Raw genomic sequence first — 114385 nt, 5'->3', positions numbered from 1 at the left:
GCTCGCTGCTCAGCCGCTTATTCTTAATGACGCCACCACGCGTCTCTCGCGATTGAGTGCGGAGTGGTTCGCGAGCGCCGGTCACCATCCTGCGCCGCGCATCCAGCTTAACTACAACGACGCGATTAAGAGTCTGGTCGCAGCGGGTTACGGCGCAGCGCTGTTGCCGCACGAGGCTAGTACTCCATTGCCCGACAGGCGCGTCGTTATGCGTCCTCTGCGCCCTGCGTTGTGGCGCCGGCTCGGCATCGCACATCGTGCAGGGTATGTCGAGCGTTCCACACAACACGTACTTGATGTGTTGTGGGATCTGCGATTGAGATAGCGGTCGTTATTTGTTGCTTCGGCTGGGTTGACCCCGTAGAAAGGCTTCGTACCCAGCCTACCGAAGCGCGTTCAAATACCGGTTGACCTCGGTCAACAGCGCCGAGCGGTACGTTTCCGGCAACGGCCGGTCGTCACTGAGAGACATCAGCTTCTCAACCCTGCCTCGGAACGACTCGGCGACACCTTCGCGCATCGCAAGGGGCAAGCGGGTCAACACGGAAGCCAGCAACCCACTGATGATTTCAAGGCGTGCGCTGTGTTGTAGCAGACTGACACCGTTTAGCGTTGACAGGGTCGCGAGTGAATCGAGCAACGTGTCGTCGCTCGCTATCGCGGACTGAGGGGCCGGTACCGGCGACGATTGCGCCGGTGAAACCAGGGCCGCCTCAACGTCTGCGTCGTCGCCCTGCATTTTGAAGAGACTGAACATGATGTATCTGCAGATCAGAATGTTTCCCAGTCGGCCTTCCCGGTATCCCCAACGGCAGCAGCGTGCCTGTCAGCCTCGGGAGCCCGGGCGGCAGCCTTCGGCTTTTGTGGCTCCGTACGACGCACGGCGGGAGCCTTGGGAGCGGGCAGGCGAGGCTTGCTTTGCGGAGTCGCGACGTGTGACGCGAATTGCCCCGTATCGGCTACCTTGAACACGGCCACGGCATCCTTCAAACTGATCGCCTGCTCTTCCAGCGATTGAGCTGCGGCGGCAGCCTGCTCGACGAGCGCCGCGTTCTGTTGCGTGACTTCGTCCATCTGGCTGACGGCCTGATTCACCTGCTCGATGCCGCGGCTTTGTTCTTCGGACGCCGCGGCGATCTCGCCGACAATATCGGAGACCTGTTTGATCGCCTGCTTGACCCGACCCATGGTGGCGCTGACTTCGGTTGCCTGCTGCGCACCCTCGTGGATCGTCGTCACGGAAGAGCTGATCAGTTCCTTGATTTCCTTGGCAGCGGCGGCCGAACGCTGAGCCAGACTGCGAACCTCGCTGGCTACGACAGCAAAGCCTCGACCCTGCTCGCCAGCACGCGCTGCTTCCACAGCAGCGTTCAGCGCGAGAATATTCGTCTGGAACGCAATCCCTTCAATCACGCCGGTGATTTCGGAAATCTTGCTGGAGTTGCTGCTAATCTCCCCGATTGTCCCGACCATGGCCTGAACCGAGTCGTTACCGGCATCGGCTATGTCCGTAGCGTGGGTGGCCAAGGCATTCGCCTGGCGGGCGTTGTCGGCGTTCTGCTTCACCGTTTCGGTCAACTGCGTCATGCTGGCCGCGGTTTCTTCCAGTGAGCTCGCCTGCTGCTCCGTGCGAGCGGAGAGATCGGTATTGCCGCTGGCAATTTCACGCGACGCCACCGTGACCGATTCAGTGGTTGCCTTGATTCCGCGCACCGTATCGCTGAGTTGCCGGTCCATTTTCTTGAGCGCATCCAGAAGTTGACCGGATTCGTCGAGCGAAACATTGACGATGTCATTGCCGAGCTTTCCTGCCGCGATGTGATTTGCGACATCAAGCGCGGTTTGCAGCGCCGTCGTTACCGAGCGGACAACCCGAATACCAACGATCATGGCCAGCAGCGATACAAGAGCCACGATCACAATAGATAAAATCCGAAGGTGACTGGCAGCCGTCTGCTCGTCAATGAGCTTTGCCTGAGCAGCGGATTGCACATGCTGTTTCATCGCGGTCAGAATGCTGAATACCTGATTGGCATTCTCTTTAACTTCAAGCCGGTTAACCTCCGCTCCGCCTTTGATGTCGCCGGCTTCGATTCGTTCGACCTGGTGTTTCATGCCGGCCTGCATGCGCTGGTAGGCACTCTGCAAATTCGCGATTACGCTGGCCTGAGTGCCGTCATCATGCGCAGCCAGTTCGTTTAGCGCCTTGTCCACTGCGGTGAAGCGGTCGTTGTTCTCCTGCTTCCAGATCGCAATAGACGCAGGATCACCAATCGCGATCATGCGCAGAATATTGATGTCGGATCGGGTAAGAAGGCCATCCACTTCGCCTATCGTCAATACGTCGCGGAAGTCTCGTTCATACATCTCGGCCGAGCGCGCGTTAGACTCGTCGAGCTTGACGAGAAAAAACACGCTTAAGCTCACCATGCTAAGCACAAGCAGGATAACCACGGACAAAAGCTTACTACTGACACTTGATTTCACAATTCACCCCGGCTCGACATTGGTCTGTAATTTATTCGTATGTCACGCGAAGGGTGAATGCTAAGTCGATTAGCGAGTCCTGATAAGGGTAATTACTGTAAGTTTTTATTGGAATTTTCGTAAGCACTTCCCTTGCTATTGTAGGGAAGATGGAGTGCCGACTCTGTTCAAGATATGGAGTCTCACGAACGATACGGGTCGATACGTCACCTACGCGCTTTCGGATTTTCGCTTCTCAGGAAGCGACCGGGGCACGCACATGCGTTGGGAATATAAGTTTCGCCCGGGGGTTTGCCCGACGGATTGTTTATCTCGCGATTCGTGCACGAGGACTTCCGCCGGTTCATGGAAGCGACGTTGGTAGCGATTCGCGGCTCGTGTTGCTAGAGCGGTCTCGCGCAAAGATCCGCGACTTCTCCCGCCGTCGCGGTTTCGCGCGCCATCGTTCGTCGGTTCATCCACTCGAAGCGGCCGGAGGCGATTGCGTTTTTGCCGATTACCACGCGTTGCCGGCACGCGATCAGCTCAGCGTCGGCGAGCTTTTTGCCAGCTTGCGCCTGGCGGTCGTCCAAGAGCACGCTCAGTCCTCTCACCTGCAGATCGCGCCGCATCGCCTCGGCTGCCTCCTGGTGCGCCTGGCGTTCCCAATCGATGACCGTCAGCACGACGTCGAAAGTATTGAACGACTCGCTGCCCCAGAATCCTCGCTCGTCGCGCTGACGGTTGAGCAGGAGCATTGCCAGACGCGAGATACCCACTCCGAAGCAGCCCATTTTGACGAACTCGCCTTTGGCGTTGACTAGTCCCATAGCCTTCGAGTAGCGGTCGCCAAGGTCGAAGATGTGGGCACACTCAAGCGATTTGCGTCCGTCGGTTTCGTCCTCGCCCAGCTCACTGAGGACGTGAAACTCCTCCGAACTTCGGCCGCCAATTTCCCCGTTGTCGGAAGACTTTATGACGACGTCCAGCTGCAGGCGGCGGAAGATGCGGATATATGCTTCGCGAACGGCCTCATACGCCTTCCGTGCGCCTTCCTCCGTAGCGTTGAATGTATAGGCGTCTTTCATGATGAACTCTTTGGCCCGCGCCAATCCGCCTCGCGTCCTTAACTCGTCGCGGTACTTGTTGCCAAACTGATAGAGGCCCACGCTCATGTCTGTCTTGTTGTAGTGAGTTTTGACCATGTTGGTGGCCAGTTCCTCGCACGTCGCACCCAGACAAAACAGACGGCCGGTCCGGTTGGTCAACCTCATCAGCTCGTCGCCGTAGACGTCTATCCGCCCGCTTTGCCGCCACAGGTCGGCATCCTGCAGAAGGCTCATCTGCATTTCGCAGAACCCGGCTCGGTCCATCTCCTCGCGCACAATGCTTTCGACGCGGCGTTGGGCTCTCAATCCCAGTGACATCCACGAGTAAAGTCCTGCAGCGTCCTGGTGGATAAGGCATGACTTGCGAGCAAGGTCGGTCAGCTCAAGCCTGTCGTTGTCTTGCTCAAAAAAGCTGTTCGAGAAAAACTGCTGTGAGAATTTCATCATGTGCTCCGGATTTAAATTCAGCGAAAAAATAGGTCTGAAAATAAAAAACGCCCGCAGGGGGCGTCCGGATCGTTCAGTCTCACGCAAGGCGCAGGCGACTAGCCTTTCTTGTGCGCATTTTGAGGTCGCGAGCAAACTCCGGCCGCTACTGCGGGCACCGGAGGTCGTTGCGGAAGGTTCCTCAAAAATTCCATGATGTCTTGTTTCTGTCCAAAAACCGAGGATTGGTCGCGTTGATACGGTTAAGGTGGGGCGCCGGTTGGCATCCTCTTCTCGGTGAATATTACTTTGCCTGAAACGCGGCGTCGCCGCAACCCCGGTCCTCCCGTGGCAAGGCCGAGCGTTGCGCACCCCCATTGCAGGCAGGGGTGGCTTGACTAGGCCTAGCCCTGAGTTGCCTGAAAAGTCCTGCCGAAACGCCGAATGATGGTTACACTTGACAACGTTTATTCATGTGCCAGGAGACTTCTATGAGCAAGCGTACCCTTGTATCGACTGCCGCCACGTTGCTGTGCGTGGGTGCCCTGACTGGTTTGACCGCCACCTCGGCTCAGGCAGCCGGTGCACCGGTGAAGTGCCATCTGACCTTCAGCATGTCTGGATGGTCGGCGATTTACCAACATGCCGAAGGGCGCGGCAGAGTAACTTGCGATAATGGGCAAAAGGCCGCTGTCACAATTAGCGTGCACGGCGGTGGCCTGACGGCCGGCAAGTTCCACGTCACCGGCCACGGCGATATCAGCAATGTCTATAGCATCCGGGATGTGTACGGCAGCTATGCGCAGGCCGGTGCTTCGGCCGGCGTGGGGAATAGCGGTACTGCCCAGGTGCTGACGAAGGGAACGACGTCGATGGCGTTGAGCGGCAGCGGGGAGGGTGTGGACCTTGGTGTCGCGGTCGATGCCTTCAAGATTGAACCGGTCAGATGAAATCGATTTGAACACAGCGGATGATTGCTACAGATGTAGCATCGTCCGCTGTGTAATGGCCGCTCGCCTTGAATGCGGTTGTGGGAGACGATGAAATGCGCGTACTGATCGTCGATGATCACGAGCTCTTCAGAGCCGGATTGGCGCTTCTCCTCAGGGAGCTCTTCCCGAACATCGAGTTGCTGCACGCGAGCAAGTGATGCGTGAACTGGAAGATTCTCAGAAAAATGGCCAGGCAGCGCAGATGCGTGAACTTTACCAAGGCGGCGACTAACGAGGCATCGCAGGGCAGAAGGGCGTTTCGACCGTCCGAACACCCGTTTCCTGATAGTGCTTCGGACTACACGTCATTGAAACGAAGCTGTCGTCGCGATCTCGACGATCCAATCGACAAATGCCTTGATCGCGGCGCTTGCATTCCGGCCAAGTGGATAGACAATGGAAATCGGTACTGGCGTGCATCGCACGTCAGCCAGCACTTCCTTGAGCCGTCCGGTTTGCAGGTAGGGAGATGCTGCGAATCGTGATATCTGGATCAGCCCCAGGCCTTCCAGACCGCATTGCAAATAGGCTTCCGTTTCGTTGATGGAAAAACGGCTTTGCAGCGTGATCGCAAGATCTTCACCGTCGACCTTGAAGCGCCAGTCAAGCGGACGGCCGGTCGCATTCGATATGTAATTGACCACGCGGTGAGCGCCTAGGGCGTTCACCGAATCGGGCTCGCCATGCTCCCTGAGATAGCCGGGCGACGCGCAGGTCAGCCAACCTAGTTGCCCAAGCCGACGCGCTACCAGTGTCGAGTCCGTCAGTTCGCCAGTGCGGATGACGCAATCAATGCCGTCGTAGATCAGGTCCGCGGGTCGGTCGCTGAGCCCTAGCACCAGTTCGATGTCCGGAAAGCGCTTCTCGAACTCGGGCAGCCTCGGCAAGACGATCGCCCGGGCGATCAGCCCCGGCATACCTGCCCGCACGCGCCCGCGCGGGGTCATCGCTTCAGAGGAGAGGTCGATCTCCGCTTTCGCAATGTCGGACAGAATGGCCTGGCACGATGCGAAGTAACGCGCGCCCGCATCGGTCAGGCTGAGCGTTCGGGTACTGCGCCTGAGCAGCGGCGTGCCAAGATGAGTCTCCAGATTCTTGATGACTGTCGTGACGGACGATCGAGGCATCGACAACGTCTCCGCTGCCTTGCTGAAGCTCTGTGCCTCGACGACGCGTACAAAGGTGGTCATTGCCAGAAGTTTGTCCATACGTGGTCTGCGTTGGGTCTGGTCGTCAGCAGAGCGCGACCGGCAGCTCGAGGGACACCCATCATACCGTCACCGCCGGACGTTCCCGCCCAATGAGTCTGTCCGGCTTGCGAGTAGAGCCGGCTGATTCGCCGCGGATGCTTTCTGTATTCCGCCACGGCGAACAATGCGGCGCCTGTGCGCCCCTACACTCCTGATCATTCGACGGCCCGACTCTCCAGTCAGCACGAAGCGAGTGCTACGTAGTCCGGTCGCGAACTCCGCTTCTACTCAACTCCATTTCTTCAAAGAGGTAACGCATATGTTGCACGACAACGGCATTCTCGTTCTAGGCGCTGGCGAGCTCGGCATGGCTGTAGTGCGCACACTGGTGCGCCGAACGGCGCCTGCCGCCATCCCCGTGGCAGTGCTACTCCGTCCGGCGACCATCCAGTCTGCGGACCCCGTCAAACAGAAGGACGCGGCAGAGCTACGCTCGTTAGGCGTCGAAATCGTTCCAGGAGATCTTTCGGACCAATCGGGCACTGAGCTCGCGACCATTTTCCGACGGTTCGATACCGTCATTTCATGCACCGGGTTTGTCGGCGGTCCGGGTGTACAACTCAAGCTCGCCCGAGCCGCGCTGGATGCCGGAGTCAAACGGTATTTCCCCTGGCAATTCGGCGTCGACTATGAGGTGATCGGTAGAGGAAGCGCGCAGGATCTGTTCGACGAACAACTCGACGTGCGCGATCTTCTCCGCTCGCAAGTGCAGACCGAATGGGTCATTGTCTCGACCGGTATGTTTACGAGTTTCCTGTTCGAACCAGCGTTCGGTGTTGTGGATCTGGCCCGGAACACTGTGAACGCATTGGGCGGTTGGGACAACGCGGTGACGGTGACGACGGCGGAGGACATCGGCGCGCTGACCACGGAGATTGTGTTCTCGGAGCCGAGAATTGCCAACCAGGTGGTGTACATCGCGGGCGACACAGTGACTTACCGGCAACTGGCGGACACGATCGACAGACTGATGGGCACGGAAGTCCTTCGCAGTGCCTGGAGCGTGGATGAACTGAAGCGGAAACTGGTCCAGGAACCTGATGATTCTCTGCGGAAGTATCGTGTTGTTTTTGCGGAAGGGCGTGGTGTAGCGTGGGATCAGCAAAGCACGTTCAACGCGCAACGGGGTATCGCGGTCAGCGGGCTCGAGGAGTGGATGCGAAGCAACGCCGTGATAAGCGAAGCTGCAAGGTCTACCTGATCATTCCGCCATCATTGAGCCGAACCCAACCGGTTTGGTTCTGCCGTGACCGGTCAATTCCGCTCACATACTCACGAGAATTTTTGGCTTGGAGAACGCTTCAACCGCGGGCTATGCTGGGACGATGGAAAGCGCGGCGCGCCTGCGCCGTGCAGTGTTAGTCCAACGGCGCTCCACGGGAGACGACATGATCCAGCCGATCGACATTGGTGCGCTCGCGGGTGGCACACTTCAGGGCTACTCGAATCGGGTTCTGACCAGCGTGAACGACCACGATGTTCATTTGAGCGTCATGGACGGCCCATATTTCTGGCACCTGCATCCCGACTCTGACGAAACATTCCTCGTCATTGAAGGTGTGCTCACCATTGATTTCGACGATGGATCGGTCGACGTCCAATCCGGCCAGCTGCTCACTGTGCCGGCGGGTATGCGTCATCGGACGCGACCCCACGGCGCACGCTCGGTTAACCTGACGGTTGAAAAGGCCAACGCGACGATGATCAGGTGCGAAGCACCATCGGGTTGGCCGCGATCGTCTTGAGTGAATCGACGGGTACTTGCGGCCAAACCTCGAAGCCCCTTCCGCACCGATTAGTTTTGCCCAATGGCCCGCACAATAGCGTCACCCATCTCATGAGTCTTACTGGTCCCACCCAGATCAGCCGTAAGCGAACGCTTCTCACGCATAACGGTGCCCACCGCTTTCTCGATCAGCACAGCGGCTTCGCGTGCTTTGGCGACGTCATGCTTGCGCCCGAGCCAATCAAGCAGCATCTGCCCGGACATAACCATCGCGTACGGATTTGCAATGCCGCGACCAGCAATGTCGGGGGCCGACCCATGCGTGGCCTGAGCCATCGCATGCCGCGGCCCAGCTGAAAGCCCCGGCGCCAAACCGAGACCTCCAACAAGTCCCGCTGCCTCATCGCTAAGAATGTCGCCAAACATATTGGTGGTGACGATTACATCGTATTTCTGCGGCGTCATCACGAGACGCATCGCGAACGTATCGACAATCGCTTCGTTCATGACCACATCCGGATACTCAGCCGCGATACGCTTGGCCTCCTCAACAAACATGCCGCAGCCGAGCTTGAAAACCGTATCCTTATGAACCACGGTGACCTGTTTGCGTCTCGATCGTGCCAGCTTGAACGCCTCGTGCAACACCTTCGACGACCCGGCGCGGGTGATCACGCGCACCGAAATGGTTACGTCATGAGTAGGCCGGAATTCCCCGCACCCGGCCACAACATTGCGGTCTGGCTGAAACCCCTCATTGTTCTCCCGCACGATGACTAGATCGACGTTCTGATGCAGCGACTCAATGCCGGCATACGAAAGCGAAGGGCGGATATTCGCAAACAGATCGAAGTGTTTGCGCAAGATCGGATGCGGATTGACTGCCTCAGGCACTTTCGGATAAGCCATATGTCCGATGGGTCCGAGCACCCACCCGTCGAGCGATTCCAGTTTTTCCAGAGTGCCGGGAGGCAACGTATGGCCGAGCGTGTCGTACGCCTTGCGGCCAATCGGAACGGGATGCCAGTCGATCTCAAGACCGGTCGCCTCAGCAGCCGCTCGCATCACTTTAACCGTCTCGGGCACGACCTCGTGACCAATATCGTCGCCTTCCAGAATACCTATTTTCATACCGCTTTCTCCGTTCAAATGAGGATGTCTAATGATCGATACGATTCATGGCGAAAGCTCTTCAAGGCTGCGGCCGTTAGTCGGCGGACCGAACCCGCCGATACCAATGATGATCGCTGCCATCGCAAGGCCAATCATGAGGAACACGCCACGTTGACCATAACTGGCCATCAGATCGCCCACCCAGTAGCCGACGAAAACCGAACTGACGCGGCTCCAGCAAAAGGTGAAACCAATGGCGCGGGCACGAATGCGCGTAGGGAAGAGTTCCGCCGCATAGGGGTGAAAGATGGCAATCATCCAGTTGTTGCCAAGCGCGATCAGTCCACCCGTGCAGACAATCAGCGGCACGTTGTGGCCCGTGGCAAACAACGTTCCCGCCACGCCGATCAGACAGGCGCATAAAACGAGCTGCCACTTGCGCTCGATACGTTCGGAAAAATAGCTGCCTACGGCAGCGCCAACCGGCGCCATCAGCACGATCGCGAGCGAATAGTTGAGCGAGTGGACGATCGAAAATCCGTGATGCATGAGCAGCACCGGCACGAATGCGGTAAAGCCGAACACCGCAATGGTCTGCGAGAACTGGAACAGCGACACGATGATCGTGCGCGGCAGATAGAAGCGGCTGAAGATTTCTCTCCATCGCCCTTTTTCGATAATCGGATCCGGCACGCTCAGATCGGGCGCGGATAAAGGCGCGCCACGCTCGCTTTCCACAGCCTGTTCGATCTCACGTACCACACGGTCCGCCTCTTCCACCCGGCCGTGGACTTCAAGCCAGCGCGGCGATTCCGGCAAACCGCGTTGCAGCAGGAAAACAATCAGGCCGCTAGCCGAGCCGATCATCACGACGATCCGCCAGCCAGCGATTCCGAACGGATCGAGCGGCACGAGGATCGCAGCAAGCAAGGCCGCCACTGGAATGGCCGACAGCACGAAGATGTACGAAGTCGTCATGTAGCGGCCGCGGCTCGCCCGGGGAGTCAGCTCCGTGACGTAACAATCGTTGTTCACGAGTTGCATGCCGACGGCAAAGCCGGCTATGAAGCGCGCCAGATCGATCAGCAACGGATCGCTGAGGACGGCCACCGCAAACTGCGAAGCCGAGTAGACCATCATCGAATATACGAACACCGCGCGCCGTCCAAAACGGTCGGACACCGCGCCGAAAGCAGCAGTACTAAGAAACATGCCGATAAAGAACGAAGCGAGAAAGCTGGCAAAGCTATGAACATCCAGCAAGCCCTTGTTGGCGATCGTATAGATGCCGGAGCGCACCAGACCCAACGAAATAAAGCCCGGCATAAACAGTTCGAAGAATTCGAACCAGCCGCCCGCAGCAATTCGCGCGACGATCTTCATCAGATGACGCGACCTCGGCAACCGGTCGATTCTCGCCATGATCGCGTAGTTACTTCGCAGCGCTGACGGCAAGCTGAGTTCCATGTTTGTCTCCGTCTTTATAGTGGCTTTGCGCATCATTAGGCGCGCCGTGCAGCACTTTGTTGCGACGCCGTATTCATCGCCGCTGCATCAATGCATTCTTGGCGCCTCATTGCGATCTTGCAATACCATAATGGCTCACTTCTTTATTTACCTGAGGTTAGGAATGCTGGAGCGAGCGGACCTGATGCTGGTGCTGGCGGTGCGGGAAACGGGCAGTCTGATCGGCGCGGCGCGGCGTTTGGGGGTGAGCGGCGCAGCCATCACCAAGCGGCTTGCGCAGATTGAAGCTCAACTGGCCGTGCGTCTCTTCAGGAGGACCACCCGTAGCGTCGTGCCCACGCCTGAAGGCGATCTCTATTGCGAGCAGGCCATGCAACTGGTTGCAGGGTTTGAAAGCCTTGAGGCCCGCATTGCGGATTTCAGCACCACGCCGGTAGGTCTGATCAAGCTGGCGTGTAACGTCGGCTTTGGTCGACAGTGGATGGCACCGGTCATCGACGCATTTTCGCGCCTGTATCCATCCGTTCGGATCGAACTGCATCTCCGGAACACGTTGCCCGATCTCCAGGCGGAGGGTTTCGATGCTGCGGTGTGGCTGTGGCGCCCCCTGTCCACGCAATGGATCATCCACACTCTGGCGCAGAACAACCGTGTGATTGTCGCGGCGCCCGACTATCTGCAGCGTGCGGGCATGCCGCAGACGCCCGCTGATCTTTCGCGCCATACGTGCCTGTTGATGCTCGAGCGCGACATGCCATCGTACGTGTGGCGCCTGAATCGTGTATCGCCGCCGGGCGTCGAGGAATCGACCATCGACGTACGCGTTTCGGGCCCGCTTTCCAGCAACAACGGCGAGGCGTTGCGTGACTGGGCAATGAGTGGGGCAGGCATCGCGCTTCGTCCGTACTGGGATGTCTACGCGCACATTCAGAGCGGGAGCCTGACTCACGTGTTGCGTGACTACGCAAAGCTGGACTCCGACGTTCAGTGGATTGCGCCGTACCGGCCGCATTTGCCGGAACGGGTCAGACTGCTCAAGGAGTTCATTGAAGGCCGGCTCGCTGACGCGCCCTGGCTGCATCAGCCAGGGTAAATCCTGAGAAAAACATCAGACGTCTGATGTATTCTTTAAAAAAGAACAACGGATGGGCCTGCGTATGCGCCTGAGCGTAGAACGATCGATGAGCGACAAGATTCAGGACTCGCTTCTTGCGATGATTCGCGAGAAGGGCCTGAAACCGGGCGATCAGATTCCTACGGAGATCGAGCTTTGCGAATTGCTGGGCGTGGGACGCTCGAGCTTGCGTGAAGCCGTGGCGCAGATGATCTCGCACGGGCTGCTTTCGCGTGTGCAGGGTCGAGGTACCTTCATCAGACAAGTTTCGTTGAAATTGCAGGGCGGTCTCGATGATCTGATGTCTGTGACCGATATGATCAAGAGCGTCGGCGCGGTGCCGTCCACCAGTCGTCTGCAGATTGAGCACATCGAGGCATCGGAAAGTCTGGCCGAAAAGCTGGGACTGAAAGCGGGTGATCCATGTGTACGGATCGAGCGGGTCAGAAGGGCTGATGATGCCGTGGCGGCGTACTGCATCGACATCGTCCCGAAGCAGGTGTTCGATGCCGCGAACGGCGAGCTAGGCGAATCGCTGTTTGCCATGTTCTACCGTACCGGGAGGCGACTCTCGCATACGCATTCATCGATCCAGCCGACCATCCTGACACCGCGCGATCTGCCCGAACTGGGCGACGGCTTTGGGTTGTTCCTGTTGCTGGACGAAGTGGATTTTGATCAAAGCGGCGACCCGCTTTGCTATAGCAACGACTATTACAACACGAGCATCTTCAAGTTCGACCTGGTACGCAAGCGTCACTGATAGCGGGCGCGCGGTTGGGTCGATCGCGGAGGAGGCACTATGGAATTTGAGGCGTTGAATGCGTCCGAGCTGTCGGCGTATCTGCGAGGCATTCCTGTTGTACACAAGCTGCTCGGCGAGCCGGCTGAGCTGGATATTGCCGAAGTCGGCGACGGCAATCTGAACTACGTCTACTTCGCGAGCAATGCGAGGACGCCGGCAAAGAGCGTGGTGGTCAAGCAGGCCCCGCCGTTTCTACGGCTTGTAGGCAAGACCTGGCCGCTCACGCGCGAGCGGCTCGAGCGCGAGGTTGCAGCTCTCCGGCGCTTCGGTGCGCTATGCCCGGAGCACGTGCCGAAGGTCTACCATGCCGACAGCGAGCTCTTCCTGATGGTGATGCAGCGACTGTCGTCGCATTGCATTCTGCGCCAGGGGTTAATGAATGGCGTGCTGTATCCAAAGCTCGCCGACCATCTCTCCACGTTTCTCGCCAATACGCTGTTTTTCGGCTCGGATCTTTTTCTCGCGCCCGACATCAAGAAGCAGGCCATGGCCGCTGCGGTCAATAGCGAACTATGCAGGATCACTGAAGATCTCGTATTTACGTATCCGTTCGAGGACCATTCTTCGAACGTCTATAGCGCGGCGTTGCCACGCGCGGCCATTGACCGGTTGCGGCACACGCCCGAATTGCGCACCGCGGTTGGCGAGATGAAGTGGGCATTCATGAACCATGCCGAGACGCTGATTCACGGCGACCTGCACACCGGTTCGATCATGGTCAATGAAGACGAGACCTACGTGATCGATCCCGAGTTCGCTTTCTACGGACCTATGGCGTTTGACGTCGGCGCGATCATTGCCAACCTGCTGCTGGCCTATTTCTCGCGCGACTGGCATGGCCGCGTCAACGGCGCATCGCCGGAACCGTATCAGGCGTGGTTGCTCGATCAGGTGCGCGACATCTGGTCAGGTTTCTCGGCAAAATTTCAGGCGCTTTGGCGCGATCACGAAGGGCGCAGCAAGACGCATTTCATCGGCAACGACCCGAGTCGCGTATGCGCCGATGCGTTCAGGGCGCGCTTCATGCAACAACTCTTTGCGGACACGCTCGGCTTTGCAGGATGCAAGATGATCCGGCGCATTGTCGGCATGGCAAAAGTGGCAGAGATCACGCGTATTCCTGATGATATTGCCCGCGCCGCGATCGAAGTGCGTTGCCTGCAGTGTGCGGAAACGCTGCTAATCCAACGCGCCTCGCTGACAGGTGTAGAAGACGTCATTGGTCTTGCGCGGGAGATTGGATCTGCCTCATGACCCGCACCCATTCCCTTTCAACCCGTGATGCCTACGGAGCACGCATGGTTTCCACGCCGTCCATTTCTAACCTTCCCGCGACCATCGCATGGGAAAACGACGGCTTGTCGATCCTCGATCAAACGCGTTTGCCGCATGAAACCGTCGTTGAAAAACTGACGACAGCCGAGGAAGTCTGGCGCGCCATTCACGAACTGCGGGTGCGCGGTGCGCCGGCTATTGGCGTCGCTGCAGCGTACGGATTGTGCGTGGCGATGCGCACGAGCCTGCATCTGCCAATAGCCGAGTTCCGCGCGCATCTGGCGAAGCAGGCGGCGTATCTCGACAGCGCGCGGCCCACGGCGGTCAATCTTAGCTGGAGCCTCAGGCGCATGCTTCAGGCGGCGCAGGCGTCGCCTGCGAGCGAAACGGCGTCGCTGCTACGCGTATTGATCGATGAAGCCGTCGCAATCCACGACGAAGACCGCGCGCTGTGCAAAGGCATCGGCGAACACGGCTTGCCGCTGATCACCGAAGGTTGCGGGGTGTTGACCCACTGCAATGCGGGGGCGCTCGCCACGACTGGCCTGGGCACGGCAACCGCTCCGATCTACATGGCGCACGCCGCAGGTACGAAATTCCGCGTCTACGCCGACGAGACCCGCCCACTGTTGCAAGGCGCGCGCCTCACCGCCTATGAGTTGCAGCAGGCCGGTGTAGATGTGACGCTGATCACCGACAGCATGGCGGCCTCGCTCATGGCGCGAGGACTCGTTGACGTGGTGATCGTCGGGACGGATCGTGTTGCGGCTAACGGCGATTTCGCCAACAAGATCGGCACGCTGGCGCTGGCAATCGTCTCGCGGCATTTCGACATCCCGTTCTACGTGGCCTGTCCGTCCTCCACGCTGGACCTGCACACGGCAACGGGCGACGCCATCGTGATTGAACAACGCCGTGACGATGAAGTCACGCACCTCTATGGTCAGCGTATCGCACCAGCCAATATGAAGGTTAGCAATCCCGCATTCGATGTGACGCCGCACGAGCTGGTGACCGGCTTTATCACGGAGCGCGGCATCGTGAAGGCGCCCTTTGCGCGAAACCTTGCAACGCTGTTCGCCATGGAAGGAGACGCGGCATGAGCGAAAACGCTTTGCGTGAACAGATCGTCGTTACCGTGCGCGAAATGGAGCGCCTGGGCATCAACCAGGGGACCTCCGGCAATGTGAGCGCGCGCTGGCTCGACGGCTTTCTGATCACGCCAAGCGGTGTTCCGGCCGCGCAGTTGCGGGCAAGCGGGATTGTCTGGTTGCCGATGGACATCAAGGAACCGTCGCCGGTGCTCGATCAGGCCAGACCCTCGTCGGAGTGGCGCTTTCATCGAGACATATTGCACTCGCGACCGGACGCGCATGCGATCGTCCACACGCATTCGGCAGCGGCCACCGCGATTGCCATTCACGGCCGCGATATTCCCGCTCATCACTACATGGTCGCAGCGGCTGGCGGCAACTCCATTCGCTGCGCACCGTATGCGACCTTCGGTAGCCAGGCGCTCTCCGATCATGCCGTCGCCGCCCTGCAAGGACGCAGCGCCTGTCTGCTTGCGCATCATGGCGTGATCGCGCTGGGCCCCGATCTTGCGCGTGCGTTGTGGCTCGCGCATGAGGTCGAAGTGCTGGCGAAGCAGTACCTGCTGGCTTGCCAGCTTGGTACGCCGCCCGTGCTACCCGACGAAGAGATGCAGATCGTCGTAGAGAAGTTCAGAAGTTATGGTCCGAAGAGAACGCAGTAGAACTGATCGTTGCATCGCACGCTACATCTGCAACGCGTAGCAAAACCGCCTTAATAACGTGAAAAACGGAGACAGACATGGCTTGGAATTCAGGAAGATTCGATGCATGGGGCAAGCTCGGCGCCACGGCGGGAACGGTGGTCCTGTGTGCGGCTACGGTGCTGGCAGGCTGTTCGAAGAGCGAATCGCCGTCGTCTTCGGGCACGGCGGCGAGCGACGCGGGCGCAAGCGCACCGGCAGTGGCAAGTGCGGCACCCGCAGCGGGTGGCAAGACGAAGATCGGTTTCTCGGTGTCCACGCTCAACAACGCGTTCTTCGTCGGCCTGAAGCTGGGCGTGGAGAAGGGCTCCAAAGATCAGGGCTTCGACCTCGTACAGACCAACGCGAACGGCGACGCACAGCAGCAGGTCAATGACGCGATCAACCTCCTGAGCCAGGGCGTGAATGCGCTCGTGCTGAACCCGATCGACTCGAAGGCAATCATTCCGGCCGTAGAAAAAGCCAATAGCATGGGTATTCCCGTGTTCATGCTCGATCGCGGCTCGGACGGCGGCAAGGTGACCTCGTTCGTGGCGTCGGATAACGTGGCCCTCGGCGCGACAGGCGCGAAGTGGATCGCGGATCAACTGAAGGCGCGTTACGGCTCGCCGAAGGGCAATGTAGTCGACCTGATCGGCCTTGTCGGCACGACTGCCGCAACGGATCGCGAGAAAGGCTTCTCCGACGAGATGGCGAAGTATCCGGACATCAAGATCGTGGCACGCCAGGAAGGCGCGTTTGACCAGGAGAAGTCGCTTAATGCCATGACGGACATTCTGCAGAAATTCCCGCAGATCGACGCCGTGTTCGGTGCTAACGACGACAACACGGTAGGTGCGGAAAAGGCGATCGACAACGCGAACCGCTACAAGCCGCTCGGCGACAAGGATCACATCATGGTGATCGGCGCGGACGGCACGGCGCAGGCCTTGTCGGCGATTCGCGCAGGCAAGCAGGACGCCACGATCTCGCAGAACCCGATCGAAATGGCGGCCAAGGCGCTGAGCTTCATCACGGACTACGAAGCGAAGAAGGACGTGCCGGCGAACTACGCGTGGCCGACGCTGCTGATCGACAAGTCGAATATCGACTCCGATGAAACCAAGAAGTACGGCCTCTGGTCGCTGCAGGTCAGCCAGTAATCTGTAAATGCGAACATGCGCGCCCGCATTGCGGGCCGCATGCTTCAAGCCAGACGAGAATCGAACATGAGTGCCGAAACGAATGTGCCGGAGGTGGCAGGCGGCGGGCTCGCCGCCACGCCGGGCGGTCATGCGCCGCTGTTGCGCATGGAAGGCATCGTCAAGAGCTTTCCGGGCGTGAAGGCCTTGCGCGGCGTGAGCTTGACGCTGGAAGCCGGTCACGTGATGGCGATTGTCGGCGAGAACGGCGCGGGCAAGTCGTCGCTGATCAAGACGTTGTCGGGTGCGTACGAGCCTGATGAGGGAAGCATCGCGATCAACGGCGTGCCGCTTGGGCGCGGGACGCACGCTGCTATCGACGCGGGTGTTGCGGTGATTTACCAGGAGCTGTCGCTGGTCAACGACATGACCGTGGCGGAAAACCTGTTCCTCGGGCGCATGCCGTCGCAAGGCGGCTTCGTGAAGCGCCGCGAAGCGAATGACGATGCGCGCAAGGCGCTTGCGCAAGTCGGGCTCGAGAGCGTGTCGCCGTCAATGCGCCTTGGCGATCTGCCGCTCAACAAGCGGCAACTCGTGGAAGTCGCGAAAGCAGTCGCGCGCGAGGCGCGCATCCTTGTGATGGATGAGCCTACCGCCGCATTGCAACGTGGCGATATCGCGAATCTCTATGCCGTTGTGCGCCGTCTGCGTGCAGCGGGGATGGGCATCATTTTTATTTCGCACCACCTGGAAGAAGTGTTCGAACTGGCGGACTCGGCGGTCGTCATGCGTGACGGCGTCACCGTCAGTTCGCGTCCGATGTCGCAATGGACCGAGCAGGAGCTTGTCCAGGAGATGGTCGCGCGCAACCTCGAATCGTTCTATCCGTGGGAGCCGCGCGAATATGGCCCGGTTGTGCTGGAGGTGCGCGATCTGGCGAGCCCGCCCATCGTGCGGCACGCCTCGCTCAGTGTGCGAGCGGGCGAGATCCTCGGCATTGCGGGCATCGCAGGGGCAGGGCGCACCGAATTGCTGAAGGCGATCTTTGGCGCGTTGCCGGTGACGCAAGGCGAAATCGTCGTGCGCGGCCAGAAGGTCAACATCAAATCGCCTAGCGACGGCGTGCAACACGGCCTTGTCTACACCGCTGAGGATCGCAAACTCGAAGGCCTCGTGCTGGAAGCGAGCATCGAAGAGAACGTTGCTCTATCGAGCCTGAAGGCGCTTGCCACAGGCGGTTTCGTCAGCAACGCCCGCAAGCGCGCACTCGCGCAGGAGGCAAGCACGCGCTTCGGCGTGCGCGCGCCGTCGGTCATGCAGATCACTGGCAACCTCTCGGGCGGCAATCAGCAGAAGGTCATTCTCGGGCGTGCGACCGCCACGAATCCGGCCGTCATCATGCTCGACGAGCCCACGCGCGGTATCGACGTGGGCGCGAAATCGGAGATCTATGCGCACATGGTTTCCATGGCGCGGTCGGGCGCGGCGGTAATCATGGTCAGCTCTGAACTGCCGGAGCTGCTCGGCATGTCGGACCGTGTGCTGGTGATGTACCGGGGCAGCATCGTCACGGAAATTGCTCGCGACAAGGCGGATTCGGAAACGGTGATTCAATGGGCTACGACAGGAGTAGGGGCATGACGTCCACGACAACCAAACAGGCGGATTCGGAGGCGTTCTCGCAGCGCCTCATCCGGCAACTGCGCAGCGGCATCGGGCCGCTCTTCGCGGCGCTCGTGCTGATCTGTGTGGTGCTCTCGATCGCATCGCCGGAATTCCTGACCACCAGCACGCTGACCAACGTCATGGTGCAGGTCTCGGTGGTCGGCATTGCGGCAGTCGGCGCTACTTTCGTGATCATCACGTCGGGCATCGACCTCTCGGTCGGGTCGCTCGTGGCGCTGAGCGGCATGGTGGCTGCGACCGTCATGGCTGGATCGGCGGCGGGGAACGTCGGGCTCGGGATCGGCGGACTCGGGGTGGCGCTGGCGGTCGGTGCGATCGTGGGTGCGCTGAATGGCTTCTCGGTGTCGTGGTTCAGGCTCGTGCCATTCATCGTCACGCTGGCGATGATGGCAATGGCGCGCGGCCTCACGCTTGCCATCTCCGATGGCCGCACGAAGTTCGATTTTCCCAATTCGTTCACCGCGTTCGGCGCGAAGAGCGTAGCAGGCCTTCCAGCGCCGATGCTCGTGATGCTAGTGGTGTTTATCGTCGGTCACGTGCTGCTGCGCAAGACCACGTTTGGACATCAGGTGTTCGCGGTCGGCGGTAACAAGGAAGCCGCTCGGCTCGCGGGCATTCCGGTAGGCCGCGTGATTTTTCTCACGTACACGCTCGCAGGCGTGACAGCGGCCATCGCGGGCATCGTGCTCGCAGGGCGGTTGAATTCGGCCTTGCCGTCGGCGGCGAACGGACTCGAATTGCAGGTGATCGCCGGCGTGGTGATCGGCGGTACGTCGCTTGCGGGCGGCCGCGGCTCGATCGTGGGCACGTTCATTGGCGTGGTACTGATCGGCGTGATCAACGTCGGACTGTCGCTGCTCGGCGTCAATCCATTCTGGACACAATTCATTCAGGGCGGCGTTATCTTCGCTGCCGTCATGCTCGACGCGCTCAGTCAGCGCCGCAAGAACTAACCTCATTCAGGAGACACGCATGAGAAAGATCATCAACCAGCCCGATCAGTTCGTCGATGAAATCATCGAGTCGCTGTTGATCGCACATCCGGGCTGGATCAAGGCAGCAACGGCCGACCGCCGCGCGCTCGTGCGCGCGGATGCGCCGAAGCAGGGCCGCGTGGGCATCGTGACAGGCGGCGGATCGGGACACATGCCGGGCTTTCTCGGCTATGTGGGCGAGGGGCTGTGCAGCGGTGTGGCGGTGGGCAACGTGTTTTCATCGCCGTCATCCGAGCAGATTTATGAAGCGACCAAAGCAGTGAACGGCGGCGCCGGCGTGCTCTATGTGTACGGCAATTATGGCGGTGACGTCTTTAACTTCGATCTGGCAGCAGATCTTGCGGAGCCGGATGGCATCGATGTGAAGACCGTATTGCTGACCGACGACGTGGCGTCCGCGCCCAGCGAACGTAGCGCTGACCGGCGCGGTGTGGCGGGCATGGTATTCGTCTTCAAGTGTGCGGGCGCAGCGGCGGAGCGCGGCGATTCGCTAGAGGAAGTGGCGCGCATCGCGGCGAAGGCGAACAACCAGTGCCGCACGATGGGCGTGGGTTTGTCGCCGACCATTCTGCCCGCGGCCGGCAAGCCGACCTTCACGCTGCCCGAAGGCGAGATGGAGATTGGCATTGGCATCCACGGCGAGCCGGGCACGCATCGCGGCAAGCTGGAAACGGCGGATGAAATCGCTACGCGGCTTACCAGAGAAATTTTGCGCGATCTCGCGGCGCCCAAGGGTTCGCGTGTAGCGGTGCTGATCAACGGGCTTGGCGCCACGCCGCTCGAAGAGTTGTATCTGCTCTATCGACGTTCGGCCGCGCTCATCGCAGAGCAGGGTTTGACGATTGCACGCTCGTATGTGGGCGAGTATGTGACGAGCCTGGAAATGGCCGGTGCTTCGATCACGATCATGCTGGTCGACGACGAGCTTGAAGCGCTGCTCGCCGCGCCTGCGCGATCACCTTTCTTTCATGACTGGTCGCAAAGCTGAAAAGAGGGGAACGTCATGAGTCTTTCCTGTATTGAGCTGCGCGACTTGCTCACGCGTACGCTTACTGTTTTACCCACTCACGCCGAAGAGTTGCGGGAGCTTGATGCCGCGCTTGGCGACGGTGATCTCGGCATCACCGTGCAATCCGGATCAGCCGCGGTCGTCAAGGCGATTGGCGCGTTGCCCGAAACAGCATCGGTATCCGAACTTTTGCTTGCTTCGGGAAAGGCATTTTCGACAGCGAACCCGTCGACGTTCGCGGCGCTGATCGGCGGCGGCCTGCTCGCTGCATCGAAGGCGGTGACAGGCAAGGACGCGATCGATAAAGCCGATGCACTCGCGATCGGGCGTGCGGTGGCAGCCCGGATTATCGAACGCGGCAAAAGCCAGGTGGGCGACAAGACCGTACTCGACGCGCTCGTGCCTAGCCTCGATACGCTCGAAGCCACATCCGGCTCCGCCGATGCCGTGCTCGACGCGATGATTGCGAAGTCGCAGGAGCAGGTAACGGCGACGGCAAGCCAGCAATCGAAGAAGGGGCGCGCCGCATGGGTGCAGGAGCGCAGCATCGGGCATGCCGACCCAGGCGCGACAGCGTATCTGCGCTTTCTCGAAGCGCTGCGCTCGGCGCTGCGGGCATAGAACAATGAGCGGTTTCGATAAGGGTTTACGTTGTCGGATCGATAACCAGCAGGAATCGGTTGCGCGGAATACGCAATTGGATAACGTCTTCCCTCGTACTAGACTTGGCGGGAGCGGACGGTGCCCGCGGCTACCGCTCGTCCCAAGTGCCTCAGATCTGCTTCTTTACAATTCCAAAACGGAGACATCACGTGAGATCGAAAGTGGCCTGCGGCATTCTTGCCGCCGTGGTTTGCGTCAGCGTTACCAATACAGCCAGTGCACAGGCAGCGAGCGGCGATACCTCGTCGCTGAAAATCGCGCTCTCGAACAACTACGCGGGCAACAGTTGGCGTCAGGCGATGCTCAAGAGCTGGTCGAATGTCGCCGATGCCGCCGTCAAGCAGAAGGTGGTCGCCGCCGCGCCGACGTTCACGACCGCGGAGAATCAGGCCACGGAGCAGGTGCAGCAAATGCAGAACCTGATCCTGCAGGGCTTCAAAGGCATTGCGGTGGATGCCGTGTCGCCCACCGCGCTCAATGGCGTCATCAAGCAGGCCTGCGGCGCAGGGGTGACGGTGGTGTCGTTCGATGGCATCGCCTCTGAGCCCTGCGCTTATCGCATCACGGTCGATTTTCGCAAACTCGGTTCGATGCAGGTCGACTATATGGCGAAACGCCTGAACGGCACCGGCAATCTGCTCGAGATCCGCGGTCTTGCCGGCGTTTCCGTGGATGACGAAATCCATCAGGGTATCGTCGACGAGCTGAAGAAGTACCCCGGGCTGAAGATCGTGGGCTCCGTGCATGGCGATTGGACCCAGACGGTTGCGCAAAAGCAGGTAGCCGGTATCTTGCCGACGCTGCCCAAAATCGACGGTGTCGTGGACCAGGGTGGCGACGGCTTTGGCACGGCGAAGGCGTTCGCCGAGGCTAACCGTCCGACGCCGATCATCATTCTTGGCAATCGCCAGGAAGAGCTGGCGTGGTGGGCCGAGCAACGCAAGAAGGGCAGCTACGAGACGCTGTCGGTCACCATCCCGCCGGGTTGCTCGACGTTTGCTTTCTGGATCACCCAGCAATTGCTGGCGGGTAAAAAGCTGCCGCACGATATCCAGATGCCGCTGCTTGAGGTGAAAGCGGACGAGCTCGACTCGGTGCTCGCCAAAACGCCGCCGGGCCAGCTTGCCAACAAGGAATTCACGCGCGACGAGGTGCTCAAGGTCGTCGACTCGAAGTAAGGCAACAGGCCAGCGGCGATGCGTGAGGTCGCCGCTGTCCGTCGTCGGCACAACGAAGGGATCTATGACGGTTTCATTCGGTGAATCATCGGGTTCGCCCGGCATCGCATCTGACGAGGTACTGATCGGTCTTGCCGGTATCGGCAAGACGTTCGGCCAGGTCAAGGCGCTGAGCGGCATTGACTTTGCGTTCCGGAACGGCGAATGCGTCGGCGTCGCCGGTCATAACGGCGCGGGCAAGTCCACGCTGATGGCGGTGCTCGCAGGCGTGTACGCGCCGGATCACGGCACGCTCTCGGTGGCGGGCCAGCCGGTCAGCCACTACGACGCTAACGTGGCGCGCGAAGCAGGGGTGCGTTGCGTGTTCCAGGAGCTCTCCCTGTGCGCGAACCTGTCGATCGCGGAGAACATGTGCATCCTGCATCCGCCACTCAAAGGACGCGGCTGGCGCAAGAAAGCAACCGCATTGATGGTGGAACAGCTTGACGCGATTTTTCCGGGGCATGGTCTGAAGGGACATGAACTGGTCGCGGACCTGACGCTGACACAACGTCAGATGGTCGAGATCGCTCGAGCTTTTACGGAGGTGGTTGCGCCGGTGAAGCTGGTCATTCTCGATGAGCCGACGTCCAGCCTCGATGCGCATACCGCCGGACAGCTGCTGGTTTTTATCCGTGAGGCGGCGAGCCGTGGCATCACCTGTATTCTGATTAGCCACATGCTTGGCGAGATCGAACGCGTCGCGGACCGCGTGCTGGTGATGCGCGACGGCATGGCGGCCGCGGTGTTGCCGCGCGATGCGTTGACTCAGGATGCGATTGTGCGTGCGATGGGGCAGCACGTCGATGTCGGGCGTCAAACTCAAAAGGCCGGTCGCGCGCAGGGCAATGTCAATGCCGCTGATTTCACGTGGCAGGTTGGGCCCACTGCAGTGAAGCGCTCGACGATCAACGCGGCACGCGGCGAGATTGTCTGCTTTGCGGGCCTCGCGGGGCAGGGCCAAACCGAAGCGTTGCTCGCCATCTATCGCGACTCCACCCGCCGTGGTGCAGCGACGCGCGTGGCGTTTGTGGCCGGCGATCGTGCTGACGACGGTGTATTCCCACTCTGGTCGATCAGCGAGAACCTAGCGATCCGCTCTCTGTATGGTGCGTCGAACGGTCTGCGCAAGCGCGGGCTGGTCGATGCCGACGGCGTACGCAAGCTGGTGCAGGACTGGCGCGCGAAGATCGGCATTCGCGGCGCCGCGACCCGTGCAGGCATCCTGTCGCTCTCGGGCGGCAACCAGCAGAAGGTGCTGTTCGCACGCGCGCTGGCCTCCGACGCGGACCTGATCCTGATGGACGATCCGACTCGCGGCGTCGACATCGGCACCAAGCGCGACATCTACGAACTCGTACGCGGCGAGGCGTCGAACGGACGCACATTTATCTGGTACACCACGGAGAACGACGAACTCGCATACTGCGATCGCGCCTATGTGTTTCGTTCTGGCCGCGTCACGCGCGTGCTGCACGCGGACGAATGCACCGAAGAGGTACTCCTCGCAGCCAGCTTCGAGGAGCAAGCCGCATGACGCCTTCCGTCGCGACAGGGCTCAATGTCCGCAACGTCCGAAATGCACGGCTAAGGGCGCTGCTGCCGGTGTTTTCGCTGGTGGTGATTCTGGTGCCTATCTTCATCCTGCAGCCGGCGACGTTCAGTTACTTCGGCTTGGGACTGCTGCTCAATCTTGCCGTGCCGATCGTCTTTGCGACGCTCGCGCAACTGGCCGTCATTACCGTGAACGATCTTGATCTGTCGATCGGCGCGTTCGTCAGCCTGACCGCGTGCATTGGCGCGACCTTGTGCGTGCGCGAACCGTGGCTAGGCATCGTAGCGCTGATTGGTTGCGTGCTGGCGTATGCGGCGATCGGCGCGTTGATCGAATTCCGCCAGATTCCATCGATTGTGGTCACGCTCGGCCTGTCGTTCGTGTGGACGGGACTCGCGGTGTTACTGTTGCCTTCGCCCGGTGGCAGCAGCCCCCAATGGCTTGGCAGCCTGATGACGTATCAAACGCCGCTGATTGCCGCGCCGATAGTATGGTCGGTCGTGATCGCGCTGGTGGGGCATCTGTTATTGATGCGTTCGTCGGCAGGCGTGCGGGTGAGGGGTGCTGGCGGCAATCCTCGGGCGATGAGCCGGTTTGGCTGGTCGATGGTCAAGAGCCGCGCCATCCTGTACGGCGTCGCTGGTTTCTTCGGGGTGTGCTCCGGCCTGTCATTGCTCGGCCTGACGACTTCCGCTGACCCGAACCTCGCACTGCGCTACACGCTGCTGTCGATCGCTTCGGTGATACTTGGCGGCGGCGAGTTTGTCGGCGGACGGGTCTCCGTTTGGGGAGCCGTGCTGGGCGCTATCACGCTCACCGTGGCCGCATCGTTTCTCGCCTTCCTCAACATCTCGCCGGACTGGCAGGTGGGCATGCAAGGCGTGATCCTGATTGCGGTGCTGTCGCTGCGCGTCTTGCTGCAACGAAGCGGGGGGCGCAGATGAACCCGCAGTCCGAACTTCAATCCACGGCAAGCTCCAGCGCCGACGCGCAACCGACGCTCGCTGCGCGGCTCAGAATGCTGCGCGCGCCGTGGGTCTGGTCCTTCGTCGGAACGATCGGCGTAGGCATCCTCATCGCGGTCGTGTTTGGGATTTCCATTGCCGGCAACGTCGTGTTGACGGCGCTGGTGTTTGGCGTCTTCATGGTGCTGGTCGGTCTGGGGCAGATGCTCGTCATCACGTCCGGGCCGGGCAATATCGACCTGTCGGTGCCATCCGTCATTGCGCTCGCGGGCATGATCGGCGTTCATGTGATGGGCGCGTATGGCATTCTCGCCGGCTTCGTTGCTGCACTCGCTGCCGGCATCGTCGTCGGTCTCGCGAACTATCTGCTGATTCGTGTGCTTCGTATCCCGCCGATCATTGCGACGTTGTCGTCGAGTTTCATTATCCAGTCGGTGGCGATCACGCAAAGCAGCGGCATGAATGCGCCGCCTGTCGCGCTCGAGACATTTGCCAATGGTCACCTGCTCGGTGTGCCGCATCTCGCGTTGATCGCACTGGCGTTGTCGGTTGTGATTGCGGTCCTGCTGCATCTGACGGTATTCGGCCGCGGTCTTTCCGCGGTCGGGCAGAATCCGCGAGCGGCGTGGCTGGCGGGCGTGGGTGTCGAGGCGACGCGCTGCAAGGTATACATGCTGTCCGGTGGCATTGCGGCGCTCACAGGTGTACTGCTCGCCGCCGTGTCGGGTGGCGCGACGCTGGATATGGGCGTCGAATATATGCTGATCTCCATTGCGGTGGTGGTGATCGGCGGCACCCAGGTCACCGGTGGCCGCGCGACGGTCATCGGCGTGTGGGGCGCCTCGATGTTCCTGTTTCTCACCAATGCCGTGCTCAACGCGTTGGGCGCGGGTGCAGGCGTGCGCTCGATTGCGTACGGCGTGCTGATTATTGTCGTCGTGGTGGCGGCAGGCGGGCGCTCGGCGCGCTACTAGCAACGCAAGGCCAAACGCAACGGTCCGAGCCTCGGTTAGCCCGGGCTTAATCTCAAGTGCAATGGGAAGACAAAGACAATGGAACCTAAAGACTTTGAAGTTCACGATGCACGTTTTCGCGCCTTACTGCAACCGAACGCACAGCTCGAAAAGCTATACGGCGGCTGTCTGTGGGCCGAGGGCCCGGCATATTTTCCCGCGGGCGATTACCTCGTCTGGAGCGACATCCCTAACAGCCGCATGCTGCGCTGGGCGCCCGGCATGGGTGTGGGCACGTTTCGCGCGAATTCGAATTTCTCCAATGGCAATACGCGTGACCGCGAAGGGCGGCTTGTCACTTGCGAACACGGCGCGCGCCGTGTGACGCGTACCGAGCACGACGGCAGCATCACCGTGCTCGCTTCCGCCTATCAGGGCAAGCGGCTGAATTCGCCCAACGACGTAATCGTCAAATCCGATGGCTCGGTATGGTTCACGGACCCCGACTACGGCATCCTTAGCGATTACGAAGGTGGTCGTGCCGACAGCGAGATTGGCCGCTGCAACGTGTATCGCGTGACGCCCGGAAGCGGGGAAGTCACGCTGGTGTCGGACGAATTCGTCAAGCCTAACGGGCTTGCCTTTTCACCGGACGAGAGCCGCATCTACATCGCGGATTCAGCGGCCTCGCATATCGAAGGAGCACCGCATCACATCCGCGTTCTCGATGTGGCGGGCGGCAAGCTGAGCAACGGGCGTGTGTTCGTCGAGATCGAGCAGGGCGTTCCCGACGGCATGCGAGTGGACGAGTACGGCAACCTCTGGACCAGTGCGCTCGACGGCGTGCATTGCTACGCGCCGGACGGCACGCTGCTCGGCAAGATCCTGTTGCCGGAAGTGGTGGCTAACCTGACCTTCGGCGGCCTGCATCGCAATCGTCTGTTTATTGCCGCGAATACTTCGCTGTACTCGCTTTATGTCGCTGTGCGTGGCACAGCGACATGATCGCCGAGCCGCTCGGCGGTGGTGCGCAGGATTGCCATGAACTCCTGAGCGGGCTGCGACGGAATTTCGTTCTTGCGGGTGATGACGCCATAGTTCGTCATGGTGCGCCGGATAGGCACGACGAGCTGGCCGAGCAGTCCGCTCTGGATATACTTCGCGACGGCGGCACGCGGCTGCAGCGAAATCATGTCTGTGGCCTGCAGCAGTTCGAGCGTCGAGAAGATCGATGGCGTTTCGACCATGCCGACGGGCGCTTGCATCCCGGCGGCGGCGAACGTCTCGTCGAACAGATGGCGGATCGCCGTGGCCGGCGGATAGAGAATCCACGGCCATGCGCCGAGATCGGCGATCTCGACAGACGCCTGTTTGAGCAGCGGATGATGCCGTCCAACGACGACCCACACCGGCTCCGCGGACAGGTCTTCGAAGTTGAAGAGGGTCTCCTGGCGCGCTTCGGTCAGACGGCCGATCATCAGGTCGAGTTTTTTCTCTTCGAGCCAGATCGCCAACTGATCGCTGCTCTGGTCGATCAGCCTGACGATGAGCCGCGGCCGTTGCTGCTGGATTTCCTTGATCGCCGCGGCGACGACCTGCGCGGTTGATGCGGTAATGGCGCCAATCGCGAGGTGGCCATAGCCGCCGCTCTTCATGGTGTGGAACTCGCTGGCGAACTTGCCCAGATCGGCCACGGCGGCACTCGCGTAACGCAAAGACAGCACACCGAGATCGGTGGGCCGCATTTCCCGCGGTAAACGCTCGAACAATTGCGCGCCGAACATGGACTCGATGTCGCCCAGTATCTTCGTTGCGGCGGGTTGGGTCATATGCATTTGCTCGGCCGCGATACGCAGATTGTGGGTGCGTCCGAGAATATCGAGCAGCTGGAGATGCTTGAAACGTAGTCGGCTCAGCACACTCGGGGGAGGCACAGCGGGCGATCTGGACATAGGGTAAGCACCAATTAGCTCATAACCATTTGGAATCGATTGTACTCAAGGTGCGATTGGAAGTTTGGCAGGGGCAGGCTTAGAGTGGCCTGTTCCCCTCGTGGCTTTAAAGAACTGGAGAAATCACCATGACGTTCGAGGCTGAAAATACCGCGGCCGGATCCGCCGGCAATGTGTCCGCAGGTGCGGAGCCGGTGGTGCGCCTGCATCCGCAGGACGACGTGGTGATCGCGCGGTACCAGTTGGTCACGGGCGCGCAGATTGGCGGCGGTCTTGCAGTGCGCGGCCTGATCCCCGCGGGCCACAAGGTGGCTGTACGTGCAATTGAAACGGGTGCCCCGGTGCGGCGCTATGGGCAGATCATCGGTTTTGCGAGTCGTCCGATCGAAGCGGGTGAGCACGTCCATATGCAGAATCTGTCGATGGGACAATTCGATCGCGACTACGCCTATGGCGCCGACGCGAAGCCGCTGGAACCGCAGACTAAAACCGCGCGCTTCATGGGGATCGTGCGCGCCGACGGACGTGTCGCGACTCGCAACTACATTGGCATTCTGACCTCGGTGAACTGCTCGGCGACCGCAGCGCGCGCGATAGCCGACCATTTCCGGCGCGATATCCATCCCGAAGCCCTTGCGGCATTTCCAAACGTGGATGGCGTCGTTGCCTTGACGCATGGCCAGGGTTGCGCGGTCGATGCCGAAGGCGAGGCGCTTGGCCTGATTCGCCGCACGCTCGGCGGCTACGCGCGGCATCCGAACTTCGCCGCGGTGCTGATTGTGGGCCTGGGTTGCGAGACCAACCAGATCGAAGGTCTCATGCGTAGCGAAAGCCTGACGCCAGGCGCCGCGCTCAAGACGATGACGATCCAGGCCACCGGTGGCACCGCGCGCACGGTGGCCGCGGGAATCGAAACCGTCAAGGCGATGCTTGTCGAAGCGAATCAGGTGCAGCGCGAACCGGTCGATGCCAGCCATCTCGTGATCGGCCTGCAATGCGGCGGCTCCGATGGTTATTCAGGCATCACGGCGAACCCCGCGCTTGGCGCTGCGGTTGACCGTCTGGTTGCGCATGGCGGGACCGCGATTCTCTCCGAAACGCCGGAGGTATACGGTGCAGAGCATTTGCTGACGCGCCGTGCGGTCTCGGTGGAAGTGGGCGAGAAACTGGTCGAACGCATCCATTGGTGGGAAGACTACTGCGCGCGGATGAATGCCGACCTCAACAACAATCCGTCGGCGGGCAACAAGGCAGGAGGCCTGACGACTATTCTGGAGAAGTCGTTGGGTGCGGTAGCGAAGGGCGGGACGACTAACCTTGTGGACGTGTATCGCTACGCCGAGCCCGTCAGCGCACATGGCCTCGTCTTCATGGACACACCCGGCTACGATCCGGTTTCGGCGACGGGGCAGGTCGCAGGCGGTGCCAACCTGATCTGCTTTACTACAGGACGTGGTTCCGCATACGGCTGCGCGCCTTCGCCGTCGTTGAAGCTGGGCACGAACACCGCGTTGTGGAAGCGGCAGGAAGAAGACATCGACCTGAATTGCGGCACGATCCTCGACGGGGAGAAGAGCGTCGACGAATTGGGGCAGGCAATCTTCGAACTGATGCTGGCCACCGCTTCCGGCACGATGTCCAAGAGCGAGGTCCACGGCTACGGACAGAACGAGTTCGTGCCGTGGCAGATCGGGGCGATTACCTGAGGGCACCTAACGACGCTCCTGCACGAACCGCTTGCTGCCGCCGTTCGCTGGCCAAGGTGTGCTGCGACTAACTTCTGGTTGCGTGCCGAACAGTGACGCCTATAGTGTTGATACGTCTGGACGGGCAAGCCCGGCCCCGGCCGACATCAGCCCTCGGAGGAAGTCATGTCCACTGTTTCGGTGTCTCCGCAAGTGCGTCACTTTTCCGTTCCGGCCTCTTCGTTCGGAATCGTCCTGGGAATGGCAGGGTTGAGCAATTGCTGGCGTTTTGCCCATGTGGTCTGGGGCGTGGACGCGAGGATTGGCGAAGCACTTTTTACACTGACCGCAGTGGTATGGCTTGTTCTACTGGTTGGCTATGTAACCAAGTGGATGCGCGACCACGACGACGCGATGACGGAGTTCGAACACCCCATACATTGCTGTTTCATCGGGCTTGTGCCGGTTTCGACGGTCCTGGTCGGAGCGTGGGTGGCCACCTGGAGCGATAGCGCGGGGTCCGTGTTGGTGATATTGGGCGCGGCGGGCCAGCTTGGGTTTTCTACGTACCGCTCCGGCGCGCTATTGCGCGGCGGCCGCAGGCACGAAGACACGACAGCCGTCATGTATCTGCCCACCGTGGCGGGCAATTTCGTGTCCTCCATCGCGCTGAGTTCGATTGGATATGCAGACGCGGCCAAGCTGTTTTTCGGCGCCGGTCTTTTCTCGTGGCTTGCACTCGAGTCGGTGATTACCAACCGGCTTTATACGTCCGAGCCGTTGGCGCACGCGATTCGTCCCACCTTGGGCATCCAGCTTGCGCCGCCCGCCGTGGCTTCGATCGCGTACCTTGCAATTTCCCACAACAGCATCGACATGGTGTTTCTGGGCCTGTTTGGCTACGCGGTCCTGCAGTTGCTGCTGCTATCGCGCCTGTTGCACTGGTTCGTGGAGACGGGATTTTCGCCCTCGTACTGGGCCTTCAGCTTCGGGGCGACCGCGCTGGTGCTCGCCAGCATGCACGCCGCTAGCGTGCATGCTCACCCGGCGGTCGACGTCCTTGCATTGCCGCTGTTTGTGCTGCTTAACGTCGCGATTCTGGCGCTCTTCGTCGCTACGTTACGACTGCTGTTGCTAGGGAAGCTGTTTATGAAGTGACGCGTTCAAGGCAACTGTAGCGCGGTCACAGCGTGCCGCAGTGCCGTGCGCAAACCTTCTTCAACCACCGGATGATAGAAGGGCATCTCAAGCATTGCATCCACTGTCAGCTTCATTTGCAGTGCCCAGGCGAGCAGGTGGGCAATATGTTCGGCATCCGGACCGATCCACTCCGCGCCCAGAAACCGCCGGCTCGCCTTGTCCACATACACATGCATCAAGCCGCGATTCTTCAACATCACGCGACTGCGTCCCTGGTCTTCAAAGCTGACTTCGCCGGTTGCGAACGTGCCTGGCTCCAGATCGGCGTGTCGCGCGCCGACCATCGCAATGCCCGGGTTCGAAAACAGCACGGCGATCGGCGCACGGCGCTTCAACGGTGCGACGTCCGGGAAGCGGGCAGCGTTTGTCCCCGCGGCGCGGCCTTCGTCCGCGGCTTCGTGCAATAGCGGCAGGACGCCATTTGCGTCGCCGGCAATGAACACAGGGTGCGCCCCTGCCTGCAGCGTAAGCGGATCGTAGATAGGAGCACCGTCCTTATCGAGCGTAAGAGAAGTGTTATGCAGTGCAAGCCTTTCGAAATTCGGCTTGCGGCCAGCCGTAACCAGCACATATTCAAACGTGTCCTCGACGACCTCTCCAGCGCCGGTCCGAAAGCGGATCTGCACCGCGTCACCCATCCGCGTTGCCGCTTCTACTTCCGCCTGGGCTTCGAAACGGAACGAGTTCTGGAAGGTCCGTTCGGCATACGCCTTGATAGCTGGATCCGTAAGCGGGCCAACGCGTCCGCGCGCGCCGATCACTGTCACGTCTACGCCGAGGTGGGCAAGCGCCTGTCCCAGTTCGAGCCCAATGACGCCTGCGCCGATCACCGCGATCTTGCGCGGCAGGTCCGACCATTCGAACACGTCGTCATTGACGATGACGCGCTCGCCAAGCGCCAGGTACTTCGCCGGGACAACCGGCGACGAACCGGTTGCGATCACCACGCTGCGCGCCCTTACACGCGTGTGGTCGCCAACCTGCAGCAGGCCGTCGTCGATAAAGCGGGCATACCCAGTCAACTTGTCGGCAGCCGGAATCGCGTCGACGCTATCGAGCACAAAACCCACCAGACGATCGCGCTCGCTTTTCACCCGTTGCATGACCTCGCGGCCGTCGACCCGAACGGTTCCGTCGACGTGCACGCCAAACGGCGCCGTGTGCTGCGCGGCATGCGCTGCCTCTGCGGCGGCGATCAGCAGTTTCGATGGCATGCAGCCGACACGTGCACACGTCGTACCGTGCGGTCCGCCTTCAATGAGAATCGCGGACGCGCCGGCTGCTTTCGCGGCGCGATACGCCGGCAAACCCGCGCTGCCGGCACCAATAATGGCTACATCGGTCTGGACTGTGTTCATGAATTCCTCGAAACCATGATGCGATGAAGGGAGAAGCACCGCAGGCTCATCGAGACATGCTCGGGTAGAATCTGCTGCTTGATTACCTGTAACTCTAGGCGCGTACCCCCTCGGCGCTAATCCTCAACCGACTCAAGAATCTGCTCAAGCGGCTCATATGGATCTGCTCAGTCGAGTCCTCGCCCTTATCCCCGTCAGCGGCCGTCTGGACGTGCGCTGTCATTTCGGTGCGCCGTGGGCGATTGCACAGGGCAGCGCCGCCGTGCGCGAGATTCCGTACCACGTGCTGCTTTCGGGTGAGGCGGTGCTGGAGCATGGGAGCGGTCCTGCCGAGCAGCTGATTGCAGGCGACATCGTCCTGTTTCCGACCGGCGGCGCGCATCGGATCCACGATGGCAGCGGACGTCCACCGGCGCCGCCAGTCGAACGGCAAGACGTCTCGTTGCTGATCGCAGAGAACGAAGGCTCGGGCGCGCGTGCGGACATCCTGTGTGGCCGGTTTTTGATTGGTGCCGTGCCCGACCGGCTGCTGCGCGAGCATTTACCCGGACGCCTCGTGGTACACAGCGCTGAAAGCGCTGGCGGCACCGCGAACGGCAGTAGCGAAGCCACAGGAACGCCAGCGAGCACGCGGCTTACACGGTTGATCGAGCTGATGCGTGAGGAGTCGGTCGACGAAGGGCCGGGCAGCGAGGCTCTCATCAACCATCTTTCGGCCGCCCTGTTCGCCTTGACGTTGCGCTTTGCAAGCGGCGGCTCGCAACCGCCGCATGGCTTGCTCTCTCTCGCGGCACGGCCGCGCCTGCAACCCGCGGTCACGGCCATGTTCGAAACGCCGGACAAGCCATGGACGCTCGACCAGCTTGCTTCGTTGTGCAATATGTCGCGAGCGACGTTTGTACGACAGTTCCAGGATGTGATCGGCCGCTCCGCGACCGACATGCTGACCGATATCCGGATGACGCTCGCCGGGCACAAACTGCTTGAGTCGAACGTGGGTGTCGCCGAGATCGGAGAGATGGTGGGGTATCAGTCGAACGCTGCATTCCAGCGTGTTTTCAAGCGTCTGATAGGCGTGACGCCGTCACGTTACCGGACTTTGGGCGGCAAGGTCGAAGCGGCATAGAATGACCAGACCGCCAGGCTTTGATCGGGTTGAAACCCGCTACAAGGATTCAAGCATGAAGATCTGTATTTACGGTGCCGGCGCCATTGGCGGTTGGATGGGAGCGAGGCTTGCACAGGCGGGGCATAACGTCAGCGTGATCGCGCGAGGCGCAACACTGTCCGCGCTCAGGGAAAACGGCCTGCAACTCGTGGAGGGTGGCAAGACGACGGCATCGACAGTCGCGGCCAGCGAGCACGCTGCGGACCTTGGTCCTCAGGATATCGTGATCGTCGCGGTGAAGGCGCCGGCGATGGCTGCGGTTGCTGCCGGCATCGCGCCGTTGCTGACCGAAAACACCACGGTCATCACGGCAATGAACGGCATTCCGTGGTGGTTCTGCGATGGTCTCGGTTCGGGCTTTGCGGGTAAGCGATTGACATCGGTGGATCCGGAGGGCGCCATAGCAGCAGCGATTCCCAGCGCGCAGACGGTCGGCTGCGTGGTGCACGCAAGTTGCCTGCAGGACGCGCCGGGTGTGATCCGGCATCACCAGGGCAACGGCCTCATCCTCGGCGAGGCATCCGGACAGCCGAGCGAGCGGGTCGCGAAACTCGTGGAGACGTTCGCGGCAGCCGGCTTTAACGCCTCGGCGTCAGACCAGATTCAGCGGGACGTCTGGTACAAGCTGTGGGGCAACATGACAATGAACCCGATCAGCGCGATAACAGGCGCCACCACCGACAAGATTCTGGGCGACGACCTGGTACGCGGCTTCGTTACGCACGCAATGCTGGAGGCAAAGGAGATCGGTGCGCGATTCGGTATCACCATCGATCAACAGCCGAGCGATCGGCATGCAGTAACGTTGAAACTGGGCGCGATGAAAACATCCATGCTGCAGGACGTTCTGGCTCGCAAGACGGTTGAGATCGATGCTTTGGTGGGCGCGGTGCGAGAGCTGGGGCAGATCACGGATGTGCCGACACCGTTTATCGATGCGTTGCTGGGTCTCGCGCGCCTGCATGCGCGCACCTTGGGTCTCTATTGATAGTCAGGTTTACGGTGGCCCGGGTTTCAGTTTTGGCCATTGCCTTCCTTCACTCCGGCACGCGCTGCAACAGGGCCTTTTCAAAGTCCAGGGCCTCCTGAACGAGCCACGTTTCGAAGGCAAGCAATTGCGGCGACGCCGAGCTAACCTGCGAGCAGGCGAGATAATACGCACCCGGCGTCGGCACCCGAAGTTCGAACGGTGCCACCAGCCGTCCGCTGCACAGATCATCCTCTATCAGCGCTTGCACCGCCATGACGATCCCTGGATTGTCGATGGCTCCCTTTCTGCTGCTCTCCGTTTTCGCTCTGGTGCTCGATACGACGGTGTCGTTGTTCGAAGATCACTTCATACGCAGGCAACCGTCCGCCGGGTCGTGTCGCTATCGTGACAGGCGGCGCGCAGGGCATTGGGCTGACGGTCGGCCACCGGCTTCTCGCTTCTGGGGCGAAGCTGGTTGTGTGGGACATCAACGAGGCGACCCTGGAGCAGGCGAGCGCCGACGTGAACGCCGTTGGCAAGGGCGCGGTGCATACGGAGAAAGTCGACATTGCCGACTACGACAGCGTGGCCGCCGCGAAGGCGGGCACGCTTGAGAGGATCAGCATTCATGAAGTATTTTCGCATTGTCAGCCAACACGAATATTCGTCTTCTTGACGGATTGTATGACAGGCGTATAGACTGACTTATCAGCTTTACGTTTGCCGTCTTATCCGGGGTGCCGGGCGGCTCGTGGGCAAAGACCGATAGAGACGGAGACGCCATCATGCCGGGCTATGCAAGCGTAGGAGCACGTCTGGACGGCCTGCCGCTGTCCGGCTTCCACTGGCGGCTGCTCGGTCTGATCGCAGCCGGCATGTACTTCGATTCGTTCGACATTTACATCGCAGGCAGCGTGCTTGCCGCGATGATCCATAGCGGCGAATCCACGCTCGGCCTCAACGCCGCCTTCGTGTCCGTTACGTTCATCGGCATGATGACCGGAGCATGGCTCTCAGGTGTCCTTGGCGACCGCTTCGGGCGTCGCTTCTGCTATCAGTTCAACCTCGGCATCTATGGCTTTGCTTCGATTGCGGCTGCGTTTGCGCCGTCGATGCCATGGCTCATTGCCTTCCGCCTCATCATGGGGATTGGGATGGGGGCGGAAATCGTGGTGGGCTACGGCACGCTCAGCGAGTTCATTCCGGCCGTCTGGCGCGGCCGTTTCGGCACCATCCTCAACCTCATCATCAACACATCGCTGTTTCTTTCGACGTTTCTCGGCTGGCTCATCGTTCCCCACTACGGCTGGCGCTGGATGTTCGCGATCGCCGGCTGCGGGGCACTGGTGGTGTGGTTCCTGCGCAAGTCGATGCCGGAGTCGCCGCGTTGGCTCGAAGCGCGCGGCCGCGCCGAGGAAGCCTCAGGCATCGTGACGCGTATTGAAGCTGCCTGTGGCGTGGATGCCGCCACCTCCCATGCAAACGAAGCGGCTCCACGCCGCATCGATCAGGAAGATCACGGCCAGCTCCGCGAACTGTTTTCCCGGCAACTGCTGGGCCGCACCATTACCGGCATTACGGTGCTGGTGGCGCTTTTCACGGTCAATTACGCATTCGTCAGCTGGATACCGACGTTCCTCGTCAAGCAGGGGCATAGCGTGTCCAATTCGCTGGGGCTGACGGCCGTCATGTTCGCGGGAGGGCCGGTCGGTTCGCTGATCGCGTTCCTGCTCGCCGAGCGGACGGGGCGAAAATGGGGAATCGTGCTGTTTTCGCTGATCTGCGCGGCGTTTGGCGTCGCCTATCCATTCGCGCAGTCCGCCGTTGCGATTGCTTCGCTTGGCTTTGCGATTACGTGCTGCGTTTACGTGCTGTCGTCTTTCAGTGTGGCGACGTATGTCCCCGAACTGTTTCCGACCCGCTTGCGGCTGCGCGGGGCGGGGCTGTCGAATACCGTCGGGCGTGCCGTTAGCATCGCGATTCCTTACGCAGTCGCAGCATCGTTCATGAGGTTCGGCATCGCCGGCGTGCTGACGCTGATTGTCGGAACGCTGCTTGCTCAGGCGTTGATCGTTGGCCTGATCGGTGCGGAAACAAAACGGCGCTCGCTCGAAGCCATCGAAGAGGAAGCGGGCATTGCATCGCCTGACGCAATAGAGAGCGGCGCAGCCGGAGCAATCAGATGAAACCGGACGCCGCAGAGTCAAGGGCGCGTTGAAACGCCAAGTTGCAAATCATCCATCACGAGGACACCCGAGACATGTCATCGCAGATCGAGAATTACCGGATTTTTGCAGTCAAGTACGCACATTTCGAGCGCCGCTCAGGCGACAACTTTATCGGCGGCGATTCCCATGACGTCCCGATGCCGCTCGATTACTTCGTGTGGGCCGTGGTCGGCAATACGCGCACGTTTATCGTCGACACCGGGTTCGATCAACCCATGGCCGACAAACGTGGCCGCACGATTACCAACTCCGTTGAGCGCGGTTTGCAGAAAATCGGCATCGCCGCTGCGTCCGTAGAAGACGTGATCATCACCCACATGCACTACGATCATGCGGGCAATCACGCGCTGTTTCCGCATGCGCGATATCACGTACAGGACCGCGAGATGGCCTATTGCACGGGCCGTTGCATGTGCCATCACGCTCTCAGCCACCCGTTCGAACCGGAAGATGTGAAGTCGATGGTCGGCCGTCTGTTCGATGGACGCGTGCGGTTTCATGACGGCGCATCGGAGGTGGCACCGGGCATCACCGTGCATTGGGTCGGCGGCCATACGAACGGTCTACAGATCGTGCGCGTCCATACTGAGCGCGGATGGGTCGTGCTGGCGTCGGATGCATCGCACTTCTACGCGAACATGCAGGAGCATCGGCCGTTCCCGATTGTGTATAACGTCGGCGACATGCTGGAAGGCTATGAAACCGCCCATCGTCTTGCCGCGTCGCCGAATCATGTGATTCCCGGTCACGATCCGGATGTGCTTGCGCGTTACCCGGCACATGATCGCGAGACGGAAGGCTGGATTGTGCGTCTCGATGCCGCGCCGCGCTGAGGAACAGATTACATGGCGCTAAAAGGCAAAAATGTGCTCGTGACCGGTTCGTCGGATGGACTGGGTCTGGCCATGGCGAGGGCGCTTGCAGCGGCGGGCTGCAATATCGTCCTGCATGGTCTGGAAGACGTACAAGGTATGGAGCATACGACTCGCGAACTCGCTGCGTCGTTCGATGTTGGAGTGCATTACTTGCGCGGCGATCTTTCGGCAATCGACGGCGTCGACGCGCTTGTCGAGTCGGCTCGTGCGCGGCTTGGAACGATCGATGTGTTGATCAACAACGCGGTGGTGCGCCATTTCGCGAGCATTGAGTCGTTCCCCATCGAGCATTGGAACAACGCACTGGCCGTCAATCTTACGGCAGCGTTTCGCGCCATCCAGTTGACGTTGCCCGGCATGCGCGAGCGTAACTGGGGGCGCATCTTCAATATGACCTCCGTGTACGGCGCACGCGCGACGGCAAATCGCGTCGACTATGTGACGACGAAGACTGCATTGCTCGGACTGACACGCTTGGTAGCGATCGAGACGCTCAATCAGGGCATTACGTGCAATGCAATCTGCCCGGGCTCGGTGCTGACACCGAACATCGACGATCGCATCAACGAGTTGATGGATGTGCGCGGGCTAAGTCGTGACGATGCGGTGCATGAGTTTCTAAAGGGCAAGCAACCCACGGGCGAGTTGATCGATGCGGCACATGTCGGCGATCTGATCGTCTTCTTGTGCTCCCCGTCGGCAAGCCAGATCACGGGCGCGTTGATGCCAATCGAAGGAGGCTGGCTTGCAGGCTGATTCCTTCGCGATGCAAACGATCCCGGCAAACGCGATCACGCAGACGTTGGCGCGATTCGTCGCCACGACCGGATGGTCCGGGATACCGGCTGCTGTACGACACGAGGCGAAACGCGCGTTGGTGAACTATGTCGCGGTTGCGCTTGCCGGTTGTCACGATCCAGTGATCAACAAGGCGGCCGCAGTCTACGGCCGCTTTCGCGCGGATCGGAGCGCCAGCGTGATCGGACATGCGGATCAGACGGATATGTTGAACGCGGCGGCGCTCAACGCAATGAGCGCCAATGTCTTCGATTTCGATGACACGCATATGCCGACGATCATCCATCCAACCGCGCCAGTCGCGGCCGCGCTGTTTGCGCTGGCAGAAGCGCAGGAGGAGTCCGCAACGATCAGTGGAGAAGCGCTGCTTCTTGCGTTCGTGCTTGGCGTAGAGGTGGAATGCCGGATCGGCAACGCAGTGTCGCCTGAACACTATCAGCGCGGCTGGCATATCACTTCGACGTGCGGCGTCTTCGGTGCCGCCGCGGCGGTTGCTAAAGCCCGCGGGCTGAACGAACAACAGATCGTCTGGGCGCTTGGCAATGCATCGGCGCAGGCGGGCGGTCTGGTTGAAACACTTGGCACGATGTCGAAAAGCATTAGCGTCGGGAACGCGGCGCGCAATGGACTGTTGTCTGCACTGCTGGCTGCAGAGGGTTTTTCGGGTCCCGACGCTCCGCTCGAAGGAGCACGCGGATATTTGCGCGTGAGCGCTGCCAGACCGGATCTGGATGCGATCACGGATGGCCTTGGAAGTGACTGGGCGTTGTCGTCGAACACATATAAGCCGTATCCGTGCGGTGTCGTGCTCAACCCGGTCATCGACGCGTGTCTTGAGTTGCGTCGCGACGCAAGCTGGACGCTTGACGATATCGAACGCGTCGAGCTGACTGGACATCCGCTGCTGCGTGAACGGACCGACCGGCCCTGCGTGCGCTCGGGGCGTGAATCGCAGGTCAGCGCGCAACATGCCGTTGCAGTGACCCTGGCGCGCGGCAAGGCGGGTCTCGCCGAGTTCAGTGACGAGGCGGTCGCCGATGGTTCGCTCAAGGCGTTCGCGGGTCGTTTGCGTTTTATCGATGACGCGTCGTGGGATGTCGAGTCGGCGCAGGTCAGCATCGTGTTGCGTTCGGGAGAGTCCGTGTCGCGGCGAGTCGATGCCGGGCGCGGCAGCCTCGCAGCGCCGCTGACGGATGAGGAACTGGCGGCGAAGCTGCGCGAGCTGGTTGCATATGGCGGCTCCGGCGTTCAGCCGCAACCGCTGACGGAGATGTTATGGCGCTTCGACCGTGAGCCGGATGCCGCAACGTTGATGCGCATGGCGCGCCCAACGCAAGCGGCTTGACGGCTGCGAAGCAGAAACGAAGCTGAAACAACGCTGCAGCAACGCGAAACAAACGATCTTTCATGGATGAGGGAAATCATGTCGAGCAGTGAGCAACAGAATCAAATCGGCTTTGTCGGTGTAGGTGTGATGGGCCGTCCGATGGCGCGGCGTCTGATCGAAGCCGGTCACCCGTTGATTGTCTACGACCGTGACGAACAGGCGGTCGCGGAACTCGCAGCGCTTGGCGCGCGGGCAGCGAAGTCTGTTCGCGAAGTAGCCGACAACGCGCGCATCGTGTTTACAAGCCTGCCCACTCCAGCCGTGTTCAGGCAGGTCGCGCTAGGCGATGGCGGCCTGATTGAAGGCAGCGGCGTGAAGATTCTGGTTGACCTGTCGACCGTCGGGTCCCGCACCGAGAAGGAAGTCGCCGACGGACTGCTGGAAAAAGGCATCGCGACCGTCGATGCACCGGTGAGCGGCGGAGCAGCAGGTGCAAAGAAAGGCACGCTTGCGATCATGGCCGCAGGCAACCCGGCGGCGGTCGACGAAGTGCGCGGATTGTTCGAAGTATTGGGCAAGGTGTTCATCGTGGGCGAAGAACCTGGACAGGGCCAGCTGTTGAAGTTGCTGAATAACATGCTGTCGTCGACTGCCTTCGCCATTACCTCCGAGGCGTTCGTCGCAGGGATGCGCGGCGGCCTCGATCCCGAAGTCATGATGTCCGTGATCAACGCGGGTAGCGGCAAAAACGGCGCGACGCTGGACAAGTTTCCGAAGCAGGTGCTACCGCGCACCTTCGATTTCGGCTTTCCAATCGGCAGCGTTTGCAAGGACATCGGTCTTGCCGTCGAAGAATGCCAGGCCCTCGGCGTGCCGATGTGGGTGGGCAATGTTGCGCGCCAGGTATGGAACTACGCGGCAATGCAGGACGGCACGAAGCGCGATATGACCGAACTCGTCAAATACGTCGAACGTTGGTCGTCTAACGAAGGGCTTACGGACTGAGGCGCCTGATCGCCGCTGCGGAAATACAGCACAATAGAAGACCACACAACCGTAACTGGAGAACTACATGATCGTTGAAATGCGTATTTATCACTGCGCCCCCACGCGTTTGCCGGCGTTGCTCGATCGCTTTACCAGCATCACGCTCGGATTCTTCGAGAAATACGGCATTGAGCAAATCGGCTTCTGGACCACGCTGATCGGTCCTAGCAATCACACGCTCACCTACATGGTGAAGTGGGAGAGTCTCGCGGAGCGCGAGCAGAAGTGGAACGCATTCCAGGCGGACGCGGAGTGGATCGCCAAGCGCTCCGCAACCGAAGCGGAGAAACCGATTGTCGAGCGCGTCGAAAATCACTTTCTGACGCCGACGGCCTTCTCGGCGTTGAAGTAGGAGACGCATGTCATGACCCAACCGAAACGCATCGGCTTCATCGGACTCGGCATGATGGGTACGCCGATGGTGCAGTGTCTCGCTGGCAGCGGGTTCGAACTATATCTCGACGATGCGGATGCCGCTCGTGTCGATACGCTGACCGCACAAACCGGCGGCCAGCGCCTGCAAGCCGAAAACGCCGCGGAGCTAGACGTGCTGATCACGATGCTGCCCAATTCGGCGATCGTGGAAAGCGTGTTGCTTGGAGACGGTGCTAACGGTTGGGCGAACCGGCTTGTGAAAGGCGCGGTCGTCATCGACATGAGTTCGTCGGAACCCGAGCGTTCGCGCAAGCTCGGTGCGACGCTCGAAGAGCGCGGTCTAGCCTATCTCGACGCGCCGGTCTCGGGCGGCGTCAAGCGGGCCAAGGAGGGCACGCTGGCGATCCTGGTCGGCGGCGATGCGCAAGTCCTCGCTCGCTGCAAGGCGCTGCTCGACGCGATGGGAACGAGCGTGCTTCATATTGGCGCTGCGGGTTCGGGCCATGCCGCCAAAGCGTTGAACAACTACGTCTCAGCCGCGGGCCTCGCGGCGACTGTCGAGGCGTTGCACATCGCGCAGCGTTTCGGCATCGAACCCGAGGTGATGACGGACGTGCTGAATGCGTCGTCGGGCCGCAGCAACACGTCCGAGAACAAGGTCAAGCAGTTCATGTTGAGTGGCACGTTCGCTTCAGGCTTCGCGCTTCAACTGATGAACAAGGACCTGAAGATTGCACGGGCCCTTGGGCAATCCGTCGGTTATCCGATGACGCTCGGTGCGACGTGCGCGGAAGTCTGGGATGAGGCAGCGCAGCGTTCGACACCGTCCACGGATCACACGGAACTCTACCGGCTATTGCCTCGCGATGCATCCTGAACTGAAACCGACAGATTCGGAGTCCATCATGTCACACACAGCGCAGTTCTTTATCGACGGACAATGGGTCGAGCCCTTGTCCGAGATCCGCTTCGATGTGGTCGATCCGGCCACGGAAACAACGATTGGGCAGATTGCGCTAGGCAATGCACAAGATGTAGATCAGGCCGTGACTGCCGCACGCCGGGTGTTTCCGGCGTGGTCCGCCACGGATGTCCGCGAACGCGTCGAGCTTCTCAAACGCGTATTGAAAGTCTACGAGCGCCGCTACGACGAATTTGCCGAACTGATCCGCCGTGAAATGGGGGCGCCGATTACCTTTGCTTGCAGCGGCCAGGCCGCGCGCGGGCCGGCGCATCTCAATGCACTGATCGACGTGCTCGAGCGCTTTGACTTCGAAGAGCAACGTGGCAGCACGCGCGTCGTGCTGGAGCCCATCGGCGTATGTGGGTTGATTACGCCATGGAACTGGCCAATCAATCAGATCGTAGTGAAGATCGCCCCGGCGCTCGCGGCCGGTTGCACGATGGTGCTCAAACCCAGCGAGTATTCGCCATTGAGCGCATTGCTGTTCGCCGAGGTGCTCGACGAAGCGCAAGTGCCTGCCGGTGTGTTCAATCTGGTCAATGGAGACGGGCCTGGCGTTGGCACGGCGATCGCCTCGCATCCGGGCATCGACATGGTCTCGTTCACCGGTTCGACGCGCGCGGGTGTGCTGGTTGCGCAGGCGGCAGCGCCTACGGTTAAGCGCGTCGCTCAGGAGCTTGGCGGCAAGTCCGCGAACATCCTGCTCGACGACGTCAACCTCGACGAGGCCGTGACGCGTGGCCTGGCAGCGTGCTTTACGAACTCCGGTCAGTCGTGCTCGATTCCTACCCGTATGCTCGTGCCGCGTCATCTGATGAACGACGCCGCGCAAATCGCAAAGCGTGCCGCAGAGGCTTACCGTTTGGGTCCAACCGACGACCCGGCTACGCAACTCGGACCGCTCGTTAACCGTAATCAGTTCAACCGCGTGCAGACACTGATCCAGAAGGGCATCGACGAAGGAGCACGGCTCGTGACGGGCGGGACGGGCCTGCCTGCCGGCATTGGACACGGCTACTACGTGCGTCCCACCGTTTTCGCCGACGTGAAGCCACATATGACGATTGCGCGTGAGGAAATCTTCGGACCTGTGCTCTCGATCATCGCTTACGACTCGGAAGAAGAGGCAATCCACATTGCCAACGATACCGACTATGGTCTCGCCGCTTACGTGCAATCGGCCAACCTCGAGCGCGCACGGAAAGTAGGCCGCGCCTTGCGCGCAGGCGGTGTGCACCTGAACTATCCCGCGGCTGATTTCGGTGCGCCGTTTGGCGGCTACAAGCGCTCGGGAAATGGCCGTGAGTGGGGCGAAGCCGGCCTGCGCGAGTATCTGGAGACGAAGTCGATGGTCGGATATGGCCCGGCCTGACGCAAGCCGCTTTACTGTTGGCCCTGTCCGGTTCGGCTAGAGCGGATGAGGCAAAAAAATTTTGCACTTTTGTATTGTCGGACAATCAGCGTGTCCGGCAACAGGACGGTTTGAATCTGAAACCGCAATGAACCAGAGAGGATCTCACCATGGACAACAGCGAACGCTTCGACAAAGGCTTTGAGAACCGCAAGGAGGTACTCGGTGCAGGGCACGTGGAGAAGTCGTGGGCCAACGCGGACGACTTCAATCGCCCGATGCAGAAGTTCGTCACCGAATGCTGCTGGGGCGACATCTGGGGCGATACGACGTTGTCGTTCAAGACGCGCAGCATGTTGAACCTCGGCATGCTGACGGCGATGAGCCAGCACCACGAGCTGGGGGTGCACGTGAGGGGCGCATTGCGCAACGGCGTGACGCGCGACGAGATTCGCGCGGTGTTGATGCAGGCAGCTGTTTATTGCGGAGCACCGCTTGCGCTGGCGGCATTCCGCGTCGCGAGTGAAGCGATCAAGGCCTACGAGGCGGAGAACTCGACGGCCTGATTACGTGGCAGACCAACACCCAGGAGACAACGATGAAAACCATAACTGCCAATGACGTAGTCCAGTCGGAAGGCGAGCAGTCGATCGAAACGAAAAGGCGCAATGCGATCAAGGGCGCGTTCTTTTCCGAGTTTATCGACATGTTCGATATTTACCTACCGGTCGTCGTACTCTCGCCGGTGCTCGGGTTCTTTCAACCGCCGCATCTTTCGACCGGGACAGAGACGATTCTGGCGTCTCTGGTTTTCATCACAACTTTACTCGGCAGGCCGGTCGGCGCATTGCTGTTCGGCATGATCGCGGACCGGATCGGCAGACGTAAGGCGTCGATCTGGTCGGTGACGGGTTTCGGGGTGGTCACGTTGCTGATTGCGCTGCTGCCCGGATATCAGAGTATCGGCCTCGCATCGTATTGGTTGCTGGTGTTGCTGCGCTTTGTCGACGGCATTTTTCTGGGTGGCGGTTACACCGGCGCCATGCCGCTCGCAATCGAATACTCGAAGAAAGAGCAGCGCGGCTTCGTCGGCGGCTTCATCATTGCGGGCTTTCCTGCAGCCTATGTGACGATCAACCTCGTCGCGATGCTGATGTTCGCGCTCTTTCCGCTCAACGGCATGAATTCGCCGTATGCGCAGTGGGGCTGGCGTGTGCCTTTCGTGCTGGGCGCGGCGCTCGCTGGTGTGCTCGCGACCTACTACGTGCGCAAGGTCGCGGAGTCGGAAATCTGGCAAAGCGAAACCGCTGACAAAGCTGCGCAGGCCGAAAAACTGCCGCTTACCGACCTGATTCGCGGCAAGAGCGGACGCAACCTGTTGCAGGTGCTGGTGATGATGACCGGCTTCTGGCTCACACAAAACATTGTGACGATCTTTCTTCCCACCGGCTTGCTCGTGAAAACGCTGCACCTGTCGGGCTTCCAGATGGCATCGACGCTGATGATCACCTATTTCGTGCTGTTTTTCAGCTATATCGGTTCGGGGCTGATCGCGCAACGGATCGGACGCCGCCGCTTCTTTGTCATCGTCGGACCGTTGATCGCAACGGTTGGCGCGGCGCTGCTGTATGTGCTGGCTAATGTCGAGGGTTTGTCCCTGACAGCGATTATTTTTCTCGTCTGTGTGCTTGCCGTACTCGTGACGTCACCATGGGGCGTAATCGTCACGTACATCAACGAGCGCTTCGTGACCGATGTGCGCGCAACCGGATTCGGCGTCGGCTTTAGTCTTTCCGTGATCATTCCGTCGTTCTACGCGTTCTATATGAACTGGCTCAGTGCATTCATGCCGCTGCGTATGACGGCGGTCGCGTTGCTGTGCCTCGGCGGCCTGATTGGGATGGTCGGTGCACTAATGGGCCCGGAAACGAAGGACGTCGATTTCTAAAGCAACTGCTTTCTTTAAGAGGGACGCGTTTCATGAATCAGAATCGGATCGGCTTTATCGGCCTTGGCAACATGGGTGGCCGGATGACGAGACGGCTCGTCGATGCAGGTATTGCTGTACTCGGCTTCGATACCGTGAAGGATCGTATTGCGGCAACTGGCGCACAGCCTGCCGGTACGCTGCGCGATGTCGTGGCATTCGCGGATGTCGTGATGATGTCCCTGCCGGACAGCAAAATCGTGGAGGCGGTGGTCGAAGGGGAGGATGGTGTGCTCGCGCATTGCCGCTCGGGGCAGGTCGTGGTCGATCTGAGCACGGCCGCGGCCAGTTCCACCATCCGCCTGGCAGAACTTTTCGCAGAACGTGGCGTTCATTATGTCGACGCCGGCATCTCGGGCGGAGCAGCGGCCGCTGAAAAGGGCACGCTGACATTGATGGTGGGCGGCGACGCCGGCGCGGTCGACAAGCTGAAATGGGCATTCAAGCCGATCAGCGCAAAGATCGCATACATGGGCGCGAGCGGAACAGGCCACACGACCAAGCTGCTGAATAACTTTCTGAATGCGGTGAGCCTTGCTGCGAGCGCTGAAGTGATGGTGGCCGGGAAAAAGGCCGGCCTCGATTTGCATCTGCTGCTCGATGTGCTGAACAGCAGCAGCGGGGTCAACTTTGCAACGTTGAACCGCTTTCCGAAGATCGTCGACGGCGATTATCTGGAAGGCGGTCTCACCGGCAAGCTGATGACCAAAGACGTGGTGCTCTATGTGGACCGCGTGCGAGAACTGGGCGTAATGTCGCTGAATTCCGCAGGGCCGTTGGCGAGCTTCGGCCTTGGTACGGCACTCGGCTATGGCGATGTGATCAGCAATCGGGTCGTCGATGCGATCGGCGATGTGTCGGGCGGCGTGCGGTTGCATGACGCTGGCAAGGACAACTGAGAAAAGGAGAAGCAGGCATGAAGGTATTTCACGGCAGGACGGACGGCGCGAAATCGGAGCTTCGGGGCGAGACGTTTTCGGGCGAGGTGTGGGCCGATCCGGTGATGCCGGCGACTGATGGCGTTACGATCAACACGGTGCTGTTTGCCCCGCGAGGCAGAACTTACTGGCATACGCACGAGTACGGTCAGGTATTGACGGTCACGGCTGGCAAGGGCTGGATATGCAAGGATGGAGAAGCTCCCCAACCGATTCGCCAGGGCGACATCGTCTTCATTGGACCGAACGAGCGGCATTGGCATGGCGCGAGCGACAGCAGCTATATGGTGCATATCGCGACATCGCTCGGCAAGGCGACGTGGCAGGAAGAAGTCGCAGAGAAGGACTATCCGGCCGGCGTGTGACGCTGATCGTGGCACCAACAGGATGGCGCACACACGGCCATCCCCGCTTTCGACAGGAACAACGCGATGAGTTCAAGCGAGTCAGGCAAGCCGTCATCTCAAGAGCACGACGTCCAGCATATCAAGGACGAATTCATCCGCGTGCATGGTGCGTGGTCTCCCGAGTGGGAGAGCATGTTGCGTCTCGACGCGGGTTTCGTGGCGGCTTATCTGCAGTTTTCTTGCGTGCCGCAGCGGAAAAACCATCTTGGCGACAAGGTCCGGGCGTTCATCGCGCTCGCCGCCGATGCCTGCGCGACGCAACTGTACGCGCCGGGCGTCGCGCATCATCTGCAGCGCGCCTTGTCGTTCGGCGCGACGCGCGATGAATTGATGGAGGTGCTCGAACTGGTGTGCACGATCGGCATCCATACAAGCAATGTAGGCGTGCCGGTACTGCTTGAAGTGCTGGAGGAAGAGGGCCTGCGCACGGGCCCCGCACCGCTCGACGATCGAAGGCTCGCATTGAAGGCGGCTTTTGAAAAGAACCGCGGCTACTGGCATCCCACCTGGGAGGGGCTGCTTGAACTCGATCCCGATCTGTTTGAAGCTTACGTCGAGTTTTCATCGGTGCCATGGAAAACCGGCGTGCTGAGTCCGAAGGTCAAGGAACTGATCTACTGCGCGTTTGACGCTTCTTCCACGCATCTGTACGTCCCGGGACTGAAGCTTCACATGCGTAACGCGCTGCGCTACGGAGCAACGGCCGAGGAAATCATGGAACTGCTGGAGATTGTCAGCACGACGGGCATTCACGGTGCGGAACTCGGTGCGCCGTTGCTTGAGGCGGCATTACAAAAAACTAAAGAAACTGCACCGCCATCCTGACAAAGCGCCTTCGGTAGGCATCGGTGTAAATCTCTAGATTTTTTTATGGCGAGTTGTGATCCGAATTTTTTTCGCTCATTGTGCATTGTGCACAACGGATTTCGGGCTTGCCAATGAACACACCGAACACGCCGGATTCGACGACATCGTCGGAGTCCGTAAAGGCGGTTTCTTCTCCCAATGTCCGGCCGGATCCCCGCCTTACGGTTGCAGGTCTTAACCATGGATTCGAAACCGACGACGGCGTGCGAACCGCGCTCTTCTCCGGGCTGAATTTCAGCGTCGGAGCGGGGGAGATCGTCTCGATCGTCGGTCGCAGCGGCGCGGGCAAGAGCACGCTGTTCAATCTGGTTTCGGGACTGCTTAGCCCGCAAAGCGGGCGTATCGAAGTCGGCCGCCGCGCGGACGGCGGTGCGGGCCGCATCGCCTATATGCTGCAAAAAGATCTGCTGATGCCGTGGCGCACGGTCCTGCAAAACGCGCTGCTGGGCATCGAGCTTTACAGAAAGGTAACGCCTCACGACATCGCCCGCGCCCGTGAGATGCTCGCGCGCTATGGGCTGACCTCGGTGGTCGACGCCTACCCACAGGCGTTATCGGGCGGCATGCGGCAGCGGGTTGCGCTGACCCGCACACTGCTGGTCGACCCCACCCTCGTGCTGCTCGACGAACCGTTCTCGGCCCTCGACTATGAAACGCGCCTCGCACTCGAGGACGACGTCATGGCGCTGCGTCAAAGCAGCGGAACCAGCGTGGTGCTCGTCACGCACGACATCGAAGAGGCGATTGCGATGAGCGACCGGGTGATTCTGCTCGGCGGCCGGCCTGCGCGCATCGAAGACTCCGTCGACGTCAAACTGTCTACGCAGGGGCCGCGCACGGCGGTATCGGCTCGCGAGGCGCCGGAGTTTCGCACCTTGCATAAGCGCATCTGGGGCGGTCTGCGCAGCAATACGATTCATCATGCAGGAGCGTCGACATGAGTGATGCAGTTATGTCAGCACAAACAGCAGGACGGCGTATGCGTGTGCGGCGTCTGAAAGGCCTGGGAGCGACCAGTGGCGTTGTGACGCTGATCATGGTGGCGCTCGTTGTGCTGTGGCAGGTGGCCGCCGGGCGCGGGTGGATCAACGGCCAGTTGTTCGGCTCGCCACTCGGGATCTATAAAGCCGCGGCAGTGGGACTCGCGCAGGGCAGTCTCATCACGGACACGTTGACGACGCTGTATGAGACCGTGCTGGGACTCGTGATCGGCAGCGGTCTGGGGATAGGGCTCGGCTTGCTGCTCTGGTTCGTGCCGCGCGTAGCAGGTGTCACGGAAGGCTTTGCAGTGATTCTCAACAGTATTCCCAAGATTGCGCTCGGCCCGCTGATTGTCATCTGGTTCGGCTCGGACATGACCTCGAAAGTCTGGCTGGCCGGTATCTCCACTTTCGCGGTTGCGATGATTTCCTCCTGCGCCGCCGCGCGCGAAGTCGACCAGGATCTGTTGAACCTGTTTCGCTCTTTCAAGGCGAAGCCCGGGATGATCTTTCGCAAACTGATCGTGCCGGGCGCGCTACCGTGGATCTTCTCGACGCTGCGCGTGAATATCGGCTTCGCGTTGATCGGCGCCGTCGTGGGCGAATACATCGCGTCGCAAGCAGGTCTTGGTCATGCCGTGTTCGTGGCAGGCTCGCTCTTCGACCTCAATACAGTCTGGCTCGGCATCATCATCCTGACGTTGATGGCGACGCTGCTCTCCTGGATCGTTCAACTCGCGGAAAACCGCATCATTTCATGGAAAACGAAGCGATGAAGCAGTCTCTTGTCTCGCAGCGAAAACCGTCGTCGTTCAGCATTCTGACGCTTAACCGGTTCATGCTTGGCGCCGCGACCGGTGCGGTGTTTGCGGTGGCGGCGAGTCAGTCCGCAGTAGCCGCGCCGGAAAAAGTGGTGGTCTACCAGGCATTTCAATCGATTCAGTATCTGCCGCTCTATGTCGCGATAGACAAGGGCCTGTTCGCGCAGAACGGTCTCGACGTGCAGAAGGTCACGGCCGGCAGCGGCGCGCAAGGCGTTGCCGCGGTGATCGGCGGCCACGCCGACTTCTCGCTGCAGGATCCGATGACCGCGGTGCTGGCTAACCTCAAAGGCGCAACGCTCGTCAACGTGGCGAATGTCGTGGCGGGCGTGCCGGTGTGGATCCTGACGCCGCCCGACTCGGCGCTGAAGAATCCAGCGGACCTCGCGGGCAAAACGGTGTCGACCGCATTGCCGCCGTCGACCAGCACCTATCTGCTGCAGCGCCTGATCAAAGAAGAGAAAGTCGCTGGCGTCAATCTGAATACGGTGCAGATCGGCACTGAACTGGCGCCCGTCTCGGCAGGACGCGCCGAGGCTGCTGCGATCTATGAGCCGCAAGTGGATCAGGGAATCGCGTCGGGCTACAAGATTCTCTATGCGTTTCCCAAGGCTTATCCTGGCGGTTACGCTTTCTCGACGATGGACACGCTTGCGGCCACGATCAAGTCGAAGCCTGCGATGGTGGCGGCCTTTGTGAAATCGGTCGCGCAAGCGGAAGCGTTGATCCAGCAATCGCCCGATACGGCCAAGGCTGTAGCCGTGGCGGAGTTTCCGACGCTCGACAAGAAGATCGTGGAGACTGCGGTGGACCGTCTGATCAGTCAGAAAATCTATGCGGCGAACCCCGACATCTCGCAGCAGGCGTTCCGCAATGCGCTGGACCTGCAGGAATACATCGGCAATATCAAGCCGGGCAGTGTCACGTACGACAGCGCGGTAGACGATTCCTTTGCAAAGGCCAGTGCGAAATGAGTGAGCAGAGTGGCGCATTTATCGCCGAACTGATTGCCAGTCGCGGTGATCCGCAGCTTTGTCGCGCGCGGCTCGAAGCCGCGCAGCTACGTGCTCAAGAGTGCGAACCATGGCTGAAGGCCTTCGTCTACCGGCCCGATAGCTACGAGACCGTGAACGCAGTGGCTAAACCGCTGGCTGGTTTGCCGATCGGCGTGAAGGATCTGATGGCGACGCACGACATGCCGACGACCTACGGCTCGCCTATCTATCAAGGTTTTCAGCCTGCCGAGGACGCGTGGATCGTCGAACGGATTCGCCACTTCGGCGGCATTGTGTTCGGCAAGACCGTCACCACCGAATTTGCCTGGCGCGAGCCGGGTCCGACGGTCAATCCGTGGAACCGGCTTCATACGCCAGGCGGTTCGTCGAGTGGTTCGGCCGCCGCGGTCGGTGCAGGCATCGTACCGCTTGCGGTCGGCACGCAGACTGTCGGCTCGGTGATCCGGCCTGCAGCGTTTTGCGGTGTGGTCGGCTATAAGCCGAGTCACGGCAATGTATCGAAGGCGGGCGTGCATCCGTTGGCGCCGTCTTTGGACCACGTGGGATTTTTTGCCCGGACTGTAGAAGGCGCTGCACTTTGTCACGCGCTGTTCGTCGACGCGAAACCCGAGGTGCTCGAAAGTCTCGATGCCTGGCATACCTACTTTACGGCACAACCGCCGCGTAAGCTCGGTGTTGTCCGTACGCCGTTCTGGGACCGCGTGACACCGGAACAGAAGGCCAGTTTCGATGCCACCCTCGCGCGCCTGCAGGCTGCGGGCGCGACATTGATCGAACTCGATCCGTTCGACGCGATGCCGTCGATGCTTGATGCCTTGCAGACCATTCTCCAGGTTGAAGCAGCTCGCGCGATCGGACCGTTAGCAGCGGACCATCCGGACCTGATCAGTACGCATATGCTTGCGCTGACGAGCGCAGGCGCAGCGGTGTCACCAGAAAAGTACGAAACCGCGTTGGCGCTTCAGGCGAAGCTACGCAGCGAATTTGCTGGTTTCATCGACGGCTGCGACGCGCTGGTGACGGTACCAGCAACGGGTGGAGCGCCCGAGGGTCTCGCCGATACGGGTGACGCGACGTTCTGCGCGCCGTGGAGTCTTCTCGGTGTTCCCGCTGTGACGGTGCCTGCGGGGCAAACTTCGGACGGCATGCCGCTAGGTTTTCAGGTGCTGGGCAGACAGGGTGACGATCTGCCGACCCTGCAAGCCGCAGCGTGGATCGAAACTGTTTTGGGGTAGGGCATTGACCAGATTCTATCGGACAGCTCAACAATATGTATTGAGTACGCTTAGAGCGGAAATCCTGCAAGGGCTGTATCCGGCTAACACGCATCTGCGTCAGGAGGAGGTGGCGAAGCGTCTTGGCGTCAGCACGACGCCGGTACGTGAGGCGTTTCGCGACTTACGCGCAGAAGGTCTTGTTTCGATTGACGCGAACAAGGGCGTCGTCACCCGAGGGCTAACGCTCGCGGATGTGACCGGCATCTATGAACTGCGCATGATGCTCGAACCAATGCTGGCGCAGCGCGCCTGCGTGCAGCTTACGGCAACCGATCTGGAAGCGGCGCAAGGCACGCACGACGCGATGGAGGCGACCACATCGCCGGAACAGTGGTCGCTGCTGAACGAAGACTTCCACTCGCATCTGGTGAAGAGCCAGGCGGACACGCGCCTCTTCGACATGTGTGAATCGCTTTCGCTCGCGGCGCGTCCTTACGTGAGTCTTTCGATGCATGTGAATGAAGACATCATGGCATCGAACAATCGCGAGCATGCAGGACTTCTCGCGGCCTACGAGGCGGGCGATGTCGACGCCGTATATGCGCAAACCCGTAGCCACCTGGAAAATACCCGCGACGCCGTGGTCGAGTACGTGAACCAGTGGCTCGACACGGAGAGCCGGCTTCAGAGAAAATCGGGCTGATCGTCCCTCAATCATCAGTCGGGAAAGCCCGCATATGGATTCCGTTGCATTGAACACGTTGTCGGCGGTAGACGCCAGGCGTCTGATCGCCAGCCGCCAGCTCTCGCCGGTCGAACTGCTGGACGCCTGTATCGCGCAGATTCGAGCCGTCAATCCCAGCGTCAATGCGCTCGCGGCGACGCGTTTCGCACAGGCGCGCAGCGAAGCACGCACTGCCGAGCAGGCGGTCATGCGTGGTGAAAAACTGGGTTTGCTGCATGGGCTGCCGCTAGGTGTAAAGGACCTGGAGGAAACTGGCGGTCTGCTGACGACTTACGGCTCGCCGATATTTCGCAGCAACGTGCCCGCTCACGACAACGCGATGGTCGCGCGTTTGCGCGCCGCGGGCGCAATTCTGACCGCGAAGACCAACACGCCGGAAATGGGTGCGGGCGCCAATACACGCAACGCGGTATGGGGCGCCACCGGTAATCCCTTCGATCCCGCGCTGAACGCCGGCGGCTCGTCCGGTGGCTCTGCCGTCGCGTTGGCGACGAACATGCTGCCCTTGTGCACGGGGTCCGATACCGGCGGCTCGCTGCGTATTCCCGCTGCGTATTGTGGTGTCGTGGGATTTCGCCCGTCTCCGGGACTGGTGCCTGGCGACACCCGTCTGCTCGGCTGGTCGCCACTGACCGTGTCGGGCCCGATGGGGCGCACCGTGGCCGATATGCGTCTGCAGATGGCGGCGACGGTGGGCCTGCACGGTGGCGAACCGCTCGGCGTCGAGTGCGATTTCCGGACCATTCTGCGGGCACGCGACGTCGATCTGAATGCGTTGCGGATCGGGTACACCGAAGACTTCGGAGTCTGCGAGGTATCTCAAGCTACGCGGCAGACGTTTCGCGCGAAGATGGCGGCGCTGTCGGGCTACGTCGGTGTCTGCGAACCGGTGAGTTTTGAGCTGGGCGAGGTCAACCGCTGTTTCGATGTGATTCGCGCGCAGAATTTCATCGCGGGCTTCAAGGAGATCTACGAGCGTGACCCCAATCTGTTGGGAGCGAATACGCGTACCAACTACGAGATGGGGCTGGCCATGTCGCTCGGTGACGCCGTCTGGGCGCATGCAGAGCAGACCCGCATATTTCGGCGCTTCCAGGCCGCGTTCGACACGTACGATCTGATCGTTTCGCCGACCTGTCCCGTCTCGCCGTTCCCCTGGCAACAGGTCGCGCTCACGGAGATGGATGGACGCCCGCTCGAAAATTACTACCGCTGGCTGGGACTGACCTACGTGGTGAGTTTGCTGACGCATCCCGCGCTCTCGTTGCCGGCCGGAACGGACCATGCCGGCATGCCGTTTGGGCTGCAACTGGTGGGACCGTTCCGCGGCGATCGTCGCGTGCTGGATATTGCTCAGGCGCTGGAAAGCGCATTCAGCTTCGACGATGCGTTGCGGCGGCCGATGCCCGACTTCGTCAAACTGGCGGCGAACCGGGTGGCGCTGAAATCGATTGTTACGGACGCGCCTGATGAAGGGCTCGCGCAGGGTGGGTCGACAGCCGGCCAGGCGAGGCATTGAATCTGCACTCGCTTGTCATCGACTTCGCTATGACGCGAACAACGCCTTGCGAATGATGGCATGCACGCCCCAGTTGCCGTCGACCACTTGCGTCACGCCGAAGTCGACCGCAACCGAGATCAGCGAGATGGCTTCGTCTTCGCTGAGCCCCTTGGTGGTCATCAGAAAGCGGCGCGTTTTGATAAACGCGTCGCGCATCGCGAGGTCGAGTGTCGATTTTTCGTACACCTTGCTTTGTGCGTGAGTGCCAAACTCGGCCAGATAGTTAGCGTGACTAAAGCCGTGCAGCACCCATTCGTCCGCGGTTTCGACGAGCGGATAGGTCAGGTCCAGATACGGCTGGCCGGCCAGGGTGGCCTTCTTGTGCAGTACGAGCTGAAAGTCGCCAGTCAGCGAGCATTCAATCGCGGTGCCGCACAGTTCCGAATCGCCCTGCGATGCGTGGGGGTCTCCCACCGAGAGCAGGGCACCAGCCACCCCGACCGGCAGATACACACTCGCGCCTTGCGCGATGCGCCAATTATCGAGGTTGCCGCCGAAGGCCGACGGCGGAATCGAATCGATCAAGCCGTTCTGCTGCGGCGCGACTGCGATCAGCCCAAAATGCGGGCGCACGGGTATCTTGACGCCCTTCAGGATGCCGTAGTTTTCCTCGACCGTCGAATGGTCGACGGGAACGCCTGGATAGTCGATAGTCGGATGCACGACACCGAACGGATCGCGTTGCGGCGTCCAGCGGTAGTTGTAGACCGCGCGCGCATACGATGCCCCGTGCTCAGGTAGCTCGGCATCGAGTTCGTAGATCGTGACGACCTCGCGCGGTTTCGGTTCAGTGAGCAACTCGCGGTAGTGGAACCCCCACCACGCGGCGGCATTGCTACCGAAGGCACGCCCGCTGAACTGCGGATTGGCACAACGCCTTGGATGCACGGCGAGAATCCTGACTTCGAGTACATCGCCGGGCTCTGCCCCGCGTATGGCGATCGGGCCTGTGCAAATATGCACGCCGAAGCCTTCTCCCGCACCGCGTCCATAGATCGACGCATCGATCGGCCCGGCGCCGCGCCGGTTCACGTTCTTGCGCTCGGCGGTCCAGTGAAACACGCTTTCGGCACCGGGGTCGCCCGCTACCATGCGCGCCCAATCGTCGGAGGCGTGCTGCGTCAGCGTCTCGATTGTCACGGTATCGCCACTCTCCACTTCGAGCACAGGCTTCAGGTCGTGGGAGAAGTAGCCCCAGTGAACGGTGTTAGCGGTCGCGCGCAGCAGATGATGCCGTGGCTTGCCTGGCGCGCGGCCGATTCCTTTCCCGTAGCCGGTATGCGTCTTTACCGGCGGATTCGCAACGAGCGTATCCGTATCGTTGGCCGCTGCGTGATCAGTGTGTGCTGCCTTCGTTCTTGCGGCCTGTGCACCGGCTTGCGCGTGAATCAGCAACGCCTCGGCGTTGAACGGCAGGCCGCGTGAAATGCGCTGGACCAGATGCCGCGCAAGTTCAAGGCTGGCTTCGTGGCGGAAGGCGCGCGGCGTGGTGTGATATTGCTCGCGGAACGCGCGGCTGAAATGGGCGGGGTCGTTAAAGCCCCAGCGGAAACAGATGTCGGAGATCGACATCTTTTCGTACAGTGGGTCGATCAGTTCGGCACGGCAGCGTTCGAGGCGGCGCGAGCGCAGATACGTCGAGAAGCTTTGGCCGACCGTTTCGAACAGCTTCTGCAGATAGCGTGGCGAAACACGCTCCTCTTTCGCGATCGGCGCCAAGCTTAAGTCCGGATCGGCGAGGCGTGCATCGATGCTGCGGCATACGCGCGAGAAAATCGCAGCCTGGGTCGAAGTTAGGCCACCGATGTTTTCCTCGCGTTGATGCACCGCGAGGCTCGCGATCAGGAACTCGGCGAGCGCCAGTTCGAGCGGGCGTAACTCGCTCACCGACAAGGTATCGAGGTTTTCCACAATCGACATGAGAAACGCCGAGAACACATGACCGATACCGGCGTCGGCCGCGATCCGCCCGGCGCGCATCGACGACGGCGCGAGCAATCGCGCACTGATCGTCGCGCGCGGTACCCGTACGACAAAGGCGCGGAAATCGGCTTCGAAAGCGAGCGATGCGTGTTCGCGCGAAGGCAGGTAAACCAGGTCGTTCGGCGCGACGGGTTCGCGCCTGCCATCGGCAATGAGCATGGCGTCGCCGTCGACATTCAGCACGATCAGCAGGCTATCAGCCGCGGACGTATTCAGTTCCAGGGTCTGTGCCACCGAGGCGAGCAGACTCAGATCGAAGCCGCCAATCGATGTCTGCGTTTTGATCGTCCCATGCAAGGGCCGGCCTGCGGCGAGCGCACCGGTTTGCAGGCCCATGCGGTCGAGCGCCTCGCGCCAGGCGCGAGGCCGTTCGACTTCCGGATAGGACTCGGTGGTGAAACGCTGCAGATCCAACGTGGACTCCAGGGCGGTGGCTGACGACGCACCTGCGTCGCGCGGCGCCCGGTACCCTTGCGCCTGGATCAGACGGGTCGGGCGCGTCATGTCGTGCACCTGAAAGCAACCTTCGCGCCATTGAGCATCACGGTGCTGCGGCGCGTCTGCACGACGCGCAGCGAGCCAAGGTCCACCTTCGTCGTGCGCGCGCGTGCGCCAGCCTCGCGCATATGCACCGCGCTGGCGCATCTGATTTCCCTGACGCGACCTGTTGCGTCGATCGGCACCTCGAACGCTGGAGCGTGTCTCACGCGAACACGTTCTTGCGGATCGAGCCGTGTACGCCCCAGTTGCCGTCCACGACCTGAGTGACGCCGAAGTCGGCGGCAACCGACATCAGCGCGATGGCCTCGTCCTCGCTGAGCCGGTGCACCGTCATCAGAAAGCGGCGCAGCTTGCGGAACGCGTCGCGCATCGCCCTGTCGAGGCTGGCGTGCTGGGCCACCTCGAGCTGTGCGTTCGCGCCGAGTTCGGCCAGGTAGTTGGGAAACGTGAACCCGTACACGGACCATTGATCGTCCGTTTCGAGCATCGGGTGGGTGAGACCCTCCAGGCTCGTGCCGTCCAGGTCGCTCTTCTTGTGCAGTACGAGCTCGAAATCGCCCGTCAGCGATGTTTCGATGGCCGTGCCACCGAGTTCGCTGTCGCCTTGTGCCGCATGCGGATCGCCGACCGAGAAGAATGCACCCTCGACGGCGACCGGGTAGTACATCCGCGCTCCCTTGCCGACTCGCCAGTCGTCGATATTGCCGCCGCTGTAGCTGGGTGGAATCGAACTGACGTAATCGGATTCGGCAGGTGCGAGTCCCATCGTGCCGAAGTGCAGCCGGGCCGGCACCTTCACATTCGGCATGATGTTCTCGCGCTTTTTGACTAACGCATGATCGACCTGCACGCCGGGATAATCGATGCTCGCGTGCACGATGCCGTCCGGATCGGTCTGCGGCGTCCACACGTAGTTATAGACGGCGCGTGCAAACGGCTCGCCGGAGGTATCGAGTTCAAAGATCGTGACCACCTCGCGTGGCTTCGGCTCCTCGATCAGATCGTGATATTGAAAGCCCCACGAAGCCGCGACATTGGAACCGAAACAGCGGCCCCGATAGCATGCATGACAGCTCGGTCGTGGCCGCACGTCGAGGATCCGCACTTCGAGAACATCGCCGGGTTCAGCGCCTTCGACAGCGATGGGCCCGGTCAGCAGATGCACGCCGACGCCTTCGCCGGCGCCTAGCGTGAAGGGGCCTTCGGTTGCGCCGGCACCGCGTCGCGAGACCGCCTTGTGCTCGCGGGTCCAGTGAAAGACGCTCTCTGCGCCGGGGTCGCCATCGATCATCCGCTCGTGGTCGTCGTTGGCATGGTGCGTGAGTGTCTCGATCGTGACGCGGTCACCGGAGCGCACGGTCAATGCGGGTGCGACGGCTTTGCTGAAATAGCCCCAATGAACGGTCTCTGGCGACACAGGGAGGGTGTGGTGCTTCATATTGGGTTGAACCTCGCTGGGAGCACCGCGCGCGAAGCCGGGCGGTGGACAATCGTGTGGGTGATCGCAGCCGATGCGAAGACGCATGCATTGAGCGCGGTCTGGAAGAGCGCATTGACGGCGACGATCACGATGGGACTGCAAGCCGGCTGTCGGCGCCCATTACGTTCAGAAAACGCATGGTCAGCGGATGGCGCGGATGCGTGAGGATTTCGTGCGCGGGACCTTCTTCAACCACCGCGCCGCCGCTCATGAACACGACGCGATCGGCCACCTCGTCGGCGAAACGCAGCTGGTGCGTCGAGATAATCATCGTCAGACCGCCTTCGATGGCGAGCCGCTGGATCACTTCGAGCACCTCGCCGACGAGCTCGGGGTCGAGCGCCGAGGTCGGTTCGTCGAGCAGCAGCACGCGCGGTCGCGGTGCGAGCGCGCGGGCAATCGCGACGCGCTGCTGCTGACCGCCGGACAGATGACGGGGCAATGCATCGGCGCGCTGCGAGAGACCGACACTTTCGAGCAGTTCGCGCGCACGGCGCTCGGCGTCGGCGGGCGCCATGCCGTGCACCCAGCGCAGCGGTCCCGCAATGTTCTCGCAGGCCGTCAGGTGACTGAACAGGTTGAAATGCTGGAACACCATGCCGACGCCGGCGCTTGCCCGCTCGTTGGCGATCTCGTGCGGGGTCATCGGGCGGCCATCGACACGAAAGCCGAGCCGTTGCCCATCAATGCGGATTTCACCACTGTTCCATTGTTCGAGATGGTTGATACAGCGCAGCAGCGTGCTTTTGCCGGACCCGCTCGGCCCGAGCAGCGCGACGACCTCGCCGGCGCGCACCGTCAGGTCGAATCCTTCCAGCACGGTCTGGTCGCCGTAGCGTTTGCATAGGTTGCTGACCTGAACCGCCGCGCGTTGTCTGGTCAGTTCTGCGTAGCGTTTCGAGCGGTCCGGCTGTGGGTCGGGCTTGCGGAGCGTGGCGAGCGGCTGCTGTTCGAGCGATGCATCGGCCGGTGACGGCATACTCGCGCGAGACGTGCTCACCGCGACACTCGTGCGGCGCCACGGCAGCAAGCGTGCGAAGCGTTCAGACGCTGGGCGGTCAAGGTCGAGCGCGGCCTCGGCGATCAACTGGATCGCGGCAATCGCACCGGTCAGCAACAGGTACATCAATCCGGAGGCGAAGAAGATCGAGAAAAAGTCGAACGTCGACGAGGCGAGTTGGGTGCTGCGCAGTGTCAGCTCGTCGACTGCGATCACCGATGCAAGCGATGAGTTCTTCAATGCGCTCACCGATTCGTTGCCAAGCGCCGGCACGATCATGCGGATTGCCTGCGGTGCGATGACGCGATGCAGCAGCACGGTGGGCGTCATGCCGAGCGCCTGTCCGGCGAGCAGTTGTCCCCGTTCGACGCCCAGCACACCGGCCCGCAGGATCTCGGCGATGAACGGCCCTTCGTTGGCCGCCAGCGCGAGTCCTGCTGCGCCGATCGCGCTTAGCTTCAGCCCGATATGCGGCAATGCATCGTACGCGAACACCAGTTGCAAGATCAGTGGTGTGCCGCGAAAGATCACCGTATAACCGCGCGCGAAAAGAGCGAGCGGCCCGACTCTGCTGAGTTGCATGCAGGCGAGCACCAGCCCCACGACGAGCCCTCCGGCGAGCCCAAGGAGTGTGACTGCGATCGTGAAGCCGATGCCCTTGAGCAGATACGGCAGCGCGAGATAGTGCAGGAACAGGTCCATCAGTTCGAGACGATCAGCTTGGGTGTTTCGAGATTTTCAGCGCCGAGCGACCACTTCTTCAAAAGGTCGGTCTGGATGCCGGCCTTCTGGATCGCGACCAGCGCCGCCATCACGGCTGCGCGGAACTCCGGTTTGTCCTTCGGTACACCGATACCGACCGAATACGGCAGTGTCACCGCGGTCGTCTTTTCGAGTTGATCCGGGTACGCCTTCACCGCCTGATCTACCGTGTTCACGTCGTTGATGTACGTATCGGCGCGGCCCGAAAGGATCGCCTGAATACAGTTCGCGTTGTTGTCGTACAGTTGCACTGCAGCTTCCTGCTTGCTGGCTGCCTTGCAAGCCGGCGCGAGATTCTGGATCAGCGGCACTTCGACGTAGCCGGTGTTTTCCGCGGCGGCCGTGCCGCACAGCGACGGATTGATACCGGTAATCTTCTTCGGATTGCCCTTGGCGACGAGCACACCGTCAAACACCTTCGAGTAGGTAATGAAGTCCGCAGCCTTGGCACGTTCCTCCGTTGCGTAAATATCTGAAATCACGATATCGGCCTGACCGCTTTGCAGGGTCGTCAACAGCGCGGCGAACGTAACCGGCTTGTATGTCATCGTGAAGCCGAGACAATTGCCGATGGTTTCGCCCAGGTCGATATCGAAGCCGACGTATTTACTCGGATCGTTCGGGTCTAGTGCTTCATAGCCGGGCGTGTGCGGGTTGATCGCATTGACGAAGGTTTTGCCCTTGAATTGCGGATATTTCGCCTGCAGCGCCTTGCATTCGCCAGGCACGGCCGCGCTGGCTGCCCTGGCGTGGCCCGTTATCAGCAGCGCCAGCAGGCAGACGGCGCCGAGGAGCAGTTCATGCCAGCGGCGACGCGTGCCGCCGGCACGCCGCAAGCCATGCCTATGATCGACAAGATTGGTATGCATCCCGAGACTCCCTGAGCGGCAGATGTCAAAGGCGTACCCCATGCACGCCTTGTTGCATCGCACTAGTGCAAGCGTAGGTGGAGGAAATTTCGCGGACTTGTCCGGGGACGCACAAATGCTTGCACGGGGGTGAAGCGAGGCTGCCTGGGTTTCGTTTTCGGGTTCTCTGGGGCGGCGATGGGTGCAATCCGGTCAGGCAGGGGGCGAGAGTGCGCCGCCGGACGGCGCGGCGGCGGTTCTTTAGCACCAGGCCTCTTATGATTTCACGGCGATGACGTCCACTTCGACGACCCATTCCGGCCGCGCAAGCGCCACCACCGTCAAGCCGGTCGATACCGCATGCACGCCCTTGAGCCAGCGGCCGATCACGCGGTAGACCGCCTCGCGATACCTGACGTCGGTGAGATAGATCGTTACCTTGCAAATGTCTGCCAGCTTGCTGCCGGCTTCTTCGAGCAGCATCTTGATGTTGGCCATCGCCTGCTCGGCCTGCGCGGCCGCGTCGCCGATGCCCACCGATTCATGCGTGTCGAGATTCTGGCCAATCTGGCCACGCAGGAAAATCATATTGCCGGCGACGACAGCTTGTGCGAGGTCGTTGTCGAGAGATTGCTCCGGATAAGTGTCCCGGGTATTGAACGGACGAATACGGGTATGTTCCATCATGCTGTGCGTCTCCAATTGATTACCACTGTCAGCTGAGGCGATCGAAGTAGCCCGCGCGGATCGCGCTGCCGATCAGATTCAGGATCAACCGCCCGGCCGTCATGCACGAGATCTGGTTGATGTCTTTGGCTGGCTGGATTTCGACGATGTCCATGCCGACCACGCGACCCTTGCGCACGAGGCCATGAATCAGCTTGCGGGCCTGCACGAAAGTTACGCCGCCGGGTGCGGGACCGGCTACCGCCGGCATCACGGAGGGATCGAGGCCGTCGGCGTCAATCGTCAGGTAGTAGTTGCCGCCATCGGGAATGCGTGCGAGCACCGCATCCATGCCGATGTCGTGCAGTTCGTACGCGGTTATCAGTTCGGACCCGTACGCCTTTGCCGCGCGAAGTTCTTCCGGGCGTCCGCTACCCTGTGCGCGCAGACCGATCTGCACGATCTTCGCCACATGGGCCATTTCCGAGGCTCGCCGGATGGGGCTCGACAACCCTTCGCGCACGCCGTTGACCTCGTCGCGCCAGTCGAGATGAGCGTCGACGTGAACTAGCGTGATGGGCCCCAGCGAATCGAACGCGCGCAGCACCGGTGTCGTGATGCCGTGGTCGCCGCCCATCACAATGGGTAGCGCGCCGGCGGCGAGAATCTTGCGGACGGCCGCTTCGACGCGCTGATAGTGACTGCCGGGGGCGGCGAGGTCCGCGATCACGTCGCCGCAATCGACGAAGCGGATGTCATCGCGCTCCTGGAGCAGCGGGCCGTCGATATCGAAGTCGTAATGACCGGGCGAACGCACGACGCGATCAGTCGCCTGGCGGATCGCTGTTGGCGCGTTGGTCTGGTCGTTGGTGAAATCGGCGGCCGAATACGCAGCGCCGTAGGGCATGCCGAGCACGGCAATGTCTGCTTCCAGGTGGTCGAGGTCCAGCGCGAGGTCAGCGTAGAGCAGGGTTTTATGGCCGGTTTTCGGTGCGACGGTGAGCGGCTTTTCCATCATCTGTATTCCTTATCAAACTGGATTAAAAAAGGGGCGTAAAGCATTGCCTCTCAGGCCCGCCGGTAACGGGTTGCGTAGCGCTCCGACCACTGGCCGGCAAGGTCCAGCAGCACACTGCACACCCAGTAGATCAGCGCGGTCGTGCCGAGCACCTCGACGTAGGCGAAGGTATCGGCGGTGAGCAGGTTGCTCTGGTACGTGAGCTCGGAGAGGCTCATCACCGAGAAAATCGAAGAGTCCTTGAACATCATGATGGTGAGGCTGGTCGTCGCCGGGGCAAGATAGCCGAAGATCTGCGGCAGGACTACGTGGCACTGCACGTCCCATTCCGACAGGCCGAGCGAGCGCGCCGCCTGTAACTGTCCGCGCGGCAGGCTGCCGAATGCGGCGCGCAGGATCTCGCAGAAATAGCCGCCGGTATAAAACGCCGTCGCCGCCACACCGATCGCAAACGCCGGCATCGAGATGCCGAGCTTCGGCAGGCCAAAAAAGCTGAGGTAGACAAGAATCAGAAACGGCACATTGCGCACAATCTCGACATAGGTCAACGCGGCCGAACGCGCGAGACGTGCTGGGGATCCATACAGATACGCGGCCAAGGTGCCCGCCGCAATGCCCAGCGGAATGCCGAGCCCGCAGACCTGTGCGGTGACTTTCAGGCCCTTCAGCAGCGGGCCGACCGATTGCTCGACGATGGACGGGTCAATGGACATTGGGCAATACCTTAGCCACCCGGCGCTCGAGCCCGCGCGATGCCGACGACGCCACGAACAGGATTCCAAAATAGACGACTGCGGTGGCGGAAAACACCTGCAGCGGCAAGTTCGTCTGCAGCGTGGCGTCGCGCGCCACGGTCGCGAGGTCATGGACCGCGATGATCGACATCAGTGACGACGCCTTCAGCAGCATGGTGAATTCGTTGGTGAGCGGCGGGATGGAGCGATAGAACAACTGGGGAAACACGATGTAGCGCCAGGCCTGCGCGGCGCGCATGCCGAGCGCGCGCGCGGCGGGCAACTGGCCGCCACTGAGGGAATTGAATGCGCCGCGCAGGATTTCCGACACGTATGCGCCGGTATTCATGGCAAGCGCAAGAACGCCGGCTTCTAGCGGCGACAGCGGCAGATTCAGCACCGCCGGCAGCACGTAGTACGCCACCATCATCTGGATCAGCGCGGGCGTGCCGCGAATCGCGCTGACGTAGCCGACTACCAGCCACGCCAGCGCACGGCCGCCGAGCAGACGCGCAACCAGCAGGATCGAACCGAACACAATGCCGATCGCAAATGCGAGTGCACTCGCGGCGATCGTGATCAGCGCGCCACCCAGCACGTCGTGAAGGAAGGGCTCAAGCGCGGTGATCTGTGCGCTGACAAAGGACGGCATTGAGCGTCCCGCGTCAGACCGCGCCTTCAGGCAGGTAACCGCTGGTCGGCAGATTCATCGTGTAGCCAAACCATTTTTTTTGCAGGCCGGCGAGCTGGCCGTTCCTGGTTAGCTCGTCGAGCGAGGTGTTGATGAACGCGCGGATTTCCTTGTCGTCTGGATGGGCGACCCACGCTAGCACTTTCGGATCCCCGATTTTACCTATCACGCGATACTGCCCCGGCTCGCGCTTCATCAGCACCGCAACGATATTCGACGGCATGATGCTCACGTCCACCGTCTTGTTGGATAACGCGACCATGACGTCGGGATAGGCCTGAAACAGCTTGAGATCCGAGTAGCCGGCGCCCTTGGCTTTCAGTTGCGTATCGAAGGCTTGCGCGACAGGCTGCGACGACGATCCCATCTGCGTGCCCACCACGTGTCCCGCAACATCTTCGGGCCTGGTGATGCCGGCGTCGCTGGCGCGCGTCACCAGCACGGTATCGACGACGCCCACGGGTTCGGAAAACGCAAAGCGTTTCGCCCGCTCCGGGTTGATGCCGACGCTCGTCGCGACGAAGTCGAACTTGTGTGCCATCAGGCCCGGCAGCAGGCCCTGAAACGGCAGATTGACCTGGTTGAGCGGCACGCCGAGCTTGCCGGCCATGTATCCCAGGATGTCGTGGCCGTAGCCCACCACCTGGCCGTTCTCGACGAATTCAAACGGCTCGTAAGCGGCTTCGGTGCCGACCGTCAGCTTGCCGCGCTTGCGGATGTCGGCTAACGAACCGCCTTCGGCGAACGCGAAGGAAGGCGCCGCCAACGCAAGCGAAACACCGCCTGCCAGCGTGATGAATTTGCGTCGATTGAGCGTGGTCATGGATTTTCCGGCAAGGGGTTAAGCGATTGCTGAGCAGCCAATGTAGGCAGTCAAAATAGTTTTGAATAACTATTTTTGTGCTGATATGGTTCCGAAAACCAAGACCTTTCGACGACGTTGCCGCGATGAAAAAGATGCCTCTCGATGAGCGCGACCTTCGTTCGCTGCGGGTCTTCTGCGCAGCCGCGCAAGCAAGTGGTTTCGCTGCCGCCGAACGCACGTTGCTGATGTCTAAAGCATCGATCAGCCGGCATATCAACGAGGTCGAAGCGCGCCTCGGGCTGAAGCTCTGCGAACGGGGCCCCGGAGGTTTCCAACTGACCGAAGGCGGCCAGGTGGCGTTGCGCGTCTCGCTGCAGGCGCTCGAAGCACTCGAGCGGATCAAGCCGGAAGTCGATGCGGTACGTGGCCTGTTGTCCGGGCCGCTGGTGCTCGGCATGTCCGAGCACGTGATGACGCACAAGGACTGCAAGGTCGCGGATGCGCTCGGCGAGTTGAACCGCATCGCACCGCTGGTCACGCCGACGCTGAAGGTGATGACGTTCGGCGATCTTGGCACGGCGCTCGCCGAGCGACGCGTGCAGATCGCGATTCGAGGTGTCTATAAACGTGCGCGGGCCTTCCGTCACTATCCGTTGTTCACCGAAACGCATCGCGTCTACTACCGGCCGGCGCAGGGCGCGGTTAGCGATGCACCCGGCGAGAAGGGCGAGTGGCCGCTCGTGTATCGCCCGCATCCGTTCGTCGAAGACGCGCTCGCGACTCACGCCTTCCGGCAAGGTCCGGAAGCCAGCGGGCTCGAAGCAGTCGCAACGTTGGTGGCGACGGGGCGCTACGTCGGTCTTCTGCCCGAACACTATGCGGCGCAACTGTCGCCGCGTTATGAGTTCGCGGTGCTGCCGCAATCGCCGTCCTACGACATACCGTTTTGCGCGATCGTCGAGGAATCAAGACCCCTGACTCGCAGCGCTGAGTCATTCCTGGACCTGCTGCTTGCGGCACACCGCTGACGACGCTGCCGCGCGCGCGTCCCGTTTATCTCCCGCTCGTCCGATAAACAGAATAGATGCGAGATGAGGCCACTTGCGATAACCGCGCGACACCCGCTATGGCAGAATCGCCAGAAGAACGTATATGCCCACCGCGACGTGCTTCCAGGTTGCATTCCTATGCATCTGGGCGGCGATCGGAGGCAACGCCACTGCGGTTTGGGGGAGATCCATGTCAGCCAGTCAACAGACGCCACGCGTTGCCGCGGGCCCGTCGCATTCATCATCCTCGCCTCTCCCGCTTGGCTCGGCACTGCGCCGCTGGAACCTGCGCGTGCAATGGACGATTGTCGCGCTTAGCGCGATTGGCGCTGTCGCCGCGGCCCGCTGGTACGGCTACTATGGCGCTGCGTTTGGCCTTGCGCAGTTCCTGGTGATGTTCGGCTGGTTCGGGGTAGGCCTGTTCCGCGCCATCTCAATCTTGCGGGCCCAACTCGAGGCGCTGTGCGAAGGCGATCTGGTGCGGGACGTATTCTTGCCCGGACGCGACGAACTGGCGGCGCTCGGCGAACAGGGGCGTCTGCTGGCCCACCAGTTTTCGCAGATCGTGGCTCGCATTCGCAGCGAAGCAGAACTGATCGCGATGGGCGGCGCCGAGGCGACCGAACACGCCACCTCGCTGTCGCAGCGCACCGAATCGCAGGCTGCGAGCCTTCAGCAAACCCGTGCCTCGCTCGAGACCTTGCTGGAAGCCGTGCGCTATAACACCAATCAGACACAGCAAGCCGATGAGCGCTCCGCCCGTGCACACGCCGATGCGGTTGCGGGACAGGAGGCGGTGCGCGCTTCAGTCGAAAGCATCGAGCGCATCGAGCAGCGCTCGCACGAGATGGGCGAGATGCTCAGCGTGATCGACGGCATCGCTTTCCAGACCAATATCCTCGCGCTCAATGCCGCAGTAGAAGCGGCCCGCGCTGGCGATTCCGGCCGCGGTTTCGCCGTGGTCGCCTCCGAAGTGCGGGCCCTGGCGCAGCGTAGCGCGCAGGCCGCCGCGGAAGTCAAAAAGCTGATCCAGCATTCTCGCGACGAGGTGACGGACGGCGTGCAAGCCATTGAAGGCAGCCGCAATCTGCTGACGCGTGCAGTCGACGCGGTCAGCCAGGTAGCCGCGTTGCTGCGCGACGTCGCACGCTCGAGCAGCGAGCAGACCATCGGCTTGCAGGAGATCGCCCAGGCGGTCGAGGTGCTGGACGACATCACCCAGCGCAACGGCCAGATGGTCGGCGGGTCGGTGGAAACGGCAAGTCAGTTGCAGGCCCGTGCCGACCGGCTCAGCGACGGCGTCAAATATATCCGGCTACGCCAGGGCTGTGCCGACGAGGCACGCGCCATGGCGCAGCGTGCGGCGCAACTGGTGGACAGCGAGGGGCCCGAAGTTGCCGTGCGTCACTTTCACGACCCGCAGGGCGGCTTTCGCGACCGCGACCTCTATATCGTGGTGGCGGATCGCGACGACTATTTCCGTGCCTTCGGCTCCGACCCGAGCAAGGCCGGCAAGCTGCGAAAAGATGCGTTGCCCGGCGACGACCAGAGCGCGATCCGCGAGGCCAGTTGGCGCGCGGTCGAGCAGGGCGGCGGCTGGATCGAATTCAACGGGCGGCATCCTGTAACGAAGCAACCAGTGGAGAAGATCGGTTACATCGCGCCCGCGCTCGGCGGCCGTTGGGCCGTACAGTGCAGCGTCAACCGCGGTGACGGGTTGAAGCCTTGCAGGAAGGCCTGACGCTGTTACCAGTGCGCGCCCAACTCGCCGCGCGGCACGAATTGCCCGTGTCCGGTTTGACCCACCCACTCGCCGTCGTCGATCAGCAACTCGCCGCGCAGCAATACCTTCTTCACGCGTCCCGTCACAGAGTGGCCTTCGAATAGCGTGAAATCGCAATCGCTGTGCTGTGTATGCGCGCTGATCGTATGTACTTCACCTGGATCGAACAGCACGATATCGGCATCGCTGCCTATCGCCAGCGTGCCTTTCTTCGGGAACAGCCCAAACAGTTTCGCAGGCGCGGTCGACGTCAGTTCGACAAAGCGGTTCAGCGAAATTCGGCCCGTGCGTACCCCCCCGTCGTAAACAACGGTCATGCGAGTTTCCACACCGGGCACGCCGTTCGGAATCTTCGAAAAATCGTCCTGCCCGAGCGGCTTCTGGTTCACGTTGCCGCGATGGCCTTCTTTCATGCAGTAGGGGCAATGATCGGTGGAGATGAGTTGCAGGTCGTCCGTTTTCAGCGCCGTCCATAGCGCGTTCTGCGCGTCTTTAGAACGCAGCGGCGGGCTCATCACATAGCGTGCGGTGTCGAAGCTTTCGTCGGCGTAGGCCGACTCGTCGAAGAACAGGTAATGCGGGCAGGTTTCCGCAAACACAGGAATGCCGAGGTCGCGCGCTTCGATCACATGTTTTAGCGCTTCCTTGGCGGATAGATGCACGAAGTACACCGGCGCCTCGGCGAGCTCTGCGAGCTTGATGCCGCGATGCGTCGCCTCGCCTTCCATGATGGCCGGACGTGTGAGCGCGTGATAGCGCGGCGATGTATGACCCTGGGCAATCGCTTCGCGAATCAGCAGATCGATCACGGTGCCGTTCTCGGCGTGCAACGCAATCATGCCGCCATGCTGACCCACCATGCGCATGGCCTGGAAAATCGCCGCATCGTCCGACATCACCGTGCCGGGGTACGCCATGAACATCTTGAAGCTCGACACGCCTTCGTGACGGATCGCGTATTGCATGTCGCCGAGGACCTTGTCGTCGACCTGCGTGACGATCACGTGAAAGGCATAGTCGATGCTGGCAACCGAGGCCGCTTTCGATTGCGCGCGCGCAATTGCGTCAAGCGGGCTGGTGCCGGCGTTTTGCAGCGCAAAGTCGATGATCGTCGTGGTGCCGCCGAACGCCGCCGAGCGGGTACCGGACGCGAAATTGTCGCAGGTGACCGAGGGCCCGAAGGTATTCTCCATATGCGTGTGGGCGTCGACGCCGCCTGGAAATACCAGCAGGCCGCTCGCGTCGATTACGTGAGTGTCGGGTCCGGCTTCGAGCTGCTGGCCGATACAGACGATGCGTCCGCCTTCGATCACGATATCGGCGACGTAGTCGTCAATGGCGGTAATCAGGCGTCCTCCGCGAATCAGCGTGCGTGTCGGGTCGTGAGTCATGAATCGCTCCGTTCATGGTCAGTGGCAAGGGCAAAGGAGAGGGCGTCCTCGAGACGGCCGATTTCTGCAGCGGACAGGCGCGAGATGGGCGGTCGCATCGATGCATGCGGGAATTTGCCAAGCAGGTGCAAACAGGCCTTCAGGCGTGCGTTCGCGTGCGAGCCGGGCGCGGTGCCGTAGATGAGCTTTGCCAGCGGATAGACGCGCGCATGGAGCTGTTGCGCTTCGCTGAGGCTGCCGTTCAGCACCGCGCGGTACAGCGCGACGATCAGCTCCGGCACGACCGCTGCCAGGCTGACGAGGCTACCCTCGGTGCCGATGGCAAAGCATGGGAACAGGTGCTCGTCGCCCGACGCCATGACGGCAATATGCGGCGCCACCGATTTCAAAAGCCTGCGATTGGCCTCGTACGCGGCGGTTTCCCAGCTGCCTTCCTTGATGGCCACCACTTCGGGCAAGCTGGCCAGCGCCGTTAGCATTTCAGGCGTATAGGCCATTCCACCGGTGCTGACACCGGCCTGATAGAGCATCATCGGCAGACCGGCGTTCGCGTTGGCCAGCCGGTGGTGCGTGACGACGGTCTCCAGATCGGTGGAGAGCGCCCACGAGTACGGCGGAAACAGCAGCAAGGCGTCGGCGCCCGCCCGCTGGGCATCGTCAGTATGCGCCTGCGCTTCGTAGCTATCCTCCGAATTGATCCCTGCGACGATGATCGAGCGGTCGCCGCAGACACTATGCGCGATTTCCACCACGCGCCGCTTTTCATCGCGCGACAGAGCGAAGTTCTCGCCCGCGTGGCCGTTGATCAGGAGTCCGACTATCCCATCGATCGCCGTCACCTCCTCGAGATGGGACGCGAGCGCAGCCTCGTCGAGATGGCGGCCGTGCGCATCGAGCGGGCACAGTGTGGAGGCGTAGATGCCGTTGAAGGGAGCGTCGTGCGAGGGAATCATTGGGTCTGTTCTCGTTGAGGGAGTTCGGGCGCGGCGGCGATGAGCCGGGCGGGATCGAACAACGGCAGCTCGGGCGTCGCGCCGAGCATCGTTTGAGCGAGCAGCTTGCCCATGTAGGGCCCGCTCGTATAACCGGAATGCACGCAGCCGATGACCCATGCGTCAGCGAGTCCAGGCAGCGCGCCGATCATCGGCATGGCGTCGGCGGTCTCGGCCTCGAGACCGAGCCAGATGCGCGCGACACGCGCTTTTGCCAGCGCGGGAATCACGTGCTGCGCGAGACGCAGGTTGCCGGTGAGGTTTTGCGGAATCGTTTCGACCGGGCCGCGCGCGCGATCGCCGACACCTTGCCAGCCGCCGCCGATCAGTACGGTGCCGTTAGCGAACTGCTTCATCGACAGCAAGCCGTTCGCAATGCTTAGCACCGTGCGCATGACGGGAGGCATCCGTTCGGTGATGATGAGCTGGTTTACCAGCGCTTTTACGGGAATGCGGATATCGAGCATCGCGAGCAGCGGTTCGAGCCAGACACCGCCTGCCATGACGAGGCGCGTGGCGTCGATGCGAACCGAGGCGCCCTGGTGTTCGGGGCCATGTACGCGGTAGTGCCCATTGGCGTGATCAATGCGCGTGACAGCGGTCTGCTCGAAGATCTGCACGCCGGCTGTCCGCAGCGCCGCGTGAAAGGCGCGCCCGGTTAAATAAGCACTGGCGAAGCCGTCTGTCTGGCAGAACGCGGCTTCAAGCATCGCGGGATTGAGCCCCGGTTCGACCGCTAGCGCGGCGTCGCGCTCGAGCAGGTCGATCTGCGCGCCGTATTCGCGTCGGGCTGCGGCGCGAGCGCGCAGCAGTTCGCGCTCGGTTTCGGTGAACGCGAGCGAGAGCCCCGGCACCGCGGTCGCAAGGACGCTGGAACCAAGCCATTGTTCGGATTCCATCCACATTTGCCAGCCGCGCCTGGCGTACGGAACCAGCGCGGCACGCGTCATATGAAGCGTGAGCGTGCCCGCGTTCACGCCCGAGGCGGCGCGGCACAGGGCATCACGCTCGATCAGCGCGACCCGCATGCCGCCGCGTGCGAGGAATAGCGCAGTGGTGCAACCCATCACGCCGCCACCTACGATGGCAACGTCGAATGGTCCGTGTACGGTCTGGCCCGGCGTGCTCATAGCGGAGCCGCCTTCGGAATGGGGATTTCGTCATATGTGAAATTGCCGGTCAACGCTTCCACCGTCACCGGCCGCAACGGCGTGCGGGCCGAGAAGCAGCCGACAGTTTCGCGCGAAGCGGTGCCCATACGCCGCATCAGCAGTTCGCCGGCTACGTCGCCGCACGTGCGGCCCTGGCAGGGGCCCATTCCGCAGCGTGTCCACGCCTTGAGCTGATTGATGTCGCGAGCGCCGGCGTCGCAGGCGGCCTCGATCTCTGCACGTGTCACGTCTTCGCAACGGCACACAATCGTCTCAGGCGTAATGCTTTCCACGTGTCCCGGGCGCAGCGCCATCAGATTGGCCATCGCATGGCCAAAGCGCGCGGCGTGCCGATGGGCGCTGCGTGCAGGCCCGATGCCGCGCGTCAGGCGCACGGGATTAGCCGCGCCGAGATCGAGCGCGCAGGCCAGTCCGGCCAACGCGCCGTGCGTGGCGGCCGCCGCCGCACCGGCGATGCCGACGCCGTCCCCAGCGACATAAAGCAGTGGGCGCGAGGTGCGTCCGTCCTGGTCGGCGACGGCGATCCATCCTCCCGCCGCGCGCGAGTAGCGATGCTTCGCGCGCAACAGACGGGTGATTTCCGTGGCTGGCGTGAGACCGTGACCGACGGCGATGCAATCGGCCAGCACGGTCGTTCGCTGTCCGCTGATTGGACGTCCAGCCGCGTCGCAGGGGGCGAGCGTGGCACGCAAGCGTTCGTCAGCCGGTTCGACACGAATGATGGTGTGACGTCCATACCGCGGCGTCCGGGCACGGTTGATGGTGCGCCACCAGTCGACACCTTGTCGCAGCAGACCGGGGCGCGCAAGCATCGCCGGCAGTGTGCGTGCCCAGTCGGCGGTGCCGGCGAGATCGGCAATTGCCTCGACCTTGCCGCCGCCTTCGATGGTCTTCGCCGCCACGGCCGCGAGCAGCGGCCCGCATCCGGCGACGAGCGTCGAGCGACCAGGCAGTACTCCTTGCGATTTCAGCAGAATCGTCGCAGCGGCGAGGCCGATTACACCAGGCGTGGTCCATCCTTCGAACGGTACGACCCGTTCAGTCGTTCCCGATGCCACGATCAGCGCGCGCGCCATGCAATGCACAGGGCCGTTGGGGCCGGTGGCGTCGATGCGGTAATCGCCGGTCACGGCCCACACCGAGTGGGCGAAGAAGGTAGTCACGGTACTGGCGGTCAGCTCACGCCGCAATACGTCGCCTGCCTGCTGATCGGCGCTGCTCGCGGCGCGCATGCCTTCCAGGGGGGCGCGGTAGACCTGTCCTCCCGCGCTGGCGTTCTCGTCGAACAGCGCGACGTTCAGCCCAGCCGATGCCGCTGCCAGCGCCGCATGCACGCCCGCCGGTCCGCCTCCAAGCACCACCACGTCGAACTCAGCCATCGGCGCCGGTCTCCGGGACGGTTTCGACATGCAGGCCATCGGTCACCGGTGTTCGGCACGCGAGTGTGCGGCGACCGTCGACCATCACCAGACATTCCTGGCACGACCCCATCAGGCAGAACATGCCACGTGCCTCGCGCAGACGCGGGCTCGAGCGCAAGGCCTTTATGTCAGACGCAAAGAGGGCGACCGCGACGCTTTCGCCCGCGCGTGCCGTGAAGCGCTGCCCGTCGAGAAACAGCTCGACGGTTGCAACACGGTTCGAGTCGTGAATACGCATGGCATCCGCTGCAGACATCGGCACCAACCTCGCTTGACAAGTAATTTAGGCGATGCTTTGATACTAACGTATACGATACGTATACGCAAAGTCGCCAAAAACAAGTGGCGCTGCGAACGCCTCGACCGAGCCTTCCCACACCTAGCCGCCCCTCTCACGGAGTTACAGCATGAAACCCTCGATCACCCTGAGCCGTATGCTCGCCGCTGGCCTCGCGGCCTGCGCGCTGCTCGGCTCACTCGATGCAAGCGCCCGCACGCTGGACGAAATCCTTGCCTCGAAGACGATTGTGTTCGGTATCAACCCGAACCTGCCGCCGCTTGGCGTCTATGATGCCAAGAACAATATCGACGGTTTCGATGTGAGCATCGCGAAGAAGATTGCGGATTCGCTGGGCGTCAAGCTGGAAATCGTGCCGGTTGGCTCGGCCGACCGCGTGCCGTTTCTGATGTCCGACAAGATCGACGCGGTGATGGGCGGTATGACGCGCAACGCCGACCGGCTGAAAGTGATCGACTTCACTGACCCGGTCAATACTGAAGTACTGGGCGTGCTGACCACACAAGACAAGCCGTACAAGGACTGGACGCAACTGAACGATCCGTCGGTTCGGCTCGTGCAGGTGCGCGGCACGACACCGGTCAAGCTGATTCAGGACAAGCTGCCGAAGGCGCAACTGCTGTTGCTGGACAACTATCCCGACGCGGTACGCTCGATTGCGCAGGGCCGCTCCGACGCGCTGATCGACGTGCTCGATTTCATGCTGAGCTTCACGAAAAGCTATCCGACGAAATGGCGTGTCGTCGACGCACCGATTGAAGTGGACTACGACTGTATCGGCATCAAGAAGGGGAATACCGCGTTGACCGAGCGTCTGAACAAGGAAATCGGCGTCTTGCAGAAGAACGGTTTTGTGGCGGAAAGCTGGAAGAAGTGGTTTGGCAGCCCGATGCTGTACGATCCGACCGCTGCGCCGCCTGCGGTTGCAGCGCAATAAGCTTGGCTTCGCGTCACTGACAGCGCGCGTTGCGGTTTTACTGCAACGGGCGCTGCACAACTTCGTTTCAAGGAGTGCTGATTAGATGACGCTTCAGTTCGGGCCCATCCTCGAGCAATGGCCGTATCTGCTGGGCGGCGCGTGGCTCAGCCTGCAGATCGCGGTACTGGCGTTCGCTTTTGGCATGCTGATCGGACTTGTCTGCGCGTCGGTCCTGCGGTACGGGCCGGCCGTTTTGCGCCGTGTTGTCACCGCCTATGTGAGCTTTGCGACCAATACCCCGCAGCTCGTGCAGATTTTCTTCCTGTTTTTCGCGTTGCCCGACATCGGCATTACGCTGTCGCCGTACTCCGCGGTTCTGATCGGCGCTACGTTTAATGCAGGCGCTTACCTGTGTGAAATCCAGCGCGCCGGTTTCGCATCGGTACGGTGGACGGAAATCGAGGCTGCGGAAGTACTGGGCTTTTCGACGCCGCAGATCGTGCGGTATGTGATTTTTCCACACGTAGTGAAAGTGATGTTTGCACCTCTGTCGAATCAGTTCATTGTCATGACCTTAGGTACCTCGATGGCCTCGATATTCGGCGTCGAGGAACTGACGGGGCGCACCTATAACATCAGCTCGCAGACCTACCTGTCGGTCGAAGCGTTTAGCGTGGCGGCCGTCATGTATATCGCCATCACGCTGCTGGCAACTTTCGCGCTTGCAATGTTCGGCCGCCATGTGTGCCGCGCGAAGATCAGGGTGTTTTGATGGCCGGCTCTTCGATGATGATGCAACTCGCTGGCCTGTTTTCGTACTACAACCTGTTGTTGCTGCTCGAAGGGCTGGTCGCGACCTTCGTGTTGTCGGTAATCGGTTGTCTGGCTGGATTCGTTGCGGGTTTTGCGGTGGCAGTCCTGCGTGTGACGCGCTCGCGGGCGATGGCCCCAGTGCGCGCGCTGATGTTCGCATACTGCCTGCTGCTGCGGCGCGTACCGTTTCTCGTCACGCTGATGCTGGTGTTTTTTGCCAGCCAGGCGCTCAACGCGAACCTGTCGACTTTCACGGTTGCGCTGATCAGCGTCTGCCTGATTGCCGCGGCGTATCTCGGCGAGATCGTGCGCAGCGGCCTGGAGTCGGTTCACGTCAATCAGTGGGAGGCCGCCAGCACATTTAACTTCAGTTATCTGCAAACGCTGCGCTACGTGATCGTGCCGCAGGCGTGGCGTGTGATCTTGCCGCCCACCTTCGGCTTCTTCGTCATGTTCATCAAGGACACGGCGCTTGCCTCGCAGATCGGCGTGATGGAACTCACATCGGCGGGGAAGGTGCTCAGCAACAAGGGTTTTTCCGCCACGCTCGTGTACGGGAGCATCCTGGCGCTGTACTTCCTGATGTCGTATCCCCTGTCGCGCTTAGGTAAGCGCCTGGAGAAGAATCTTGCCTCAACTCGAAATCGTTGATCTGAAAGCCTCCTATGGTCCGCACACGGTACTGGAGCGTATCAACCTGTCCGTCGAGAAGGGCGAGATTGTCAGCCTGATCGGACCGTCAGGGTCGGGCAAGAGCACCTTGCTGCGCGTCCTGATGGGGCTGCTGCAGCCCGAGCGCGGCAGCGTGCTTCTGAACGGCAGCGAGGTGAATTATGCGGACAGGACCGCTGTTCGTGCGCTGCGTCTGGACATCGCGATTGTGTTCCAGCAATACAACCTGTTCCAGAACATGACCGTGATCGACAACGTGATGATCACGCCGACCAAGATCAAACGCTGGCCGCGCGCCGAGGTCGAGCAGAATGCGATCAATCTGCTGACGCGTGTGGGGCTCGCGCACCGCTTGCATGCCTATCCGGACGAATTGTCGGGCGGTCAGCAGCAGCGTGTGGCGATTGCGCGTGCGCTCGCGTTGAAGCCCAAGGTACTGTTGCTCGATGAGGTGACCGCTGCGCTCGACCCTGAGCTCGTCAACGAAGTGCTCGACACGATCCGTGAACTCGCTTCTGATGGCATCACGATGTTCATCGTGTCGCACGAAATGAGCTTCGTGCGGGAAGTGTCGTCGAAGGTTGTGTTTATGGCCGGCGGTCACGTGATTGAGACCGGCACGCCCCAGCAGCTATTCGATGCGCCGCAGGAAGCGCGCACGCGGGAATTTGTCGGGAAGATTTTGCGGCACTGAAGCGGCACGCAGGCAGTACGGAAGTTGCACACAATCCCTTGCGTGCAGCGCCCATGCGCTGCTGCGCCGCTCAGCTATACGTGCCTTCTGCAAGCCGGTCGAGCACAAAACGGCGCAGGTTCTGCAGATGCGTGCGCACGGCGGTACGCGCCGCTTCCGCGTCGTCCGCCAGATACGCTTCAAGGATCGCCAGATGCTCGGCGCGATCTTCCTCGATACGGTTAAACGGCGTGACCAGTTCGAACAGGCGGCTGTTCGTGCGCACCAGGTCGATCATATGGGCGAGCACATCGTTGCCGCTTGCGCGCGCCATCATCGTATGCACCTGATCGTCGAGCTGCCAGTGGGCCTGTTCCTGTTGGCCGCTGCTGAGCGCCTTGATCTTCTTTACCAGCTGATGCACCAGCTTCTTGTCGATCTTGCCGATTGCGAGCCCGATGGCTTCCGCTTCGAGCAGTTCGCGCACTTTCATGGCCTGAAAGTATTCCTGCGCGCTGACGAAACGCACCGAATAGGAGCGCGCGCCGGCGCGCGCCAACAGGCCTTCGCCTTCGAGCCGCAGCAGAGCCTCGCGCATCGGGGTGCGGGAGATGTTGAGTTCTTCGGCGAGCCGACCTTCGACGACCGGACCACCGCTGCGCAACGCCTTGTCGAGGATCATGCGGCGCAGCGTCTGATAGGCCAGTTCGCCGAGCTTCTCGGGACTGGAGGTGGAATTAGTATTCACGCGCTCTCACTGAAGTTATATGTTAAGTATACGAAGTGTATGCGGATATACGCAAGTCTACCCGCCGGGCGCAATGCATGGAGATTTTCTGTCCGTTCAATTTTTTCTTTCTTCCTGCTGTCGACAGACTTTCGCTGAAAGGCTTTGTTTCAAGGCAAAATAGCCGCTGAGGCCGGCATGCTAGCGCCTGCCCTGCAAATCACAGCAAGGAATCGAACCGATGGAATCACGATCGAGCAGTAGACGCGGTGTGGTCGCTGCGGTGTTGGGCAACGCGATGGAGTGGTACGACTTCACCGTGTTCGCGGTGATGACGCCGGTAATCAGCAAGCTGTTTTTCCCGGTTAATTCAGCCATACCGGGAAGCGAGCTCAATGCCATCCTGCTCACAACGGCGCTGTTCGGTGCGGGATTTTTCATGCGGCCGGTCGGCGGCATCGTGCTTGGGCTTTATGGCGACCGCCGCGGCCGCAAGGCGGCCATGACGCTCGGCATGTTTATCATGGCCGTCTCCGTCCTGATGATCACCTTCGCGCCGACGTATGCCAGCGCAGGTGTCGTCGCACCGCTGATTGTGCTGATTGCACGCCTTTTGCAGGGATTTTCGGTGGGCGGTGAGTTCGGCACCTCGACCGCGTTTCTGATCGAACTCGCGCCGCCAGGCCGGGCCGGCTTCTTCGGTTCGTGGCAGATCACCGGGCAATTGATGGCACAGGTTCTGGGTGCCGCACTCGGCATGCTGATCACGCAGCTTTTTACACCGGAACAACAGGCGGCCGGAGCCTGGCGCATTCCCTTCGCGGTCGGCCTCGTGATCGTGCCGATTGCGCTGTACATGCGCCGCAGTGTGATGGAGTCGAGTGTTTTCACCCAGGTGCTGAGCCGCGCCAAAACGCGCTCGACGGCCATGAGCGCTGGTCTGAAACAGCATGGCGCGAGGTACCTGATCGGCATGGGCATGGTCGTCGCCAGTGCGGTGTCGTTTTATGTCACGTTCGGTTATACGGTGACCTACGCGAAGCAGGTGCTGCACTTGCCGCTTGCACAAAGTTTTATGGTGCAGATGATTGCGGCCATCGTCATGCTGATTGTGGTGCCTATTGCTGGCGCGGCGTCCGACCGCTTCGACAGGAAACGGCTTCTGCTGGCGTCGTTAGGGGCCTATCTCGTGACCTTGTATCCGCTGTACGCGTGGGTGACGGCCGCTCCCTCAATCGAGCGCCTGCTGCTGACTCAGGTGATTGCGGGCGTGTTTAGTGCCACCTTTCTCGGCGTCTATTGCACGACCCTTGCAGAACTGTACCCGGTGCGAACGAGAGCGACGTCTCTTGCGATCGTCAACAACGTGGCAGTGCTGATTTTCGGCGGCTTTGCGCAGTTCTTCGTGACCGGCCTGATCAAGCTGACTGGCTCGCCGTTAGCACCGGTGTTCTACGTGATGATTGGACTGACGCTGGGGCTGATATCGGTGATTTTTATGAAACGCCCATCGCGGGATGAGTCCGCGACGGCTCAGCTTGGGACGCTTGAGTCGTGAAGGCCAGCGTAAAAGTCAGATCAGAACCAAGCTTAAAAGGAGTGTAGTGTGAGTAACAACCATCCAGAAGGCGATGTCGTCGACCAGATTGCTGATCCGGAAAATCCGCAGATCGCGCGGGACATCCGGCAACATCGGCCGAAGATCGTCGACTTTATCCAGGCTACGTTTGATGCCTTGTTTGTCGACGAACCCGGCAACTTCGATTTGCGTCTGCGCTTCTTATGTGCCGCCAAGGTCGCAGCGTTGACCGAGGAAGCAGGGCTGGCGCGTTTTTATCTTGACGCGCTTGAGGGTATTGGGCCGCTCGATACGGACGCTAAAGAAGATGCGTTGGAAAAGGCGGTGTTTGAACACACCACGCGCGTAACGTCTGCCCCGGCATCGTGTGATCAAGCTGCGCTCGACGCCTTGCACGCAGTGGGTATGACGGAGTACGAAATCGTCACGCTTTCGCAACTGATCGGCTATGTATCGTTTCAGGCGCGTCTGATTCTCACGGTGCGTGCGCTTGCCGGCGTCGAACGTGCGGCGTCAACCGCGAAGAGTGGCTCTAGGAATTTCGTTCCTCATAGCGGCTTTACCGCCGAGCCGATCGAATGGGCATCGTGGCTCACGCCGGTGGATCTCGCCACGGCCACGCCCGATCAACTGGCGGTCCTCGACGAAAGCGGCCCGACGGCCCGCACTTCACCTTACTACCTGACGCTCGTTCACAATCCCGCGGTACTGCGGCAACGTAGCGGCACGTATAACGCCATCATGTATGCGCCGGGCGGACTGTCGCGCGCCGACCGGGAACTGGGGGCATTAGTTGTTTCCACCTTAAACGGCTGCCCGTATTGCGCATCCGTGCATGCACAAAGACTGAATCAGTTGACGAAGGAGTCGGATCTCGTCACACGCGTGTTTGCCGATCCCGTTAGCGGGGGCGCAAACGAGCGGGAGCGCGAACTGATGCGCTACGCACGCCGGCTGACGCTCGAGTCCGGTGAGTTTGGTGTACACGACGTGACGCGGCTTCGCTCGCTAGGCATGAGCGACGGCGAGATCCTCGACTATTCGCACGCTGTGGCTATTTTTGCGTGGGCAAACCGTCTGATGCAAACGCTTGGCGCACCCATTCTTCCCAACCGGCGGGACGGCAGCGAAGCAGGGGCGGGTCATGCGTGAATCCGCCTTGACCCGCCTTGCCTCGCTCGATGACCTGGAGGCGCGGCTAGCACAAGATCTGCAGTGGCTGTGCCTGCCGCCGGCAGGCTGGTCGCCGCGCAGAACGATTGACGGTGCTGCCGTGACCGATGTCCTGATCGTCGGCGGCGGCATGTGTGGCCTTGCTGCGGCGGGAGCACTGAAGCTGCTTGGCGTCGACAACATGCGCATCGTCGACAAGGCGCCGTTGGGCACGGAAGGACCGTGGATTACTTTCGCACGCATGGAAACGCTGCGTTCGCCTAAAGATCTGACTGGCCCGTGTCTCGGCTTGCCGGCGCTGACGTTTCGGGCGTGGTACGAGGCGCAGTTCGGCACAGATGCCTGGCAGTCGCTCGACAAGATTCCGCGTGTGCAGTGGATGGATTATCTGGTCTGGTACAGACGCGTACTGGGCCTTGAAATCGAAAGCGAGACGACGGTACTGGCAATTCGTCCTGCAACGCCCGCGAATAGCGCACTCGAAGTGACATTGGCGACGCCCACTGGAGAAGAACGCGTGCTGGCGCGCCATGTCGTGCTTGCCACGGGGCGCGACGGCGGCGGGCAGCCACAGGTCCCGGCGATGGCGAAAAAATTGAGCAGGCAGCGTTGGGCACACTCCGCTGACGAAATCGACTTCGCCGCGTTGCGCGACAAGCGCGTGGCCGTGGTAGGCGCGGGCGCTTCCGCAATGGACAATGCAGCGACCGCATTGGAGGCGGGCGCCGCGCGCCTGGACATGTTTATCCGGCGCAAGGACCTGCCGCGGATCAACAAGCTGACCGGTGTCTCCAGCCCGGGTCTCGCGCACGGCTTCGCGTCGCTACCCGACGCCTGGAAATGGCGCTTCAATAGCTATGCGATGGCGACCCAGACCCCGCCTCCGCGCAGCAGCACGCTGCGGGTCTCACGCCATGAGCAGGCATATTTCCATCTGGGCAGCCCGGTTGAAGATGTGGTCGAAGAGGGCAACGAGTTGGTGGTGCAGACACCGCGTGGCCGCTATACGCTCGACTTCATCATCTTCGCCACGGGCTTCACGACAGACCTGCAGGTGCGCCCGGAGCTTGCGACGGTGGCCGGCAACATCCGGCTCTGGAAGGATGCATTCGACGCCTCGCAGGAAGGACCGAACCACGAACTGGCCAATTCGCCTTATCTCGGTGCTGCGTTCGAGTGTCAGGAAAAGGTCGCGGGAAGCTGTCCGTCAGTGGGCCGCATTCACCTCTTCAACTACTCCGCGCTCGCCAGTCAGGGCAAGCTGTCGGGCGATATTCCGGCTGTGAGCATCGGAGCCGAGCGGCTCGCACAAGGCATCGTTTCACGCATGTTCTGTGACGATTGCGACGAGCATTACGCGGCGTTGCAGGCTTATGCCAAGCCGGAGCTGTTCGGCGACGAATGGACCGACGCGGACGAAGAACAGCGTTCGTTGGACGTCACGCCTCAAGCAAAGGCATCCTAAAGAAGAACCAGGTCTTCCACGCGCACATCGCAGACCAGCATGTAGCCCGGCGCGTGCGTAATGCAAATGGGGGGCCGCGCCTCGATGGTCGCAGCCTGCGGCGTCACACCACAGCCCCAGAACACGGGCTGCTCACCGTCGAGGATCTCGGTGGGTTCTCCCTCGTCCGGAACGGCCACGTCGCGGATTCCTATCGCCGCGGGGTCGCCCATGTGGATGGGGGCACCATGCGCGCCGGGCAGCCCGCCGCATACCTCATATGCAATCGCTGCTTCCTGCGGCGTGTAGGGTCGCATCGACACGATCATCGGGCCGCGAAACCGTCCAACCGGTTGCGTCTGGATAGAGGTGCGATACATCGGGACGACCTTGCCCTCGTCGACATGGCGTACGCGCAAACCGGCCACTTCCAGCGCGTGCTCGAATGACAGCGAGCAGCCAAGCACAAAGCCGACGAAATCGTCCTGCCAGAGGGCGGAGATGTCATCGAGCTCTGCTGCGAGGACGCCATCGCGCCATACCCGGTAGCGCGGCAAGTCGGTGCGCAGGTCGACGTCGTCACCGAGCATGGGGACGAGGCTTGTGCCGGCCCGTGTCATGCCGATCAGCGGGCAAGGCGTGGGATTGGCCCGGCAGTAGCCCGCGAAGTCATCCGCCCACGATTGCGGCAGGATGACCAGATTGCCTTGCGCGTAGCCCGGCGCCATGCCGCTCGTGTTGCCATTGAAACCCGCGCGGATTCCAGCGCGTGCGCCTTGCGGAGTCAGCGCCCATGCGGGCGTCGGCGAGATTTCAGGTGAATTGCGCTTGAGACGTTCCATGAAGCTCACTCCCGATCCGATCGCGCTACTGCAACGACTCCGACGCAGTTTCGCGCGTCCTGGTGAGCGTCAAAAGACCGATCAATGCGGCCGCGACCAGCAGGAACGCCGGGCTCAGCAGGTTGCCGGTCGAGCCGATCAGCGCGGTGGCGATATAGGGTGTGACGCCGCCGCCGAGCATCGCGCCGAAGTTAAAGCTGAACGCGGTGCCGGTATAACGGACGCGGGTCGGAAACTGCTCCGCGTAGGTCGGGTAGCCCACCGATTGCACGATCGGCATCGGCAGCGCCACGATAAACATCGCGAGGAACGCGAGGCCGATGTTCTGGTGATTCATCAGCATCATCATCGGAAAGACCAGCACGATATACGCAGCGAAGCCGATGGCCAGCACTTTGCGGCGTCCAATGCGGTCGGACAGGCCGCCCCATACGGGCATCAGCACGGCCATCGAGAGGCTGACCAAGGACATGAGCCAATACACGCTGGTCTTGTCGTACTTCAGGTAGGTGATCATGTAGATGTTCATGAACACAAAGCCCACCCAGTACCCGGCATTCTGTCCAAACGAAATCAGGAAGACCTTGAGCATCGCCGCACGGTGGTGCGTGAAGACTTCTTTCAGTGGGGCTTTGACCGGCTTGCTCTGTTCGAGGGTCTTCCTGAACACGGCCGATTCTTCGATGCGTTTGCGCACGTAAGCCGAAACCAGTACGAGCGGGAGCGCCATCAGAAACGGAATGCGCCAGCCCCAGTCGTGCAGTTGCGCGCTGCTCATGAAGCCGCTCGTCAAGCCGCAGACGGCTGCGGCGAGTGCGCCGCCAATCGCCACACCCACCGGCGTCGCCGCGCCATAGAAACCGCGCCGGCCGCGCGGCGCGCATTCCGCCACGTACGCTGCGGAACCGGTCACCTCAGCGCCGGCGAAAAAGCCCTGCGCGAGACGGACCATCAGGAGTGCGATGGGGGCCAGTCCTCCCACGAGAGACGCAGTGGGCAGCACACCCACCGCTCCGGTGGCGACGCCCATGCCGATCACCGTCACGATCAGGACGCTACGGCGTCCTACCTTGTCGCCGAGGCGTCCAAGTACGATACCGCCGACGGGGCGCATCAGAAAGGCCGTGCCGAAGATCGCCAGCACCGAGAGCAGGGCAGCCGTGCCGTTGCCTGCTGGAAAGAACAGCGGGCCGATGATGGATGCCATGTATCCATAAACACCGAACTCGTAATACTCGATTGCCGTTCCGGCGGCCGCGGCAAGCGCTGCCTTGCGAGCGGCACTCCTCGTCGCCGATGCGGAAGGCGTCGCGTCTGTTTCGAAGTGTGCAGTTGAGGCGTTCGGCATGATCATCGGTTCCAGAGTGGGGGGTAGTCAGCTTGACGCCACACAAAGCTGCTCTAGTGCTGCGAAGCTTCTTTGCTGGGACAACATCAGTCGTTGGGCGGTACCCAGGTCGACGAGCGTAAGGCGAATGGTCTCGCCGGGCATCTTTTGTGCGAGCCGTGGCAGATCGACTGCACAAACATGGCCGATCTTCGGATAGCCGCCGGTCGTCTGGCGGTCTGCCATCAAAATGATTGGTTGGCCGTCGGCGGGAACCTGGATCGAACCAAAATCGACCGCTTCCGATATCACTTCGCGCGGCGCCGTCAGCTCGAGCTTCTCGCCTTCGAGTCGATAACCCATCCGGTCCGACTGCGGCGAGATCCGATACGGCGCAGCCTCGAGCGCTTGCTGGGCGTGCGATGAAAAGCAGGACCACTCACGACCGCGAATCACCCGTATAGGCGAATCGGGCGGCAATGCAACCTGATCGTCGAACGCCTGGCTCAGGCTTCGTGCCGCTTGCGACAGCTTTGCCAGCCTGCTGGACGGTGCCAGTTGACTCAAAGAAAGCACATCGCCTTTTTTCAATGGACGTCCTGCGTGGCCGCCATAAGCGCCGCGCGTGTAGGTGCTGGCGCTACCCATCACCGGATCGAAGACGAATCCACCGCGCACCGCAAGGTATGCACGCGTCCCAAAGCTGCGCTTGCCGAACGAAAGGTCGCTTCCTTTCGCAACCGCAACCATATGATCGACAGAAAGAGGCTCGCCATTCAGCAAAGCGCCGAGGTCCGCGCCGCTGAGCGCGATCACCGCGTCTTCGTGAAACCGGAGCGTCGGGCCCATCAACGTAATCTCGAGCGTCGCGGTAGACGGCAGATTACCGACCAGTGCATTGGCGAGACGATGCGCGCGCTCGTCCATCACGCCGTTGACGGGGATGCCGAGGTGACGATAAGCAGTCCGACCGAGATCCTGAAAGGTGCTCAACGCACCGGGCTTGATGACTTCGATACTCATCGCGCCGCTCCTGCGTTGTGACTGATGGTTTCGAACTGCTCTGGCGTGACCGGCACGAAGCGAACCTGGTCTCCCGCATTGACGAGGCAAGGCGCTTCTCGCGCCGGGTCGAACAGTGCAAGCGGGGTCCGTCCGATCAGATTCCAGCCGCCGGGCAACGTCAGCGGATAGATCACGGATTGCCGGTTAGCGAGACCGATCGAACCTGGGGCGACAGCGGTGCGGGGCGTTGCGCGCCGCGCGGGACTCAGTCTGGTGTCGAGCATGCCGAGGTAGGGATGCCCTGGAGCGAAGCCGAGCATCATCACGTCCACGAGCGCTCCGCTGTGCAGTTCGATGATCTCGTGCTCGGAAAGGCCACAGGCGTGAGCCACTTCGCCGAGATCCGGCCCATGTTCGCCGCCGTAGCAAACGGGTATCTCGACCACGCGTCGTGCTGCCTCTTGCGTGGCGTCGACTGTTTTCAACAGACTGTTCAGCGCTTCGACGAGTGCGTCATAGGGTGCCAGACTGGTGTTGTCCAGCGGCACCCGATGCGGCGCATAGTGAATGCCGACAGTCGTCATGGCCGGGACGATACCGGTCACGTACGGCAGGTTTTCCGCCGCGATGCGCGCGGCGAAATCGCGCGCGCTGCGGTTTGCGGCGACGCGGTCCCCGGCATGCAGTTCGATGATCAGCAGACGCTCGCCGGAAGCGTGGAGCGTCCATGCGGCTGCATCGGACGCGCTGCGTTTTACTTCATCATTGACGGGTATCGCGGCGCTCACGTTAATACTCCTCCAGCCGTTTGCGTTGCCGCAAACGGGTCTTGAGCCTGTAAAAGGGGGAAGGGCTGCTGCCTGGTTATATTGGCTTACTTGGCAAACAGCGATTCGATGTTCGCGAAGGCCTTCATCTCAAGCGCGTTGCCCGACGGATCAAGGAAGAACATCGTGGCTTGCTCGCCCACTTCGCCCTTGAAGCGGATGTACGGTTCGATGATGAATTGCATGCCCGCGTCCGTGAGTTTTTTCGCTGCGGCGTGCCATTGCTCCATGGGCAATACAACGCCGAAATGGCGCACCGGGACCGCGTGGTCGTCCACGGCGCTCGTCTGGCGATGGCCGACTTCCTCCGGCGCGAGATGGGCCACGATCTGGTGGCCGTAGAAGTTGAAATCCACCCAGTCTTCCGAGCTGCGGCCTTCGGGGCAACCGAGGAGGTCGCCGTAGAACTCGCGTGCAGCGGCAATGCTGTGCACCGGGAAGGCGAGGTGAAAGGGGGGCACGGCAGTCGTGGTGTCGCTCATGTTGGGATCCTCAGGTAGTTCAATGTGGTGCCACGCAAACCAGTCTAGGGATGACAAAAATAGTGGAATAGCGATATATTTTTGTCCTCAGCAACAATAAAATCGATCAATCCCACCATGATGCGAGAGCTCAAAACCTTTCTGGCTGTCGTGCGTTACGGCACTTTCGCGAGTGCCGGCTCTCATATCGGGCTGACGCAATCGGCGGTGAGCGCGCAGATCCAGCGTCTGGAGGAGGACCTGGGCTATCCGTTGTTCGAGCGGACCGGCCGCTCGGCGACGCTCAATGCGGCCGGCAAACATACGGTCGAGGTGGCCGAGGAACTGCTCTCGGTGTACGCGCGCCTGGCCGATCGCGGCGGTGTGGCGGAGCAGTCAGGCTTGCTGCGCGTCGGGGCGATCGCGTCGGCGCAAGGTTCGTTTCTGGTCAGCGCCATTCAACGCTTCAGGCAGGATTCGCCGGGATGGCGCATTCGTGTCATTCCGGGCGTGTCGTTGAATCTGCTGGCTCACGTGGACTCGGGGGAGGTGGACGTGGCGGTGATCATCAAACCGCCGTTCGCGCTGCCGGCCGAATTGAAGTGGCGCACGCTGACTCTGGAACCGTTCGTCTTGCTCGTGCCGCGTGAACTGGCCACTCGCCCGTGGCGCTCGGTGCTCAAATCGGAGCCTTTTATTCGCTACGATCGCAATTCGTTCGGCGGCCGGCTGGTGGATCGCTTTCTACGAAGGATCCGTGTGACGGTGCACGACGTCGTTGAGCTCGACGAATTGCAAGGCATAGTCGGGTTGGTAGCCCAGGGCGTTGGTGTCGCGATTGTGCCGCAGGCGGCCGGACTCTATATGCCCGACACGGTGGCCGCATTGCCGCTTGGCGATGACGACGTGTTTTTTCGTGAGATCGGGCTGGTCGAGCGTAGCGGCCGTCATGAGCAGGCCGCGGCAGCTGAGTTTGCCGAGTGCCTGTGCGAGGTGACGAGTGGCCGGCGCTAAACGCCGGGATTCATTAAGCGTGAGTGTGGGCGGATGAAGCGGGCGTCGTCATCGGCCATACTGTGAAAGTAACGTTGCTGGAGTTCACACCATCATGAAGCCCTTTTGCTTCGCAGCGGTTCTCGTCGTGTTCATCGCCGGCTGTGCCTCGACGTCGGCACCCGCCGATAGTCAGACCGCCCAGCCGGGTCCGGCCGACAAGGATAGCTACATTTTGCATACGCCCGACCGTGTGATGCCGGGTGACTCCACCTCGAGGCCACCGAGGCTCAGCGTCGGCGTGAGCTATCCCGACACGCAACTGATTCTGCCGTGGTTCCTCAATGACATCATCAACGTGATTAACTATCGCTAGCCCGGCAGCGAGTTTCGAATCGCCTTTCCTAAGGAGTCCCGGATGAACCTGCAGTCCCTGAATACCCCGGCAGCAGTGATCGACGTCGCACGCATGCAACGCAACATCCAACGGATGCAACAACGGCTGGATTCGCTCGGTGTGCGTTTCAGGCCGCACGTCAAAACTACCAAGTGCTTGCAGGTGGTTGAAGCACAGATCGCCGCGGGTGCACGAGGCATCACCGTGTCGACGCTCAAGGAAGCGGAGCAGTTCTTTGCGGCGGGCATTCGGGACATCGTGTACGCAGTCGGCATGGCGCCGGACAAACTCGGCCGCGCGCTGGCACTGCGCCGGAAAGGCTGCGATCTGAAGATCGTTGCCGACAGCGTCGCGTGTGCCGAAGCCATCGGAGCATTCGGCCGTGAGCAAGGTGAAGCGTTTGAGGTATGGATCGAAGTGGATGTCGACGGTCATCGCTCGGGCATCGCTCCGGACGACGATCTGCTTATCAACGTCGGCAAAGCTCTGGTTGAGAGCGGTATGCGCCTTGGTGGCGTCATGGCCCACGCCGGATCGAGCTACGAATACGACACGCACGACGCGCTCGTGCGTATCGCGGAACAGGAGCGTGCTGGAGCGGTTCGCGCGGCTGAGCGGCTTCGCGCTGCCGAAATGTCGTGCGAGGTGGTGAGCATTGGATCGACACCCACGGCGCTGTCCGCTGAAAATCTCGCAGGCGTGACTGAAGTCCGCGCTGGCGTATATGTCCTGTTCGATCTGGTCATGCATAACGTCGGCGTCAACGAAACATCCGAGATTGCGCTGAGTGTCTTGACGACTGTGATCGGCCACCAGGAAGAGAAAGGCTGGGCGATCGTCGACGCGGGCTGGATGGCCATGAGCCGTGATCGCGGGACCCAACAGCAGAAGCGGGATTTTGGCTACGGCCTTGTCTGCGCGGAAAGCGGTGAAGTATTGGGTGACTATCTGATGAGTGGAGCAAATCAGGAGCACGGAATAATCTCTCGAACGGGGCAGCCGGATCACGAGATCGCCCGCCGCTTTCCGATCGGCACGCGACTGCGCATTCTGCCCAATCATGCCTGCGCCACTGGCGCGCAGCATCCTGTGTATCAGGCGCTCGTCGAGGACGGGAACGTTGAGGAGTGGCCGAGGTTTTACGGTTGGTGATCCGATCGTTCATCTTGGACGTCGTTCATTCCCGGAACTCGGCGAGACGTTGCTGGATGCCGGCCATCGATCCCACAAGCGGCGCAAACAGCAACGGAATCAGGAGGATCCACAGCAGGCGCGCCTCGTTCGTGGCGCGCGCGACCGCGGCGTCGAACTGATCCTGATTGATGTCCGTGGTTTTATTTAACGTCGCCACGAATCGCTCGAATGCGCCTTCGGACTCCATCGCGGTTGTGCCCAGATCGAGTGCAACCGCGTTGCTGTGTAGCCCGGACGACTCGAGATCCCGAATCCGGCTATCGATCCGGACATAGTCGAGCCATGCGGCAACGGTGGCCCGTGCAGCCTGTTCCTCGCCGTCAAAGGTGATATTGTCCAGCTCCTCGTTGAGCAGTCCGACGCTTTTAGGGCGGGGTGCACGGGGCGACAACTGGCTCATATCGGCACGCTCCGGCGTTAGCAGCATCGTCGCTGAACGCTGGAAATCGCCTGCCGGTTCGGCCTTTTCGTCCTTGTCGCGCGTGAGCAGGTAGATACTTTCCTGCGAGTGGGCGTTGTAGGCCAGCGCTTTCGCCTGCGACAGGGCAAACACCGAGTCAAACGCATCTTCCTTGGCGATCCGGATGTTCGACAGAAAATTCGTTCCGCATGCGCCAAATGCAATCGCGCATAGAACCAGCGCTACCGTACCGGCGGCAATCCACGGGTTGATGACGCGCCGGAAGGTGGCAAGCAGATACCGCTGCGTATGGAGGAGCAGAAGCAGGAGGGCAATGGAGACCGCGCAGAACGCTATCAGCCATATCCGCGCGGCCGTCCGGCCGTCGGAGTAGGCGTTGTCCAGATGAGCGAAATTTGCTGCCGCCAGATCATCCACGGCTGGAATGATGTGCTCCCGGATGACGTCGTCGGCGGCACGTATGTCGTAAATATTGCCGCCATCCGCCAGTGCCGAACCTTCGAGCGTCTGATACAGGGAGAGGTTGTCGAGGGCGCGCAGGATCGGCTGACGTTCCGCCTCGCCGTAGGCAATATTCTGTGACGCGGCGACGAGATAGTCATTGGCCAGCTCGATTGCCGCACGATAATCGCTAATGCTTTTGCCGTTTGTGCCTTCTGCGCTGACAAACGCCCTGAGGAAATCGGTATGCGCATCGCTTAACGTACCGCGGATATTCTCGGCTGCGACGATCGACGGTTCCGATTCGTAGCCGATTGTCTGGACGATGGAATGAAATGCGTGCCACGTGAAGAAGCCAGTGGCTGCCACTAGCAGGCAAAGCGCGACGATGCCGGCCCGTAGCGTGCGCAACGTCGAAGGCACACGCGCAAACGTATTCACCTGCGCTCTAGGTGCGTTCACATGAAGCGCCTGGGTTGTAGACACATTTATCTCCCGAATCGATGACAGCCTGATTTACTCCGGTTATCGACAGCTTGCCATGTCGATTCACATAGCCGTGGTAAAAATGCCAAAACGTCCAGCGTCACAATTTTGAAAAATATCCACCGGCGTTTCTGTGTGCGAGTATGGATCAACTAGCTTTTAATCTGAATGTCATGATTCACGGGGGCTCCATGAGTAGCCAGGTACTCAGTTGGGCAGCGGTGCCGCACAATGGCGACGGCGTCGTCTTCCAGGTTCGCATTGCCCATGGACTTCAACGTTTCTACCTGTCGCGCCGGGTGCTCGAGAATGTATTCGACCTCGAGCCGCGGGCTTCGGACGCGAGACAACTCCAGCTTTTCTATCAATTCCTGAACCGCATTCTGACCCGAGCCACTGCGAAACGGTCGATCGCGGGGTCGGACACGCTTCAACTCCAGGCCACTGATTTTTCGCCGCTGCGTACCGAGGAAAGCAGATCGAACCGGCACGCAGTAGTGCAGACTGCGGCCTGAGCGCTTGCCGGTTAAAGGCGGTGTAGACGCCTATTTGCCCTGGATCAGCCGACCCAGACGCGCGAGCGGGCCGACAGGGATGAATTCGTACTGCGCGAAGCCGCCTGTTACGAGCGGCAGCGTGTCCAGCTCCGCTTTTGCTTCGTCAACCGAATCGACGTCCATGAGAAAAATCACACCCAGCGCGTCGTGGCTTGGCAGTCGGCCCACGCGACATCGTGATCCATGGAAAGTAAGCAGGACTACCTGGGAACGCTGTCCAATACGAGTCGTTCCAGCGCCACCGTTGGTGTCTAAAAATATCCAATTACGACGCTCGGAGCTATACGCGGATTTGCAGTACGCCCACAAGATCGGCAGGGACTCTCGGCGCACCGAGTTCGGGCAGGTGGGCTACCGGTTCAGCTGGTGAGCTTGGGACGCGATTTGTCGGCCTCCAGCCGGCGCGTAATGAGGCGGACCAGGTAGGTGGCAAACTCCGGATCCTGGTAGTACATCCGCATGGCGTCGGTCGCCGACACCATCAGCAGTTCGCAGTCGCTCTTGCAGACAGCCGTGCAGGTGCGGCGATGGTCAGGGGAAAACAGCCCAATTTCTCCCAGTATGGTGCCAGCCCCCACTTCGACCCCGATCTCCTGAAGACCGATTGTCCCGCGCACAATATAGTAGAGCGCATCGCTCGGCGCGTTCTTGTGGAACAGCACGTCGCCACGTCTGAAGTGGCTGGGAGACAGGTGCGAGAGCAACCGCTTGATGGTGAGCTGAGCGTCGAGCGCATGATGAAGCTGTGCATCGCCAACCTTTTCCAGCCGTGCGGCCGCGATGCTGGCCTGGCCGCGGCTGCCGACCTTCAACGCCTTGTACACCGTGTACAGGTGCACTTTCACGGTTCCTTCCGCAATGTTGAGTTGCCGCGCGATCGACTTGTTCGACTCCCCGCGCGCCGCGAGCGCCAGCACTTCGATCTGGCGCGGCGTAAGCACAGCGCCGTTGGCGGCGGATGCCGTGGTGGCGCGTGAGGCGGCCTGCGCAGCGGTAGGCGAAACGATCTTGTTTGCGAACGCGAGCAACGCGGGCGGCAGGTACGTGGCGCCCGCCAGCACGATCCGCAGAGCGCCCAGTAGCGCACTGGCGGACTCCGATTTGCTCACACACCCTGTCACGCCGGCCGCAATGAAAGTGTCGATCGTCTTCTGACCAATCTCGTTCAGCAGCGCGAGGGCAGGCAAAAGCGGAATGTTGCGACGCAACGCGTCCAGCGCTTCGAGCGCTTCGCTTTTGTGCTCGCCATCCAGTACCAGCAGATCGGCGCTCGAGCCGCTGTCGAAAGCGCCCGTCCGGTAGTCCACACATGTCACTTCAGTGCGTGGCGCGAGTTCGGCGAGCAGACGCGCAACGCCCTCGCGAAACAGACCGGCAGGCGCAACGAAAATGATATGCATAAGCCTCGATTTTTTTGGAACGGTTAACCTTACCCGCGTCTGCGCCTGGCGGGCCTCGTACTTGTATTCGTATGAACTAAGACAGAAACAGAACCTGCTGCGCCCATTGACGCGTCGGTGTTCGTTATACAACACACTTAACGAATTCGCATTCGTCCATTAACCCGGCCGTAACGAGGCCGAGACATGCTATTCGCGGCGCGCGAACGCGAACGCTGGGCGAATACAGATTTCCAGCGCAATGCCACCATTGCATGTAAAGTAAATGTAGGTATTTTATTGTCTGCGGAGGGGAGAGGTGGGCGAGACCAGCGCATTCATTCCGACGGGGCTTTCACGCTACGTACCGCGACACCTGTTGACGGCGGGAACGTGTGAGACCCCGAGTGCGCGTGAGTTCCGGGGCGTGGCGATGATGGTGGACATCGCGGGCTTTACCGAGCTCACCGAAACATTTGCGCGCGAAGGGGTAGCGGGTGCGGAACGCTTGTCGGCGATCCTTGACCGTTACTTTGGAAGAATGACCGGCATCTCGATCGCGCACGGGGGTGATGTTCTGGATTTCGTCGGCGACGCCATCCGCGTGATATGGGAATACGACGCGACACCGGATGCGACCGCGCGGCTCGCCGTGCAGTGTGGCCTGCAGCTGCAACGTGCGTTACCGGAAATCATCGCGGAAACCGGTGTGCAAATGCGTCAACGGGTATCGCTTGCAGAGGGCACGCTCACGCATCTGACTGTCGGCGGGGTCGGCGGGAAGTGGTACAGCCTCACCGCAGGCGGCCCAGTGGCCGAGGCGGCGGCAGCCAATCATAAGGGCAGTGCGGACGAGGTCGTAGTATGTGAATCGTTGTGGGACATGGTGAAGGCGCATTTTGTTGCCCGAGCACTGCCGTGCGGCGCTGCTTCCATCACGGAACAATACGGTCCCGTATTGGCGCCTTTACCGCCGCCGCTGGAGGAGCCCGGTCCACCATCCGGCACGCTGGAAAAGTTTTTCGGGCATCACTTTCTTGAACGCGTACGCATGGGCGGCGGGCGTTGGTTCGGAGAGTTCAGGAATATCACCACGCTATTCATCGGGCCGTCCATCGTCGATTATTCTGGCGAGAATGCATTGAGCCTTCTGCAAGCTGCGGTAGCCAGCACGCAAAAAGTACACGAACGTTTTGGCGGCGCCCTCACCGAACTCTCTGCGGATGACAAGGGGCTCACGCTACTTTCGGTATTCGGCTTGCCGGGCATGGCGCACGAAGATGACGCAGTTCGCGCGGTGGCCGCCGGGCGAGCGCTTGCCGCCGCAATGCGCGAGCGCGGAATTCCGCTCAGCATGGGCATCACTTCGGGACTGGCTCTTTACGCCGACCGCGGCGGCAACGAGCGCCGCCATGCGGGACTGACGGGTGGGGTGGTGAACCGCGCCGCACGGCTCATGACCGCTGCGCATGGCCGCGTACTGTGCGACAGGGCAACACGCGACGGCGCCGCGCGCGAATTTCAGTTCGAAGCGTGCGACCCTGTCTCGGCCAAGGGCTTCGCTGAAGTTGTCGCCGTCTGGCAGCCGCGGGCAGGTGCGGCAAGTGAGGGACATTCGTTCGCGGGCGTATCGGTCGGCCGCGAGAAGGAAACACAACAATTATCGCTTGCGCTCGATGAGGTCATTGCAGGGCACGGCGACGCTATCGCTTTGTGCGGTGAGGCGGGCCTCGGTAAGACCCGGCTCATTGCAGATATGGCGGCCAATGCGCGTGAGCGGGGCGCTTCAGTCATCTGGAGCGCAGGCTTTGCGCTGGAATCGATGTCGGTTTTCTACGTCTGGCGACACATCCTCGCGCAACTGCTTTGCGGCACAGGCAAGTTCGACCCGGTACTGGCGAGCCGTACTGCCGCGAATCTTGTCGTGGACGACGAAAACCTGACGTCATGGTTGCCACTCCTTAACGACGTTATGCCGTTCCAGCTCGCCGATACGGAGCTCACGCGGGAGATGGTCGGCCACGCGAGAGCCGAGGGCTTGCGGATGCTCGTGACGGCGCTTGTTTCGCGCTCATCGCGCGATACGCCCATATTGCTGATTGCCGACGATCTGCACTGGTTCGACAGCGCATCCGCGGCCATGCTTCTGGAACTCGCGATCGCGCGACCGCCGGGTCTTCTTCTGCTGGCCGCCACGCGGCCGCTCGACGACTCCGCCGCTGTCGAGGCGCATCAGGTTGTCCGCGAGTCGCGCTGTATTTACTTACCCGCTCTCACGCGAGCGGCCTTGAGCGTATTGATCGCCGACCGTCTGGGTGCGGCGGAGGCGACGCACGAGCTTGTCGATTTCGTAGTGGAGCGCACGGAGGGAAATCCGCTGTATGCCGAAGAGGTTGTTTCGGCGCTTCACGTCTCCGGTTATCTCGAGATGACCGACCGTGTTGCAGCGTTTTCTGCCGAGGCTGAGAGCGAAGCCAATGCCATGCTGCCTGAGGGATTGCGCGGCGTGATCGTCAGCCGGCTCGATACGCTCGGCGCCGCCGAACAGCTCATGTTGAAGATCGCGGCTGTGATCGGGCAGGAGTTTTCGCTCAAGATGCTCCGCGATCTGTTTCCTGGCGAGCAAGGCACGGCCGATCTCATCGCCCTGGCACGGGTGCTCGAGCGCGAAGACGTCGTGTACCCCGTAGGCGACGAGAGCGACTGCTACCGTTTCAAGCACGTCCTGGTGCAGGATGCAGTGTACGAACTGCTGCCGTACTCGCTGCGCCGGGAACTGCATCGCGACATAGCGGACTGGGTCGAACGCAACGAATCGCACGATCTCGAGCCGCACTTCGCGGCACTGGCGTCCCATTGGGAACGCGCGCGGAACATTCCTGCTGCCGTGACGTATCTCGAGAGGTCTGCAGAGCTTTCGTTGAAACACTATGCGAACCGCGACGCTATCAGGCAGGCGGAGCGGGCAATCAGGCTTGCTAACGAATACAAGCTGCCGGCGGATCGGGAGGGCGAGATGCGTTGCGAGGCGATGCTCGGAGAAGCGCATATCGAGCTGTTTCAATACGGTGCGGCCAGGGATCACTTCAATCGTGCACTCGTGTGCGCCGGCCGGGCGGTGCCGCGTTTCGCCGGTACGATGGTCGCGGACCTTGCCTGGCAACTAGTCCAGCAATTGAGCGCGCGTGCGGGCCTGATGCGAGGACGGAGCGCAGATCCGCTGCTGCCGCGGATCTCGCACATTCACGAGAAACTCAGCGAAATCGCGTACTTCAACAGCGGAAAGCTGTCGCTTCTGCATGCGACGCTGACGTCGCTCAATCTTGCCGAACGCTCCGGCAGCGTGCGTGAGGCTGTGAAAGGCTTCGCCGCCATGGCGATCGGCTTCGCCGGCGCGGACCTGCGCTGGCTATCGCAGGTCTACAACCGGCGTTCGCTGGCGTTGGCGGAGGAGCAGGGCGGTATTGATGATATCGCCTACGCTAACGTGGTGAGTGGCGTGTACTGGGCGGCCGCTGGCAGCTGGGAACAGGCCGTGGAATGTTTGAATTACTCGGCGTCGCTCTATGCGCGTCTCGGCTCAATCGAGCGCTGGCAACAATCGATTGCCGGTTTGTGCGCTGTTGCTCTGGCGCGAGGGCAATTGACCCATGCCAAGGAGTGGCTGGACAAATTGCGTCCTGCACGCCATGACATGCCGGCGCAAATAGCGGCTTACCTGCATGGCTTCGATACCTCGCTCGCGCTGGCGCAAGGAGGTCCGTTGCAGGAACTGGTGATCCGCCTCGACAAGGTGATTGGCGCACGCGAGCTGGCGCAGTTCGACCGGATATTCTGCCAGGGCTTGATCGCGGCGTCCTATTGGCGGCTAGGCGATCGCGTGCGCGCGGTCGAGTCGGCTCAAGCGGGACTCGACAACCTGTCGGCAGGCGTGCCTGTCGCGTGGTATGTGACAGACGGAATTGCGGGCATTGCGCAAACCCTGATCGATGCTTCGGAGTGCGGATTGGCGAGTCGACGCGATGCGCAACGCGCATGTCATATCCTTGCGCAATATGCGCGCGCAACGAAGGTAGCCGCGCCGCGTGCCGCCTTGCTTGCGGGCAGGTTAGCGGCAACCCGGCATGACAGACGTTTCGCTCTCGCATGCTGGCGCAGAGGGCTTGCCGCCGCACGCGCGCTCGGCGCCGGCTATGACGAGGCAGTGTTGCTGTACGAACTCGGCAACCACAGTCCGCACGATAGCTCTGAAAGAACCGAGTTTCTGGAGCAGGCGCGTGTTCAGCACGAACGCATTGGCGCACCGCCATTGCAGACGTGAGAAAACTGGCGCAAACCTGACACTGAAAGATCGCTACCCCTCAGTGGTCACTCTCGCCCTTGATGATGGGCGGATATCCGCTAATTGCACGCGAAGCCTGCATGCCGCCCATGATGGCGCCCTCCACGCAACCAGCGTTGATGCCTGTCTTGAGCCAATCGCCTGCAAGATACAGGTTGCTAAAGCCGGATGCATCGCTCGTTATGCGGTACTGCGTACTACCCACGGTCGAGAGCACGTAGCGGTCGGAAGGGTTTACATTCGCGCGCCAATACTGCGCGTCGAAACGCGCCAGCCCGCTGCCGTTAGTCGGATCGATCAATATCCGCCAGTCGAATAAACCTGGAGACGCCACGGCGGGCCAGAGGTTAAAGACCTCGTGCTGCAGTTGACCAAGCGCACTCAGTTTTACTTCTTCCGTGCAACGCGAGGCGTAGTTGGCATCGGTGCGGGGCGGCGAATCAGGCGTAGGCAGCGGACTGCAAAAGTAAGAGACGCTCTGTGGCACGTGACCAGTCGGCCACACTTCACGCGCCAGCAACTGATTCATCGGCGTCGTGGTGTTGAAGGGCTTGCTGAACGCGCTCAACTCGGGTTCCTCTCCGTTAGAGCCGAACACATTCCAGCCGAGGTCCCGGATGCTCTTGTTTAGCCATATCTGATAGGCCTGCGTCGCCACCGTCTTCACGTTGTCGCTGGCTGCCTTGAGGGGAACGCTCTTCTCTAGCAGCTTTGGGCAGACATGCGGCAGGGAGCCGATCGACAGTCCGTAGACAATCTTGTCGAAGTCCACTCCGCGTTTTAGCCGCTTGACCGGTAATGGCTTGCCAAACTCAGCGTTATAAATTTGCGCCCAGTCGCTCCAGTGGGATTCGAGGTCCACATCTTTGGCTTGCAGTGTGCGAGCCTGTGCCGGGTCGATCTGCTCGTAGTTCGGACAGCTCGGCCAACACTCCAGATCGGCGATATCGACCAGCGGGTTGTATTCGGTGACGCCTTCTGCAAGAGCCACCTGTTGGGTCATGACGATTTCGCCTACACCGTCGGCGTCCGGAATCAGTTCGTCCACGTTGTGGAAGAACTGGAAGCTCACGCCACGCTGTTTTAGCACTTGATACAGCGGCGTAAAGACGGTGTCGCCCATGCCGGCCTGCATTTTCCAGATGAAGCCGCCGTGATAACCAATGGCCAACCGCAAGATGCCGCGCAGCATCGTGCCAGCCTCGATGTTCGGGCGAGCGGTGTCGCCATCCATAAAGGCGAACACGAGGTCATAGAGTCCGCGGACCGGCGCGGAATCAATCGTATAGGCTTGGTTGGCGCCGTACTTGCGCAACCAGTCGCGGAATTCGATGTTGTTGAGGACGTCGAAGCCATGGTGCAAGACGCCGTCGGCATGCATGCCGATCAGGCTCGTGACGGCCAGATCGATGGAAATGAAGAGATGCCGCACCTTGTCGTCAATGCCCAGATGATGGGAGACGTACTGGGGCAGAGAAGCCTGAACCGCCTGCAACTCGGTTAGTACAAACTGGTGATGCTGCTTCTCCCGGAAGTGGAACACTTCGGGCAGGCGCTTCACGAATCCGATGACGCTTGCCAGAATGGCTTCTGCTTCCTCGATAACCCCTCCAGATTCCCTGGCGGCATGTAACAAATGATGGCCGAGATCGTCCAGCCATTGCCCAATCCATGCCGTTACGGTTTCCAATATTGCCGAAAATGTGATTTCCTCGTTGTGCGCCCCCGGGACACCCGGTTTGATCGGTATCTCGATCGGCCAGAACTTATAGCTGTGGTCGATATACTCGGTGAGCACAATGTAGTTCTGTGGCTTAAAAGCGTCTTCCCACTTCGCAAGCGGAGCAGTAGCAGGCCGATTGAGGGCGTCGTAGACCTTTTGCATCACGGTAAAGCCATTGTCATAAAAGCCGAACCACATATGCAGTCCGTGCTCTTCGATGCGCTGGCCCAACTCGGCATTGCGTCCACTGGCACATTTTCCGCCCAGGCGCCACCCCATCTGATAGACAGTTATGTCGTAACGGTCTTGCCAGCCGGGCTGCTCGGTAAGATAAAACGCGGCAGCCATCGCGCCGGGGCCGCCGCCGAGAACGGCGATTTTCTGCGAGCTTGCCTCCGCGGTCTGGAGCAATTCTTCACCCGCTGAGATGGTGAAGTCCATATTGAGGTGGAAAGGTAGGAGTACAGGCTGTTCTCCGAGCTGGAGGCCCAAGGTCTCGTCTAGCCGGAAAGTATCGAACTTGTGCAATGTGCACGCATAGGTATAGCCAAGCAATCTGGCGCTGTGCACTTTGTCGACTGTGGCGGGCGCAACGACAATGGCCTGGTACACGGCCTTAAGGCCACTGGCATCCGGGAACTGCTTGAGAAATAGCTGATCGACGCGTGTTCGCAAAAAGAGTGTTGCTACATCTTTTATCCCCGCCTCGTCGAGTGCAAACAGATCCTTCTCCGAGCGCAGAATGTGTAAACCCTCACGTATCACATCGATAAATCCAAGCAAGGGCCGATGCGCGTTCTGCGTATCGGTTGCAGTGACCTCGATCAGAGGGTGCATGCCTAGTTGCGTCTGAGGACTGTAGGGTTGCCAGCCTTCGGAGGAAAACTTGAATTCGCGCGGGTCCCCGCCTGGTTCCGGCATGCTGAATTGACACAGGCTCTTTGGATAGCCAAAGACTTCACGGCCGATGGAAATGGCCATAGGCACGTCGACCCATGTATACGCCGGGTAAAGAAAGACGCGCTGCAATTTCGTGGCGCCGTCTTTCTCTTCGATTTGCCCAACCGATATCCACGTGATGATGTCGGTTTCCTTACCCCAGCCCTTGTTTTCATCCGCGGGGAAGCCCGATTGGGCATGCTCCACGCGTGTGAATGTCAGCATGATGTAGGGCGACAGCACCTGAAAAGTCATCCGGCCGGCAGCCACCCGATTGAGCGTCCCGTCGACGGTAGCCTGCAGCTTTTTCAGATCCCCTTTGATAAAAAAGCCGTACATGTCGGATGCGTTGAGGTGCATGGGCGTGTGCTGCACCGGTGAGCCACTGGTGTAGATGTATGCGGGCCGTTCCGTCATTTCTCCCTCCTCTGGGGCTATCGACGACGAGTCCATTGTCAGCGCATTGTAGGCCTGGAATTTAGCTCTTACATACTCTTTGAGTTCTTTGTTGAAGGGTGGCTGCACATGTTTAGACATACTCCGGTTTTTTGTCGGTGATGGCAACGCGGAAGGCCTGGCTGCCGGTCCTTTGCCTAGAGCACCTCAAACACGCTATAGACCGGCCCGTCCTTGAAGCGGTGACCCGTGCCCACCGCGATCACCCGGTTCAGAAATTCATACTTGCCAGCGGGGGCTTCGAAGACCGGATTGATGCGAAAGTAGTAGCTGGCCGGATCGACCGGTTCGCCTTTTTCGAGCCGCTGGATCACGTCGGCCGCGCCGTGGCGAATGCCGCGGTAGGCTATCGTGATGTTGACACCATCGTCGGTCTGCAGGATCAGGCGCACATCGAGCGTGGTACTGCCGTCGCTGCGCACGCTTTGCCAGTCGCTGCCGCCGTCGAGCACCTTGCCGCTCAGGCGCTCGCCCGCAAAGGTGCCGGACGGCACGATGCCGATGCGGCGAAACGTTCCCGGCGTGTCGCCGACGATGACGATCGGCTTGACATCGAGTCGCATCACGAACAACGGCCGCGTCTGGATGCTCTGGAGCGCGGCGGGCAGGTCTTCGAAAGCGGGAGTAGACATCGTCTTCACCTTGTCGGTTGATGGCATGGGGGTGTCATACCAGAGTCATGGGAACGTTTGAGGGTGCTTAAGGGCTACTTGAGCGGCGAAAAGTCGGTTGCACGCAGTGGCCTGAAAGTATAAGTGCGGATTTCGTAAAGCATGACAGCTCTCCGTATGGGCCGGATGGCGTCTGATTCGCGTGTTGGCCTCGGTTGATCGGGCACTTCTAGGCAGCAGTTCTTCCACCATTGACTCTGAGTACCTCACCGGTCATGAAGCTCGCGCGCGGCGACGCAACGAACAGGATCGCGTCGGCCATTTCTTCCGGCGTCCCGGCACGCTTGAGGGGGACGCCGGCGAGAAAGGCAGCCTTGCGTTCCGCATTCACCGTGAGCCGGTCGAGCATCGCTGTTTCGACAGGACCAGGTGCGACCGCATTGACGCGTACACCGAACGCCGCGGCCTCGAGCGCCGCCGACTTTGTGAGGCCTTCCACGGCGTGCTTGCTGGCCACATATAGCGATGCGCCTGCTGCACCGCGCGCGCCCATCGTCGACGAGATGTTGACGATACTACCGCTACCTTGCGGCGCCATGACACGAAGTTCGTGTTTCATTGCGAGCAACGTGCCGAGCACATTGGTTTCGAACACGGCGGCATAGCGTTCGGGGGTTTGCTCGATCACCGGGGCCGATTCGCCTTCGGTGCCCGCCGAGTTGACTGCGATGTCTAGCCGTCCGAATCGAGCGACGGTGGCGTCGACGAGCTTGCGTACTTCGTCTTCGAAGCGCACGTCGGACTGCTGGAATTCGGCCTCGGCTCCGAGCGAGCGTAGCTCCTCGGCGAGTTGCCGGCCTTCTTCCGCGCGGCGCCCCGAAACGACGATACGGGCGTGGTCACGAGCAAAAGCGATTGCGGTAGCGCGACCGATGCCGGTCAGTGCGCCGGTGATGAGTACGACAGGTTGGTTGTCCATGGCTATTCCTTGGGTATGCTGATTAAAGTCTCGAACCGCCGTCGACGCACAGCGTCTCGCCGGTAATCCAGCGTGCCGCATCCGAGGCGAGAAAAACGACTGCCCCGCCGATGTCCTCGGATTGCGCGCTACGCTTGAACCTCTGCATTTCGGGGGCCGTTGGCGTTAACCGGCCACTATTTTTTGTTTTTGGGTCTGATATTCCGCTTGCCACCATGTCCGCAGCAATCGCATTGACGCGCACGCCGCGGGCACCGAGCGTGGTCGCAAAGTACTTCACCAGCGTGTCGACGGCGCCTTGGCTTACCGCATGGGCCGATGCCGGTGACGAGACGATGCCCACCTGGCCATGGGCTGCCAGCGAGGAGACCAGCAAGACGCTACTGCCCTTGCACATCGCCGGCATCAGTTGCTGCACCAGAAAATAGGGCGCGCGCACGTTCAAGGCGAACAGCTCGTCGAAATCGGCGACGGTGGTGTCTTCAATGCTCGCGCCCTTCGTCATGTCGGCGCTGCACACCAGTACATCCAGACGTGCACCGATTACGGCGCGCGCTCGATTTGCCAGCCGGTGCGGCCCATCGGGGGCGCTAAGATCCGCAGCAATTCTGTCGGCGTGGCCACCGGCTGCGCGAATCTGCTTAACCACTTCGTTGGCCGTTGTGTCTTCACGGCAATAGTGAACCAGAACCTGGGCACCTGCTTTCGCGAGGGCCAGCGCGCTAGCACGGCCTATCCCGCGAGAGGCGCCCGTGACGAGCGCGGTTTTTCCACTGAGAGGGCTCATGATCAGATTCCAGGTGCTTCAGTTCCTCGGCGATATAGCTGGCGGGTATGGAGTGCGATTGCCGGTCCGCTTCGCCGGAGCGGCTGTCGTTGCGTCCCGCCTGATGCGTAATCTAGTGGCAGCACGTGGAAAGATAAAAGACTTTGTAGGTTGGCGGGTATGCCTGAGAGGCATACCGCGCAAACTGCGGCCGGAGGTGCTTTCCCATTGACGAGGACGCGGGCGGGCACAGCTCTGCAGCGCGTTCACACCCCAGAGGTTTTGCATATGCGCAAAGATTGGTTGGCCTGGCGTCTGGCCGGCTTTACTGTTAGCGAGGTATCGCGCCAGTCCCCCTTTCTTCAGGATCAGGAGTCTTCAATGAGTGCAGCCGTCTCGGCCGACATCGGCTCGATCCAGGTCGCGCCGCTCTCGGCGCATATCGGCGCAGAAATTCACGGCGTCGATCTCACCCGGCCGCTATCCGCTCAACAGGTCGCGGAGATTCGCGCGGCCTTGCTGCGATGGCGAGTGGTGTTTTTCCGCGAGCAGTTTTTGACGCACGAGCAGCACGTCGCCTTTTCCGCGCAGTTCGGTGAGCTTACGGTGGGGCATCCGGTCTTCGGACACGTGGACGGTCATCCGCAGATCTACTCGATCTCCAAGTTTCGCAAGGCCACCCGCTTCGAGGGGGAGCCGCTGCTGAGACCGTGGACGGGATGGCACACCGATGTCACCGCCGCGATCAATCCGCCGTATGCGTCGATTTTGCGTGGCGTCACCATCCCGCCATTCGGCGGCGACACCCAGTGGACCAATCTCGTCACCGCTTATCTGAAGCTGTCCGAACCGTTGCGCGCGTTGGTCGATGGCTTGCGCGGCGTGCACCGGTTTGCGCCGCCAGCGGGCGCGAAGGGCACTGATTCATTCGTGCAGGCCGTATCGCAGCACACGCTCGTGACCGAGCATCCACTGGTACGTGTGCATCCGGAAACGGGGGAACGTGCGCTCTATGTGAGCCCTGGCTTCCTTAAGTACATCGTTGGCGTCACGCCGCGAGAAAATCAGGTGTTGCTGGAACTGCTCTGGGAACACGTGACGCGCCCCGAATTCACGGTTCGTTTCAAATGGGAGCCAGGCAGCATTGCCTTCTGGGACAATCGCGCCACCGCGCATCTGGCGCCTACGGATATCTACGATCTCGACTTCGACCGTCAGCTATATCGCACCACGCTGGTTGGCGATATTCCGGTTGGCCCGGACGGCCGGCAATCGATCGCGCTGGAAGGATCGCCGGTCGGGGCTGCGGCTGCTGTGGCGTTGAACTGAAGAACAGAAGGCGCTGACCTCACGTGGTCAACGCCTTCACACGCGGGATGACCCGCTCGGCGAAGCCACGCATATCCGCCTCAAACGGCTGAAATTGCAGCATGAACAGTTCGATGCCGGCTCGATGAAACGCGGCAATGCGTTGCGCGACCGTCTCGTAGCTGCCGACAAGACCTGCCGCGGTGCCGCCGTTCGAACCCACCCGTGGCGTCTTGGCGAAGGTCTTGATCATGACGACGTTTGGATCGATGTTCGCTTTCTGCTGCTCGCGTAACGGCGCATCCTTGGCCGCCAGTTCGAACAGATGCGCAAGATGCTCTTGTGCTTCAGCTTCCGTTTCGCGCGCAATCACGAACGCCGACAGACCAAAACGCAACGGCGCGGGCAACGATGCCGGACGCGGACGCGCGGCGACATCGGCGATCAGCTTTTGCACATCCTCCAGCGGCTGGCCGTTGATGAACCAGACGTCGCCCTTATCGGCCACCAGCTCGCGCGCCGGATCCGACTCGCCTCCCACATAAATGCGCGGGCGATTGCGGAATGGGTCGGTCGGTCGCAGAAAATAGTCGTCGACATGAAAGTGTTCGCCGCTAAAACTCGTTCGTTCGCCGCGCAACAGCGAATCGACAACGGTAATCCACTCGCGGCCATATGCATAACGCGCGTCGTGCTCGGCGAAACCGATGCCGGCGCGCTCGAGTTCGGGGCGATTCCACGCATTGACGAGATTGATGGCGAAGCGGCCGCCGCTGATGTGTTCGATCTGCTGCGCCATCTTCGCGAGCACGACCGGATGATAGAGATAGGGCTTGATGGCAGCGATAATCTCGATACGCTCGGTGAGCGCTGCAAGCGCAGCGGAAGCCGTCCACGCCTCGAGCTGATCCAGCTCCTCGCGGTGCGGATTGATCGTGTGCTGCGCGACCAGCACGGAGTCGTAGCCGAGACGCTCGGCCTCCAGTACCAGCGCCTTGTTGCGCACCCATGATGCGTCGTACGGTTCGTCGGGATCCTGCAGCGCGGCGCGGCTGCCATGAACGAGTGCCCAGACACCGAAACGGGCAGGTGATGTCGGCATGGCGCTAGAACCTCCACAAGTATATGTGCCGGGGAAACGTCAATGATGCCTGACGCATTGCGCCGCGACGTGGCCACGCGTTCCAATTTGTGACGATATCGATTGCTGAAATACGTATTTGGCGTCCCCGCGATTCTTTATATAGTCGAAAGCTTGGCCTACTTCTGAATCTCCCCGATGCGCTTCGCTCTTTCCGCTTTGGCCGGTCTGTCTGGACTGCGCCGGTTTTCCGTTTGCGCCCTGGTGCTGTTCGGCGTGCTGTGCACGAACGCCGCGCAAGCCAACGAAACGGTTTCGATCAGCTATCAGCGCTCGTCGACGCTATTCATCCTGTTGAAGCGCACCGGCGCGCTGGAAAAGAAGCTCAACGCAATGGGCTATGACGTCAGCTGGCATGAGTTTTCAACGGGACTGCTGCAATCGCTGAACGCTGGGAGCGTCGATCTGCATGCGGATGTCGCCGATGCATTCGCGCTCTTCACGCAGGCCGCGAACGCGCCGCTGACGTATTACGCCGAAGAGACCTCTGCGCCGAGTGCACAAGCCATCATCGTCCCACCCGATTCGCCGATCCATTCGATCGCGGATCTGAAGGGCAAGCGCGTGGCGGTATCGAAAGGCTCCGGCTGCAATTTTCTTCTGATTGCAGCGCTTGCCAAGGCTGGGCTGACGATCAAGGATATTCAGGTACGTTACCTCGAAGCGCCGGATGCGCTCGCTGCGTTTCGAGGTGGCAACATCGACGCCTGGGCCATCTGGGATCCGTTCCTTGCCGCACAGCAGCGCGACGCGCATGTCCGCGTGATCGCCGACGGCACTGGCGGTGTTGCGCAATACAACCGCTTTTACACGGCGACTACGGCGTTTGCGGACAAACACCCGGATGTGATTCGTGTCGTATTCGATGAGCTGAACGAAACAGGCAAGTGGGTTAAGGCGCACCCGCAAGAGGCTGCACAGATCCTTGGACCGTTGTGGGGCGATATTCCGGCGCCGACCGTCGAGCTGGCGAACAGCCGGCGCAGCTATGACATCGTGCCGGTGAAGCGCGACCAGCTTGGCGAACAACAGCGGATCGCGAATACGTATTTTGCGGCAGGGTTGATCCCGAACACGTTGAAGGCGACCGACATCCGGATCTGGACTCCGCCCGCGGCGAAATAATCGTTTGATGTCACGGCGGCGCAGCGGCCGGCGTGACATCGAGCCAAACCGGTTTAGCGGACTGCATCCCGTGCCTGCGCCGTGCCTTGGGTATAACGGTTCTGGGGCCGCGGCAGCCCCAGATTCTCACGCAACGTGTGGCCTTCGTACTCGGTGCGGAAAAGCCCACGGCGTTGCAACTCCGGCACCACCTGTTCCGCAAATTCGCTAAGCCCGCCTGGTAGCCACGGCGACATGATATTGAAGCCGTCGGCACCTTCTTCCTCGAACCATTGCTGTAGCTGATCTGCGATGCTTTGCGGCGTGCCCACCACCTGCTGATGACCACGCGCACCGGCGATGCGCAAATACAGGTCACGTATGGTCAGATTCTCGCGGCGTGCGAGATCGAACAGCAACCGTTGACGGCTCTTGCCGCCATTGGTTTCGGGAAGCTCGGGCAGTGGGCCATCCACTGGGTACTGCGAGAGGTCGACGCCGCCGGACATATTCGATAGCAGCGATAGACCCACCGTAGGATGGATCAGGTTCTGCAACTCGTCGAATTTCTCGCGCGCCTCTTCCTGCGTGCGGCCGATCACGGGAAAGATACCTGGCATGATCTTCAGATGATCGGGCTGTCGTCCGTATTTCGCCAGTCGCCCTTTGACGTCGCGATAGAACACCTGGGCTTCTTCCAGCGTCTGATGCGCGACGAAGATCACCTCGGCGGTTTGCGCGGCGAGCTCCTTGCCGGCTTCCGAGGCGCCTGCCTGTACAACCACCGGCCAGCCCTGGGGTGAGCGTGCGACGTTAAGCGGCCCACGCACCTTGAAGTGCTTGCCCTTGTGATTGAGTACGTGAAGCTTGTCCGGATCGAAGTAGACACCGCTCTCCTTATCGCGCAGAAACGCGTCGTCTTCCCAGCTATCCCAGAGGCCTGCCACAACGTCGTAGAACTCGCGGGCGCGTTCATAACGCACCGCGTGATCGGGATGTTGTTCGAAACTGAAGTTGTGCGCTTCGGATTCGGTACTCGATGTGACGAGGTTCCATCCCGAACGGCCACCGCTCAAGTGATCGAGCGAAGCGAACTTGCGGGCCAGGTTATATGGCTCGTTGAAGGTGGTCGAGACCGTCGCGATCAGCCCGACATTTTTCGTCACCACGGAAAGCGCTGAGAGTAGCGTCAACGGTTCGAAGTGATCGGCCCGTGCGGTGCGCGAGAGCGAAGCCAGATTCGTGTCGCGCACGCTGACGCTGTCGGCAAAGAAGATGGTGTCGAATTTCGCGCGCTCGGCGATTTGCGCGACTTGGGCGTAGTGGGCGAAGTCGAGGCCGCCGCTCGCATGCGTATCCGGATGGCGCCATGCGGCGATGTGATGGCCAGTCTCCATGAGGAATGCGCCTAACCGGATTTGCCGCTTGTTTTCGCTCATTCTTTGCTCCATGAGATGGTGGCGTGATTGCTTTGCGCGCGCGGTTTCACCAGGCAAGCCGCCAGTCGGTGATTGGCGAATCGACGGGAGCACCTGATACGTGCTGACCACCAGAGGGCGCGCCGCCTCCATCGCTGTGAGCTGCGGCGCCATCCTCGGCGAAATCGGCGAGCACTTCGTCGCGCAGGCGGATAAAGCGGGGATCGCTGCGCTGGCGTGGCCGCGGCAGCGCGACGTCGACAATCCGTTTGACTCGCCCAGGGCGCGGCGCCATCGTGACGACTCGATCGCCCAGGTACAGGGCTTCGTCGACATCGTGCGTCACGAGGATCATGGTGATGCGCTCGCGTTCCCAGATCCGTTGCAGTTCGTTCTGCAGACGAGCGCGGGTCAGCGCATCGAGTGCGCCGAACGGTTCGTCGAGCAGCAGCACACGCGGCCGGTTGACGAGACCGCGTGCAATCGCCACGCGCTGCGCCATGCCGCCTGACAGTTGATGCGGATAGGCATTCTCGAAGCCGTTCAGACCCACCAGCGCAATGTGTTCAGCGACTGCCTCGCGTTTTTCTTTAGCGGACAATGGCGCATTGCGTAAGGCAGCGAGGATATTCTGCGAGGCTGTCAGCCAAGGAAACAGACGGTGGTCCTGAAACACGATGCCGCGCTCGAGCGACGTATCCTTCACCCGTTCTCCGGCAACCCGGATCTCGCCGCTGTAGTCGCTGTCGAGTCCGGCGATCAGGCGCAGCAAGGTCGACTTGCCGCAGCCGCTCGAGCCGAGCACGCTGACGAATTCCCCGGGCCGCACCCGCAGGGTAATGTCGTCGAGAACCGCCAGCGGCACGCCACGCTGCGCGTAGTGCTTGCTGACGTGAAGAATGTCGAGTGATTCGGAAAGGGCGGTGCTCATGATCGGCAATCCTCTTTATAACGTGGCTCGCGCCGGATTCGAAGCGCTCTGGCGGCGCGCCAGCACCGCTCGCTCGACGGCACGCGCCATTGCATTGAGCACCCACCCGGTGATGCCGACGACGATGATCCCGAACAGCACCAGATCCATGCGGAACTGCTCGCTGCCGTCGACCAGCGTATTGCCGATACCGCTGCCCGCAACCAGCAGATATTCGGCGCCGAGCGTGGCGAGCCATGAATAGATCAACGCGAGATAGATGCCGGTGAAAATCGACGGCAACGCTGCGGGCAAGATCACGTGGCGGATCATTTGCAACCGCGTATAGCGGAAGGCGCGCGCGACTTCGATGTAGGCACGCGGCACGGTGTGGATGCCATCGCAGGTATGCGCGGTGACCGGCAGCAGCGCGGCAAGCGACAAAAAGACGATTTTCGCGGCATCCCCGAGGCCGAACCAGACTGAGATCAGCGGAATCCACGCGAACAGCGAGATCTGTTTGAAGGTGTCGAAACTCGGTCCGATCACCCGGGTCGCAATGCGCGAGAGGCCGAGCACGCTGCCGAGCAGCAGGCCGCCCACGGTGCCGATCACGAAACCGCTCGCTTCACGCGCGAGCGACGCGGACAGCGCACGTACCAGCGCCCCGCTGACGATCTGTTGCCATGCGGTTCGCGCCACGTCGGCAGGGCTGACAAGTAAGCCGCTCTTCACCAGATGAGCCTCTGAAATAGCCCACCACAGCGCAAGCGCAACGATGGGCAGCACCGCGCCGCGCAAATCGAGGCGGCGTTTTCGCGACGCCAACGGAGGTTTGCTGGCCGCTGCTTTGCCGGCAACCGGCAATTCGCAACCGCACGGCGGCGGCCCTTCCTGTTCGAGCAGACCCGCACGACGCGCAAGTGAATCGATGATTCGGCTCATAACTGACTCCGGGACATGTCGGTGGCTCACTCGCGAAACGCGGATGGCTGGCCGCGCCGCAGACGCGCTTCGAGCGCATCGAGCAGACGGTTCATCGTCAGGCCAATGGCGCCGACTATTACCACCGACGCCATCACCAGATCGAGCTGGAACAGCTGCCGTCCGTAGACGATCAGATAGCCGAGCCCTTCCGACGACGCCACCAGTTCCACCACAACGAGCGCGAGCCATGCCTTGGTGAACGCGAGCCGTACGCCGGTGGCAAGCGTCGGCACCGCGGCGGGCAGCACGACATAGGCAATGCGTTGCCAGCGGTTGTAAGCGAACACGCGCGCCACCTCTTCAAGCGCCACGGGTGTTTGCCGAAAGCCCTGCAAGGTGCTGAGCGTGACGGGAACCAGCGCGGCGTGTGCGATCAGGATGTACTTGAGCGGCTCGCCAACGCCCACCAGCAGAAGCAGGAAGGGCAGCCAGCCGAGTACTGGAATCTGGACCAGCGCGTTAAAACCTGGCAGTACATAGGCTTCCAGCGTGCGCGACAGGCCAAGCGCTGCGCCGATCACGAAGCCTAGAAAGGTCCCCACGCCGAAGCCGATCAACACACGTTGCAGACTGATCAGCGTGTTGTGCGCAAGGTCGCCGCTCTTTGCCAGATCGATGAAGGTCTCATACACGCGTTCAGGCGGCGGCAGAATCTGCGGTGCAATCCAGCCGTGCTCGCACCCGGTGTTCCATAGGGCGAACAGCAGCGCCGGCAATAACCACGGCGCCAGATGCCACGCAACGGCACGCAAACGCTCGTGTCTGCGCGGCGCGGTGTTTGCGGCGTCGGAATGGATGGCCGATTTCGCCGGCAGCTTGATTGCGGTTTCGCTCATTGTGGGGTCCGTCAGGTGAGCGGTTTGCCCGCTGCGTCGTAGCGCGTCCAGTAGTGGTCGAGCTTGAGCGTGCGCAGCGCATTGTCGAGATAGCTGGGCTCGAACCAGCTATCCACGTCGACGGGCTGACGGATCAGCTTGAGCTTGAGAGCATCCTGGGAGACCGCTCTATAGCGCGCCACGATGAACGGATCGATCAGTGGCGAATTGCGTTCTTTCAAGGTCCGGTTGGCGAACTCGGCTTGCCAGGAGGCATACGGGACGCCGGTTCTTGCCCACAACTTGAACTGGGCGTCGCGGTTTGCTTCGTCGGACGACCATTGCGAGCCTTTCACGAACGTGGTCACGACACGCTGCACGATGTCCGGATGCGCGTGATCGAAATCGTCAAGCACGAGCAGATGCGATTGACGCGTCAATTGCGGCCCCTCGTTTTGCGACTCGTAGATGATCCTGATGAGACCCTGGTCGCGCAGCTTGTACAGGTGATAGTCGCTGAACGATGCATCGATGCCTTTGGATGCCAGCGCAGCAAGCGCGCTAGCGGTGTCGAGGTTGATCACATGCAGATCGCGCTCGTTGAGCTGATTGGCGGCGAGGGCGTTATCGGCGACAAGTTGCAGATTCGTACCGCGAAAGATCGACACGCGCTGGTCCTTCAGATCCTTGATGCTGTGGATGCTGGAGTCGACTGGCACGGCAATCTTCACGCCTACCCGCACGCCCGATTCGAGCAGGATACGTGTCTTCAAACCATTGGCGCGCCCCAATACGGATGGCAGATCGCCCTGGAAGGCAAAGTCGAGCGACTTGTCGGCAATCGCCTCATTGACTGCTGGCCCGGCTCCCTTGAAGAAGAGCCATTCAACCTTGATGCCGTCGGGCGCGAACTCCTTTTCGAGCAACTGCTGAATCTGTACCGTGGCCGCTGGTGAGCCTCCGAAGGTCGGCGGGTCCCCGGAGCCTTGTTCCGCCACGCCGATGCGGATCACCGTCGGTTTGTCGGCATAGGCATGCATGGCCGCTAGCGCCAATGTAGCGGTCGCGAGTACTGACTTGAGCAAACGTAGATATCGCATCGATTCGAGTGGGGATAGGGAAGTGGGTGCGCCGGGGCCGCATTCGTTGTAGCCGCGAATTGCAGGCTGCTGCCGCGCCAGAGCACAGCCATTCTTTGCCGACGACACTGTTAAGGACAAGAAAGGATTTGAGCTATGCATATTGCCGGGTGTGTTTATGTGTTCGGCGCATGGCGTAGACGAGGTGCGTGCCTGCTTCTGCCTCGATGAAGATTCGCATGCGGAAGCATCGGGCGGCGCGCATATCGATAGATGGTTTTCTTTGTTGTGCGACACAGATCCGAAAATTTATGCTGATGAGCGATCGGACGCTGCACCAAGGAGTTGAAAGGCCACCGTGAAGCTTCGCTGCTCAAGCGTCCATCGTCGTGCTTCTTTAGAAATCACTTTTTATTGGTTCTGCTTTCGATGACGCGCTCGCATAGTACGTTTTGATGGCTATAGGCGGTGAAGCCCAGGTGTTGGGCAACGGCCGGCCAGCATCGCCGTTCGGGGGAGATCCGGACAGGTACGACGAATGAGCAAGGAGATGTCATGACAGTTGAACTGGCAGAACACACTACACATGCAGCGCTGGTAGCGGCCCGCGAGGCCGCCGTAGCTGCGGGTTTGCCCTATGCGGGCGGGATTTCTCCGCAAGATGCGTGGGCGTTGTTTTCGGCGGGTGAGGCGGTGTTGGTCGATGTGCGCTCCCCCGAGGAGCGCAAGTTTGTCGGTTACGTGCCGGATAGCGTGCATGTCGCCTGGGCGACCGGCACGAGCCTGAACCGTAACCCGCGCTTCGCGCGCGAACTGGAAGCGAAAACGGGCAAGGAGGCAGTCGTGCTGCTGCTGTGCCGCAGCGGCAATCGCTCGGCACTTGCTGCCGAGGCGGCGGCGAAGGCGGGCTTGACCCAGGTCTTCAATGTGCTGGAAGGATTTGAAGGCGAACTGGACGCGCAGCAGCAGCGCGGCCGCCATAACGGCTGGCGCTTTCACGGCTTGCCGTGGGTGCAGGACTAGCCAGATCAACATCAGGACGGGGAGCATTGACTGTGGCCGTATTTGACATCGACGATATCGTTCAATCGCTCCAGACCGTGCGTCAGCGCTGGCGCGAAGTGCAAAAGCGTTCGCTCGAGCCGGGCGGGCGCGACTTGCCGGCGCGCGAGGCGCTAGCCCAGATCGTCGATACGCTCAAGGGCGTGCTGTTTCCCATGCGGCTGGGGCCGCCCGATCTGCGTCAGGAAAGCGAAAATTTCTACGTGGCCAATGCGCTCGATTCGGCGCTGCACGCACTGCTTGGACAGGCGCGGCTCGAATTGAACTACAAGGCCCGCCATCACGCGCGCGCCGACGAGCAGATCGAGGCACAGGCCAGCGCAGCGGTACACAAGTTCGCCGCGCGGCTGCCGGAGATTCGCGGTTTGCTCGACGGTGATGTGCTGGCCGCGTTTCATGGCGATCCGGCGGCGGGCAGCGTGGACGAAGTGCTGCTGTGCTACCCGGGCATCCTGGCGATGATCCATCATCGGCTCGCGCATGAACTCTACCGGCTTGAGTTGCCGCTGCTGGCGCGCATCGTGGCCGAGCAGGCCCATGGCGAGACCGGCATCGATATCCATCCGGGCGCGCAGATCGGCGCGGGGTTCTTCATCGATCACGGCACGGGTGTCGTGATTGGCGAAACTGCAGTGATCGGGCAGCGCGTGCGCGTCTATCAGGCGGTGACGCTCGGCGCCAAGCGTTTTCCACGTGACGCGGCGGGTCATCTGGAGAAGGGTTTGCCGCGTCATCCGATCGTCGAGGACGATGTCGTGATCTATGCCGGTGCCACGATTCTTGGCCGCGTGACGATTGGAAGAGGGGCGGTGATTGGCGGCAATGTATGGCTGACGCAGGATGTCGAGCCGGGTAGTCACGTCACCCAGGCCGTGTCGCGCAACGAGGCTTCGCAGCCGGCGCAGGTCACGCTGGTGCCACAGGCGCCGCAGTTGAACCCTGTTGCGAGCGCCACGTCATGAGCACGATCGTCAGAAACTTCGGCGCTGCAGTACGCGAGTTGCGCGAGGCTCGCACGTGGTCGCAGGAGCAGCTCGCCGAGCATGCCGGTTTAAACCGGTCCTACGTCGGCGAGATCGAGCGCGGCGGCGCGATTGCGTCGATCGTCACAGTCGACAAGCTCGCACGCGCGCTCGGCGTACCGATCTCGAGTTTGCTGCGTTCGTCGTTCGCGGGTGCCAGTGCGGCAGTCGCTCCAACACCGTCCGCCGCGCCGGTTCCCACGCTCACCAATGTGCTGAAGACGTCCTCGTGACGTCTATAGCATGTTGAGCCAGAGTGGATCCGGTCCTCATAATCACTGCTCGTCATAAGCTTTCCTGTTTTTCATCTATAGAACCCGGAGCCACACATGTCGACCATAGCGAGCGGCCATACGGCGCTTAGCGATAATGCCGCGCGGCAACTAGCCAACGCCACCAAGACCGTCCCCCAACTTGCGACGATCACGCCGCGCTGGTTGACGCATCTGCTGCAATGGGTGCCGGTCGAAGCGGGTATCTACCGCCTGAATCAGGTCAAGAGTCCGGACGCCGTGAAGGTTGCCTGCACACAGCGCGAAGACGAAACGGTGCTGCCGCGCACGTTTGTGCCGTATGAAGAAGAGCCGCGCGAATACTTCCTGAATGCCGTGAGCACGGTGCTCGACGTGCATACGCGTATCTCCGATCTGTATAGCAGTCCGCACGATCAGATCAAGGAACAGTTGCGCCTGACGATCGAAACGATCAAGGAACTGCAGGAAAGCCAGCTCATCAACAATCCGGATTACGGTCTGCTTGCAAACGTGGCGGACGAGCAGCGCGTGTTCCCGCTGACCGGCGCGCCGACGCCCGACGATCTGGACGAACTGCTGAGCAAGGTATGGAAAGAGCCGGCGTTTTTCCTGACCCATCCCCTCGCGATTGCTGCGTTTGGCCGCGAGTGCACGCGCCGTGGTGTGCCACCGCCCACCGTCAGCCTGTTCGGCTCGCAGTTCCTGACATGGCGCGGGATTCCGCTGGTTCCGTCCGACAAGGTGCCGGTGGCCGACGGCAAGACCAAGATCCTGCTGCTACGTGTGGGCGACAAGCGCCAGGGCGTGGTGGGCCTGTTCCAGCCGGGTGTCGCGGGCGAGCAGGGTCCGGGGTTGTCGGTGCGCTTCATGGGCATCAACAGTCATGCGATCGCGTCGTATCTGATTTCCCTGTACTGCTCGCTGGCGGTGCATTCGCCGGACGCGCTGGCGGTTCTCGATGACGTGGAGATCGGTAAGTACCATGACTATCCAGACACCTACAAGTAATCCGCCAGGCGCAGGTGTGCCGCACGATGTACCGCAGACGCTGCCGGCCGGCTTGCCCGATCCGGCAACGCTCGCACGTCTCGCGACGGAGTTTTTCTCGGCCCTGCCCGGTGGCGGGGTGTCGTCCGCGGTGCCGGGTGGCAATAGCCTGAGCGACGCCTCGTCGTCGGCGTCGTTCGCTTCGGCATTGCCGGTCGCTGCGCCGGTGCTGTCCACGGCGAGCAATCCGGCGCCGGCGGGTTCGCCGCTCGCGGGTCCTGGTGGTTTCGGCACGGGCGTGCCGGGTGCCGCTTTGCCGCAAGGTAAGGTGCCTGGGGCGAACCTGTTGCCCTCGGCGCCGACTCATGTGCTGTCGCTCGGCAATCGTGTACCGGCGCTCGTACCGCATGCCACTGCGCAGAATGGCTTGCCGGATAGCGCGGTGACGATCGCTCCGGCGCTCGAGCCGCGCTTCGGTGGTGCAGCGCTGGCCGTGCCCGAGGGACATGGTGCGCAACGTCCGTCTGCGGGTGGGGCTTCAAGTACGTCCGCTACTTCGCCTGGTATTGCGTCGCCGTATTACTTTCTCGATCCGCAAGCGGATAACCGTCACAGTAGCGGTGCGGGTGGCCGGGACATCGTCGTACCGTTGAGCGATTCGATCACCGCCCAATCGTTCGGCCTGCCAGGCGAGAACGAGCTTCGCTCGTTGCTCTCGGTGCAGCGTTTTCCGCACGATGCCGGCTCGTATGAACCGGCCGCTTTCAATAGCGGTGGGTCACGCTATTTCGTCGAGGAAGCGCATCCGTCTACCGGTCCGGCGAGAACCGCTCACGGCGTGCCGAACGCAGCGGCTTCGGCGCACCCGCCGTTCGACGTCAATGCAATCCGGCGCGACTTTCCGATTCTTTCGGAACGGGTGAACGGTCGTCAGCTGGTGTGGTTCGACAACGCGGCGACGACCCACAAGCCGCAATCCGTGATCGACCGGCTCGCGTATTTCTACGCCCACGAGAACTCGAATATCCATCGTGCCGCCCATGCATTGGCGGGCCGTGCGACGGATGCCTACGAAGCGGCGCGCAGCAAGGTGCAGCGCTTTATCGGCGCGGCCTCGCCCGATGAAATCGTCTTCGTGCGCGGCACCACCGAGGCGATCAATCTCATCGCGAAGTCGTGGGGCGTGCAGAACGTGGGCGAGGGCGACGAGATCATCGTGTCGCACCTGGAACATCACGCTAACATCGTGCCGTGGCAGCAGCTTGCCGCGCAAACCGGGGCGAAGCTGCGCGTGATTCCGGTCGATGACTCCGGCCAGGTGCTGCTCGACGAATACCGCAAGCTGCTGAACGATCGCACGAAGATCGTTTCGGTAACCCAGGTTTCGAACGCACTCGGCACGGTGGTGCCGGTGAAGGAGATCGTCGAGATGGCCCATCGTGCCGGTGCGAAGGCGCTGATCGATGGCGCGCAGTCGGTTTCGCATATGCGCGTGGATGTGCAGGCAATCGATGCGGACTTCTTCGTGTTCTCGGGCCACAAGGTGTTCGGTCCGACCGGCATTGGCGTGGTCTACGGCAAGCGCGCGATTCTCGACGACATGCCGCCGTGGCAAGGTGGTGGCAACATGATCGCCGACGTAACCTTCGAGCGCACTGTGTTCCAGCCGCCGCCCAACCGCTTCGAAGCGGGCACTGGCAACATTGCGGATGCGGTGGGTCTGGGTGCGGCGATTGACTACGTGACGCGCGTGGGCATCGAGAATATCGCCCGCTATGAGCACGATCTGCTTGCGTATGCGACGAGCGTTTTGCAACCCGTTCCCGGTGTTCGGCTGGTCGGCACTGCGAAGGACAAGGCGAGCGTGTTGTCGTTCGTATTGAAGGGCTACGAGACGGAAGAGGTTGGGCAGGCGCTGAACGAAGAGGGCATTGCAGTACGCTCGGGGCATCATTGCGCCCAGCCCATCTTGAGGCGTTTCGGCCTCGAAGCTACCGTGCGGCCATCGCTCGCGTTCTA

106 protein-coding genes and 1 pseudogene (2 of these 107 running past the window's edge) are annotated in these 114385 nt (G+C 61.2%); 64 read left to right on the top strand and 43 right to left on the bottom strand.

What is annotated here, in order from left to right:
• Positions 1-325: the 3' portion of a LysR family transcriptional regulator gene (locus P3T24_RS24805; RefSeq protein WP_074267954.1), read on the top strand. It extends 560 nt beyond the left edge of the window; 325 of the gene's 885 nt are visible here — the last part of the coding sequence; its start codon lies beyond the left edge, outside the window; its stop codon occupies positions 323-325.
• A gap of 57 nt (positions 326-382) precedes the next feature.
• Here the strand turns inward: P3T24_RS24805 and P3T24_RS24800 are convergent, their stop codons facing one another.
• From P3T24_RS24800 to P3T24_RS24790, 3 genes are all read right to left on the bottom strand, one after another.
• Complete coding sequence (locus P3T24_RS24800; protein ID WP_429438724.1) at positions 383-757, bottom strand: hypothetical protein; 375 nt, start codon at positions 755-757, stop codon at positions 383-385.
• A gap of 14 nt (positions 758-771) precedes the next feature.
• Entirely contained in the window at positions 772-2487 is a 1716-nt protein-coding gene (locus tag P3T24_RS24795; RefSeq protein WP_429438721.1) for a methyl-accepting chemotaxis protein, read from the bottom strand.
• Positions 2488-2870: 383 nt separating this feature from the next.
• A complete protein-coding gene (locus P3T24_RS24790; protein WP_429438718.1) occupies positions 2871-4022 on the bottom strand; it encodes an aminoacyl--tRNA ligase-related protein in 1152 nt (383 codons plus the stop codon).
• A gap of 470 nt (positions 4023-4492) precedes the next feature.
• Between P3T24_RS24790 and P3T24_RS24785 the strand changes: the two genes are divergently transcribed.
• The gene (locus P3T24_RS24785; RefSeq protein ID WP_074267957.1) at positions 4493-4951 is read left to right on the top strand and encodes a hypothetical protein; all 459 of its coding nucleotides are present in this window, start codon (positions 4493-4495) and stop codon (positions 4949-4951) included.
• A 347-nt stretch (positions 4952-5298) separates the two neighbouring features.
• On the opposite strand, the gene P3T24_RS24780 is transcribed toward P3T24_RS24785, so the two are convergent.
• Entirely contained in the window at positions 5299-6201 is a 903-nt protein-coding gene (locus tag P3T24_RS24780) for a LysR family transcriptional regulator (protein ID WP_429438715.1), read from the bottom strand.
• A 301-nt stretch (positions 6202-6502) separates the two neighbouring features.
• Here P3T24_RS24780 and P3T24_RS24775 point away from each other — a divergent pair, with 301 nt between their 5' ends.
• Together P3T24_RS24775 and P3T24_RS24770 are read left to right on the top strand one after the other, a co-directional pair.
• On the top strand, positions 6503-7444 hold the full coding sequence (locus P3T24_RS24775) for an aromatic alcohol reductase (protein ID WP_429438712.1): 942 nt from the start codon (positions 6503-6505) through the stop codon (positions 7442-7444).
• Between the two features lie 187 nt (positions 7445-7631).
• Positions 7632-7988: a cupin domain-containing protein gene (locus P3T24_RS24770; protein WP_429438710.1), complete on the top strand. Its 357-nt coding sequence runs from the start codon at positions 7632-7634 to the stop codon at positions 7986-7988.
• 50 nt (positions 7989-8038) lie between these two features.
• Here the strand turns inward: P3T24_RS24770 and P3T24_RS24765 are convergent, their stop codons facing one another.
• Positions 8039-9100 carry an isocitrate/isopropylmalate dehydrogenase family protein gene (locus P3T24_RS24765; RefSeq protein WP_429438707.1) on the bottom strand — a complete coding sequence of 354 codons (1062 nt, stop codon included), beginning with the start codon at positions 9098-9100 and terminating at the stop codon, positions 8039-8041.
• 45 nt (positions 9101-9145) lie between these two features.
• Entirely contained in the window at positions 9146-10549 is a 1404-nt protein-coding gene (locus tag P3T24_RS24760; RefSeq protein WP_429438704.1) for an MFS transporter, read from the bottom strand.
• 163 nt (positions 10550-10712) lie between these two features.
• Between P3T24_RS24760 and P3T24_RS24755 the strand changes: the two genes are divergently transcribed.
• From P3T24_RS24755 to P3T24_RS24685, 15 genes are all read left to right on the top strand, one after another.
• Positions 10713-11642, top strand: a complete 930-nt coding sequence (locus tag P3T24_RS24755; RefSeq protein WP_429409882.1) for a LysR family transcriptional regulator — start codon at positions 10713-10715, stop codon at positions 11640-11642.
• Between the two features lie 88 nt (positions 11643-11730).
• The gene (locus P3T24_RS24750; RefSeq protein WP_429409880.1) at positions 11731-12426 is read left to right on the top strand and encodes a GntR family transcriptional regulator; all 696 of its coding nucleotides are present in this window, start codon (positions 11731-11733) and stop codon (positions 12424-12426) included.
• Between the two features lie 39 nt (positions 12427-12465).
• Positions 12466-13722 carry an S-methyl-5-thioribose kinase gene (gene mtnK / locus P3T24_RS24745; RefSeq protein WP_429438702.1) on the top strand — a complete coding sequence of 419 codons (1257 nt, stop codon included), beginning with the start codon at positions 12466-12468 and terminating at the stop codon, positions 13720-13722.
• 44 nt (positions 13723-13766) lie between these two features.
• On the top strand, positions 13767-14846 hold the full coding sequence (gene mtnA / locus P3T24_RS24740; protein ID WP_429438699.1) for an S-methyl-5-thioribose-1-phosphate isomerase: 1080 nt from the start codon (positions 13767-13769) through the stop codon (positions 14844-14846).
• The gene (locus P3T24_RS24735; protein ID WP_429288544.1) at positions 14843-15499 is read left to right on the top strand and encodes a class II aldolase/adducin family protein; all 657 of its coding nucleotides are present in this window, start codon (positions 14843-14845) and stop codon (positions 15497-15499) included. The genes mtnA and P3T24_RS24735 overlap by 4 nt, the downstream gene beginning before the upstream one ends.
• A 77-nt stretch (positions 15500-15576) precedes the next feature.
• On the top strand, positions 15577-16680 hold the full coding sequence (locus tag P3T24_RS24730) for a sugar ABC transporter substrate-binding protein (protein WP_074267966.1): 1104 nt from the start codon (positions 15577-15579) through the stop codon (positions 16678-16680).
• 66 nt (positions 16681-16746) lie between these two features.
• Positions 16747-18300, top strand: coding sequence for a sugar ABC transporter ATP-binding protein (locus P3T24_RS24725; RefSeq protein WP_429438696.1), 1554 nt, complete (start codon positions 16747-16749; stop codon positions 18298-18300).
• Positions 18297-19298, top strand: coding sequence for an ABC transporter permease (locus P3T24_RS24720; RefSeq protein WP_074267967.1), 1002 nt, complete (start codon positions 18297-18299; stop codon positions 19296-19298). Before P3T24_RS24725 ends, P3T24_RS24720 begins: the two co-directional genes overlap by 4 nt.
• A 19-nt stretch (positions 19299-19317) precedes the next feature.
• Positions 19318-20328, top strand: a complete 1011-nt coding sequence (locus tag P3T24_RS24715; RefSeq protein WP_429438693.1) for a dihydroxyacetone kinase subunit DhaK — start codon at positions 19318-19320, stop codon at positions 20326-20328.
• Positions 20329-20343: 15 nt separating this feature from the next.
• Positions 20344-20970, top strand: a complete 627-nt coding sequence (locus P3T24_RS24710) for a DAK2 domain-containing protein (protein ID WP_429438690.1) — start codon at positions 20344-20346, stop codon at positions 20968-20970.
• A 203-nt stretch (positions 20971-21173) separates the two neighbouring features.
• On the top strand, positions 21174-22190 hold the full coding sequence (locus P3T24_RS24705; protein ID WP_429288675.1) for an ABC transporter substrate-binding protein: 1017 nt from the start codon (positions 21174-21176) through the stop codon (positions 22188-22190).
• 64 nt (positions 22191-22254) lie between these two features.
• On the top strand, positions 22255-23766 hold the full coding sequence (locus P3T24_RS24700; RefSeq protein ID WP_429438687.1) for a sugar ABC transporter ATP-binding protein: 1512 nt from the start codon (positions 22255-22257) through the stop codon (positions 23764-23766).
• Positions 23763-24728, top strand: a complete 966-nt coding sequence (locus P3T24_RS24695) for an ABC transporter permease (RefSeq protein ID WP_074267971.1) — start codon at positions 23763-23765, stop codon at positions 24726-24728. Before P3T24_RS24700 ends, P3T24_RS24695 begins: the two co-directional genes overlap by 4 nt.
• A 74-nt stretch (positions 24729-24802) precedes the next feature.
• Positions 24803-25723: an ABC transporter permease gene (locus P3T24_RS24690; protein WP_429438846.1), complete on the top strand. Its 921-nt coding sequence runs from the start codon at positions 24803-24805 to the stop codon at positions 25721-25723.
• Between the two features lie 78 nt (positions 25724-25801).
• Positions 25802-26707 (top strand): SMP-30/gluconolactonase/LRE family protein, encoded by a 906-nt coding sequence (locus P3T24_RS24685; protein ID WP_429288549.1) that lies wholly within the window; start codon positions 25802-25804, stop codon positions 26705-26707.
• Here the strand turns inward: P3T24_RS24685 and P3T24_RS24680 are convergent.
• Positions 26677-27654: a LysR family transcriptional regulator gene (locus tag P3T24_RS24680; RefSeq protein WP_429409864.1), complete on the bottom strand. Its 978-nt coding sequence runs from the start codon at positions 27652-27654 to the stop codon at positions 26677-26679. The two genes, P3T24_RS24685 and P3T24_RS24680, sit on opposite strands and share 31 nt — an antisense overlap.
• Before the next feature lie 128 nt (positions 27655-27782).
• Between P3T24_RS24680 and P3T24_RS24675 the strand changes: the two genes are divergently transcribed.
• Positions 27783-29360, top strand: a complete 1578-nt coding sequence (locus P3T24_RS24675; RefSeq protein WP_429438683.1) for a UxaA family hydrolase — start codon at positions 27783-27785, stop codon at positions 29358-29360.
• Positions 29361-29525: 165 nt separating this feature from the next.
• Positions 29526-30497, top strand: coding sequence for a dicarboxylate transporter/tellurite-resistance protein TehA (gene tehA, locus P3T24_RS24670; protein ID WP_429409860.1), 972 nt, complete (start codon positions 29526-29528; stop codon positions 30495-30497).
• A gap of 5 nt (positions 30498-30502) precedes the next feature.
• Here tehA and P3T24_RS24665 read toward each other — a convergent pair whose 3' ends face one another.
• Positions 30503-31897, bottom strand: coding sequence for a dihydrolipoyl dehydrogenase (locus tag P3T24_RS24665; protein ID WP_429438680.1), 1395 nt, complete (start codon positions 31895-31897; stop codon positions 30503-30505).
• 157 nt (positions 31898-32054) lie between these two features.
• On the opposite strand from P3T24_RS24665, the gene P3T24_RS24660 reads away from it, so the two are divergent.
• Together P3T24_RS24660 and P3T24_RS24655 are read left to right on the top strand one after the other, a co-directional pair.
• Positions 32055-33023, top strand: a complete 969-nt coding sequence (locus tag P3T24_RS24660) for an AraC family transcriptional regulator (RefSeq protein ID WP_074267977.1) — start codon at positions 32055-32057, stop codon at positions 33021-33023.
• 55 nt (positions 33024-33078) lie between these two features.
• Positions 33079-34053: a 2-dehydropantoate 2-reductase gene (locus P3T24_RS24655; RefSeq protein WP_429438676.1), complete on the top strand. Its 975-nt coding sequence runs from the start codon at positions 33079-33081 to the stop codon at positions 34051-34053.
• A 49-nt stretch (positions 34054-34102) separates the two neighbouring features.
• Here the strand turns inward: P3T24_RS24655 and P3T24_RS24650 are convergent, their stop codons facing one another.
• The gene (locus P3T24_RS24650; RefSeq protein ID WP_429438673.1) at positions 34103-34309 is read right to left on the bottom strand and encodes a hypothetical protein; all 207 of its coding nucleotides are present in this window, start codon (positions 34307-34309) and stop codon (positions 34103-34105) included.
• A gap of 131 nt (positions 34310-34440) precedes the next feature.
• On the opposite strand from P3T24_RS24650, the gene P3T24_RS24645 reads away from it, so the two are divergent.
• The 20 genes from P3T24_RS24645 (at position 34441) to P3T24_RS24550 (ending at position 53497) form a co-directional block, all read left to right on the top strand.
• On the top strand, positions 34441-34734 hold the full coding sequence (locus tag P3T24_RS24645; RefSeq protein WP_429438670.1) for an SDR family NAD(P)-dependent oxidoreductase: 294 nt from the start codon (positions 34441-34443) through the stop codon (positions 34732-34734).
• A gap of 86 nt (positions 34735-34820) precedes the next feature.
• Complete coding sequence (locus P3T24_RS24640) at positions 34821-36221, top strand: MFS transporter (protein WP_429438668.1); 1401 nt, start codon at positions 34821-34823, stop codon at positions 36219-36221.
• Between the two features lie 74 nt (positions 36222-36295).
• Positions 36296-37096, top strand: coding sequence for an N-acyl homoserine lactonase family protein (locus P3T24_RS24635; protein WP_074267982.1), 801 nt, complete (start codon positions 36296-36298; stop codon positions 37094-37096).
• A gap of 12 nt (positions 37097-37108) precedes the next feature.
• Positions 37109-37894: an SDR family oxidoreductase gene (locus P3T24_RS24630; protein ID WP_429438666.1), complete on the top strand. Its 786-nt coding sequence runs from the start codon at positions 37109-37111 to the stop codon at positions 37892-37894.
• A 10-nt stretch (positions 37895-37904) separates the two neighbouring features.
• Positions 37905-39281, top strand: a complete 1377-nt coding sequence (locus P3T24_RS24625) for an MmgE/PrpD family protein (protein WP_429438843.1) — start codon at positions 37905-37907, stop codon at positions 39279-39281.
• A gap of 33 nt (positions 39282-39314) precedes the next feature.
• Positions 39315-40268, top strand: a complete 954-nt coding sequence (locus P3T24_RS24620) for an NAD(P)-dependent oxidoreductase (RefSeq protein WP_429438841.1) — start codon at positions 39315-39317, stop codon at positions 40266-40268.
• A 67-nt stretch (positions 40269-40335) separates the two neighbouring features.
• Complete coding sequence (locus tag P3T24_RS24615; RefSeq protein WP_122156458.1) at positions 40336-40662, top strand: NIPSNAP family protein; 327 nt, start codon at positions 40336-40338, stop codon at positions 40660-40662.
• Positions 40663-40674: 12 nt separating this feature from the next.
• A complete protein-coding gene (locus P3T24_RS24610; protein ID WP_429438663.1) occupies positions 40675-41562 on the top strand; it encodes an NAD(P)-dependent oxidoreductase in 888 nt (295 codons plus the stop codon).
• 28 nt (positions 41563-41590) lie between these two features.
• Complete coding sequence (locus P3T24_RS24605) at positions 41591-43021, top strand: aldehyde dehydrogenase family protein (protein ID WP_429438660.1); 1431 nt, start codon at positions 41591-41593, stop codon at positions 43019-43021.
• A gap of 149 nt (positions 43022-43170) precedes the next feature.
• On the top strand, positions 43171-43566 hold the full coding sequence (locus tag P3T24_RS24600; RefSeq protein ID WP_429438657.1) for a carboxymuconolactone decarboxylase family protein: 396 nt from the start codon (positions 43171-43173) through the stop codon (positions 43564-43566).
• 32 nt (positions 43567-43598) lie between these two features.
• Positions 43599-44948 carry an MFS transporter gene (locus P3T24_RS24595; RefSeq protein WP_429438654.1) on the top strand — a complete coding sequence of 450 codons (1350 nt, stop codon included), beginning with the start codon at positions 43599-43601 and terminating at the stop codon, positions 44946-44948.
• A 32-nt stretch (positions 44949-44980) separates the two neighbouring features.
• The gene (locus P3T24_RS24590; protein ID WP_429438651.1) at positions 44981-45886 is read left to right on the top strand and encodes an NAD(P)-dependent oxidoreductase; all 906 of its coding nucleotides are present in this window, start codon (positions 44981-44983) and stop codon (positions 45884-45886) included.
• Between the two features lie 17 nt (positions 45887-45903).
• The gene (locus tag P3T24_RS24585; protein ID WP_074267991.1) at positions 45904-46290 is read left to right on the top strand and encodes a cupin domain-containing protein; all 387 of its coding nucleotides are present in this window, start codon (positions 45904-45906) and stop codon (positions 46288-46290) included.
• A 66-nt stretch (positions 46291-46356) separates the two neighbouring features.
• A complete protein-coding gene (locus P3T24_RS24580; protein ID WP_429438648.1) occupies positions 46357-47157 on the top strand; it encodes a carboxymuconolactone decarboxylase family protein in 801 nt (266 codons plus the stop codon).
• 113 nt (positions 47158-47270) lie between these two features.
• A complete protein-coding gene (locus P3T24_RS24575) occupies positions 47271-48140 on the top strand; it encodes an ABC transporter ATP-binding protein (protein ID WP_083611678.1) in 870 nt (289 codons plus the stop codon).
• On the top strand, positions 48137-48955 hold the full coding sequence (locus tag P3T24_RS24570; protein WP_074267993.1) for an ABC transporter permease: 819 nt from the start codon (positions 48137-48139) through the stop codon (positions 48953-48955). The genes P3T24_RS24575 and P3T24_RS24570 overlap by 4 nt, the downstream gene beginning before the upstream one ends.
• Entirely contained in the window at positions 48952-49974 is a 1023-nt protein-coding gene (locus P3T24_RS24565; RefSeq protein ID WP_429438645.1) for an ABC transporter substrate-binding protein, read from the top strand. Before P3T24_RS24570 ends, P3T24_RS24565 begins: the two co-directional genes overlap by 4 nt.
• On the top strand, positions 49971-51251 hold the full coding sequence (locus P3T24_RS24560; RefSeq protein ID WP_429438642.1) for an amidase: 1281 nt from the start codon (positions 49971-49973) through the stop codon (positions 51249-51251). Before P3T24_RS24565 ends, P3T24_RS24560 begins: the two co-directional genes overlap by 4 nt.
• A gap of 40 nt (positions 51252-51291) precedes the next feature.
• On the top strand, positions 51292-51936 hold the full coding sequence (locus P3T24_RS24555; protein WP_429438639.1) for a GntR family transcriptional regulator: 645 nt from the start codon (positions 51292-51294) through the stop codon (positions 51934-51936).
• A 34-nt stretch (positions 51937-51970) separates the two neighbouring features.
• Positions 51971-53497, top strand: a complete 1527-nt coding sequence (locus P3T24_RS24550; protein ID WP_429438637.1) for an amidase — start codon at positions 51971-51973, stop codon at positions 53495-53497.
• A gap of 27 nt (positions 53498-53524) precedes the next feature.
• On the opposite strand, the gene P3T24_RS24545 is transcribed toward P3T24_RS24550, so the two are convergent.
• The 10 genes and pseudogenes from P3T24_RS24545 to P3T24_RS24500 all read right to left on the bottom strand — a co-directional run bounded on the left by P3T24_RS24545 (position 53525) and on the right by P3T24_RS24500 (position 64045).
• A complete protein-coding gene (locus tag P3T24_RS24545; protein WP_429438839.1) occupies positions 53525-55936 on the bottom strand; it encodes an acetamidase/formamidase family protein in 2412 nt (803 codons plus the stop codon).
• An 86-nt stretch (positions 55937-56022) separates the two neighbouring features.
• The gene (locus P3T24_RS24540) at positions 56023-56229 is read right to left on the bottom strand and encodes a hypothetical protein (protein WP_429409826.1); all 207 of its coding nucleotides are present in this window, start codon (positions 56227-56229) and stop codon (positions 56023-56025) included.
• Positions 56226-57458, bottom strand: a pseudogene (locus P3T24_RS24535) (acetamidase/formamidase family protein); the annotation flags it as partial. The pseudogene P3T24_RS24535 and the gene P3T24_RS24540, both read right to left, overlap by 4 nt.
• A 130-nt stretch (positions 57459-57588) precedes the next feature.
• A complete protein-coding gene (locus P3T24_RS24530; protein ID WP_429409824.1) occupies positions 57589-59205 on the bottom strand; it encodes an amino acid ABC transporter permease/ATP-binding protein in 1617 nt (538 codons plus the stop codon).
• Entirely contained in the window at positions 59205-60134 is a 930-nt protein-coding gene (locus P3T24_RS24525) for an ABC transporter substrate-binding protein (RefSeq protein ID WP_429409822.1), read from the bottom strand. Before P3T24_RS24525 ends, P3T24_RS24530 begins: the two co-directional genes overlap by 1 nt.
• A 255-nt stretch (positions 60135-60389) precedes the next feature.
• On the bottom strand, positions 60390-60797 hold the full coding sequence (locus P3T24_RS24520) for a RidA family protein (RefSeq protein ID WP_429438836.1): 408 nt from the start codon (positions 60795-60797) through the stop codon (positions 60390-60392).
• Positions 60798-60828: 31 nt separating this feature from the next.
• Positions 60829-61794 carry an agmatinase gene (locus P3T24_RS24515; protein ID WP_429409960.1) on the bottom strand — a complete coding sequence of 322 codons (966 nt, stop codon included), beginning with the start codon at positions 61792-61794 and terminating at the stop codon, positions 60829-60831.
• A gap of 53 nt (positions 61795-61847) precedes the next feature.
• Entirely contained in the window at positions 61848-62510 is a 663-nt protein-coding gene (locus tag P3T24_RS24510; RefSeq protein ID WP_074267999.1) for an amino acid ABC transporter permease, read from the bottom strand.
• Positions 62500-63183, bottom strand: coding sequence for an amino acid ABC transporter permease (locus P3T24_RS24505; RefSeq protein WP_429409820.1), 684 nt, complete (start codon positions 63181-63183; stop codon positions 62500-62502). The genes P3T24_RS24510 and P3T24_RS24505 overlap by 11 nt, the downstream gene beginning before the upstream one ends.
• Before the next feature lie 13 nt (positions 63184-63196).
• Positions 63197-64045, bottom strand: a complete 849-nt coding sequence (locus P3T24_RS24500) for a transporter substrate-binding domain-containing protein (RefSeq protein ID WP_429409818.1) — start codon at positions 64043-64045, stop codon at positions 63197-63199.
• Positions 64046-64170: 125 nt separating this feature from the next.
• On the opposite strand from P3T24_RS24500, the gene P3T24_RS24495 reads away from it, so the two are divergent.
• Together P3T24_RS24495 and P3T24_RS24490 are read left to right on the top strand one after the other, a co-directional pair.
• Positions 64171-65055 carry a LysR family transcriptional regulator gene (locus P3T24_RS24495; protein WP_074268002.1) on the top strand — a complete coding sequence of 295 codons (885 nt, stop codon included), beginning with the start codon at positions 64171-64173 and terminating at the stop codon, positions 65053-65055.
• Positions 65056-65266: 211 nt separating this feature from the next.
• Entirely contained in the window at positions 65267-66817 is a 1551-nt protein-coding gene (locus P3T24_RS24490; protein ID WP_429438634.1) for a methyl-accepting chemotaxis protein, read from the top strand.
• Between the two features lie 5 nt (positions 66818-66822).
• Here P3T24_RS24490 and hydA read toward each other — a convergent pair whose 3' ends face one another.
• The 5 genes from hydA to P3T24_RS24465 are packed head-to-tail and all read right to left on the bottom strand — an operon-like array spanning position 66823 to position 72091.
• Positions 66823-68250 (bottom strand): dihydropyrimidinase, encoded by a 1428-nt coding sequence (hydA, locus tag P3T24_RS24485; protein ID WP_429288559.1) that lies wholly within the window; start codon positions 68248-68250, stop codon positions 66823-66825.
• A complete protein-coding gene (locus P3T24_RS24480; protein ID WP_429288560.1) occupies positions 68247-69203 on the bottom strand; it encodes a dihydrodipicolinate synthase family protein in 957 nt (318 codons plus the stop codon). The genes hydA and P3T24_RS24480 overlap by 4 nt, the downstream gene beginning before the upstream one ends.
• Entirely contained in the window at positions 69200-70372 is a 1173-nt protein-coding gene (locus P3T24_RS24475; RefSeq protein ID WP_429438631.1) for an NAD(P)/FAD-dependent oxidoreductase, read from the bottom strand. Before P3T24_RS24475 ends, P3T24_RS24480 begins: the two co-directional genes overlap by 4 nt.
• Positions 70369-71793, bottom strand: coding sequence for an FAD-dependent oxidoreductase (locus tag P3T24_RS24470; protein WP_429438628.1), 1425 nt, complete (start codon positions 71791-71793; stop codon positions 70369-70371). Before P3T24_RS24470 ends, P3T24_RS24475 begins: the two co-directional genes overlap by 4 nt.
• A complete protein-coding gene (locus P3T24_RS24465; RefSeq protein ID WP_429288563.1) occupies positions 71786-72091 on the bottom strand; it encodes a (2Fe-2S)-binding protein in 306 nt (101 codons plus the stop codon). The genes P3T24_RS24470 and P3T24_RS24465 overlap by 8 nt, the downstream gene beginning before the upstream one ends.
• A 151-nt stretch (positions 72092-72242) precedes the next feature.
• Between P3T24_RS24465 and P3T24_RS24460 the strand changes: the two genes are divergently transcribed.
• From P3T24_RS24460 to P3T24_RS24445, 4 genes are all read left to right on the top strand, one after another.
• A complete protein-coding gene (locus P3T24_RS24460; protein ID WP_074268008.1) occupies positions 72243-73070 on the top strand; it encodes a transporter substrate-binding domain-containing protein in 828 nt (275 codons plus the stop codon).
• Positions 73071-73155: 85 nt separating this feature from the next.
• Entirely contained in the window at positions 73156-73824 is a 669-nt protein-coding gene (locus P3T24_RS24455; protein WP_074268009.1) for an amino acid ABC transporter permease, read from the top strand.
• Positions 73824-74516, top strand: a complete 693-nt coding sequence (locus P3T24_RS24450; RefSeq protein ID WP_254369002.1) for an amino acid ABC transporter permease — start codon at positions 73824-73826, stop codon at positions 74514-74516. Before P3T24_RS24455 ends, P3T24_RS24450 begins: the two co-directional genes overlap by 1 nt.
• Positions 74494-75231 carry an amino acid ABC transporter ATP-binding protein gene (locus tag P3T24_RS24445; protein WP_429438625.1) on the top strand — a complete coding sequence of 246 codons (738 nt, stop codon included), beginning with the start codon at positions 74494-74496 and terminating at the stop codon, positions 75229-75231. Before P3T24_RS24450 ends, P3T24_RS24445 begins: the two co-directional genes overlap by 23 nt.
• Positions 75232-75301: 70 nt before the next feature.
• On the opposite strand, the gene P3T24_RS24440 is transcribed toward P3T24_RS24445, so the two are convergent.
• Positions 75302-75958 carry a GntR family transcriptional regulator gene (locus tag P3T24_RS24440; RefSeq protein WP_074268011.1) on the bottom strand — a complete coding sequence of 219 codons (657 nt, stop codon included), beginning with the start codon at positions 75956-75958 and terminating at the stop codon, positions 75302-75304.
• 220 nt (positions 75959-76178) lie between these two features.
• Here P3T24_RS24440 and P3T24_RS24435 point away from each other — a divergent pair, with 220 nt between their 5' ends.
• The 3 genes from P3T24_RS24435 to P3T24_RS24425 are packed head-to-tail and all read left to right on the top strand — an operon-like array spanning position 76179 to position 80154.
• Complete coding sequence (locus tag P3T24_RS24435) at positions 76179-77495, top strand: MFS transporter (RefSeq protein ID WP_429288565.1); 1317 nt, start codon at positions 76179-76181, stop codon at positions 77493-77495.
• A 48-nt stretch (positions 77496-77543) separates the two neighbouring features.
• Positions 77544-78668, top strand: coding sequence for a CMD domain-containing protein (locus P3T24_RS24430; RefSeq protein ID WP_429438622.1), 1125 nt, complete (start codon positions 77544-77546; stop codon positions 78666-78668).
• Entirely contained in the window at positions 78661-80154 is a 1494-nt protein-coding gene (locus tag P3T24_RS24425) for an NAD(P)-binding domain-containing protein (protein ID WP_429438619.1), read from the top strand. The genes P3T24_RS24430 and P3T24_RS24425 overlap by 8 nt, the downstream gene beginning before the upstream one ends.
• On the opposite strand, the gene P3T24_RS24420 is transcribed toward P3T24_RS24425, so the two are convergent.
• From P3T24_RS24420 to P3T24_RS24400, 5 genes are all read right to left on the bottom strand, one after another.
• Positions 80151-80975 carry a putative hydro-lyase gene (locus tag P3T24_RS24420; RefSeq protein ID WP_429438616.1) on the bottom strand — a complete coding sequence of 275 codons (825 nt, stop codon included), beginning with the start codon at positions 80973-80975 and terminating at the stop codon, positions 80151-80153. The genes P3T24_RS24425 and P3T24_RS24420 overlap by 4 nt on opposite strands.
• 25 nt (positions 80976-81000) lie before the next feature.
• Positions 81001-82323 (bottom strand): MFS transporter, encoded by a 1323-nt coding sequence (locus P3T24_RS24415; RefSeq protein WP_429288567.1) that lies wholly within the window; start codon positions 82321-82323, stop codon positions 81001-81003.
• A 27-nt stretch (positions 82324-82350) separates the two neighbouring features.
• Positions 82351-83325 carry a biotin-dependent carboxyltransferase family protein gene (locus P3T24_RS24410; RefSeq protein WP_429438613.1) on the bottom strand — a complete coding sequence of 325 codons (975 nt, stop codon included), beginning with the start codon at positions 83323-83325 and terminating at the stop codon, positions 82351-82353.
• The gene (gene pxpB, locus P3T24_RS24405) at positions 83322-84095 is read right to left on the bottom strand and encodes a 5-oxoprolinase subunit PxpB (RefSeq protein ID WP_429438611.1); all 774 of its coding nucleotides are present in this window, start codon (positions 84093-84095) and stop codon (positions 83322-83324) included. The genes P3T24_RS24410 and pxpB overlap by 4 nt, the downstream gene beginning before the upstream one ends.
• A gap of 86 nt (positions 84096-84181) precedes the next feature.
• Positions 84182-84616, bottom strand: a complete 435-nt coding sequence (locus tag P3T24_RS24400; protein WP_429438609.1) for a VOC family protein — start codon at positions 84614-84616, stop codon at positions 84182-84184.
• A gap of 117 nt (positions 84617-84733) precedes the next feature.
• On the opposite strand from P3T24_RS24400, the gene P3T24_RS24395 reads away from it, so the two are divergent.
• The 3 genes from P3T24_RS24395 to P3T24_RS24385 all read left to right on the top strand — a co-directional run bounded on the left by P3T24_RS24395 (position 84734) and on the right by P3T24_RS24385 (position 87137).
• On the top strand, positions 84734-85609 hold the full coding sequence (locus P3T24_RS24395; protein ID WP_429438607.1) for a LysR family transcriptional regulator: 876 nt from the start codon (positions 84734-84736) through the stop codon (positions 85607-85609).
• Between the two features lie 94 nt (positions 85610-85703).
• Positions 85704-85964 carry a hypothetical protein gene (locus tag P3T24_RS24390; RefSeq protein ID WP_429438604.1) on the top strand — a complete coding sequence of 87 codons (261 nt, stop codon included), beginning with the start codon at positions 85704-85706 and terminating at the stop codon, positions 85962-85964.
• Positions 85965-86006: 42 nt separating this feature from the next.
• Positions 86007-87137 carry a DSD1 family PLP-dependent enzyme gene (locus P3T24_RS24385; protein WP_429438601.1) on the top strand — a complete coding sequence of 377 codons (1131 nt, stop codon included), beginning with the start codon at positions 86007-86009 and terminating at the stop codon, positions 87135-87137.
• Between the two features lie 25 nt (positions 87138-87162).
• Here P3T24_RS24385 and P3T24_RS24380 read toward each other — a convergent pair whose 3' ends face one another.
• Positions 87163-88503: a hypothetical protein gene (locus P3T24_RS24380; RefSeq protein ID WP_429438598.1), complete on the bottom strand. Its 1341-nt coding sequence runs from the start codon at positions 88501-88503 to the stop codon at positions 87163-87165.
• Positions 88504-88718: 215 nt separating this feature from the next.
• Between P3T24_RS24380 and P3T24_RS24375 the strand changes: the two genes are divergently transcribed.
• On the top strand, positions 88719-89042 hold the full coding sequence (locus tag P3T24_RS24375) for a hypothetical protein (RefSeq protein ID WP_074268022.1): 324 nt from the start codon (positions 88719-88721) through the stop codon (positions 89040-89042).
• A 30-nt stretch (positions 89043-89072) separates the two neighbouring features.
• On the opposite strand, the gene P3T24_RS24370 is transcribed toward P3T24_RS24375, so the two are convergent.
• Together P3T24_RS24370 and P3T24_RS24365 are read right to left on the bottom strand one after the other, a co-directional pair.
• Entirely contained in the window at positions 89073-89252 is a 180-nt protein-coding gene (locus tag P3T24_RS24370) for a hypothetical protein (protein WP_429438595.1), read from the bottom strand.
• A 191-nt stretch (positions 89253-89443) separates the two neighbouring features.
• Positions 89444-90484, bottom strand: coding sequence for a LuxR C-terminal-related transcriptional regulator (locus tag P3T24_RS24365; protein WP_429438592.1), 1041 nt, complete (start codon positions 90482-90484; stop codon positions 89444-89446).
• A gap of 298 nt (positions 90485-90782) precedes the next feature.
• Here P3T24_RS24365 and P3T24_RS24360 point away from each other — a divergent pair, with 298 nt between their 5' ends.
• A complete protein-coding gene (locus P3T24_RS24360) occupies positions 90783-94784 on the top strand; it encodes an AAA family ATPase (protein ID WP_429438590.1) in 4002 nt (1333 codons plus the stop codon).
• A 40-nt stretch (positions 94785-94824) separates the two neighbouring features.
• On the opposite strand, the gene P3T24_RS24355 is transcribed toward P3T24_RS24360, so the two are convergent.
• The 4 genes from P3T24_RS24355 to P3T24_RS24340 all read right to left on the bottom strand — a co-directional run bounded on the left by P3T24_RS24355 (position 94825) and on the right by P3T24_RS24340 (position 100300).
• A complete protein-coding gene (locus P3T24_RS24355) occupies positions 94825-98004 on the bottom strand; it encodes an NAD(P)-binding protein (RefSeq protein ID WP_429438588.1) in 3180 nt (1059 codons plus the stop codon).
• A 56-nt stretch (positions 98005-98060) separates the two neighbouring features.
• Entirely contained in the window at positions 98061-98555 is a 495-nt protein-coding gene (locus P3T24_RS24350; RefSeq protein WP_429438585.1) for a DUF3237 domain-containing protein, read from the bottom strand.
• Positions 98556-98763: 208 nt separating this feature from the next.
• The gene (locus P3T24_RS24345) at positions 98764-99513 is read right to left on the bottom strand and encodes an SDR family NAD(P)-dependent oxidoreductase (RefSeq protein ID WP_429438582.1); all 750 of its coding nucleotides are present in this window, start codon (positions 99511-99513) and stop codon (positions 98764-98766) included.
• Positions 99514-99535: 22 nt separating this feature from the next.
• Positions 99536-100300: an SDR family NAD(P)-dependent oxidoreductase gene (locus P3T24_RS24340; protein WP_429438579.1), complete on the bottom strand. Its 765-nt coding sequence runs from the start codon at positions 100298-100300 to the stop codon at positions 99536-99538.
• 360 nt (positions 100301-100660) lie between these two features.
• Here P3T24_RS24340 and P3T24_RS24335 point away from each other — a divergent pair, with 360 nt between their 5' ends.
• Positions 100661-101608, top strand: coding sequence for a TauD/TfdA dioxygenase family protein (locus P3T24_RS24335; RefSeq protein ID WP_429409785.1), 948 nt, complete (start codon positions 100661-100663; stop codon positions 101606-101608).
• Positions 101609-101627: 19 nt separating this feature from the next.
• On the opposite strand, the gene P3T24_RS24330 is transcribed toward P3T24_RS24335, so the two are convergent.
• A complete protein-coding gene (locus P3T24_RS24330) occupies positions 101628-102689 on the bottom strand; it encodes an LLM class flavin-dependent oxidoreductase (protein ID WP_429438576.1) in 1062 nt (353 codons plus the stop codon).
• A 177-nt stretch (positions 102690-102866) separates the two neighbouring features.
• Here P3T24_RS24330 and P3T24_RS24325 point away from each other — a divergent pair, with 177 nt between their 5' ends.
• Complete coding sequence (locus P3T24_RS24325) at positions 102867-103853, top strand: aliphatic sulfonate ABC transporter substrate-binding protein (protein ID WP_429438574.1); 987 nt, start codon at positions 102867-102869, stop codon at positions 103851-103853.
• Positions 103854-103906: 53 nt separating this feature from the next.
• Here the strand turns inward: P3T24_RS24325 and P3T24_RS24320 are convergent, their stop codons facing one another.
• The 5 genes from P3T24_RS24320 to P3T24_RS24300 are packed head-to-tail and all read right to left on the bottom strand — an operon-like array spanning position 103907 to position 109062.
• Entirely contained in the window at positions 103907-105271 is a 1365-nt protein-coding gene (locus P3T24_RS24320) for an LLM class flavin-dependent oxidoreductase (protein ID WP_429438571.1), read from the bottom strand.
• A gap of 46 nt (positions 105272-105317) precedes the next feature.
• Complete coding sequence (locus tag P3T24_RS24315) at positions 105318-106181, bottom strand: ABC transporter ATP-binding protein (protein ID WP_429438568.1); 864 nt, start codon at positions 106179-106181, stop codon at positions 105318-105320.
• Between the two features lie 15 nt (positions 106182-106196).
• Positions 106197-107105 carry an ABC transporter permease gene (locus P3T24_RS24310; RefSeq protein WP_429438565.1) on the bottom strand — a complete coding sequence of 303 codons (909 nt, stop codon included), beginning with the start codon at positions 107103-107105 and terminating at the stop codon, positions 106197-106199.
• A 26-nt stretch (positions 107106-107131) separates the two neighbouring features.
• Complete coding sequence (locus tag P3T24_RS24305; RefSeq protein ID WP_429438563.1) at positions 107132-107983, bottom strand: ABC transporter permease; 852 nt, start codon at positions 107981-107983, stop codon at positions 107132-107134.
• 11 nt (positions 107984-107994) lie between these two features.
• Positions 107995-109062 carry an ABC transporter substrate-binding protein gene (locus P3T24_RS24300; RefSeq protein WP_429438560.1) on the bottom strand — a complete coding sequence of 356 codons (1068 nt, stop codon included), beginning with the start codon at positions 109060-109062 and terminating at the stop codon, positions 107995-107997.
• A 534-nt stretch (positions 109063-109596) separates the two neighbouring features.
• Here P3T24_RS24300 and P3T24_RS24295 point away from each other — a divergent pair.
• From P3T24_RS24295 to P3T24_RS24275, 5 genes are all read left to right on the top strand, one after another.
• A complete protein-coding gene (locus P3T24_RS24295; protein ID WP_429409776.1) occupies positions 109597-110064 on the top strand; it encodes a rhodanese-like domain-containing protein in 468 nt (155 codons plus the stop codon).
• A 32-nt stretch (positions 110065-110096) separates the two neighbouring features.
• Positions 110097-111065 carry a serine O-acetyltransferase EpsC gene (gene epsC, locus P3T24_RS24290; protein ID WP_429438557.1) on the top strand — a complete coding sequence of 323 codons (969 nt, stop codon included), beginning with the start codon at positions 110097-110099 and terminating at the stop codon, positions 111063-111065.
• A complete protein-coding gene (locus tag P3T24_RS24285; RefSeq protein WP_429409774.1) occupies positions 111062-111358 on the top strand; it encodes a helix-turn-helix domain-containing protein in 297 nt (98 codons plus the stop codon). Before epsC ends, P3T24_RS24285 begins: the two co-directional genes overlap by 4 nt.
• A gap of 96 nt (positions 111359-111454) precedes the next feature.
• Positions 111455-112387 carry a family 2A encapsulin nanocompartment shell protein gene (locus P3T24_RS24280; RefSeq protein WP_429438554.1) on the top strand — a complete coding sequence of 311 codons (933 nt, stop codon included), beginning with the start codon at positions 111455-111457 and terminating at the stop codon, positions 112385-112387.
• Positions 112362-114385: the 5' portion of a family 2A encapsulin nanocompartment cargo protein cysteine desulfurase gene (locus P3T24_RS24275; RefSeq protein WP_429438551.1), read on the top strand. The gene runs 64 nt beyond the window's last position; only the first 2024 of its 2088 coding nucleotides appear in the window; its start codon is at positions 112362-112364; the stop codon falls past the right edge of the window. The genes P3T24_RS24280 and P3T24_RS24275 overlap by 26 nt, the downstream gene beginning before the upstream one ends.

Origin of the sequence: Paraburkholderia sp. GAS33 (assembly GCF_050436645.1) — a bacterium.
Taxonomy (GTDB): domain Bacteria; phylum Pseudomonadota; class Gammaproteobacteria; order Burkholderiales; family Burkholderiaceae; genus Paraburkholderia; species Paraburkholderia phenazinium_B.
This window is presented reverse-complemented; position numbering and strand designations above follow the sequence as displayed.

Excerpts from the sequence above, each read along its gene's own strand:
- P3T24_RS24550 (WP_429438637.1), top strand. The coding sequence starts at position 51,971 with ATGGATTCCGTTGCATTGAACACGTTGTCGGCGGTAGACGCCAGGCGT.
- P3T24_RS24690 (WP_429438846.1), top strand. The coding sequence starts at position 24,803 with ATGCTGCGCGCGCCGTGGGTCTGGTCCTTCGTCGGAACGATCGGCGTA.
- P3T24_RS24610 (WP_429438663.1), top strand. The coding sequence starts at position 40,675 with ATGACCCAACCGAAACGCATCGGCTTCATCGGACTCGGCATGATGGGT.
- P3T24_RS24420 (WP_429438616.1), bottom strand. The coding sequence starts at position 80,975 with ATGGAACGTCTCAAGCGCAATTCACCTGAAATCTCGCCGACGCCCGCA.
- P3T24_RS24655 (WP_429438676.1), top strand. The coding sequence starts at position 33,079 with ATGAAGATCTGTATTTACGGTGCCGGCGCCATTGGCGGTTGGATGGGA.
- P3T24_RS24725 (WP_429438696.1), top strand. The coding sequence starts at position 16,747 with ATGAGTGCCGAAACGAATGTGCCGGAGGTGGCAGGCGGCGGGCTCGCC.
- P3T24_RS24390 (WP_429438604.1), top strand. The coding sequence starts at position 85,704 with ATGAAGCCCTTTTGCTTCGCAGCGGTTCTCGTCGTGTTCATCGCCGGC.
- P3T24_RS24365 (WP_429438592.1), bottom strand. The coding sequence starts at position 90,484 with ATGCATATCATTTTCGTTGCGCCTGCCGGTCTGTTTCGCGAGGGCGTT.
- P3T24_RS24790 (WP_429438718.1), bottom strand. The coding sequence starts at position 4,022 with ATGATGAAATTCTCACAGCAGTTTTTCTCGAACAGCTTTTTTGAGCAA.
- P3T24_RS24495 (WP_074268002.1), top strand. The coding sequence starts at position 64,171 with ATGAAAAAGATGCCTCTCGATGAGCGCGACCTTCGTTCGCTGCGGGTC.
- P3T24_RS24800 (WP_429438724.1), bottom strand. The coding sequence starts at position 757 with ATGTTCAGTCTCTTCAAAATGCAGGGCGACGACGCAGACGTTGAGGCG.
- P3T24_RS24585 (WP_074267991.1), top strand. The coding sequence starts at position 45,904 with ATGAAGGTATTTCACGGCAGGACGGACGGCGCGAAATCGGAGCTTCGG.
- P3T24_RS24330 (WP_429438576.1), bottom strand. The coding sequence starts at position 102,689 with ATGCCGACATCACCTGCCCGTTTCGGTGTCTGGGCACTCGTTCATGGC.
- P3T24_RS24765 (WP_429438707.1), bottom strand. The coding sequence starts at position 9,100 with ATGAAAATAGGTATTCTGGAAGGCGACGATATTGGTCACGAGGTCGTG.
- P3T24_RS24410 (WP_429438613.1), bottom strand. The coding sequence starts at position 83,325 with ATGAGTATCGAAGTCATCAAGCCCGGTGCGTTGAGCACCTTTCAGGAT.
- P3T24_RS24465 (WP_429288563.1), bottom strand. The coding sequence starts at position 72,091 with ATGTCTGCAGCGGATGCCATGCGTATTCACGACTCGAACCGTGTTGCA.
- P3T24_RS24635 (WP_074267982.1), top strand. The coding sequence starts at position 36,296 with ATGTCATCGCAGATCGAGAATTACCGGATTTTTGCAGTCAAGTACGCA.
- P3T24_RS24315 (WP_429438568.1), bottom strand. The coding sequence starts at position 106,181 with ATGAGCACCGCCCTTTCCGAATCACTCGACATTCTTCACGTCAGCAAG.
- P3T24_RS24490 (WP_429438634.1), top strand. The coding sequence starts at position 65,267 with ATGTCAGCCAGTCAACAGACGCCACGCGTTGCCGCGGGCCCGTCGCAT.
- P3T24_RS24700 (WP_429438687.1), top strand. The coding sequence starts at position 22,255 with ATGACGGTTTCATTCGGTGAATCATCGGGTTCGCCCGGCATCGCATCT.
- P3T24_RS24615 (WP_122156458.1), top strand. The coding sequence starts at position 40,336 with ATGATCGTTGAAATGCGTATTTATCACTGCGCCCCCACGCGTTTGCCG.
- P3T24_RS24625 (WP_429438843.1), top strand. The coding sequence starts at position 37,905 with ATGCAAACGATCCCGGCAAACGCGATCACGCAGACGTTGGCGCGATTC.
- P3T24_RS24520 (WP_429438836.1), bottom strand. The coding sequence starts at position 60,797 with ATGGAACATACCCGTATTCGTCCGTTCAATACCCGGGACACTTATCCG.
- P3T24_RS24605 (WP_429438660.1), top strand. The coding sequence starts at position 41,591 with ATGTCACACACAGCGCAGTTCTTTATCGACGGACAATGGGTCGAGCCC.
- P3T24_RS24565 (WP_429438645.1), top strand. The coding sequence starts at position 48,952 with ATGAAGCAGTCTCTTGTCTCGCAGCGAAAACCGTCGTCGTTCAGCATT.
- P3T24_RS24450 (WP_254369002.1), top strand. The coding sequence starts at position 73,824 with ATGGCCGGCTCTTCGATGATGATGCAACTCGCTGGCCTGTTTTCGTAC.
- P3T24_RS24530 (WP_429409824.1), bottom strand. The coding sequence starts at position 59,205 with ATGGACCTGTTCCTGCACTATCTCGCGCTGCCGTATCTGCTCAAGGGC.
- P3T24_RS24280 (WP_429438554.1), top strand. The coding sequence starts at position 111,455 with ATGTCGACCATAGCGAGCGGCCATACGGCGCTTAGCGATAATGCCGCG.
- P3T24_RS24340 (WP_429438579.1), bottom strand. The coding sequence starts at position 100,300 with ATGAGCCCTCTCAGTGGAAAAACCGCGCTCGTCACGGGCGCCTCTCGC.
- P3T24_RS24640 (WP_429438668.1), top strand. The coding sequence starts at position 34,821 with ATGCCGGGCTATGCAAGCGTAGGAGCACGTCTGGACGGCCTGCCGCTG.
- P3T24_RS24285 (WP_429409774.1), top strand. The coding sequence starts at position 111,062 with ATGAGCACGATCGTCAGAAACTTCGGCGCTGCAGTACGCGAGTTGCGC.
- P3T24_RS24305 (WP_429438563.1), bottom strand. The coding sequence starts at position 107,983 with ATGAGCGAAACCGCAATCAAGCTGCCGGCGAAATCGGCCATCCATTCC.
- P3T24_RS24730 (WP_074267966.1), top strand. The coding sequence starts at position 15,577 with ATGGCTTGGAATTCAGGAAGATTCGATGCATGGGGCAAGCTCGGCGCC.
- P3T24_RS24590 (WP_429438651.1), top strand. The coding sequence starts at position 44,981 with ATGAATCAGAATCGGATCGGCTTTATCGGCCTTGGCAACATGGGTGGC.
- P3T24_RS24425 (WP_429438619.1), top strand. The coding sequence starts at position 78,661 with ATGCGTGAATCCGCCTTGACCCGCCTTGCCTCGCTCGATGACCTGGAG.
- P3T24_RS24400 (WP_429438609.1), bottom strand. The coding sequence starts at position 84,616 with ATGAGCGACACCACGACTGCCGTGCCCCCCTTTCACCTCGCCTTCCCG.
- P3T24_RS24395 (WP_429438607.1), top strand. The coding sequence starts at position 84,734 with ATGATGCGAGAGCTCAAAACCTTTCTGGCTGTCGTGCGTTACGGCACT.
- P3T24_RS24355 (WP_429438588.1), bottom strand. The coding sequence starts at position 98,004 with ATGTCTAAACATGTGCAGCCACCCTTCAACAAAGAACTCAAAGAGTAT.
- P3T24_RS24580 (WP_429438648.1), top strand. The coding sequence starts at position 46,357 with ATGAGTTCAAGCGAGTCAGGCAAGCCGTCATCTCAAGAGCACGACGTC.
- P3T24_RS24770 (WP_429438710.1), top strand. The coding sequence starts at position 7,632 with ATGATCCAGCCGATCGACATTGGTGCGCTCGCGGGTGGCACACTTCAG.
- P3T24_RS24660 (WP_074267977.1), top strand. The coding sequence starts at position 32,055 with ATGGATCTGCTCAGTCGAGTCCTCGCCCTTATCCCCGTCAGCGGCCGT.
- P3T24_RS24560 (WP_429438642.1), top strand. The coding sequence starts at position 49,971 with ATGAGTGAGCAGAGTGGCGCATTTATCGCCGAACTGATTGCCAGTCGC.
- P3T24_RS24685 (WP_429288549.1), top strand. The coding sequence starts at position 25,802 with ATGGAACCTAAAGACTTTGAAGTTCACGATGCACGTTTTCGCGCCTTA.
- P3T24_RS24460 (WP_074268008.1), top strand. The coding sequence starts at position 72,243 with ATGAAACCCTCGATCACCCTGAGCCGTATGCTCGCCGCTGGCCTCGCG.
- mtnA (WP_429438699.1), top strand. The coding sequence starts at position 13,767 with ATGGTTTCCACGCCGTCCATTTCTAACCTTCCCGCGACCATCGCATGG.
- hydA (WP_429288559.1), bottom strand. The coding sequence starts at position 68,250 with ATGACTCACGACCCGACACGCACGCTGATTCGCGGAGGACGCCTGATT.
- P3T24_RS24300 (WP_429438560.1), bottom strand. The coding sequence starts at position 109,062 with ATGCGATATCTACGTTTGCTCAAGTCAGTACTCGCGACCGCTACATTG.
- P3T24_RS24435 (WP_429288565.1), top strand. The coding sequence starts at position 76,179 with ATGGAATCACGATCGAGCAGTAGACGCGGTGTGGTCGCTGCGGTGTTG.
- tehA (WP_429409860.1), top strand. The coding sequence starts at position 29,526 with ATGTCCACTGTTTCGGTGTCTCCGCAAGTGCGTCACTTTTCCGTTCCG.
- P3T24_RS24335 (WP_429409785.1), top strand. The coding sequence starts at position 100,661 with ATGAGTGCAGCCGTCTCGGCCGACATCGGCTCGATCCAGGTCGCGCCG.
- P3T24_RS24785 (WP_074267957.1), top strand. The coding sequence starts at position 4,493 with ATGAGCAAGCGTACCCTTGTATCGACTGCCGCCACGTTGCTGTGCGTG.
- P3T24_RS24325 (WP_429438574.1), top strand. The coding sequence starts at position 102,867 with ATGCGCTTCGCTCTTTCCGCTTTGGCCGGTCTGTCTGGACTGCGCCGG.
- P3T24_RS24505 (WP_429409820.1), bottom strand. The coding sequence starts at position 63,183 with ATGCCGTCCTTTGTCAGCGCACAGATCACCGCGCTTGAGCCCTTCCTT.
- P3T24_RS24310 (WP_429438565.1), bottom strand. The coding sequence starts at position 107,105 with ATGAGCCGAATCATCGATTCACTTGCGCGTCGTGCGGGTCTGCTCGAA.
- P3T24_RS24345 (WP_429438582.1), bottom strand. The coding sequence starts at position 99,513 with ATGGACAACCAACCTGTCGTACTCATCACCGGCGCACTGACCGGCATC.
- P3T24_RS24510 (WP_074267999.1), bottom strand. The coding sequence starts at position 62,510 with ATGTCCATTGACCCGTCCATCGTCGAGCAATCGGTCGGCCCGCTGCTG.
- P3T24_RS24695 (WP_074267971.1), top strand. The coding sequence starts at position 23,763 with ATGACGCCTTCCGTCGCGACAGGGCTCAATGTCCGCAACGTCCGAAAT.
- P3T24_RS24750 (WP_429409880.1), top strand. The coding sequence starts at position 11,731 with ATGAGCGACAAGATTCAGGACTCGCTTCTTGCGATGATTCGCGAGAAG.
- P3T24_RS24295 (WP_429409776.1), top strand. The coding sequence starts at position 109,597 with ATGACAGTTGAACTGGCAGAACACACTACACATGCAGCGCTGGTAGCG.
- P3T24_RS24595 (WP_429438654.1), top strand. The coding sequence starts at position 43,599 with ATGAAAACCATAACTGCCAATGACGTAGTCCAGTCGGAAGGCGAGCAG.
- P3T24_RS24710 (WP_429438690.1), top strand. The coding sequence starts at position 20,344 with ATGAGTCTTTCCTGTATTGAGCTGCGCGACTTGCTCACGCGTACGCTT.
- P3T24_RS24780 (WP_429438715.1), bottom strand. The coding sequence starts at position 6,201 with ATGGACAAACTTCTGGCAATGACCACCTTTGTACGCGTCGTCGAGGCA.
- P3T24_RS24375 (WP_074268022.1), top strand. The coding sequence starts at position 88,719 with ATGAGTAGCCAGGTACTCAGTTGGGCAGCGGTGCCGCACAATGGCGAC.
- P3T24_RS24415 (WP_429288567.1), bottom strand. The coding sequence starts at position 82,323 with ATGCCGAACGCCTCAACTGCACACTTCGAAACAGACGCGACGCCTTCC.
- P3T24_RS24715 (WP_429438693.1), top strand. The coding sequence starts at position 19,318 with ATGAGAAAGATCATCAACCAGCCCGATCAGTTCGTCGATGAAATCATC.
- P3T24_RS24320 (WP_429438571.1), bottom strand. The coding sequence starts at position 105,271 with ATGAGCGAAAACAAGCGGCAAATCCGGTTAGGCGCATTCCTCATGGAG.
- P3T24_RS24575 (WP_083611678.1), top strand. The coding sequence starts at position 47,271 with ATGAACACACCGAACACGCCGGATTCGACGACATCGTCGGAGTCCGTA.
- P3T24_RS24525 (WP_429409822.1), bottom strand. The coding sequence starts at position 60,134 with ATGCATACCAATCTTGTCGATCATAGGCATGGCTTGCGGCGTGCCGGC.
- P3T24_RS24675 (WP_429438683.1), top strand. The coding sequence starts at position 27,783 with ATGACGTTCGAGGCTGAAAATACCGCGGCCGGATCCGCCGGCAATGTG.
- P3T24_RS24680 (WP_429409864.1), bottom strand. The coding sequence starts at position 27,654 with ATGTCCAGATCGCCCGCTGTGCCTCCCCCGAGTGTGCTGAGCCGACTA.
- P3T24_RS24500 (WP_429409818.1), bottom strand. The coding sequence starts at position 64,045 with ATGACCACGCTCAATCGACGCAAATTCATCACGCTGGCAGGCGGTGTT.
- P3T24_RS24600 (WP_429438657.1), top strand. The coding sequence starts at position 43,171 with ATGGACAACAGCGAACGCTTCGACAAAGGCTTTGAGAACCGCAAGGAG.
- P3T24_RS24455 (WP_074268009.1), top strand. The coding sequence starts at position 73,156 with ATGACGCTTCAGTTCGGGCCCATCCTCGAGCAATGGCCGTATCTGCTG.
- mtnK (WP_429438702.1), top strand. The coding sequence starts at position 12,466 with ATGGAATTTGAGGCGTTGAATGCGTCCGAGCTGTCGGCGTATCTGCGA.
- P3T24_RS24350 (WP_429438585.1), bottom strand. The coding sequence starts at position 98,555 with ATGTCTACTCCCGCTTTCGAAGACCTGCCCGCCGCGCTCCAGAGCATC.
- P3T24_RS24665 (WP_429438680.1), bottom strand. The coding sequence starts at position 31,897 with ATGAACACAGTCCAGACCGATGTAGCCATTATTGGTGCCGGCAGCGCG.
- P3T24_RS24570 (WP_074267993.1), top strand. The coding sequence starts at position 48,137 with ATGAGTGATGCAGTTATGTCAGCACAAACAGCAGGACGGCGTATGCGT.
- P3T24_RS24735 (WP_429288544.1), top strand. The coding sequence starts at position 14,843 with ATGAGCGAAAACGCTTTGCGTGAACAGATCGTCGTTACCGTGCGCGAA.
- P3T24_RS24630 (WP_429438666.1), top strand. The coding sequence starts at position 37,109 with ATGGCGCTAAAAGGCAAAAATGTGCTCGTGACCGGTTCGTCGGATGGA.
- P3T24_RS24720 (WP_074267967.1), top strand. The coding sequence starts at position 18,297 with ATGACGTCCACGACAACCAAACAGGCGGATTCGGAGGCGTTCTCGCAG.
- P3T24_RS24470 (WP_429438628.1), bottom strand. The coding sequence starts at position 71,793 with ATGGCTGAGTTCGACGTGGTGGTGCTTGGAGGCGGACCGGCGGGCGTG.
- P3T24_RS24775 (WP_429438712.1), top strand. The coding sequence starts at position 6,503 with ATGTTGCACGACAACGGCATTCTCGTTCTAGGCGCTGGCGAGCTCGGC.
- P3T24_RS24385 (WP_429438601.1), top strand. The coding sequence starts at position 86,007 with ATGAACCTGCAGTCCCTGAATACCCCGGCAGCAGTGATCGACGTCGCA.
- P3T24_RS24650 (WP_429438673.1), bottom strand. The coding sequence starts at position 34,309 with ATGGCGGTGCAAGCGCTGATAGAGGATGATCTGTGCAGCGGACGGCTG.
- P3T24_RS24480 (WP_429288560.1), bottom strand. The coding sequence starts at position 69,203 with ATGATTCCCTCGCACGACGCTCCCTTCAACGGCATCTACGCCTCCACA.
- P3T24_RS24475 (WP_429438631.1), bottom strand. The coding sequence starts at position 70,372 with ATGAGCACGCCGGGCCAGACCGTACACGGACCATTCGACGTTGCCATC.
- P3T24_RS24755 (WP_429409882.1), top strand. The coding sequence starts at position 10,713 with ATGCTGGAGCGAGCGGACCTGATGCTGGTGCTGGCGGTGCGGGAAACG.
- P3T24_RS24515 (WP_429409960.1), bottom strand. The coding sequence starts at position 61,794 with ATGGAAAAGCCGCTCACCGTCGCACCGAAAACCGGCCATAAAACCCTG.
- P3T24_RS24760 (WP_429438704.1), bottom strand. The coding sequence starts at position 10,549 with ATGGAACTCAGCTTGCCGTCAGCGCTGCGAAGTAACTACGCGATCATG.